Source organism: Dyella sp., assembly GCF_035503745.1.
GTDB lineage: Bacteria > Pseudomonadota > Gammaproteobacteria > Xanthomonadales > Rhodanobacteraceae > Dyella_B.
Genome location: NZ_DATJTC010000018.1, coordinates 1 through 115,343, shown reverse-complemented (window position 1 = coordinate 115,343; position 115,343 = coordinate 1). Strand labels below are relative to the sequence as shown.

Sequence of the window (115,343 nt, the reverse complement as noted above, 5' to 3'; positions counted from 1 at the left end):
GGAAAGCCCGAAGGGTGGTTGGCATGGATGCCAGCCAGTGTTTCGACAGGGCAGGACGCCCTGTCGAAAGCCACCGCAACCCGTTCGCGTACCCGAAGGGCATGCTCTCCGGGGTGCCCTTTCTTTGGGTTACCTTTTCATTGGGCAAGGCAAAGAAAGGTAACTCGGCCGCCGGCAGGCGGACGTAACGCCCGCCGCGCAGGCGAGCAATCTGGCGATAAAGCACAGAAAGAAAATGAAGATTCACCTCGCTGAGCCCTTCGGGGCCGGCCCACGCGCGAGATGACGGCAATAACGCGTGTCGCAAGCAACACCGCAGCAACCCGCCCAAAACCCACCCGCTAAAACAGCGCAATCACCAACGATCCGGCCACGATCAATACCCCGCCCACCAGCACCGCCCAACTCGGCCGCTCACCCAACACCAAGATGCCAAGCACGATCGCCATCGCCACGCTGAGCTTGTCGATCGGCGCCACCTTGCTCACCGGCCCCAACTGCAACGCGCGGTAATAACACAGCCAGGAAAGCCCGGTCGCGACACCGGACAGCACCAGAAACACCCAGCTACGCCATGGCAAGCCCGAAGGCTTCGCCCACTCCGCGCGCAAGCTCAGGATGCCTGCCGTCACCGCCAGGATCACCAGCGTGCGAATGAACGTGGCGAGATTGGAATTGATCCCCGCCACGCCCAGCTTGCCGAACAACGCCGTCAACGCGGCGAAGAACGCCGAACCCAGCGCAAACAGCAACCAGCTTTCGCGCGGATGCATGCGCGTCTCCAACGTGGTGCGGAAAGGAAACTCAGGAACCGTTGTCGCCGGACGATGAAGCCGATGCCGGCTTGCTATTGCCCCACTGCATGATCTTGTACATCACCGGCTTCACCGGCGGCTGGCCGTTCGGATCGAGCATATGGCCGTCCGGATCGACGTTGTAGATCTGGGTCGGGCCGACCTTGGGCGTTACCACCACCATGTAGACACGGCCGTTCTCCCGGTACACCTGAATCGTATTGTCGCCCTCCTGGTGCACCTGCACGTCCGGCGGCGGCTGCCCGTTGGCATCGCGGCCGGCCGGCGCGCCCGGCATCTTGGGCATCGGGATCGGCTTGCTTTCCATATGGCTGGGTTCAAGCTCCGCCGGCGAGGAAACCGGGGCGGAAGCGGCCGTGCTGGCGGGGGCCGGCTCCTTGGAAGGATTGACGCCCGGGTCGTTCATGCCCGGCGGCGGCGGCGCGGGGGCGAAATGCGGGGCCGACGAGGACGACGACGTCTGCGCGAACACGGGCGACAGCGCCAGGGCAGACAGGGCAAATAGGCAGACAGCGGGTTTCATGACGTTCACCTCGTTAGGGACGCCAAGCATAGCAGCGGCCCGTCGGCCACCCCGTGAACCGGAGCCTTCCATCGGCGTGCGAGAATGCCCGCATGCCAAACCTTACCCTGATCGACGGCTCCTCGTACCTCTACCGCGCCTTTCACGCACTGCCGCCGCTAAGCAACGCGCAAGGCGAACCCACCGGCGCGCTGTTCGGCGTGGTCAACATGCTGCGCTCCACGCTGAAGGCCAGGCCCGACTACGTGGCCTTCGTCAGCGACGCGTCCGGCCCCACCTTCCGCAACGTGCTGTACGACAAGTACAAGGCCAACCGCCCGCCGATGCCGGACGAGCTGCGCACGCAGATCGAGCCGATGCTGTCGATCGTGGGCGCGCTGGGCATTCCGATCCTGCGCGTCAGCGGCGTGGAAGCGGACGACGTGATCGGCACGCTCGCCACGCAGGCGCACCAGCACGGCATCGCGGTAACGATCTCCACCGGCGACAAGGATCTGGCGCAATTGGTGCGCCCGGGCATCACGCTGATCAACACCATGACCAACACCACCATGGACACGCAGGGCGTGGTGGAAAAATTCGGCGTGAGGCCCGAGCAGATCATCGACTTTCTCAGCCTCACCGGCGACACCGTGGACAACGTCCCCGGCGTCACCAAGTGCGGCCCCAAGACTGCCGCCAAATGGCTGGCCGAATACGGCTCGCTCGACGGCGTGATCGCGCACGCGGACAAGATCGGCGGCAAGATCGGCGAATACTTGCGCCAGGCGCTGCCCGCGCTGCCGCTGTCGCGCGAGCTGGTCACCATCAAGCTCGACGTGCCGCTGGACACCACCGTTACGCAACTCACCCCGCGCGAGCGCGACGTGGCGGCGTTGCGCGAATTGTTCACGCGCTACGAATTCAAGGCCGCCCTGAAAGATCTCGATAGCACGGCAGCGGCATCGCCAGCGGCGCAGGCAACGCCACCAGCGGCCGCTCCCGCGCAGACGCCGCACGCCGAGCCGATGCCCGCCGTGGATCTGGCCGGCGAAGGCCATTACGAACTGGTCACCACGTCCGAACAGCTGGCCCAATGGCTCGCGCGCCTGCACGATGCGCCGCTGGTCGCGTTCGACACCGAAACCACCAGCATCGATCCGATGCTTGCCGACATCGTCGGTATCAGCCTTGCCCTACAGCCGGGCCACGCCTGCTACATCCCGCTTGCGCACGATTACCCCGGCGCACCCGCGCAACTGCCGCGCGAGCACGTGCTCGATGCGCTCAAGCCGATCCTGGAAGATCCGCGCCGCCCCAAGGTCGGCCAGCACGCCAAGTACGACATGAACGTGCTTTCGCACTACGGCATCGTGGTGCAAGGGCTCAAGCACGACACCATGCTCGAATCGTATGTGTGGAACGCCACCGCCACGCGCCACGACATGGATTCGCTTGCGCGCAAATACCTGGGCTATGAAACCGTCAAGTACGAGGCGGTGACCGGCAAAGGCGCCAAGCAGATTTCCTTTTCGCAGGTGGACCTGGACACCGCCTGCCGCTACGCCGCCGAAGACGCCGACATTACGCTGCGCCTGCATCACGCGCTGTGGCCGCTGCTGCAAAGCGAGCCCACCTTGCTAAAAGTCTACGAACAGATCGAGATACCGCTGGTGCCCGTGCTCGCCGGCATGGAGCAGCGCGGGGTGCTGATCGACGTGAACGAATTGCGCAAGCAAAGCCAGCACCTGGGCAAGCGCATGCATGAGCTGCAGCAGGAGGCGTTCAAATCCGCCGGCCACGACTTCAATCTCGATTCGCCCAAGCAGCTGCAGGCGATCCTGTTCGACGAACTGGGCCTGCCCGCGAAACTGAAAACACCCACCGGGCAACCTTCCACCAACGAGGAAGCGCTGGAAGCCATCGCCGACGATCATCCGCTGCCGCGCCTCATTCTCGAATATCGCGGCCTGGCGAAACTGCGCTCCACCTACACCGAAAAGCTGGCCGAGATCGTCAACCCGCGCACCGGCCGGGTGCACACCAGCTATCACCAGGGCGCGGTGGCGACGGGGCGCATTTCCTCCAACGACCCCAACCTGCAGAACATCCCCGTGCGTACCGAAGAAGGCCGGCGCATCCGCCAGGCGTTTATCGCGCCGCAAGGCTGGAAAGTGATGGCGGCGGACTATTCGCAGATCGAGCTGCGCATCATGGCGCATCTTTCCGGCGATGAAGGCCTGGTGCGCGCGTTCAAGGAAGGCGGCGACATCCATCGCGCCACCGCCGCCGAAGTGTTCGCAATCGCGCCGGAGGACGTCACCAGCAACCAGCGCCGTGCGGCCAAGGCGATCAACTTCGGCCTGATGTACGGCATGAGCGCCTTCGGCCTGGCGCGCCAGCTTGGCGTCGATCGCGGCCAGGCCAGCGACTACATGGCACGCTACTTCGCGCGCTATCCGGGCGTGCACGCGTTCATGGAGGCCACGCGCGAACGCGCGCATCGCGATGGCTATGTGCAAACCCTGTTTGGCCGGCGCCTTTACCTGGACAACCTCACCGCGCGCAACCAGGCGCTGCGCGCGGGCGCCGAACGCGCGGCGGTCAATGCGCCGATGCAGGGCACCGCCGCCGACATCATCAAGCGCGCGATGATCTCCGTCGCCGATTGGCTGAAGGATCGCGACGACGCGCACATGCTGATGCAAGTGCACGACGAACTGGTGTTCGAAGTACGTGCCGATGCCGTCGATACCGTACGCGAGGAAGTGCGCGCACGCATGTCCGGCGCGGCCACGCTGAGCGTACCGCTGATCGTGGACGTCGGCGTGGGCAGCAACTGGGACGAAGCGCACTGAGGCATGGGGTGCCAATGGCCGCCTCCCGCCCATGTATGGGGCGTGCCTGGCCAGCGTGCCGCACCGGCTTGCGGACATGAATACCGGCTGACCGGTTTTGGGCTTTTTCGCACGATCCAAGCAACTTTTCGCCCGCCCGGCCGTTCTAAGTTATGGATGCACGCAACGGCATCCGCTGGCGCCCACCTCCCTGGGCCGCCGACCGGAATCGGACCTCTCCCCTGGGTCTCCGATTCCCCGGCCCCGAGAACTCCCCCTAAGTTCTCGGGGCTTTTTTTATGCCTCTCTTCCAGCCCACCGAATCTTTCAGCCAGCTGACGACATTCACCCGGCGGAACCGTTAGGATGCCGTTATGACGCGGGCTCAAAAGAGGAGCCCGGCCGCCCTGTCACGAGTCGCCACGCTGTGCAGATCAAAGGCAAAGCCACCTCCTTCGACATTGCCCACCTGACCGGGGTCTCGCAATCCACGGTGTCCCGCGCCTTGCGGGACAGCCCCCTGGTGAGCGAGGAGACGCGGCTGCGCATCAAGGCGGCGGCGGACCAGCTCAACTACAAGGTGGACAAAAACGCCTCGAACCTGCGCTCGCAACATTCGGGCACCCTGGCGCTGCTGCTGTTTGAGGACCCCACCGCGGACGACTCGCACATCAACCCATTTTTCCTGTCCATGCTGGGCTCGATCACCCGCGCCTGCGCACAGCGCGGCTACGACCTGCTGATTTCGTTCCAGCAGTTCTCCTACGACTGGCACGCGGACTACGCCGACACCAAGAAGGCCGACGGCATCATCCTGCTCGGCTACGGCGACTACCTGGCCTACCTGGACAAACTGCAGAAGCTGGCCGCCCAGGGCACGCGCACGGTGCGCTGGGGCGCGGTGCTGCCCGACCAGCCCGACGTCTCCATCGGCTGCGACAACTTTCAGGGCGGCCACGCGGTGGCCGCCCACCTGATCGAACAGGGCTGCCGGCGTATCGCCTTCCTGGGCGACGCCTCCAGCCACTATCCGGAATTCTTCGAACGTTACCGCGGCTACGCCGCGGCGCTCGCGGAAGCGGGCCTGGCGGCCGACCCGGTCTTGCAGGTGGATGCCGCCGAAAGCACCGAACAGGCCGGCCACGCGGCCATGCAGACCCTGCTGGAACGCCGGGCGCCGTTCGACGCGGTATTCGCCGCCAGCGATCTGCTTGCCATCGGCGCCATGGGTGCGCTCGCCGCGCGCGGCATCCAGGTGCCCGAGCAGGTAGCGGTGGCGGGCTTCGATGACATTCCCATGGCGCGCTTCCTCAATCCCCCGCTCACCACCGTGCTGCAGGACACCAAGCTGGCCGGCGAAACCCTGGTGGACAACCTGCTCCGGCTGATTCGCAACGAACCGGTGGAAACCCGACTGCTGCCGGTGAAGCTGGTGGCGCGCCGCTCCAGCCTGCGCTGACGCCGGCCTCGCAAAAAAACCGGCCCCTTGTCGATTCGGGGGTGGCCGGTTCGTCGCTCATGCAGATCCCCGGAAACGGCGACCGCAACCGGGATGCCAGGACCTGTCACGGAGCAGCCACGATGTACGTTCAGCCTTACCTGTTCTTCAATGGCCGTTGCGAAGAGGCCGTCACCTATTACCAGCAGCACCTGGGCGCCAGGCTCAACGCGCTGATGCGCTACAGGGAAGCGCCGCCCGGAGACGGCCCCGCCGCGAACGCCAACGGCGAACACATCATGTACTGCAACTTCACCGTCGGCGATTCGGTACTGATGGCTTCGGACGATTGCGTCAACCAGGACACCCGCTTCCAGGGCTTTTCGCTATCGCTCGCCGTCGCCAGCACGGCCGAGGCCGATCGCGTGTTCGCCGCGCTCGCCGATGGCGGCAGCGTGCACATGCCGCTGTCCAAGACCTTTTTCTCGCCCTATTTCGGCATGGTGGTCGATCGCTTCGGCCTGGGCTGGATGGTGATCATTGCGCAGCAATAACGAAGAGGACACCGCCATGCGTTTCATGATGCTTATGCTGCCGGCCGACTACAGCCACGCCGCGCCCGATATCAGGCCGAGCCTGGAATCGATCGAGCGGATGATGCAGTACAACTTCGCCCTGCAACGCGCAGGCGTGCTGCTGGCGCTGGATGGCCTTCATCCGCCCTCGTCCGGCGGCGCGCGCGTAAGTTCGGTCGATGGCAAGACCACCGTCACCGACGGGCCGTTCGCCGAAGCCAAGGAAGCGATCGGCGGCTACTGGGTACTGGACGTAGCCTCGCGCGAGGAGGCCCTGGCATGGGCTGCGCGCTGCCCGCTGACGCCCGGCGAGACCATCGAGCTGCGGCAAATGTTCGAGATGACCGATTTTTCGCCCGACGTGCAGCAGGCCGTGATGAAACTGCACGCGCAGCACGAATCGGCCACTTGATGCCACGCCCCGCGCTTGCATCGCATCGGCGCCAGTGCTCTGATCGGTGGCCATGACGGCCACCGACATCCATCGCACCATCGAAGCGGTATGGCGGATCGAAGCGGCGCGGCTCATCGCAGGCCTCGCCCGCATGCTGCGCGACGTGGGACAGGCCGAGGAACTGGCGCAGGATGCACTGGTGGCGGCGCTCGAACGCTGGCCGGAAAGCGGCGTCCCGGACAACCCGGGCGCCTGGCTGATGACCGCGGCCAAGCACCGCGCCATCGACCAGCTGCGGCGCAAGAAACTGATCGAGCGCAAGCACGAGTCGCTGCAGCACGAACCGGAGTTCGAACCGCCGGACGGTCGCGCGGAGCTGGAAGCCATGCTCGATGACGATATCGGCGACGACCTGCTGCGATTGATCTTCACCGCCTGCCATCCGGTGTTGCCGGCCCATGCGCGCGCGGCGCTCACGCTGCGCATGCTGGGCGGGCTTACCACCGACGAAATCGCGCGCGCCTTCCTGGTGCCCGAGCCGACCATCGCGCAGCGGATCGTGCGGGCCAAACGCACACTGGCCGACAAACAGATTCCCTTCGAAGTACCGCGCGGCGAGGAGCGCAACGAACGCCTCGCCTCGGTGCTGGAAGTGCTGTACCTGATCTTCAACGAAGGCTACGCCGCCACCTCGGGCGACAACTGGATCCGCCCGGAACTATGCAACGAAGCCATGCGCATGGGCCGCACCCTGGCCAGCCTCGCCCCGCGCGAACCGGAAGTGCTGGGATTGCTCGCCCTGATGGAAATCCAGGCCTCGCGCCTGCGCGCACGCACCACTGCCGAGGGTGAACCGATCCTGCTGGCGGACCAGGACCGCAGCCGTTGGGATCCGCTGCTGATACGGCGTGGCCTGAGTGCGCTGGAGCGCATCGATAAACTCGGCGGTGCGCTTGGCCCCTACGCACTGCAGGCCGCGATCGCCGCCTGCCATGCACGCGCGCGCAGCGCCGACGCCACCGACTGGCCCCGCATCGCAGCCCTGTATGCCCTGCTGGCTCGCGTGCGGCCATCGCCGGTGGTGGAACTCAATCGCGCCGTGGCCGTGGCGATGGCGTCCGGACCTGAAGCGGGGCTTGCACTGGTCGATGCCTTGGCCGACGAACCGCTATTGCGCCAGTACCACCTGCTTCCCAGCGTGCGCGGCGATCTGCTCAGCAAGCTGGCGCGGCATGCCGAGGCGCGCGATGAATTCGAGCGTGCGGCATCGCTGGCGCGCAATGGGCGAGAAAAGAGTTTGTTGCAGCAACGTGCGGCGGCCTGTGCCGTAGCGGCCCAAACGCGAAACTGAGGGTTGATACCCGTCGGTGCAGACACGCGACAAGGGAAGCCGCGCATCCTTACCCGAACTACGCGGCGCGCTCAGAACCCGCCGGCTCGCGTACCCGCAACACGCTCAACCCCGCCACCAGCAGACTCACCCCGCCCAACACCAGCGCGTAGATCGGCTGCCCGTGAAAAAACACCCGCAGCAACACGCCCAGCACACTGGCAGCCAGCAACTGCGGTATCACGATGAAGAAATTGAAGATGCCCATGTACACGCCCATCTTGTCCGCCGGCAGGTTGTCCGACAGCAACGCATAGGGCAAAGAAAGAATCGACGCCCACGCAAAGCCCACGCCCACCATCGGCAGCAGCAACCAGTGCGGATTGCCGATCAACAGGAACGACACCAGCCCCGCGCCGCCAAGCCACAGGTTGATCAGATGGCTCACGCGCAAGCCCCAACGGCGCACCATCAGCGGAATGACCAGCGCCGCCAGCGCCGCAAAGCCGTTATAGGCGGCAAACAACACACCCACCCAGTTTGCGCCGCGGTTGTACGCGGCCGAGTCGGGATCGACGCTGCCAAAGTGCACTTGCGCCACGCCCGCGGTGGTATAGATCCACATCGCGAACATGGCGAACCAGGAGAAAAACTGCACCCAGGCAAGACGCCGCATCGCATCGGGCATGCTGTGCAGGTCGGCCATCACCTGCGTAAACATGCCGCCCTGCTGCCGCACGCCGAGCCACAGCAGCGACAAACCGAATGCGGCACTGCCGGCGGCGAGCAGATACAGCTCGCGCTCCAGGCCATAGCCGTGCACCAGCCACGCTCCGGCGATGCCGGTCGCCAGCCACAGCAAACCAAAGCGCCACGCCCCGGCGCGATCGATATGCACCTCTTCGGCCGGCACCTCATCGGCGAACACGCGCAACTGCTCGGGCGGATATTCGCGCGTGGAAAACACCGTCCACAACACCGAGCCCAGCAACACCACCGCGCCGATGTAGAAGGCATCGCGCACGGTGGCGGGAACCCCGCCCGGCGCCGCCACGTTGCTGACGCCCAGCAAGGCCAGCAGATAGGGCAGCATCGAGGCGACCACGGCGCCCGCGCCGATGAAAAAGCTTTGCATGGCGTAGCCCAGTGGACGCTGCTGCGTCGGCAACTGGTCGCCGACGAACGCGCGGAACGGTTCCATCGAAACGTTGATCGATGCATCCATGATCCACAACAGCGTAGCGGCGATCCACAGCAGGCCCGAATTGGGCATCCACAACAGCGCCAAGGTAGTGAGCACCGCGCCCGCCAAAAAATAGGGACGCCGGCGCCCCAGCCGGCCCCAGGTGCGATCGGAGGCGTAGCCGATCAGCGGCTGCACGATCAAACCCGTCAGCGGCGCGGCAATCCATAGCACCGGAATATCCGCCACGCCCGCGCCCAGCGTCTGGAAAATCCGGCTGACGTTGGCATTCTGCAAGGCAAAGGCAAACTGGATCCCCAGGAAGCCGAAGCACATGTTCCAGATTTGCCAGAACGAAAGCGTGGGCTTGCGCGTCATGGCGTGTCCGCCGCCGGCGCAATCAGCAGATCGCCGATGCGCGCATCGTTCAGCGGCCCTTCGCTGCCGCCCTTGCCGCCGGTGTAATGCGCAAAGTGGCTAAGGTCGCTCATGTTGAAGCCTTGTTCCAGCGCAAAATGGCAGCTCGCGCCGGCCTTCACGGTGACGATGCCGTACGTCGAGCGCTGCTCGCCCACGCTATGCGGCATCACGATCGGGACACGCTGCGCGATGCCCTCGTTGCAATGCATGACCAGCATCCTCACCGCGGCGGTCACGCCGGTATTGATCGGGCCATGATTGTTTTCGTAAGCAAGCGCCACGCGGTAGCGACCCGCGGCGGGCGCGGTCCAGTCGCGCGGCCACGCGTCGGACAGATGCGTTACCTCGCCCGCGCAGACGGTCGGGCTGTGCAGCGATTCGATGCCCTGCCCGCCTTCGCGCGTGGCGCTGACGCACGGCGGCATGGCGCCCTGCGAAATGTAGGTGCCGCCGTCGATGCGTCCGACGCGCTGACCGTCCGCGTACAGCACCACCTTGCCATCCACCGTCACGCGCCAGCCGTTGCCGTCGGCCGTGATGACGGGCGCGGCCGGCGGTGCCGGCGCATAAAGCGGCGCGCCGGTGCGCAAGGGTGCCGAGACTGCATCGATCGCCTTGAGCGTGACGATGGTTTGGTTGCCTTGCTGGCGGGTTCCGGCGGCGACCAGCAGATTCCCGCGCAAGCTGCGCGGAAGTCGCAATACGATGCTGCGCCCGGGCATGCGCAGCGCGATGCTGTCGCGGTGACCGAACAGCATCGGCACCAGCGCGACCGGCAGCTTCGGTTCCACCTTGCCGCTTGGGGTCAGGCCGAACACACCTTCGCTGACTGCATCCAGATACGCCGCCACCGACCACAACTGGCGCGGCGAATCGACCACCGGGCCGCTGAGCTTGCCTTCATCCACGTGCGTGGCCTCGGTCGCCAGCTCGTAGTTCTCCATGTTCGAGCCGGACAACGCGGCGCCGCGCATGATCGAGCGAAGCTCGTGCGCGATGCGCGCCGGATCGTCCACCGCCCGCGCGGCGCGCAAGGCGTAGGCGCTGACGAAGGGCCAGATCGCGCGGTTGTGATAGATGGGCTGGTCCCTGCGCTCGGGCCAGATCACGGGGCTGCCCGCCGGCCAGGTCGGATAATGCGCCAGCGCCTGCCGCGCGCGATCGCCCTCGGCGACGCCGCTGGTGATCGCCAGCGCCGTGCCGAGCAGGTCGTAGGTGTCGTACGGCGTGCCATCGCCACCGATATAGCTCATGTACATGCCGCGGTCGGCGCGCCAGAAGCGCGCGTTGATGGCCGCTTTCAGCGCGGCGGCCTGCTCGGCGTAGCCCCTCGCGCCGGCGTCATCGCCATGCGCCTGCGCCAGCCTCGCCGCCAACTGCAGGGCCTGGTAGTGCAGCACGTTGGTCGACAGCGCGAACGACTGCGCGATAAACACCACGTTGTCCGCGGTCCAGGCCGGATAGGTCTGCTCGCGCCAGTCCAGAAACGAGGTCTCGCCGCGATAAAGGCCAAGATCCGGATCGAAAGTGTAGAGACGATCCTGCGCCAGCGTATCGACGATCGCCCGATACGTGTCCTGCGCGAACGCCGGGTCGTCGAGCAGATGCTGCGCGGCCAGGAACCACACCACGCGGTCGGTGCTGATCGGCCAGCTGCCGCCCGAACCGGTGTCCTGCATCACGTACAGGCCTTGCGGCCATGTCGGTTCGCGCACGTCGGAAAGCTTGAAGCGCAGGCTATTGCGCGCACGCAGCGGATCGATCCTCCACAGGCCCAAATCCACCGAATAGGAAAGATCGCGCGTCCACACGTACGGCCACTTCATGCCGGCCTCCAAACACGCGCATGGAATGGGCTGGCCGTGATCGAACGCGCCATCGCGGATTGCCGCGACCGAATCCTGCGCCAAATCGTCCTGCGCCATCGCGAACAAGCCATTGAACAGCGTGCTGGCCGTATCGACCCGCATCGCCTGCGTGCGGATATCGCGCTGACCAAACGGACCGGACAGCCGGTAACCATCCGCCGTCGCGCTCATGTGCGCCTGCTGGCCGCGCCACGATAGCTGGTCGTGCCAGCCCTCGCCCGCCGCGCCGGCGGCGAGAGCGGCCGCCATCATCAGGCTCAGCATAGGCGAGCCGCGCGCAAGGCCAACGACAAGGCATCGATCATCGGCATTATCCGTGTGCCGCCTGTGCTGCGCGCAGGCTTAGTTGGTGTGCCGTTCCAGCCGCGATCTTCAAGATCGTCACGTTGCCATAGCGATCGTGCGAAACCGTCCAGCCTTCGCCGCCGGACGCTTCCAATGCCTGCTCGCTTGCATACGGCTTCAGGGCGCCCCTGCCGTGCCCGACGGCTACCGCACTCACGCCATGCACGCTGACCAGGTAGTACTTCAGTGCCGGCCGGAAACTGCCCTTGGCCGCCTCGATGTCCAGCACCGCACCGCCGTCGACCGCTTGGGTGCTGATGCGCTGCGAGAAGTACGCGCCGTGTTCGTAGGCGTAGGTATCGCCGTCGTCGTCGTAATAGTCAAAATGCGAGGCCTTGGATGCGGGAAACACGTCCACGGTCAGTTCGGTCACCGGGTGTTCGCCGACGTAGTCCATCACCGGCTGGGTGGGAATGATCGCGCCTTCGCGGATGAACAGCGGAATGTCGCTCCAGCTCTTGCTGTCCACCGCGTAGTGGATGGTCTGACCGCCCTGGTGGACGGTGCCGCTGAAATAATCGATCCAGGTGCCCGCCGGCAAATAGATGTCTTTCTGCGTCTGTCCTTTGCCGACCACCGGCGACACCAGCAGGCTGTCGCCGAACATCCATGCATCGACGTCGTCGCGCACGTTCGGATCATGGGGGTAATCGAAGAAAAGCGGCCGCACGACGCCAACACCCGCGGTCGTGGCTTGCCGCTCGTAGCTGTAGATGTAGGGGATGAGCGCATAGCGCAGGCGGATCGCCTTGCTGGCCGCGGCCTCGGCTACCGGCCCGTAGACCCACGGCTGGCGCTTTTCGCCCAGCGTGCCGTGCACGCGGAAGATCGGCACGAAGGCGCCGAATTCGATCCAGCGGGCGTAGTTTTCGTCGTCCGGATGGCCCTTGAAGCCGCCCCCGTCCATGCCCCACTTCATTTCGCCCACGTCGATCGCGCTCAGCATGCGCTGGCGCTGCGCGGCCATGCTGTCAAAACCGGTGTCGATGTCGCCGGACCACAGGCCATAGGCGTAACGCTGCGCGCCCAGGTAGAAGTCGCGATTGATCGACCACACGCGGATGGGCGTGAACGCGCGCTGGCCGTCGTACAGTGCGCGCTGCATGTTGAGAAACTGGGTATTGCTGTTGGTATCGTCCGCCTCATCGTTCCACCAGCCGACGATGCCGGTGTCGAAGGAGTGCTTGAGCGTATCGTTGAAGAACCAGCGGCGCACCACGGCCTGGTCGAAATCCAGCTCGCGCACCGGCTTGAGCGAAAAATAGTCGGTGTTCTGCGGGCGGCCTTCGGCCCAGAAGCCATGCGCCTGCGCGTAGCGGCCTTCGACGGTGTCGACATGGATGCGCGGTTTCATGATGCCGGTCATGTGGATGCCCAGCTGATCCATTTCCGCCTTCAGCGCGCCGGTGGGGCCGCCCGGAAATTTTTGCGCGTTCCAGCGGAATTCGCCGTAGTTGTCCTCGCCCCAGGCTTTCCAGTCGAAGTCGAAGGTGAAGTTGTCGATCGGGATGTGCCGGCTGCGGTAGCCGTGCACGATGTTCTCAAACTCCGGCTGGTCGATGCCCCACTGGCTGTTTGTAAAGCCCATCGCCCATTTGGGAAACAGCGGCGGCGCACCACTGAGATCGGCCAGCGCGGCGAAAATGCGCGGCGGCGTACCGGCGATCACGTCATAGCTGACGTCAGGGCGGCTGGTACCGCTGACCTGGATGCTGCCCTCGCCGAGGTCGAACTTGGCGCCCACGGTATCCACCAGCACGCCGTAGCCGCTGGTGCTCCACACGAACGGGCCGCCGGGATAGCCCTGCTCGCCGGCCTTGGCGATCTGCACGCCGCTGCGCATCAACCCGCCCCTGGCGGGCTCGAACGCATCGTAGCCGCCGATGCCATACAGCACGTCGTCCTTGGCGTGCTGCAAATCGATTTGGCCGTCCATCAGCGCGGCGGGATCGGTTTGCAGCAGGGCATGTCCTTGCGCATCGGCGATGGCCAGGCGCGCGGTGTGCTTGTCCCAGGCGACGGTCAGCTCGTCCGTGCCCACGGTGACGTCGTCCGCGGTGGATTTGACGTGCAGGTTCGACAAGGTTTCGCGCGTCGCGGTCGGATTCATCACGATGCTCGGCGGCGTGTCCAACCCGTGCGGCATGGCGTGGATCTGCACCACGTTCGGCGCCACGAAGCGAAGCGCGATGCGGTCATTGCCACGCACCAGCAGCAGGCCGTGCGCGTCGGCGCGCTCGATCTGGAACCCTGCGTCGCCGGCTCCGGCCGGCGCGGCGTGAATGGCCAGTGCGGCCGTCGAAAGCAGGCCGCACATGGCCAGGTAGCGCAGTGTCGTCATCCACCATCCCTTATTCAGCGCAGGATTCGTTGCCGGCGCGGCCTGCCCGTGCGAGGCGGACACGGCGCGATATCGTCCGACTATAACCGCAGGGCTCGATTATGTGGGCAAATAACGCCATTTCGCATGAAATGGCGGCTCGCTCGGGCGTGCCGATCTGCCTTAGCGCAGGATCGCCGTTGCGTACGGGGGCAAGGTCACCTGCCCATGCGCCAGCACCACGCCGGGCACCGTCTGCTCGGCGACGGTGGAGACGTGGACGCCCTCGCCCCATGTCAGCGTGCGCGTATCGCGCGACAGGTTGTGCACCACCAGCACGCGCGACTGCGCGTCCTCAAGCGTGTAGGCGAGCAGATGCGGATCGGCGACCGCCACGTTGTGCAGCGTGCCGTCGCGCAACGCGCCGATCTGCTCGCGCCAACCGATCAGCTTGCGATAAAGGTTGAGCAAAGAATGGGGATCGCTCTGCTGCGCCTGGACGGAAATACCCGGGCCATCCTGCGTGCTCCAGCTTTTCCAGCTCGCCAGGCCCGGGCCTTTGCCGTTGCGATACCAGCGCATCGGCTCGCGAATGTCCTCGTCGGGCTTACTGCCTTGCATGCCCAGCTCTTCGCCGTAATAGATGAACGGATGGCCAGGTAGCGTAAGCAACAGCGCGGCGGCCATGCGCATGTGCGCGTCGCTGCCGTCGAGCTGGCTCATCACGCGGTCCTGATCGTGATTGGAGAGAAACGGTGCGTCGTCGAACTGGCCGTCGGCGTGCTTGCGATAAGCGGCATAGGTGTATTCCAGGCCGCGACCGATGCCCAGGTTGCGCTCCTGCTTCACGCTGGCGATCAGCTGTGTGGCGAGTGGAAAATTGAACACCGCGTTCAAGGGACCCATGTAGGGCGTGAGGTCGTCCGGATTCTGGCGCGCCACTTCGCCCACCAGCCATACGTTCGGATTCACCGCCTCCAGCGCGTGGCGATATTCGCTCCACCATTGCAGGTTTTTCTTCAGTGCGACGGGGCTGTCCATGTCCGTGCGCAAGTCGTCGTAGATGTGCTGCGCGGCATCGAGGCGGAAACCATCGACCCCTTCATGCAGCCAGAACGTGCCGACGTCGATCATCGCCTTGCGCACGGCCCGGTTGTCGTAATTGAGATCGGGCATGGCGCCGGTGAACACGCCCACGTAGTACTGCCCGTTGGGCGCCCGATGCCATGCCGGCCCACCTGTTGCGCTGATCGCTTTCAGATCGCTGCCGGGCGTGGCCCAAGTGTACCAGTCATGATGCGGGTCTTTCGGATTCTGCGCCGCCTTGAACCACGGATGCTGGTTGCTGGTGTGGTTGATCACCATATCCATCACCACCTTGATGCCGCGCTTGTGCGCTTCGTCCACCAGCGTCTTGAAATCCTGCAGCGTGCCGTACTGCGGATTGATGGCGTCGTAATCGGTGATGTCGTAACCGTGATAGGTGGGCGAAGGATTGATCGGCATCAGCCAGATGCCGCTGACGCCCAGCGACTTGATGTAATCGAGTTTCTGCGTAATGCCTTTGAGATCGCCGATACCGTCGCCGTTGCTGTCGTAGAACGCGCGCACGAAGATTTCGTAGTAGACGCCGGAAGGCTGCGTCGCCGGTTGCGGCTGTTGCGCGTAGAGGGGTGTAGCCAGCAACAACGCGGCCGCCATGGCGGCCGCTCGAAACACCGTGGGCAATCGGGGCATGACCATCTCCTGGGAGCCGGCTCAAAGATAAACCCAGGAACGGCTCGATCCATGCAGGGGAAAAGCTAAAGAAAAGAACCCGGCCCCACAATCGTCAAACAGAACCGGGCTGGGGGAGCCGGCCGGGCGTTGCCGCTACAACGCCCGGCACGGTTGGCTTAGAGCTTCAGGTTGAAGCCGGTGTAGAACGTGCGGCCGAAGTACTGGATCGTGCCGGTTTCAGATGGCAGACCGAAGTAGGTACGGGTCGGCTGGTTGGTGATGTTCAACACCTGGAACAGGATGCTGATGTTCTTGGTGATGTTGTACGCCGACTGGATGTCGTAGACCGTTTCCGGCGCGAAATACACGATCTGGTTGGTCACCGCGATCTGCGAGTCGGAGACGAACTTCGAGCGGTAATTGCCGGTGAGGTTGGCCGAGAACTTGCCGTCGTCATAGAAGATCGACGCGCTGGCCACGTTACGCGACAGACCCGGCAGCGCCTGCACCGTGGTCGGACCGCCCAGCGTAGAACTGGCACCGAACGGGCTCTGCGTCAGCGAGTAGTTCGCACCCACGCCCAGGTTCTTCCACACGCCGGGCAGGAAGTGCGTCTTCTGGAACGACAGCTCCAGGCCGCGCACCATGGTGCCTTGTGCGTTGTAGGCCGTGGCATAGGAGCCATTGAGGTAGGGCTGCCCGGTCGCCGGGTTGATCGGCACCGGAATACCGACCGAGGCGAAGTTGAAGTTGTTGTAGGTAACCAGCTGGACGAAGGTGTCCACATGCTTGACGAACACGCCGGCGGTGACCAGACCGGTGGAGTCGTCGAAGTAGTGTTCGTAATCCAGGTCATACTGCATGGCGGTCAACGGGCGCAGCAGCGGGCTGTAGCCGCCCCACACGTTGAAGTAACCGTCGCTTTCCCACGAACCGGCGCCCGCCAGCATGTAGTTGATCGGCGGACGCGACAGCACCTTGGACACCGAGAAGCGGGTCTGGTCGCTATCGGTCCAGTGATAGATCAGGTTGGTCGAGGGCAGCCACTTGGTGTAGCTCATGCCTTCGTTGAGCGGATCGTAGCTGGTCGATACATAGCCGAAACCGTCGGTGATCGGCACGCCGGTACCGGTGGGCACTTCCTCCAGGCCGCTGCTGGACTGGATCGTGTGCGTCACGCGCATGCCGATGTTGCCGGTCAGCTCATGTCCCCACAGCGTCGTGTCGATGTCGGCCATGAAGTACAGGTCGCGCACCTTCTCCGACACGGTACCGCTCTGCACGCCCGTCCAGGACTGGCCGTTGGGATTGAGGTCAAGCTCGGGATTGGGCTTGATGCCGTAAGAAGCCAGAATGGCCGGCGCGTTGAGCTTGAGGAAGCAGGGGAAGCCGCTGAACGAACCCTTCCAGCACACCACCGACGTGTCGCTGCTGCTGAGCGGCAGCGGCGGCTGGCCGGCCACGGGGTAGGAACCCCATTCGGAACCGTACACCCAGGCAGTGCGGTTGGCTTCATAGCCATGGTTGTTGACGTAGACGCCAGCCTGCACGTCCGAGATGATCGGGTTGTCTTCCAGGTCATACTGCACCGCCGCGCGGAAGGCCTTGTCGCGATCGTGATAGATGTACGGATACACGCCGTAACGCGACAGCGCCATGTCGTTGGGGTTGGTGTAGATACTGGGGTTGGCGAACGACACCTGGCCGATGTTCAGGCCGTTGAACTTGTAGGTGGTGGACTGGTTCGCCAGCGTGGGATTGGCCGTACCCAGGCCGTTGTACACGTCGGCGGTCGTATCGACGTTGATTTCGTTGCTTTCGGCATGCGAAAGCGAGGCATCCATCTCCACATGCCAGGGGCCGCTGTTCCACTTCGCGTTCAGGCCGCCGGAGAAAATACCGGTGTCGGTCGAGTAGTTGTCCGCCGTGGTTTCGTTGGAGAACTGCGCGTTCGCCAGGCCCGGAATGCTGGTCACCGTGCCGCCGATCAGCGTCTGGCCGGGCCCGTAGACCGGGTTGGTGATGGTGGCGTTGTTGCTGCTGAACAGCTGCGAGCGGAAGCCGTAGCCGTAGTAGTCGTCGTCGAACTTGGAATAGTAGGTATCGCCGGTAATCTGCCAGTGATCGTCCGGACGCCACACCACCGTGGCCAGATAGCCGGTACGACGCTCCGTGCCGCCGTCCTGCTGCAGCTGCAGGCCCTGCGGCACATACGCTTGCGGCCCGGTATTGGTGGGCGGATTGAGGTACTGGTAGTCGCCGTTCGCTTCACCCACGAACTGCTCGGAAATGTGCGGCTGATACAACTGCGCAAAGCCCAGGCCGACGCCCAGCGTGTTATCCAGGAACTTGCCCTGCCACGCCGCGCTGACGCGATAGCCCACCGGGTTGTCGCCCACGATGTCATGTGCCTGGCCGTCGTAGCTGCCGCGCGCGTCGACGTCGAGCGTCTGGTCTTTCTTGTTGTCGAGCGGGTTGGCCGTCTCCATGTCGATGGTGCAGCCCACGCCGCCTTCGATCAGCGATGCCTGCGAGGTTTTGTACACCGTCGCCATGTTGATCAGTTCGGAGGGATATTGATCGAACTGGGTGTAGTTGGTACCGCTGGTCGAGGGCTGCTCGCGGCCGTCCAGCGTGGTTTCGATGAAGTTGCCCGAAAGGCCGCGGCAGTTGATCTGCGAAGCCTGGCCCGCAATGCGCTCGGCGGAAACGCCCGGCAGGCGGGTCAGCGAATCGGCGATCGATTGATCGGGCAGACCGGTCAGGTCGGCGGCGGTCACTACGTTCTGGATGGTATCGGCATAGCGCTGGTAATCGATCGATTTCTCCACGCTGCTGCTGAAGCCGGTCACGGTCACCGCAGACAAGCTCTTGGCCAATTGTTGCTGGCTCTTGGGGTTGCTCGTGGTCTGGCTGGCGCCGCCGTTGCCGGTGGCGGTTGTTTGCGGGCTCGTGTCCTGGTTCGTCTGGCCCGTGTCGCCGGTGGCTGCCTGAGCGCCAAAGGTCATGCACAGTCCCGCAACCAGAGCCATCGCTAGCACATTGCGCTTAAGTATCACTTGGTTTCCCCTCCCCCAAAATTTTCTCGTAGTCACGTCGGTTCTTGACCGGTAGCCGTCCCCCTCGTCCCTCGCGTGCGGACAAAAGCAGCTAGCACGCACGCGGACGGAATCGGCGGCGTGAGCGGATGGTAGGGCGCACTTTTCCAAAGCGGGCGAACCTTGCATACGTATTCATAACGCCCCCCTTGGCGTATGCATCGCGCTGCAACATGACAGGCGCGCACGCCTTTCGCAAAGCTGAAAAGCCGGCCGAAAAACGCGTAATTCTCGCATTTGCGGGCATTCGCTGCCTGAATCGGCCGGGCGCTACGCGTTCGGCCGGCAAATCGTTATGCCGCACCCGCAGCACAAATGAATACGTATGCAAACCCCTGCGAGCGTGCGATGGCCTACGGCTAAGCTGCACACCGCTCGTCGTGCCGGCTTTGGAAGCCGCGCGCCTACAGTGGGGTTTTCAATGAGTGATGCAGCCTGGTGGCGGGGCGCCGTCATCTACCAGATCTATCCGCGCAGCTTCCTCGACACCGACGGTGACGGGGTGGGCGACCTGCCGGGCATCATCCAGAAGCTGGACTACGTGGCGAGCCTGGGTGTGGATGCGATCTGGATCGCGCCGTTCTTCCGCTCGCCGATGGCCGATTTCGGCTACGACATTGCCGACTACCGCGATGTCGATCCGCTGTTCGGCACACTGGACGATTTCGACCGCCTGCTGGCCAAGGCACACGGCCTGGGCCTGAAGGTGATGATCGACCAGGTGCTCAGCCATACCTCCGACCAGCACGCATGGTTCAAGCAAAGCCGCGCCAGCCGCGACAATGCCAAGGCCGACTGGTACGTGTGGGCCGACGCCAAGCCCGACGGCAGCGCGCCGAACAATTGGCTTTCGCTGTTCGGCGGCTCGGCCTGGCAATGGGAGCCGCGCCGCGGACAGTACTACCTGCACAACTTCCTGGCCGCGCAGCCGGATTTGAATTTCCATCACCCGGACGTGCGCGCGGCGGTGCTCGATGAAGTGCGCTTCTGGCTGGACAAGGGCGTGGACGGCCTGCGCCTGGATGCGATCAATTTCTGCTTCCACGACCGCCAGCTGCGCGACAACCCGCCCAAGCCGAAGGAAAAACGCGTCGGACGCGGCTTCAGCCCCGACAATCCGTATGCGTTCCAGTATCACTGGTACAACAACACGCAGCCGGAAAACCTGGATTTTCTCGCCTCGTTGCGCACGTTGCTCGACCGCTATCCCCAGGCGGTGTCGCTAGGCGAAATTTCCTCGGAAGATTCGCTCGCCACGATGGCCCAATACACCAGCGGCCATCGCCTGCACATGGGCTATAGCTTCGAATTGCTGAGCAGCGATTTCAGCGCCGCGTACATCCGCGACACGGTGGCGCAACTGGAAGCGCAGATGCACGACGGCTGGCCGTGCTGGGCCATTTCCAACCACGACGTGGAGCGCGTGCTCACCCGCTGGGGCAATGGCAACGCATCGCCTCGCCTGGCCAACGTGTTGACCGCGATGCTGTGCTCGCTGCGCGGCTCGGTGTGCGTGTACCAGGGCGAGGAACTGGGCTTGACCGAAGCGGAAGTGCCGTTCGAGGCCCTGCGCGATCCGTACGGCATCGCGTTCTGGCCGAACTTCAAAGGCCGCGACGGATGCCGCACGCCGATGCCCTGGGACGACAGCGCGTTCGCCGGTTTCAGCCGCCATACGCCGTGGCTGCCGCTGGACGAAGCACACAAGACACTGGCGGTGTCGCGGCAGGAAGCCGACCCCGCATCGGTCTTGCACGGTTTCCGCCGCTTCATGCAGTGGCGCGCCGGGCAGCCCGCCTTGCGCTGGGGCGACATCCGCTTCCTGGACGCACCCGAACCCGTGCTGGCCTTCGTGCGCACGCACGGCCGCGAACGGGTGCTGGCCGCGTTCAACCTGGGCAAGCACGCCACCGAACTGGAACTGGACCTGCCCGGCCTCGCCAACGCGCGCCCGCTGGACCGCCATGGCCTGCCGCAGGGCTCGCTCGATGGCCTGCGGCTGCAACTGCCCGGCCACGGCGTACTTTTCGCCCAGCTTTCAGATTAACTCGAGCATGCGGTGAGCCGCGCCCCCGGCGCGGCGCGGTGCCATGCCGTGACCGAAGTCATGCGCCCCGCACGGGACCGACGCCGCAATCTGCGCGATAATGGCGAGTCCGCCCCGTTTTATGTACTGTGCACCCCCACCGTACGTGCCACGCCCCGTCGCGACGCAGGCGGCAGTCCAGCGCTTAGGAACGAATCGAATAAAGCGCCGGCATGACCCGAATTGATCGAGGAATACTGGTTTTGAATACAGCGAACGATACGGCAGCACAGCAGCGTAACCCCGGCGTGAGCGGCATGAGCCTGTATGTCCCGCAGCCGCGCGTCCCCCTCAAGGATTGGTGCGAATGGACCGGCAACTCCTGGGACAAGGTACAGGCCGTGGTGGGTCGCAGTTTCCGCCGGCCGGCGCCGTATGAAGACGCCTACACCATGGCTGCCACGGCCGTGCTGCGGCTGATCCGCCAGTACAACCTCGACCCGCGCAACATCGGCCAGCTCGCGCTCGGCACCGAAAGCAGCAAGGACAACTCCGCCGGCGCGGTGATCGTGCGCGGCATGGTCGATCGCGAACTGGAGCGACTGGGACTGCCGCGCCTTTCCCGCCAGCTGGAAGTACCGGAGTTCAAGCATGCGTGCCTGGGCGGCGTGTACGCGCTCAAGAGCGCGCTGCGCTACGTGGCCTTCGATGCGCACGGCAAGCAGGCCATCGTGGTATGCAGCGACATCGCCGAATACGAACGCGGTTCCAGCGGCGAACAGACCCAGGGCGCGGGCGCCGTCGCCATGCTGGTGGAAGCGGATCCCAAACTGTTCGAAGTGGACCTGGCCCGCGCCGGCAGCGCCTCCGATTATCGCGGCCCGGATTTCCGCAAGCCGTTCGCCCGCCATTTCGACCAGGACTACGGCCAGCGCAGCAAGCGCGCGCACGATTTCCCGGTGTTCAGCGGCAAGTACTCCACCTTCGCCTACCTGGACGAAACCGGCCAGGCGGTGGATGCGATGCTGCAGCGCCTGGGCGTGTCGGACCTGGATTTCATCAACGGCGCCGACGGCCTGTTTTTCCACCGCCCGTACCACATGATGCCGTTGCAGGCGCTGGCGTTCATCTACGCGCGTGCACTGGCGCGCGCGCCGCAGCCCAACGAAGCCTTCCAGGCGCTGTGCGCGCAGGCCGGCGTGGCGCCGGAAGCGGTGATCGCCGAGTGCCGCAACACGCCGGACCTGTTCGGCGAATTCGTCCGTCTGGGCAGTCATGCCGACGCCGCGCAGGAACCGCATCCGCTTACCACCAAGCTGTCCGGCGTGGTGCGCAAGAGCGCCGCGTTCCAGGAGTTGCTGGCCACGCGCGTGAAGTACGGTACCGACTGGGCGATGGAATTGGGCAACCTCTACACCGCCGCGCTGCCGGCCTGGATCGCCGCCGGTTTCGAGCAGGCGCTGGAGCAAGGCGCGGAGCTGGCCGGTGCCCGCTTCTACGCGATCGGCTACGGCAGCGGCGACGCCTCCGAAGCGATTCCGCTGAAGGTGGTGCCGCAGTGGCGCGCGGCGGCCGGCAAGATCGGCTTCCGCCAGGCACTGGCCACAGCGACCGACTTGTCCCAGCACCAGTACGAAGCGCTGCACGATGGCAAGCATCCGGAGTTCAACTGCCCGCCGCGCGACCAGTTCATCATCGCGCGCACCGGCAGCACCTACGAAGCAGCGTTCCAGGACCTGGGCGTGGACTACTACGAGTTCGTCAACTGATGCACGCGCCGGAGGCGGCGCCATGCCGCCTCCGCGCCTCGTTCGCCCCCCTCTCTCGCATTCGCCCACGATGTGCACCCGGCCTTCATGAAGGTGCGCTGAGAACGGGCAGCGCGGAGCAGCCATGGCGTCTTCCTTCCCGCGCGGACGCCACCTATGATCGAACCATCTTTTCGCGGGAACCCATCATGCGCGCCATCCTGGTCATTGTCGGCATCGTGTTGCTCGTGGGCGGCCTGTGGGTGATCTTCGGCCATGCCAGCTACTCGCAGACCGACACCCTGGTGCAGCTGGGCTCGGCCAAGCTCACCGCCACGCATGACAAAGCCATCCCGCCGTGGATCGGCATCAGCGGCATCGTGGTCGGTGCGCTGTTGACGCTGGGCGGATTGATGTCCAAGCGCTGAGCCGGTTCGCCGCGCGCCTGCCGGTGATTCCGGCGCATGTGGAGCCATACGCCCCAGGCGCAACCACAAGCCCGGCGCGAGACGAACCTTCGATCCACATCCACCCGCTACAATGATGCGGATGGACGTTTCGCATCTGATCGACTCGCTTAACGACGCGCAGCGCGAAGCCGTCTGCGCCCCGCCCGGCCACTACCTGGTGCTTGCCGGCGCCGGTTCCGGCAAGACGCGCGTACTCACCCACCGCATCGGCTGGCTCAACCAGGTCGAACGGGTGCCGCCGTGGGCGATCCTGGCCGTTACCTTCACCAACAAGGCCGCGGGCGAGATGCGTGCGCGCCTGGATCAGCTGATTCCCGGCGGCACGCAAGGTCTTACCGTCGGCACTTTCCACGGCATCGCGCACCGCCTGCTGCGCCGGCACTGGCGCGAAGCGGGCCTGCCGGAAAGCTTTCAGATTCTCGATGCCGACGACCAGCAACGCCTGGTCAAGCGCGTGGTCGCGGGCCTGGGCCTGGACGAAGCGCGCTTTCCGCCGCGCCAGGCCGCCTGGCAGATCAACAGTTGGAAAGACGAAGGCAAGCGCGCGGAAAACATCGAACATGGCCATCACCCGGTCACGCGCACCCTGGTGCAGATCTACCAGGCCTACGAAGACGCCTGCCGCCGCGCCGGCCTGGTCGATTTCGCCGAGCTGCTGCTGCGCGCGCACGAACTGTGGCTCAAGCAGCCGGCGATCCTGGAGCACTACCAGCAGCGCTGGCGTTATCTGCTGATCGACGAATTCCAGGATACCAACGCGCTGCAATACGCCTGGATCCGCGTGCTCGCCGGCTCCACCGGCCAGGTGTTCGTGGTCGGCGACGACGACCAGGCGATCTACGGCTGGCGCGGCGCCAAGGTCGAAAACGTGCAGCAATTCCTGCGCGATTTCCCCGGCGCGCGCACCATCAAGCTGGAGCAGAACTACCGCTCCACCTCCAACATTCTCAAGGCCGCCAACAGCGTGATCGAACGCAACGGCGGCCGTCTTGGCAAACAGCTGTGGACGGCCGGCGAAGAAGGCGAGCGCATCGCCGTCTACGCCGCCTATAACGAACAGGACGAAGCGCGCTTCGTGATCGAGCGCATCCGCGAATACATCGCCGAGCACGGCGATGCGAAAGATTGCGCCATCCTGTACCGTTCCAACGCGCAATCGCGCAACTTCGAAGAGCAACTGATCCAGCACGACGTACCCTATCGGGTCTACGGCGGCCAGCGCTTCTTCGAGCGCGCCGAAATCAAGGACGCCCTCTCCTACCTGCGCCTGACCGCCAATCGCCACGACGACGCCGCGTTCGAGCGCGCGGTGAACACACCGCCGCGCGGCATCGGCGATCGCACGCTCGATGCGCTGCGCCGGCGCGCGCGCGCCGAGGCTACGTCGATGTGGGAAGCGGCGCTGAACGAATTGAGCGGCGCCAGCGAGCTGGCCGGACGCGCGAAGAATGCGGTGAAGGGCTTCCTCGTCATGATCGACGAGATGGGCCGCGCCTTTGCCCCCTCGGCGGAAAGCGGCGAAGCGGGCCTATCCCTGGCCGAGCAGATCGACCACGCCATCACCCAGTCTGGCTTGCGCGAGTTCTACGAAAAGGACAGCCGCGGCAACGCCGAATCGCGCGTGGAAAACCTGGACGAACTGGTCAACGTCGCCAGCCGCTTCCAATTGACGCCCGACGACATCGAAGCGGGCCTGGGCGAGCTGCCTGCGTTCCTTTCGCACGCCGCGCTGGAAGCCGGCGAGGGCCAGGGCGAATCCTGGGACGACTGCGTGCAACTGATGACGCTGCACTCGGCCAAAGGGCTGGAGTTTCCGCTGGTGTTTCTGGTCGGATTGGAAGAAGGCCTGTTCCCCAGCCAGCGCTCCGTCGAAGATGAAGGACGCCTGGAAGAAGAACGCCGCCTCGCTTACGTGGGCATCACGCGCGCACGCCAGCGCCTGATCATCACCCACGCCGAGTCGCGGCGCATGCACGGCACCGAAATGCTTGCGCGCCCGTCGCGTTTCTTAAGCGAAATACCGCCGTCGCTGATCGACGAAATACGCCCACGCGTGCAAGTCAGTCGCCCGCTTTACGCCGGACGCTTCGCCGAACCGCCGCCATCGCTGAAGGAAGACCAACCGGTGAAACTGGGGCAGCGCGTGCGCCACCCGAGCTTCGGCGACGGCGTGGTGGTCAGCGCCGAAGGCAGCGGCCACCATACGCGCCTGCAGGTGAATTTCGAAAACGCCGGCAGCAAGTGGCTGGTTGCCGCCTACGCCAACCTCACGCCGCTGTGAGAAGCATGCACCGATGAGCAACGAACGCATTCGCGAGAACCGGCGTGAGCTCGGCTACTTCCAGCAGCAGATGGAACAGTTGTACGAGCGCCTGCCATGGAGCCATCGACTGATCGTGGGCCTGTCGATGGCCTCGCAGGCGCTGGTGGCCGGCGGCATGGGCTATGGCCTTGGCTTGCTGTTGCATACGCAACAGGCGTTCTGGGGCGCACTGACCGCGATCTCGGTAACGCAGCAGACGTACATGGACACGCGCAAATTGTCGCGCGACCAAGTTATCGGCGCCGCCATCGGCGCGACCGTGGCGCTGATCGGCGCATCGCTAGCGCAGGACAGCTATCCGGTCTACGCCATCACCATGGCGGTGGCGATCGTGCTGTGCTGGTGCTTCAACATCGGCAATGCCGGCAAGCTCAGCGCCACCACCGTCACCATCGTAATGCTGGTGCCTCATCAGGGCGCCTATTGGACCGTCGCGCTGACCCGGCTTGGCGAAGTGACCATCGGCATCGCCAGCGCGCTGGTAGTGACGCGCATCGCCCATTGGCTGGAAGCGCACCTGATCGGCGATCCGCACGCAAATACGTAGAACCCGTCTGCCCCTTAAACGCAGGGTCTTGCCGTGAAACCCCTTGCGCGGGGGCATGTCCAAATTGAACGATGCCATTCGCCTCGAATGCCTATGGATGAGGACGACACCGCGCAAACCCGCCAATCACTGCTTGATAACGATATCTGCGTGCACATCTTTACTGCATCGGCGGCGATGGTGGGTGTCTGCCTGACGGTCATCGGCATCATCCGCGTGGTGATTTCCCTGCGCCGGCCCGACATATTCGGCGACGACCTGTTGGCCGTCAACGCCATGCTTTATCTGGCCGCCTGCCTGGTGTCGTATTGGGCGCTGCGCACGCGCAATGTGCGGCGCAATCATCGGTTGGAACGCTGCGCGGATGCCTTGTTCCTGATCGCACTGACGCTGACGGCGGTGAACGCGGCGTTCATCGCCTGGGCAGTTTCCGTGCATTGAGGCTGCGAAAACCCCATACCCACACGACATCCAGCACATAGATAAGCATCAGCCAGATGGGTGCCAACCTCAAAAATACGCATGACCGCAAGAGTGTCACCATGGCGCGATCCATCACGTCTAACGTCGGCGTAACGCCATTTATTCAGCCCGAAGATGACTTTATTTGTCCACCATAGCCTGTGCCCTTGCGACTCCGACACTCAGCACCGCCTCAATACTTTTCCTCGACCCTCGACAGGCTCTAATATCATCAATGGGGAAGGCTTTAATTGGCGTGAGCAATCAACAGCACTTCGTCTTGGCACGAGGTTACTATGGGTTATTCGATGAATCTGTCCAAGTTTTTAAAGCGTGTTAAAGCCGTACTACCCAGATTGGCAGCGAAAACCACCGAGCAGCAAATGCTCGCGCTCGGTAAATTGTTGGCTGATATGGTCAGGGCAAAAGCAGAGATCAAGAGCTTCGAAGAGGTGGAATTCAAGGTTTTTTCCCAGTGGGGAGATGACGGCATTATTCAGTGGCTAATCAACCATCTACACTTTCCATCCAAGACATTCATTGAATTTGGCGTATCCAACTATCGTGAGTCAAACACCCGATTTCTCATGATGAACAACAACTGGTCGGGTTTTGTCATGGATGGCTCCCGCTCCAATATCGATCAAATCATAAATTCCGAATATTTCTGGCGATACGAGTTAACTGCCAAGGCGGCCTTTATAGATCGTGAAAATATCAATGAATTGCTCAGGTCCTCTGAATTGCCCGAAGCCATAGGCATTTTGCATATTGATCTTGACGGAAACGATTATTGGATTTGGAAGGAAATAACCGCCGTAAAACCTCTCCTGGTGATACTTGAATACAATAGTATCTTTGGAGCCGAAATGGCCATTACCATCCCCTACGACAGGCACTTTCAACGCACCAAAGCACACAGCAGTAACCTCTATTTTGGAGCCTCTCTAAAAGCCCTGTGCGATCTGTCCAACGAGAAAGGGTACGCGTTCATCGGCTGCAACACCGCAGGAAACAACGCGTATTTCGTAAAAAGAGACGCCCTGAACTCAACTGTTCGCGAAATGGCATTGCCTGATGGTTACGTACTTTCAAAATTCAGAGAAAGCCGCGACAACGAGGGCAATCTGAACTACATCAATGGCAACGATCGCCTCAAAGCCATTGCAGGCATGCCAATTTATGACACCATCGCCGAAAAGATCGAATATCTTTGATTAAGCATTTGCCGCTAATGTCTGGCAACGGAAGAGCAGCGGCCGAAGCTCGGCAGCAAATTACGTTACCAGAAACGCATTGAAGATTGCCGAGGGAGCGCTGAGGCTTGCTAGGGATCGAATTGGTGCATACAAGAGAGCTTTACCCTTTCGAAACCCGGAACACCGCACGACATTCACCGATAAGCTCCAGAGCCTGCCCCGGAGCCACCCCTAGCTTGGCAGGGGGAGCTGGCGTGCCCCGAAAAAAAAATCGGCACTAACCGGGCCAAGTTCCCGCGTTCCGAAAAATTTTACGCGTTCTATACGCAGCGGCCCGATTTCGCTACCCGCTTCTTATGCCCGGCTGCCCACAATGCGCAGCTGTAAGGCATCGGGTATACCCATGGACGTTATCTATCTGCTTTTCGGTTTCGTGCTGGCTGCGGCCACACTGGGCTTCCTGCTGCTCTGCGACCGCCTGGGGCCGCGCGGCTGACCGCCGCGGCCGCGACTATCTGACGGATTCAATCCCATGAACTTCTTCTACGGACTGGCCGCCGTGCTCGCGGTGGCCTTGACGATCTATTTGTGCGTGGCGCTGCTCAAGCCGGAGTGGTTCGAATGACCGCCAACGATTTCCTCCAGATCGGCATCTACTTGGTCGTGCTGCTGTTGCTGATCAAGCCGGTCGGCAGCTACATGGCGCGCGTATATGCCGACCAGCCCAATCGCGTCCAGCGCATCGGGGCCGGCGTGGAACGGATCATTTACCGTCTCTGCGGCATCCGCGCCGACGAGGACATGAGCTGGAAGCGCTATGGCATCGCCATGCTGGTGTTCAACGTCGGCGGCATGCTCGCGGTCTATGCGTTCGAGCGCACCCAGCAATGGCTCCCGCTCAACCCCCAGCACTTTCCCGCGCTGAGCCCGGACCTTTCGATCAACACGGCGATCAGTTTCATCACCAACACCAACTGGCAAGCCTATTCGGGCGAATCGGCGATGAGCTATCTCACGCAGATGGCCGCGCTGGCGGTGCAGAACTTCATGTCGGCGGCGACCGGCATCGCGGTGGCGATCGCCGTGGTGCGCGGCTTTGCGCGCAAGAGTGCCAAGGGCATCGGCAATTTCTGGGTCGATCTGACGCGCACGACGCTGTACGTGCTGATGCCGATCTCCTTTCTGCTGGCGATGCTGCTGGTGTCGCAGGGCGTGATCCAGAATGTCAAGCCGTACGTGGACGTGCCGGTGCTGCAAGCCAGCACATATGCCAATCCGGTGACCGACGCCGCCGGCAATCCGCTCAAGGATGCGCAGGGCAACGCGGTCACCAAGCCGGCGCCGCTCACCACGCAGACGCTACCGATGGGCCCGGCCGCCTCGCAGATCGCGATCAAGATGCTGGGCACCAATGGCGGTGGCTTTTTCGGCGCCAACTCAGCGCATCCGTACGAAGACCCGACGCCGTTCGCCAACCTCCTGGAGATGCTGGCGATCTTCCTGATCCCGGGCGGCCTGTGCATCACCTTCGGCGAGATGGTGAGCGACCGCCGGCAAGGATGGGCGCTTCTGGCCACGATGCTGGTGATCTTCATCCCACTGGCGATCGGCGTGACGGCAGCCGAGCAGGCCGGCAACCCGATCCTGCACAGCTTGGCCATCGACCAGCACGCTTCGGCGCTGCAGCCGGGCGGCAACATGGAGGGCAAGGAAACGCGCTTCGGCATTGCCGCCAGCAGCCTGTTCACCGCGATCACCACGGCCGCGTCGTGCGGCGCGGTGAACAACATGCACGACTCGCTCACCCCACTCGGCGGACTGGTGCCGATGTGGTTGATCCAGCTGGGCGAAGTGGTGTTCGGCGGCGTGGGCTCGGGCCTCTACGGCATGCTCGCCTTCGCGGTGGTGGCGGTATTCATCGCCGGCCTGATGGTGGGTCGCACGCCGGAATACATCGGCAAGAAAGTCGAAGCGTACGAGATGAAGATGGCTAGCCTGGCCGTGCTGATTCCCTGCGCGCTGGTGGTGATCTGCACCGCGATCGCGGTGATGACGCCGGCCGCGACCGCCACCGTCGGCAATCCCGGCGCGCACGGCTTCAGCGAGATGCTCTACGCGGTCAGCTCCGCGTCCAACAACAACGGCAGCGCCTTCGGCGGCCTTTCCGCCAACATCCCGTTCTGGAACGTGATGCTGAGCGTGTGCATGTTTCTCTCGCGCTACACGCTGGCCATCGCCATGCTCGCGCTGGCCGGCTCGCTGGCGGCCAAGAAGCACGTCCCCGAATCGGCCGGCACGCTGCCCACGCACACGCCGCTGTTCGTCACGCTGCTGGCCTGCGTGGTGATCATCGTCGGCGCACTCACCTTCTTGCCGGCGCTGGCGCTTGGCCCGATCGCCGAATACCTGATGTCGGCGCACTGACCGCACCGGCTGCCTGAATAGGAATGCTGATTCCATGACTTCGCATACACACGCCGTTCGCAGCTTCGACCGCGAGCTGATCTGGAAGGCCATCGCCGATGCATTCGGCAAGCTATCGCCGCGCTTGCAGTTTCGCAATCCGGTGATGTTTGTGGTGTTTGTCTGCAGTGTGCTTACCACCCTGCTATGGGTGCAGGCGCTCGCCGGCCACGGCGAAGCGCCGACCGGCTTTATTTTCTGGGTGTCCATCTGGTTGTGGTTCACGCTGCTGTTTGCCAACTTCGCCGAAGCCCTGGCCGAAGGCCGCGGCAAGGCGCAGGCTGCCGCGTTGCGCAGTTCGCGCAAGGACGTCATCGCCAAGAAGCTGGCCGAGCCCAGGCGCGAGGCCGACATCGTGTTCACGCCATCGAGCGAACTGCGCACCGGCCACTACGTGCTGGTGGAAGCGAACGAGCAGATTCCCGGCGACGGTGAGGTGCTGCTTGGCGCGGCCAGCGTCGATGAAAGCGCAATCACCGGCGAATCGGCGCCGGTGATCCGTGAGGGCGGTGGCGATCGCAGTGCGGTGACCGGCGGCACGCGTGTGCTGTCGGACTGGCTGGTGGTGCGCATCACCAAGAACCCAGGCGAAAGCTTCCTGGACCGCATGATCGCGATGGTGGAAGGCGCCGCGCGCCGCAAGACCCCAAACGAAATCGCGCTGACCATTCTGCTGGCGAAGTTCACGCTGATCTTTCTGCTCGCCTGCGCCACGCTGCTGCCGTATTCCATCTACAGCGCGAGGGTCGCCGGTACCGGCCATCCGATTACGCTGACCGTGCTGATCGCATTGCTGGTGTGCCTCATTCCCACCACGATCGGTGCGCTGCTGTCGGCGATCGGCATCGCCGGCATGGATCGCATGATCCGCGCCAACGTCATCGCCACCTCCGGCCGCGCGGTGGAAGCGGCCGGCGACGTGGACGTGCTGCTGCTGGACAAGACCGGCACCATCACGCTCGGCAACCGCCAGGCCGTGGCGTTTCATCCGGCACCGGGCATCGAGGAACGCACGCTGGCCGACACCGCGCAGCTCGCCTCGCTGGCCGACGAAACACCCGAAGGCCGCAGCGTGGTCGTGCTGGCCAAGGAGAAGTTCGGCCTGCGCGAACGCGAACTGGAATCGCTGCACGCCGAGTTTGTACCGTTCACCGCGCAGACGCGCATGAGCGGCGTCAACATGGGCGAGCGCCACATCCGCAAAGGCGCGCTGGATGCGGTGGAACGCTATCTCGACGGTATCGGCAGCCACCTGCCGCCGGCGGTCAAACGCATGGCCCAGGACATCGCGCGCCGCGGCGCCACGCCGCTGATCGTCACCGAAGGCGATCGCGCGCTGGGCGTGATCGAACTGAAGGACATCGTCAAGGGCGGCATCAAGGAGCGTTTCGCGGAGCTGCGCCGCATGGGCATCAAGACGGTCATGGTGACCGGCGACAACCCGCTCACGGCCGCGGCCATCGCCGCCGAGGCGGGCGTGGACGATTTCCTCGCCGAAGCCACGCCCGAAGCCAAGCTCAAGCTGATCCGCAGCATGCAGTCGCAAAGCCGCCTGGTGGCGATGTGCGGCGATGGCACCAACGATGCGCCGGCACTCGCGCAGGCCGACGTGGCGGTGGCGATGAACACCGGCACGCAGGCGGCGAAGGAAGCGGGCAACATGGTGGATCTGGATTCCAACCCCACCAAGTTGATCGAAGTGGTGGAGATCGGCAAGCAGATGCTGATCACGCGCGGCTCGCTCACCACCTTCTCGATCGCCAACGACGTGGCCAAGTACTTCGCGATCATTCCGGCCGCGTTCGCCACCACCTATCCGGCGCTCAATGCGCTGAACGTGATGAAGCTGGCCACGCCGCAAAGCGCGATCCTGTCGGCGGTGATCTTCAATGCGTTGATCATCATCTTCCTGATTCCGCTGGCGCTCAAGGGCGTGAAATACCGTGCGCTCGGCGCCGGCGCGCTGCTGCGGCGCAATCTGCTGGTGTACGGCCTGGGCGGCATCGTCGTGCCGTTCGTGGGCATCAAGTTGATCGACATGCTGCTTGTGCTGTTTGGTCTCGCCTGAGGAGGCGTTGTCATGCAAACCCTGATGTTATCCGTGTCGCTGCCCGATGCAGACCATTCGCAAATGCCATTGCGTGTCTCGTCGAATGATCCGGACTGCGATGTAGTGATTGAGCTGCCAGTGCGCCGCCAACCCAAGTTAAATGCGGCGCCCGAAGCGCCAATGACAACAGAAGACGAATACGCCCTTGGCGGTTACGCCGGTATCTGATAGCCGCTTCAGGCCATCTCCATTAACCATCTCAATTGAAGAAAATCCGGTAAAAGCCGGAGTGCAAGGACAACTCATGCAGTACAAGAAAACACTGGCCTGTGCTGTTTTACTGGCAATGATTCCCACCGGGCATGCGGTGGCGGCGACCGCTGCCGCGGGCGGCACGGATATAGCGGCTGCGCCGCCATTGGCGCCTCCCCCGTCAGCGGTATCTTCGGCACCTGCTCGCGATAACCGCGGCGATTGCGACCCCTACAAGAACTTCGATTGCCTTAATGACTACCTGGGAACTGGCTTCTGGGAACGCATAGCAAACTACTACAAACTCGAGTGGCACCAGCCAGCGCCTCCCACAGACCCCAAAGCACCTGCCGCGAGGCGGGCGGATTGGCCGGCAGCCGCGCAGACAACCCCGCCGATGCCGTTTACCGAGTGGCCCTATGGCGGGACCACGCCGCTGGGCGTAACGCGCCCCAATTCAGTCGACAGTCCGTTGATGACGGCACTGGCAAACACTTCATTCGGCCAATGGCTCACTGGGAACAACTTGCAGCTCTATGGCTGGGTCAATGGTGGCGGCAACCTGAGCACGAGTACGACCAAGCCCGGTGGCAACGCGCCGGCGGCGTATGCGTATACGCCCAATACGTTGGAATTTGACCAATTTGTGCTGTATCTGGATCGTTTCCCGGACACGGTTCAGACCGATCACATCGATTGGGGCTTGCGCATTTCAGTGTTGTATGGCGAAAACTATCGCTACACCACGTCCTATGGTTTGGCCAGCTACCAATTGCTGGACGAAAACAAGGTCAATGGCTACGACTTCCCGATGGTGTATGGCGAAATCTACATTCCCTGGGTCGCCGACGGTCTGATGCTGCGTTTCGGGCGCTTTATTTCCATACCGGATATCGAGGCGCAGCTCGCACCAAACAACTACATGTACACGCATTCGATGGCTTATTCGTTCGATAACTACACCAACACGGGCCTGGAAGGTACCGTAGCCGTCAACAAGAACTGGACCGTGCTACTGGGCGTAACGGACGGTACCGAGGCGTTTCCAACGCACTTGAATGAGACGTGGGACAACCCCTACCCGAACGTCCCGGGCACCGGTCCTGGCCAGATTGGATACAACCCGCTCTATCCGAACGCGACCTTCAAGAAGGATCCCGGCGCCATGCCGTCGGTGTCGGCATGCGTTCGCTATCTCACCGATGATGGCAGGAGCGCCATCATGCCATGCGCCGATGCCATCAACTCGGGAAGATACGGTTACAATAATCTGCAGTGGTATGGCTTTACGTTCTACCATACGTTCGATCCGCATTGGCATGTTTCTTATGAGGCCTATGACCTCTATGAGAACCGCGTTCCCAACGCGCTCAATAGCGACGTGCAAACCATCTATGCCAACGGGGGAGCACCGTTCTCGCCACGATTCATCCCCTACAACGCCCCCGACCTGGCCATCTGCCGCAGCGCCGCGGAGTTGACGTGCAGGGCCAGCACGCTGGCTACCGTGGCCTATTTCAACTACAGCCCCGATCCGTTGAACAACTTTTCGTTCCGTCCCGAGTACTACTGGGACAAGAATGGCCAACGCACCGGCGTGGCAACGCGTTATGTGAACTTCGCGATTGGTTGGCAACACTGGTTCTCGCCGCAACTCGAAGTACGGCCGGAAATCGCTACGTACCATTCTTTGGACGGCAAGGCATTCAACGGAAACTCAAATGCCGGCATTCCTCCGAACAAGTCACACGAGACAATTCTGTCTGGCGACGTCATCTTTCATTTTTGAGCAGCGCGCTATTGGCCAGACGGTGCTGATGGTCCGTTAGTTTCTTTGATTTCCCAACTGGTACTGATGCCATGAGCAGGTTAATTCGCAATGCCGTATCGATGTTGCTGGTGATGACCTTCATCGCCGGCATCGCCTACCCGCTGGTCGCCACGGGCGTGGCGCAGATACTGTTTCCGCATCAGGCCAATGGCAGCCTGATCGAGAGAAACGGCAAGCCGATCGGTTCGCAGCTGATCGGCCAGTGGTTCGACGACCCCCGCTATTTCTGGGGCCGCCCGTCCGCCACGACGCCGCAGCCGGATAACGGCACGGCGTCCAACGGTTCCAATCTGGGCCCGACCAACCCCGCGTTGCGCGATGCGGTGCAGCAGCGCATCGATGCGTTGCGCAAGGCCGACCCGGGCAATACCGCGCCGGTGCCGGTGGATCTGGTGACGGCCTCGGGCAGCGGTCTGGACCCGCAGATCAGCCCCGCCGCCGCGCAGTATCAGATCGCACGCGTAGCGCGCGTGCGCCGGCTGGACGTTGCGCAGGTGCGGGCGCTGGTGGCGCAATTTACGCAGGGGCGGCAATGGGGCTTGCTTGGAGAGCCACGCGTGAATGTGCTGCAGTTGAATCTGGCGTTGGATGGGTTGCAGGGCAAGTAATGCTTCTGCCCTGCCCCTTGCGTGCAGGCGAGAATAGGGGTGGGGTAGCGCGCGCTTGCGCAACGCTCGAAAGCTTCACCCATCACCCATCCGCCCCTATTGCGCGCAGTGGATGGAGTGCTACGGCAAGGGAGTAAACATACGCCTTATGATGCCCACATGACCGACACCTCCCGCGACGCACGCGCCGATGCCCTGCTCGACGTGGTGCAGGAAGAAAGCCACCGGCGCCTGAAGGTTTTCCTCGGCGCCGCGCCTGGCGTGGGCAAGACCTACGCCATGCTGTCGGCCGCGCGCGAGCTTAAGCGCCAGGGCGTGGACGTCGTGGTCGGCCTGGTGGAAACCCACGGCCGCGCCGAGACCGCCGCGTTGCTGGAAGGCCTCGAAGTGCTGCCGCGCCGCACGCTGACCTATCAAGGCCGCCCATTCACCGAATTCGACGTCGATGCCGCGCTGGCGCGACACCCGGACATTCTGCTGGTCGACGAACTGGCGCATCGCAACGTGCCCGGCAGCCGCCATGAGCGGCGCTGGCAGGACATCACCGAAGTGCTCGACGCGGGCATCGAAGTTTACAGCGCGCTCAACGTGCAGCATCTGGAAAGCCTCAACGACCAGGTGCGGCGCATCACCGGCGTGACGGTGCGCGAGACGGTGCCCGATGCGTTCCTCGACCGCGCGCGCGATATCGTGCTGGTGGATTTACCGCCGCGCGAGCTGATCGAGCGCCTGCGGCAAGGCAAGGTCTACGTGCCGGAAACCGCTGCCGCCGCCTTGGAAGCGTTCTTCTCGCCCACCAACCTGGCCGCGCTACGCGAGCTGGCGGTGGACACCGTCGCCAGCCACGTCGACAGCGACCTGCGCGAACACATGCTGGCGCGCGGCGGCAAGATGCCGGTGCGCCGGCGCGTGCTGGCCGCCATCGACGGCCATGCGCAAAGCGAGTACCTGGTGCGCATTGCGCGCCGCATCGCCGAACGCCGCAGCGCGCCGTGGAGCGTGGTGTTCGTCGATACCGGTGCCCAGCTGGACAACGCGCGGCGCGAACGCATCGACGCGGCCATGCGCCTGGCGCGCCGCCTCGGCGGCGAGGCCACGGTGCTGCGCGGCCACGCCATCGCCGATGAATTGCTGGTACATGCCGATCGCGAAGGCGTCGGCCAGATCATCCTGGGGCGCACGCGCGAACGTTTGTTTGCGCGCATGCTCGGCCGTTCGCTGACACAGCAACTGCTGCGGCGCGGCGCGCATCTGGAACTGACCATCATCGCCACGCCCACCGAACGCGTGCGCGCGCGCCGGCGGCTGCGCCTGATGCCGATCTACGGACGGCGCGACGAATATATCTTCGCCAGCGTCGTCACCATCCTCGCCTTGGCGCTGGCGTTCGTCGCCGACCGCTATCTGTCGGTGGCCAATCTCGGGCTGATTTTCCTGACCGCCGTGATGACCGTGGCGGTGCGCACGCGCATGGCGGTATCGGTGTATACGGCCGTGCTGTGCTTTCTTGGCTACAACTTCTTCTTCACGCCGCCGCGTTACACGCTGGCCATCGCCAGTTCCGACGACGTGCTGGCGGTGACGCTGTTCCTGCTGGTCGCGCTGATCTGCAGCCGCCTGGCCACGCGGCTTGCCAGCCAGGTGGAATCGCTGCGCGCCGCGCATGAATATTCGCATGCGCTGTTGACGCTGGGACAGCGCCTTTCGGCCAGCGCGGATGCCGATGGCATCAACCAAGTGGGGGCCTCGGCGCTGTCGCACGTGCTGCGGTGCGAAGTGGCCATACTGGCGCGCGATGTCGAACATCGCCTGCAGATCGCCGCGAACAGCTCGCGCACGCTGAGCTTGACCACGCAGGATTTCGCCGCCGCCGAATGGTGCGAACAGCACGCCGAGCCCGCCGGCCGCTACACCGACACCCTCAACGCCGCGCGCTGCTGGATGCTGCCGCTGGGCACCGAGGAACATCGCCTTGGCGTGGCGGCGCTGCGTTTCGACAACAACGTCTCGCCGGACATCGATCAGCGCAGCCTCGCCCTGGCGATGGTGCAGGACATCGGCCAGGCACTGGAGCGCGCGCGGCTCGCGTCGGAACTGGAGGGCGCGCGCGTCCAAGGCGAAACCGAGCGCCTGCGCAATGCGCTGCTATCCTCGGTGTCGCACGACCTGCGCTCGCCGCTGGCGTCGATGATCGGCTCGGCCGGCACGCTTTCCGATTACTGGGAACAGCTGCCGGCGGATGAACGCAAAGAACTGCTCGGCGCGATCCTCGGCGAAGGTCAGCGCCTGGATCGCTACATCCAGAACCTGCTGGACATGACGCGCCTGGGCCATGGCACGCTCAAGCTCAACCGCGACTGGACCGACGCGGCCGAGATCGTGGCCTCGGCCGTCACGCGCCTGCGCAAGCTGTTTCCCGAACTGCGCGTGGACACGATCCTGCCGCAGGAAACGGTGCTGCTATTCGTGCATCCGGCATTGATCGAGCAGGCGCTGTTCAACATCCTGGAAAACGCCGCGCGCTTCTCGCCACCGGGCGACGCCGTGCGCGTGCTGGTGCGCGTGGCCGGCGACCGCCTGTTCCTGGACGTGACCGACCGCGGCCCCGGCATTCCCGAAGAGGAACGCGCACGCATCTTCGACATGTTCTATTCAGTGGCCCGCGGCGACCGCGCGCCGCAGGGCACGGGCCTGGGGCTGGCGATCTGCCGCGGCATGATCGGCGCCCACGGCGGCAGCGTGGAAGCCTTGCCCGGCGAAGGCGTTGGCACCACCATTCGCATCAGCCTTCCGCTGCCCAACCCGCCTGCCCCATGAGCGCCGCCACTCCCTGCGTACTGGTCGTCGATGACGAGGCGCAGATCCGCAAGTTCCTCGACATCGGCCTGCGCGCCGAAGGCTACGAGGTACTGCTCGCCGCCAACGCCGCGGAAGGTTTGGCGCTGGCGGCCACGCGCAATCCCGACCTGGTGATCCTGGACATCGGCCTACCCGACCGCGAAGGCCACGAAGTGCTGACCGAACTTCGCCAGTGGACCCAGGTGCCGGTGCTGATGCTATCCGTGCGCGACACCGAAAATGAAAAAGTCAAAGCCCTGGACGCGGGCGCCAACGACTACATGACCAAGCCCTTCGGTATCCAGGAGCTGATGGCGCGCCTGCGCGCACTGCTGCGCAATCGCATAGGCAGCGGCGATGCGCCGCCGCGCTACGACGATGGCCACCTGCAGATCGACCTGGGCCGGCGCGAAGTGTTTCTCGATGGCGTGCAGCTCTCGCTCACGCGAAAGGAATACGCCGTGCTGGCCATGCTGGTGCGCCACGCCGGACGCGTGGTCAGCCAGCAACAGCTGCTGCGCGACATCTGGGGCGGCACGCACGTGCAGGACACGCATTACCTGCGTATCGTGCTGGGCAAGCTGCGCCAGAAACTCGGCGACGACCCGGCCACGCCCCGCTGGCTGAAAACCGAGCCGGGCGTGGGTTATCGGTTTTTACCGAACGGGTCCTGAACCTGCACGGCTCCCTGCCGCGCAAGGGCTGCTTCGATCCAGCGGCAACTATTCGCGCAAACGTGGCACGCCGTGCGAATCGCGCTCTTCGATCGCGACCGGCCGGGTATCCACGCGGCCGCCGACGATGGGCGCGGCTGGCAGCGGCTCGGTGGCATCGCCACGCGCCAGTGCGATGGCGTTGCGATAGCAGCGCTGCGCCAGCGCGGCATCGCTCTGGTTGGTATACAGGTCGCCGAGGGCTTCCCACGCATTCGCGCTGGGTACCAGCGCCAGCGAGCGCTCCAGGTATTGGCGTGCCTTGCCGGCCAGGTTCATGCGCACGCACATGCGGCCCAGCGCCAGTAGCAGGCTGGCATCGTTGGGGTGGCCATCCAGCCAGCCTTCGGCCCGGCGCAGGCGGGCGTCGAGATCGTCGCCCGCGAGCACGCTGTAGGTTTCCACCAGTTGCGGCGACCATTCGCGCCGCAACGCGGATTCCACTTCGTCCATCGCCGGCAGCAGCAAACCGTAGCCGGCAGCCTTGCGCGCATAGACGTCGATCACCGCCGGTGCGCGGCGTTGTGCCTTGGGTAGCTGGGACCACAGCGTGTTGAGCACGGCGCCGTCGGTAGACGCGTTGAGGCTGGCCACCAGCACCTGCGTTTCCAGCGCGGCGTAGCCGCGACTGCCCAGCACGCCGCTTTTCTGCAACGGTTCGAGTGCGGCGCGCGCGCGGCGCACGTCGCCGCTGGCCAGTGCCGCCAGCGCGTATTCGCGCCAGCCGCCAGGGCTGAGGCTGCCGTTGTCGGCTTCGGGAATCAGCAACGACAGTGCTTCGGCGGGCTTGCCGTCGCGGCGCAGTACGCGTGCGCGCAACACGCGCGCCGCGCGCGGCGCCACCTGCGCGGCTTCATCCAGCGATTCCAGCGCACGCGCGTGTTCGCCGCGGCGCGAAGAGGCCTCCGCCGCCGCCAGCAAGGCGGGCCCGCGCAACGTACCCAGGCGCGAGGCGCGATTGAGATCGCGCTCGGCATCGCCGTGGCGGCCTTCCATCAAAGCGACCAGGCCTTCGGCCAGACGCTGCTGGCTGACCTTGCGATGGCGCCGCGAAAACGCACCGAACGGCCAGCGCGCCAGACGCCATAGCGTGACCGCCGCTACCCACGCGGCCAACAGCAGCACCACCGCGGCCAGCAAGCTGGTCTGCACGGTCACGCCGCGCAAGCGCACCAGCACATAGCCCGGATCCTCGGCCACCCAATGCCAGCAGAACGCCGCGAGCGCGGCGATGACTACCAGCAACAGTATCCATCGCCACAGCTTCATGGTTTCTTCTCGCCGGGTGCCGCTGTGTCATCCGGTTCGGACTTCAGCGCATGCACCGCGCGCAGGTTGCGCAGTTCGCTCAATGCGCCGCCCAACTGCACGGGAATGGCCGGCTTGAGCTGGTTGCCGATCAGCGCGAGCTGGTCGCGCGCCTGCCGCACCGCCGGCGCCTGCGCGTCGAACTGCCCGGCGAGGCCGGCGTCGGCGCGTTTGAGCGCGGCCAGGCAGGCATCGTTATCCCAGGCAATCAGCGCGGTCTGCGCCTGCGCCAGATCCAGCGCGACCAGCTCGCGCGCGATGCGCGCATCGGCGATGTCGATCGGCGCGCCGTTGTCGCGGCTGATCTTGACCACGCCGCTGAACGCACGAACGATGCGCGCCCACACGCCGTTGTTGGTGCTCGGGGCCGGTTCGTCGAGCGGTTTCAGCGGCAGCGCCGCCAGGCCGTCGCGCAATTGCACGATGCTGTCGAGCAATTGTTCGCGATTGCCGGACTGGCTTTTCAGCAGCGCTTCGTGTTCGGCTTCGATGCTCTGGCGCACGCCGTCGAAAGCGTTGTCGTTCACCGCCGCCAGCGACTGGCCGGCCAGTGCATAGGCTTGCGCGGCGGACTGCGCGTCGTGGAACAGCATGTAGCGCTCGCTGCCCATGCGCAGCAGGGATTCGGTTTCGTCCAGGCGCATCGCATCCTGGCCGGAGAGCGTTTTCTCCGATAGCCGGCCAACCGCTTCTTCGAGATCGCGCATGCGCTGGTCTTGCGAAAGCAGCTCTTCGCGCAGCGAACGGTTGATCTGGTCGGCGTCGTTCAAGCGCTGCAGCAGCGTCGCGCTCTGGCTGGCGGTGCCGGTGAGCGCATGGTCCATGTTGTTGACGCGCTGTTCCAGGCCGGTCGTGGTATGCAGGGCCACTGTGCTGACACGCACAAGCTTGACCTGCCGCCAGGCCACGTAGCCCACCCCGACGATGGCGATCAGCGCCAGCAGCAAGGCCAGCGCCAGCGTGCCGCCGCTCGAACGCGGCGGCGCCTGCGGCCGGCTGGGGCGCGCGGTGTCGGAGGGAGCGCCGGTCGGCGCGGCGGTGCGATCGGGGGTGAGGTCGTCCTGGCTCATTCACGCATGCTAGCAGCCTGAGCGGTCCGCTTCGTGCTACAGGCGTGAATGGACCTCGGCGGCGCAGGCCAGCAGATCGTCCGCGGTGGCCGAACGGGCCACGTGGATGCGCGCAAAGCCGGCGCCGCGGGCTTGTTCGGCGATCCGCTCGCTGCTGGCGATGGCTTGGGCCGCGCACAGCCGCCGCCACGCTTCGGGCAGCAGCCGAGTCTTCAGATGCTGCAGTGCTTGGGCGCTGGAAAGCAGCACGCACGCCGTCGCGGGCAGATCCTGCACCGCCTGCAAGTGGCGCCGCCCCAGGCGTGGCGCCGTCCGTCGATAGACGAGCACCTCGCGCACGCTGGCGCCGCGCGCGGCCAGTTGCTGCTGCAGCAGGCCGCGCCCATCCGGTGCGGTAATCAAGGCGACATGAAGGCCGCGCGCGCGCTGCAGCAACGGCAGCTCAAGCACGCCTTCGCTGTCCTGCCGCACGGCCGGCACCTGAGCCTGAATGCCATGGCGATGCAACGCCCGCGCGGTGCCATGACCCACCGCGACGATGCCCGCCCGCGTCGCCACGGGCGCCAGCGCCAGGGCATAGCGAACCGCGGCGGGGCTGCTGAAAATCATCACCTCGTCGCGCTGCGCCTGTTGCCACTGCGCCCGCGCGGCATCGCGGTCGGCCGCTGCGCGCAGGGACATTCCCGGCAGCAGCACGGGCAACCCGCCCAACGCGCGCACGCGCCACGCCAGCGTCGAACCGGTCCCGGCGGGACGCGTGATCACCACGGTGCAACCGGCCAGCGCGCCATCGCGTTGTAGGGTTTGCGCTCTCACGCCAGATTCCGTCGGCAAGGGCTCAAGCGCGCAGTGTAGCCTCTACACTTGCCGCTCCCCTCATCCCCCGACGGCGCTCGATGAACAAGTCCGATCTCACGGCTGCGGCCCAGGCCCTGGTGGCCTTTATCCACAAAGGTATCCCGCTGGCCCGGGCGATGGCGCTGACACTGGGCGACTACGACGGCGAACGGCTGTGCCTGGCCACGCCGCTGGCACCCAATGTGAACGACAAGGGCTGCGCTTTCGGCGGCAGCCTCGTCAGCCTGATGACCCTGACCGGCTGGGGCCTGGTGGAGCTGGCGCTGCGCCAGCGCGGCGAGGATTGCGATGTGTACGTCGGCGAATCGACCGTGCGCTACTTGAGCCCGGTGTGGAGCGATTTCACGGCCCAGGCCCAGCGCGCCCAGGAGGCGGACTGGGACACCTTCTTCGCCACCCTGGCCGCGCGCGGTCGCGCACGCATTGCGGTGGATTGTCACGTGCCGGGCGAGCCGGGCCGGCCGGCCGCCACACTTGCGGCGCAGTTCGTGGCAAAGCGTCGCGCGGCTACGGCACAATAGGACAAGACTCAGAGGGGTTCGCCGTATGCGTCGTATCGTAGGTCCCGTCCTGTTGTCGATCGCGCTGTCGCTGTCCGGTTGCGCCACCGACAAACGCGCCGATGCGCTCACCCTGACCATGATCCAGTACAACAACGCCGTGCGCTTCGATGGCTTTGAAGCGGCCGAGCAGTTCGTCGATCCCAAGGTGCGCCAGGCGCATCCGCCGACCGACCTTGACCGCGAGCGATGGAAGCAGGTGCAGGTCAACGACTACGACGACGGCAACGGCCCCGTGCCGGCCGGCGAGAACCAGGTGCGCCAGACCGTGCAGATCGGTCTGACCAACGTGCATACGCAGGCGGTGCGGACCATCACCGTGCACCAGTTGTGGCGCTACGACCCCCAGCAGAACCGCTGGTGGCTTGAAAGCGGCATGCCGGACCTCTCCCAACAGAATTAAGGATGCCCTGGTGAATGCTTCGCAGGCGGCATGATGTCCAGCAAGCCCGCCGTCTGCACAGCCTGCCTGCCTTTGCCGACAGTCCCGTGGCCTGGCAACGGACAGGACGGGTGAGGCCCGCGAAGCATTCATCGGGGCAATCCTTAAAGCCTGTTGCGGCTATAATCGCGCGTTTACCCATAACCGCGCGGCCCTCCGCGCCCGTGGATAGTCCATGAACGATTTCCTGCAAAAGCTGCCCCAGTTTCTGGGCCATCATCTGGAGCTGTCGCTGCCGTTCGCCGGCCTGATCATTGCGCTGATCGTGGTGCAGATCATGCTGATGATGCGCAAGTTCACCGAGTTGACCCCGGCCGGGCTGACCCAGCTGATCAACCGCGACACACCGCTGCTGATCGACCTTTCCGCCAGCGCCGACTTCGAGAAGATGCACGTGCCGGGCGCCAAGCACGTGGCGATGAGCCAGTTCGATCCGGAAAACAAGGATCTCGCCAAGGCGCGCGAACTGCCGGTGGTGGTGATGGACAAGGACGGGCGCAGTTCCGACGGCGCCGCGCAGCGGCTGGTCAAGGCCGGCTTCACCCGCGTCTATACGCTGGGCGGCGGCGTGCTGGCGTGGCAGCAGGCGCAATTGCCCATCGCGAAAGGCCGCAACTGATCAGGCTTCGCTGATGCCCGCCCGACCGGCAAGGATCTGCGCCAGCACGTCCGGCGCATAATCGAACGAGTCGTAATACAGCCGGTCTTCCGGCAGGCCGGCATCGAGAAACAGCTTGTGCCCCGCGTCGATCATCGCGGGCGGCCCGCTCATGTAGACGTCGAAGCCGGCGAGGTCCGGGTGGTCTTCGAGCACCGCCTCGTGCACCAGGCCGGCGCGCATGCCGGCCAGGGCCGCCTGCTCCGGATCCGATACCACCGCGTGAAAACGCAAGCCGGGCGTGCACGCCGCCCATTGCTCGCCCAGCGCGCGCTGGTACAGATCCGCAGCGCTGCGCGCACCCCAATACACATCGATCGAACGGCGCGTGCCCAGCGCCAGGAAATGTTCCAGGATCGCCTTCACCGGCGCGAAACCGGTGCCGCCGGCCATGAACACAATGGGACGTTCCGAATCCTCGCGCGGCACGAAGGTGCCTAGCGGCGCTTCGATGCGCAGCGTGTCGCCTTCCTGCAGCACCTCACTGACCCACGAGGTGAAACCGCCGCCCGCGACGTGGCGTACGTGCAATTCGATCGTGCCTTCCGGCTGCGGCCCGTTGGCGATCGAAAACGGACGGCGCCGGCCTTCGTCGAGCAGCACATCCAGGTACTGGCCCGGCAGCCAGTTCAAGCGCGGTTCGCCCGGCACCGGTTGCAGATGAAGGCCAATGACGTCGGGCGCGAGCTGCCACTTGCGGCTGACCCGCACATCCAGCCGGCGACGCGCGATGTCCTCCACCGAGGTGACCTCGCGTACCGCCACCCGCAGGTCGCTGGCGGGCACGGCCTGGCACAGCAGCACGGCGCGGCACGCGCGGTCGTGCACGTTCAGCGCCGTCGGCGGATTGCGCGGATACTCGCAGTGCCCTTCCAGCAGCGATGCCTTGCAACTGCCGCACACGCCCGCGCGGCACGAATACGGCAACGCGATACCGGCGCGCTGCGCGGCTTCCAGCACGGTCTGGCCAGGCTCTACGTCGAAACGACGCCCGGAACTATGGAGGGTTACGGTAAACACGGGCTCATTGTCGCCGCTGGGGTGGTCAGCGGACAATGCGGGCCTCCCTTACGAGTATCAAGCGAGTATTCGCCTATGCGCATCTGGAAACAGGACGTCGACCTCACGCAGATCAACAGCTGGAGTACCAACACCCTGCTGGAAGCGATCGGCATCCGCATCACGGCGATCGGCGATGACTGGTTGCAGGGCACGATGCCGGTGGACCACCGCACGCACCAGCCCTACGGCCTGCTGCACGGCGGCGCCTCGGTGGCGCTGGCCGAGACGCTGGGCAGCATGGCTGCGATGCTCACCCTCGATCCGGCCAAGGAGCGCGCGGTAGGGCTGGACATCAACGCCAACCATGTGCGCGGCGTGCACAGCGGCACGGTCACCGGTACGGCGCGCGCATTGCATACCGGCCGTTCCACGCAAGTGTGGGAAATCCGCATCGAAGACGAAGCGGGCAAACTGGTATGCATCTCGCGCCTGACCATGGCCGTGGTGCCGGCCGGCGCGGTCGGCGCGCGCTGATCCGTGCGGCGCGCCGATCCATGTCGCACGAAACACCCTATGCACGGCTGACGCCCGACCTGGTCCTGGACGCGGTGACCACCTGCGGCCTGTGGCCCGACGGCCGTCTGCTTGCACTCAACAGTTACGAAAACCGCGTCTGGCAGGTGGGCCTGGAAGACGATGCGCCCGTCGTGGCGAAATTCTATCGTCCGCACCGCTGGAGCGATGCGGCGATCCTGGAAGAACATGCTTTCGCGCAGGAACTGGCCGATGCCGAGCTGCCCGTGGTCGCGCCGCGTGCCTTCGCCGGACGCACGCTGCGCCATCACGAGGGCTTCCGTTATGCCTTGACGCCACGGCACGGCGGGCGCGCGCCGTCGCTCGAATCGGCCGATCAACTGGAGTGGCTGGGGCGCCTGATCGCGCGCATCCACGGCGTCGGTGCGCGCTCGGCATTCGCACACCGCGGCCAGCTCGACCGCGATACCTTGATCGCGCAGCCGATGCGCGCAGTGCTCGCTTCCACGCTGCTGCCGGCCGCCCTGGCCGATCGCTACCGCAGCGCGATCGAATGCGTGGACCGCGCCGTCGCCGCACGCCTTCAAGCGGTCGGTCCCGTGCGCCAGCTGCGCCTGCACGGCGACTGCCACCCGGGCAACGTACTGTGGACCGATACGGGCCCGCACTTCGTCGATCTGGACGACGCGCGCATGGGACCGGCCGTGCAGGATCTGTGGATGCTCGCCCATGACGAGCGCGCGATGGACGCCCTGCTGGAAGGCTATGCTTCGATGCGTGACTTCGATCACGCGGAACTGGGCCTGGTACCCGCGCTGCGCGCCATGCGGCAAGTGCATTATGCCGGCTGGATCGCCGCGCGCTGGCTAGACCCGGCGTTTCCCGCCGCGTTCCCCTTCGCCGCCGAACCGCGTTGGTGGGAACAGCACATCACCGACCTGTACGAGCAGGCCGACAAACTTGAATAATGTTTTTTTGATGGGGTGTTGAATGCGTCAAGTCCTGTTTCGACTGATCGGTATCCTGGAAATCGCCGGCGGCTTCTTCGGCATGGCCACGATCCTGCCACGCCTGCTCGAACTTGGGCCGTTGCGCACGGCGGCGATCGGCCTGATCGCCTTCGCGCTCTACGCCTTCGTACTGGTCGCGGGCGTGCTGCTGCTGGAAAACAGCGAGCGCGGCATTCACTTCTCCAGCATCGCCCAACTGCTGCAACTGCCGCTGATCGCCACGCCGATCTTCAGCTACGCGCTGCATTGTGGGGCGTTCGTCAATTTATCGGTGGTCTTTCATACACCCGTACACCCGGACCTCGCCTGGCGCCTGGGCAGCTACGGCTTTGCCCTGGCCTTCGGCGGCCCCTCGGCCTCGCGCCTGGGCGTCAACCTGCTGGCGCTGCTGTCCTGGCTGATACTCAAACTGCGCTGACCCGCGCTGCGCCCTCTCCCCCGGGAGAGGGTTGGGAACAGGGGCCATCCCGGCTCGGCACGTCGCGGTCAATATCCAGCTGAAAATACAGGTTTTCGCGCGGACGGCCCCATCCGAACCGTCTTCTCGCGCCTCAAAGCCCGGCACATTCCTGTGCCGTCCCTACGTGCCTCGGCGGTGACAGCAAGCCAAAGCGCGAGGCTTTGCCACACGCCGGTTATCATTGGCCGATGACCACACTCACCGAACTGCCCGTCATCCGCCTCAAATCCGACCGCCCGCCGGGGCACCCCTGGGTGTGGTCGGCGCAGGTGCACAAGCCCCCTTCGCGCCTGCCGCCCGGCACGGTGGTGGACGTGATGGATGCCAAATACCGCTTTGCGGGGCGCGGTTTCTGGAACGGCCACGCGCGCATCGCGCTACGCCTGCTGACGGACGATGCCGGCGAGGCCATCGATGCCGGCTGGATCGCCGCGCGCATCGACCGCGCCGTGGCCTTGCGCCGCCAGGTGCTGAAACTGGACGACACCACCGACGCCTGGCGCGTGGTGCACAGCGAGGGCGACGGTCTCTCCGGCCTCATCGTGGACCGCTACGCCGACATCCTGGTGATCGAATACTTCGCCGCCGGCATGTGGAAATTCCGCGATGCGATCCATGCCGCGCTGCTGCGCCATTTCCCCGGCGCGCGCCTGTATTGGTTCGCCGAGAGCCACGTGCAAAAGCAGGAATCGTTCGATTGCCGCGAGATGGAAGCCCCCGCTCCCGTCGAAGTGCACGAGCATGGCCTGCGTTTCCATGCCGCGCCCGGCTACGGCCACAAGACCGGCTTCTTCGCCGACCAGCGCGAAAACCGCCGCCGCTTCGCCGAACTCGCGCGCGACCGCCGCGTGCTGGACCTGTGCTGCAACGCCGGCGGTTTTGCCGTGCATGCCATGGCCGGGGGCGCCACGGAAGTCACCGGCGTGGACATGGACGGCGGCATTCTTGAGATCGCCCGCGCCAACGCCGCAGCCAACAACCTGCCCGCACGCTTCGAGCAAGCGGACATTTTCGACTGGCTGCGCCAGGCCGCCGCGGACGGCGAACGCTACGACGCGGTGATCCTGGACCCGGCCAAGCTCACCCGCGACCGCAGCAAGGTGATCGATGCGCTGAAGAAATACTTCGCCATGAACCGCCTTGCGCTGGACGTCATCGCGCCCGGCGGCCTGCTGTTGACCTGCTCGTGCACGGGGCTGGTCAGCGAAGCGGATTTCCTGGAAATGCTGCGCCGCGTGGCGCTCAATGCCGAGCGCGAAATCCAGATCCTGGAAGTGCGCGGCGCGGGCGCCGATCATCCGGTGCGTACCGACGTGCCCGAAAGCCGCTACCTCAAGGCGGTGTTCTGCCGGGTCGACTGACGCGCCCCGGCGAACCGCCACCCCAACAGCAGCGCATAGGCCAGCACCACAAACGCCACCCACAGCAGGCACGCGTTGCGCAGCGTCACCGCATAGCCCAGCGTCGCCGCGTCGATGAAGGCATACGGATAACTGCCCACCACCGCACCGCGCACCAGCGCGTAAGCAAAATACGCCACCGGATAAAGACTCCACCGCAACGGCACCCACCAGCGCAACGCCGCGCCGCGCAGCACAGTCAGGCTATACAACAGAAACAGCAGCGGCACCGCGTAGTGCATCGACACATCCGCCAGCCATTGCAAACCTTGCGGCGACCACAGCTTGCGCAGCAGCACGTAATACGCCACGCCAACAAACACGATGCTGGCCGTCACCCAGCCGATCGCCTCCTGCCGCGAGAACAAGCGTCCCGCCGCCGAACGCGGCGCCAGCAACGGCAAAGTCACCGCCAAAGCCGCAAGGATATTGGTCAACACGGTGAAGAAACCCAGATACAGCATCAGGCCGTACATCACCGTGCGGCCATGGGCCTGCACCATCCGGATCGACAGATAAAGCTGCAATAAAAGGCCAGGCCAGCCGACCAGCGCGATCAACGCGGCCAACAACCGTCCCCGGGCGTACGGCTTGTGCATAAGCGCACCTGCGCAAGCGTTGCGGTGGGCCGATACTACCCCGATCTCAGGCAGTGATACGACAACGCGTACACTGTGCAGCGCCACCACCGGAACCACCCATGCCCCTGCTCGATATCCTGCTGATCCTGCTAGTCGCCGTGCTCATCATGCAGGTGTTCGCATTGCTGCGCGGCCACCACGACGCCGGCCTGAACGCGCGCCTGGACGCCCTCAAAGACGACAACCGCCACCTGCGCGAAGCCATGGCACAAGAACAGCGCGCCGGCCGCGGCGAACTCAGCCAGGCCTTGCAGCAATTCGGCCAGCGCCTGGACGCACTCACCGAGCGCACCGACACCAGCATGCAGGCGCTCAGCCAACGCCTGACCGAAGACGCCCGCCGCGGCCGCGAGGAACTCGCCGCCCAGCTCGCCCAGCTCGGCGAGCAACAACGGCAGCGCCTGACCGCGATCGCCGCCGACAACGAAAAGCGCCTCGCCGAAGTGCGCGCCACGCTCGAAACCAAGCTCGGCGCGATCCAGCAGGACAACGCCACCAAGCTGGAACAAATGCGCGCCACGGTCGAGGAAAAACTCCAGTCCACGCTGGAGGCACGGCTAGGCCAATCGTTCCAGCTCGTCTCCGAACGCCTCGAAGCGGTGCAGCGTGGCCTGGGCGAAATGCAATCGCTGGCCAGCGGCGTGGGCGACCTCAAGCGCGTGCTCAACAACGTGAAGACGCGCGGCATCCTGGGCGAAATGCAACTGGCCGCCCTGCTCGAACAAATGCTCACGCCCGAGCAATACGCCGCCAACATCGCCACCGTGCCCGGCTCGGACGAACGTGTGGAATTTGCCATCCGCCTGCCCGGCAGCGACCGCGACAGCCAGGTCTGGCTGCCGATCGACGCCAAATTCCCACGCGAAGACTACGAGCGCCTGCTCGACGCCCAGCAGCAGGCCGACGCCGACGCCGTCGAACGCGCCGCCTCCGCGCTGGAGCGGCGCGTGCGCGAGGAAGCCAAAACCATCCGCGCCAAATACATCGCGCCTCCCGCCACCACCGACTTTGCCATCCTGTTCCTGCCCACCGAAGGCCTTTACGCCGAAATCATCCGTCGTCCCGGTCTGTTCGAAAGCCTGCAACGCGAACAACGCATCACCATCGCCGGCCCCACTACCCTCGCCGCCCTGCTCAACAGCCTGCAGATGGGCTTCCGCACGCTGGCGATCCAGCAGCGCAGCAGCGAAGTGTGGCAATTGCTCGGGGCGGTGAAAAACGAATTCGGCAAATTCGGCGGCGTGCTCGACACCGTGCGCAAGAAACTGGAAGAAGCCGGCAAGCACCTGGACAGCACGTCGGTACGCACGCGCGCGATCGAACGCAAGCTGCGCAACGTCGAAACCATGCCTGGCGAGCAGACCCAGCAACTGCTGGGCGATTCGACGGCAAACGAGGAAGCCGCGGACGAATAAGCTTGCCCCGCAACGATGGCTTTGGCCGCCCGCGCGAATAGGGCTTATGTTGCCTTGATCCGTGCCGCCTTCGGACGTGTGCCATGCGCCTGGACGAGCGATCGCGTACTAGGGCCTGTTCACACGATGGATGTAGCCCACGCCAACAGTCTGAGCAGGCCCTGGCCAAATTCCGACAAGGTGTAGGCCTTCGCCAGCGCCACGAACCGCCCGAATCCGACATACGCCCTGATCCAACTGTGCAACGCTACGTCTGTCGGGCGTGCCCATCCTCCCTGGGATGTTGTTGTTTTCGGCACGCCCGACTCGACATGAATGAGGCACGCTTCACCACGCCGGCATGACAGTGCGGGCGCAGTCCATGGCCTGGCTTATTTCGACGCAAGACGCCTGACCAAGCGCACATCAACGCAATGCATGCTCGGCCGCTTGCGCAATCAAATCGTCGTCCGGCCGCACGCCGGTATAAAGCACGAACTGCTCCACCGCCTGCAACACGATCACTTCCGCGCCGGTCACAACCTGTTTGCCCAGCGAACGCGCCAGCCCGATCACCGGCGTCTCCGGCGGCGATGCCACGACATCGAACACCACCTGCGCACGCGCCACGTCGCTCGCATCGAATGCCAGCTCGCTGGCTTCAACGCCGCCTTCCATGCCGATCGGCGTCACGTTGATCAACACCTGCGCCGACAACCCCGCCATGTCGGGTGCCCACGCAAAACCGCTGGCCTGGGCAAGCTTGCGCCCGGTGGCTTCGTTGCGCGCCACGATATGCCCATGCCGGAAACCCGCGTCGCGAAATGCGCAGGCCACCGCCTTGGCCATGCCCCCGCTGCCGCGCAAAGCAAGATGCATGTGGCGGGCAATGCCATGCTGCTCAATCAACTTGCGCACGGCGATGTAGTCGGTGTTGTAGGAACGCAGGTAGCCGTCGTCGTTGACGATGGTGTTGATGGAACCGATCGCCGCGGCCGATGCATCGATGTGATCCACCATCGGCATCACCGCCTCCTTGAAGGGCATCGAGATCGCACAGCCGCGAATGCCCAGGGCGCGGATGCCGCCGATCGCCGCGGCAAGATCGCGCGTGGTGAACGACTTGTACACGTAGTTGAGGCCAAGCGCCTGGTACAGGAAGTTCTGGAAGCGCGTGCCGAAGTTGCCCGGCCGGGCGGACAGGGACATGCAAAGCTGGGTGTCGCGGTTGATGGAAAGGGACATATCGATGCGTCTGCGTGGGCTGTCGAACGGTATCGTCGGGGGGGCGCCGGGGCGCCGGCCGGCAGGGTGCTTGCCGGGGGACCTTATTAGGGCGCGCCGGCCAGATCAATAAAAGGCTTGACGTGGGCGCTACAATGGCCGGCCTGAGCATCACCAAGGAAGCCGCATGAGCGAGCACGAGCCCCACGACGTCACCCCCGAACAGGCCGAGGAGGCCGTGCGCATTTTGCTGCGCTGGGCCGGCGAGGATCCGACGCGCGAGGGCTTGCTCGATACGCCGCGCCGCGTGGCGAAGGCCTATCGCGACTGGTTCAGCGGCTACCGGACCGATCCGGGCGAATACCTGCGCCGCACCTTCGAGGAAGTGGCGGGCTACGACGAGATGGTGGTGTTGCGCGATATCGAATTCGAAAGTCATTGCGAACACCACATGGCCCCGATCATCGGCCGTGCCCACGTGGGTTACCTGCCGACCAACCGTGTGGTGGGCATCAGCAAGCTCGCCCGCGTGGTGGACGCCTACGCGCGCCGCTTCCAGGTGCAGGAAAAGCTCACTGCCCAGATCGCGCGCTGCATCCAGGACAACCTGCACCCGGCGGGCGTGGCCGTGGTGATCGACGCCAGCCACGAGTGCATGACCACCCGCGGCGTGCACAAGCGCGGCGTATCGATGATCACCAGCCAGATGCTGGGCAGCTTCCGCGACGACGCGCGCACGCGCGCGGAGTTTCTCGATTTCATCGGCATCAAGCGCGACCGCTGATGCGCGCATCGCTGGCCGCGCTGCTGCTGTGGCTTCCCATCGCCGTGCTGGCGCAGGGCACGGCGTCGGCGCTGTTCCAGGCGATGGACAGCAATGGCGACGGCCGGATCGACGAGGCCGAATACGTGGCCTACATGAGCCAGAGGTTCTACCTCATGGACCGCAATCATGACGGCGTGCTGGAGCAGGACGAACTGCCCGGCGGGCGCGGCAGGCCGATCACCCTCAAGGAATGGCAGGACAACCTGCGCCGCGAATTTCACAAGCTGGACCGGCACCATCGCGGGTATCTGGACGAACGGGAATTGATGCAGCCGCCGCAGTAATGGGCATTCTCGCCGTTCCCGGCCAGCCTCCCCGGCTTTCCGTGGCCGCCGGCCTGCGACCTTTCAGTCACTTTCTACCCATGCCAAGCCACCCCGCCATCGGCTATCGTTGCACCTTTGGCACTGTCCGCCGCCCTTTCGCGCCCCCGCATGGACTCCGCACCGAACACCGTGTCGCGCACTAAAGCCGCCTTCGCCTTCATCTTCGTCACGGTGATGCTGGACATGCTGGCGTTCGGCATCATCATTCCGGTGCTGCCGCACCTGATCGTGCAACTGATCGGCGGCAGCATAGCGCGCGCGGCGGTGTGGACCAGCGCGTTCGGCACGCTCTACATGCTGATGCAGTTCGTGTTTTCGCCGATGCAGGGCACCTTGTCCGACCGCTACGGGCGCCGCACGGTGATCCTTATTTCCAGCTTCGGGCTGGGCGTGGATTTCATCGTGATGGCACTGACGCCGGTGCTGTGGCTGCTGTTTCTGGGCCGTGGCGTGTCGGGCATCTGCGCGGCGAGCTTCTCCACCGCCAATGCCTACATCGCCGACATCGTGCCGAAGGAAAAGCGCGCGGCCGCGTTCGGCGCGCTGGGCGCGGCGTTCGGCATCGGCTTCATCGTGGGGCCGGCGCTGGGCGGTTTCCTTGGCCACTACAGCATCCGCCTGCCGTTCTGGGTGGCGGCGGGACTGTCGCTGATCAATTTCTGCTACGGCTTCTTCGTGCTGCCCGAATCGCTGCCGCCAGAACGCCGCAGCAAACGTTTCAACTGGAGCCATGCCAATCCGTTCGGCGCGCTGGTGCTGCTGCGCCGCTATCCGCAGGTGTTCGCGTTCGCGACGGTGTTCTTCCTGATCAACTTCGCGCAGTTTTCGCTTAACTCCACCTATGTGCTGTACACCGATTACCGCTACGGCTGGGGCCCGCAGGCGGTGGGCTATACGCTGGCGCTGGTTGGTCTGTGCAGCGGCCTGGTGCAGGCGGTGCTGGTGCGCCGGCTGATGCCAAGGCTGGGCGAAAGCAGGCTGATCATGATCGGCCTGCCGCTGTGCGTGGCCGGCTATCTGTTGTTTGGGCTGGCCTCGACGGGCTGGCTGTTCCTGCTGGGCATTCCGTTCCTGTGCCTGGGCGGGCTGGCCGGTCCGCCCTCGCAAGCGCTGATGACGCAACAGGTCGATCCGCACGAACAAGGCCGCCTGCAAGGCGCGCTCACCAGCCTGGCGAGCCTGGCCGGCATCTTCGGACCGGCGCTGTTCGCCAATCTGTTTGCGCTATTCATCAGCCACAATGCGCCGATGCACCTGCCGGGCATTTCCTTCGTGCTCGCTGCCGCGCTGCTGGTGGTCGGTGCCTTCATCGCGCGCTACGCGATCCATCACATGCAACCGCACCAGGCGGCGGCTCACGGCGAGGCAGGCGCGGCGGCATTGGCCGGCGAACTGTCTCCACTGGCCGGCACCGTCGCCCACGAACCTCTCCCAACCGATCAACCGGAGTCGTCCCCATGAGTATTTCGATGTACCAAGCCGCCGTTCCCGTGTTTCTACGCGCGCTCGGCAACCTCAGGCACGTCCTGGAATTGGGCCAGGCCCACGCCAAGGAAAAGAGCGTGGAAGATTCGGTGATGCTGCAGACCCGCCTCATCCCCGACATGCTGCCGCTGGTCAAGCAGGTGCAGATCGCCACCGACATGGCCAAGAACGGCGCCGCACGCCTGGCGGGCGTGGATCCGCTGAAATTCGACGACAACGAAACCACGTTTGCCGAACTGCAAGATCGCATCGAACGCGCCATCGACTACATCAAAAGCTTCAAGCCCGAGCAGATCGACGGCAGCGAAACGCGCGCCGTCAGCCTCAAGACACGCAACGGCGAGCTTAACTTCGAAGACCAGGCCTACTTGCTGCACTTCGTGATTCCGAACATGTTCTTCCACTGCACCACCGCGTACGACATCCTGCGCACATCCGGCGCGAACCTGGGCAAGAGCGATTTCATCGGCAAGCCGTAACGCCTTTGTTCCTAATGCAGGGCGGCATCTCCGCCCTGCATCGCCGCTCTGGAGCCAGCGCTTTTCGCGCGCAATGACAGGCTCGCCTTGACGCCCAAGCGCGCTCGTACTCGCCCCAATTGAATCGAATCATTACGGACGTTTTTACGTCTTTAACGTTCCCACGCACTCTCCCCACATCAAATTGAGCCCTGTCCGATTGTTGCAAAAACCTCGGCCGCTAATTTGATCGATACGGTTCGCAACACGTTTCCCCACAGGTCGAACCGTTAATCCGCGATGGTCACTGCATGAGCCGTGTGTCCTGGCTCAGGAGCAGCTTTCGCTTTTGTCATCCGCCATCGGTCGCATCCCCTGCGGCGACCTGGCGAATCCAGGGAGAGTTCCTGTTGAAAACAAAAAATACGTTCCATTATTCGTTACTGGCGCTGGCGTGTGCGGCTGCGCTGGCAAGTACCGGCGCCCTCGCGCAATCCACCACCGGCAGCATAGGCGGCCAGGCCGAGCCCGGCGCGACCATCGTCGCTACCGGCTCCACCGGCCTTGCGCGCAAAACCACCGTGGACAACGCCGGACGCTACAGCCTCACCCATTTGCCGCTCGGCGACTACAGTGTCTCGTTGCAGCGCGATGGCCTCGTCGTGGATAAACGCGACCACGTCAATGTCGTCGTGAATGCGAACATGGACGTATCTTTCGCCTCGGCCGCGCGCGCCAAGTCGCTCGATGCGGTCACCGTTTCCGGCCACGCGCTGCCACCCATCGATGTGACCGCCGTGGACTCGCGCACCGTCTTGACGTCCAAGGAATTGGCGCAACTCCCCATTGCGCACACCGCCGAGTCGATCGCCCTGCTGGCGCCGGGCGTCGTCGCCGGCAGCAACTACTTCAACGGCCCCACCGGCAATGCGCTGGTCTCCTTTGGCGGCGCATCGGTGACCGAGAACGCGTATTACATCAATGGCTTCAACACCACCGATCCGCTTTCCGGACTTGGCGGCATCAGCCTGCCTTACGGCTCGATCGATCAGCAGGAAGTTTTCACCGGCGGCTATAGCGCGAAATACGGTCGCTCGGATGGCGGCGTGATCAACCAGGTAGGCAAGCGCGGCACCAACCAGTGGCATGCCGGCGCACAGGTTTTGTGGGAGCCGGGCTTTCTTGCGTCCAGCCCCAGGAGCGTCTACTTCCCCAACACCGCCCTGCCCGCCGGCTACGGTTACCAGAATCCGGCGCTTGCCGGCACCTTGTATCACTCCTACAAGGACGACAAGGCCACGCATACGGTCTACAGCTTTTATCTTGGCGGGCCGCTGATCAAGGACAAGCTGTTCCTGTTCGCTTCGGCAGAAGCCGAGAAGAGCGACGGCATGCTGACGTCTTCGGCGGAAGCTTCGCAACCCAACAACACTCGCTACCGCTACAGCCTCCCCAAGCATTACGTGAAGCTGGACTGGAACATCAACGACAACAACATTGTCGAATTCACCAACATCTCCAGCAAGCAGTCTTACAGCGGCAGCCTGTACGCCTACGACTACGACACGCACGCACAGGGTCCGCTGTTCGGCTACGACACCTCGACCAAAACCGGCTCGGATATCTACATCGGCAAATACACCGGCTACATCACCGACGACCTGACCGTCTCGGCCACCTACGGCAAAACCAAGGTGATGGATTACAGCGATATTCCCGGCGTCGATCCCACCTTGCCCTATCTCGGTGGCGTGGTGAACCAGGATCCGCGCATGACCGGCGGCACCCCCATCACCAACGGCATCACCTCGCTTTACGTCAAATCGCCCAACCCCGGAAGCAGCAGCCACGGACTGCGGCTGGATCTGGAATACAAGCTCGGCGATCACACGATCGCCGCGGGTATCGACAACATCACCACTTCTTCCACCGATGAAGGACAGCAGGTATCCGGACCCGGTTATGCGTGGATCTACAGCAAGTCCAGCAAGCCCGACGTAGCATTGAATCCCGACTTCGGCGTGGGCGCGCCCGGCGGCGACGGCTATTACGCGCGCCGGTATGTGTTGAGCACGACGACCAACATGTCCGTCGACCAGAAAGCCCAATACGTGGAGGATCGCTGGCAGGTGAACGACCGCTGGCTGCTCACTATCGGTTTGCGCAACGACCAGTTCACCAACTACAACAACCTCGGCCAGCCCTTCGTGCACAACACCAACCAGTGGGCGCCGCGCCTTGGTTTCAGCTGGGACGTGCTGGGCGATTCGACCTTCAAGGTATTTGGCAACCTTGGGCGCTACTACCTGGCGCTGCCCAATAGCGTGGCCGAACGCGCGGCGGGGCCGTCCACGTTTACCTATGAGTATTTCACCTACGCCGGCATCGATCCGGCCACGGGCGCACCGACCGGCCTGAAACCGATCGGACCTGGCCCCATCTCTTCCAACGGCGAATATGGCGCGACCCCGGACCCCAAGACGGTTACCGCCACCGATTTACGCTCGCAATACCAGGACGAAGCCATCCTCGGTTTCAGCAAGATGCTGGGCAGCGATTGGATGTATGGCGCCAAGGTCACGGTGCGCCGGCTGGAAACGGCCATTGACGATGTGTGCGATTACAACGCCCTCGCCGCCAAGGCGGCCGCATCCGGCATCGATCCGGACCGCGTGATATTTCCCAACAGCTGCCTGATCTTCAACCCCGGCAAGACCAACACCTTCCTGCTGGCCAATGCCGACGGCGACGGCTACTCGAAAGTCACCATGAACAACCGGGACTGGGGTTTCAGCGATGGAGCAAAGCGCAAGTACTACGCGCTCGACCTGTTCCTGGAGCACCCGTTCGATGGCAAGTGGCAAGGCCGCATCGACTACACATTCTCGCGCAGCTACGGCAATACCGAAGGGCAAGTGCTCTCGACCATCGGCCAGAACGACGTCTCCAAGACGCAGGACTGGGATTTCTGGCAGCTCATGCAATACAGCAATGGCGTGCTGTCGAACGATCGCACGCATGTGCTCAAGGCCCGAGGTGCGTATCAGATCACGCCGGAATGGATGGTGTCCGGCTCGCTGCAGATCGCGTCGGGCGCACCGAAGGCATGCCTGGGTTATTACGGCAGCGATGAATCCGATCCGGTGCTGTACGGTTCGGCTTACCACTATTGCGCGGGCAGCCCCACGCCCATCGGCAGCCTGGGGCGGTTGCCCTGGACCAAGCAGCTCAACCTCGGCGTGACCTACAGGCCGTCGCTGGCGGACAAGAAGCTTGCATTCAGCCTGGACGTCTTCAACGTGCTGAACGAACGCAAGCCCACGGTGCTGGACGCCACCTACGAAACCGCTCCCTACACGGTTTCCAACACCTACGGCGCGGCGCTGTATGAGGAAACCCCGCGCTACGTGCGTCTGTCGGCCAGCTACGACTTCTGATCCGCGCCAACCCAAAGCCATCGACTTAGCGCCCACTGACGCTACGGATGGTGGCCTGACCCAACCCCGGGGCCGGCATCGCCGGCCCTTTTTTTCCGGGTGGCTTGCGTTCCGGCGCAAAGGGGGTTGCCATATGCGGTACCGGACCGCATATCCGGCCCGCCCTCACGGTGGATCCATCATGGCTGACATCAAACACCTCAACATCGACTTCGTCTCCGACGTCGTCTGCCCCTGGTGCGCCATCGGGCTGAAATCGCTGGAGCAGGCGCTGCAGCGGCTGGATGGGCAGGTCACTGCCGAGCTGCATTTCCAGCCCTTCGAGCTCAATCCGGACATGGTGCCGGGCGGCGAGGACGTGATCGAGCACATCAGCCACAAGTACGGCAGCACGCCCGAGCAGATCGTGAAGAACCAGGAAGGCATCCGCCGGCGCGGCGCCTCGGTGGGGTTCACCTTCGACATGGACAGGCGCCAGCGCATCTACAACACCTTCGACGCCCATCGCCTGCTGCACTGGGCGCAAGGGGAAGGCCGCCAGGCCGCGCTGAAACTGGCGCTGATGGAGGCGTATTTCAGCAAGGGCGAGGATGTGGGCTCGCACGAGGTGCTGGCGCGGGTCGCCGGCGAGGTGGGCCTGGACGTGGACCAGGCGCGCGAGCTGCTGGAGAGCGGGCGTTATGCACAGGAAGTCCGCGCGCAGGAACGCTTTTTCCAGGAACAAGGCATTCGCGCGGTGCCCTCGGTGATCGTCAACGGGCGCTACCTGATCCAGGGCGGCCAGCCGCCGGAAGTGTTCGAGCAAACCCTGCGGCAGATCGCTTCGGAAGTATAAGCGGGCATCGCCGGGCCCACCCGGCCCGGCTCCGCTGCGACGGCGGGCGACGTGAGACAATGGCGCGTCCCGTTCCGCCCCGCCCCGCATGCTTCGACTGACCGACATCACCCTTCCGCTGGATCACCCCGACGAGGCGCTGGCGGCAGCCATCCGTCATCGGCTGCACGTGGACGCGCAGGCGGTTCGCGGCTACACGGTGTTTCGCCGCGGCTACGATGCGCGCCGGCGCGGCGCGATCCAGCTGATCTACACGCTGGACGTGGATGTCGCCGACGAAGCCAGGCTGCTGCAGCGCCTGGCCGACGATCCGCATGTGCGCCCCACGCCCGACACCCGCTACCGCTTCGTGACGCAGGCACCCGCACGGCTGGCGCATCGTCCGGTGGTGGTCGGCCTGGGGCCTTGCGGGCTGTTTGCCGCATTGGTGCTGGCGCAGATGGGCTTTCGCCCGATCGTGCTCGAACGCGGCAAGGCCGTGCGCGAGCGCACCAGGGACACCTGGGACTTGTGGCGCAAGCGCAACCTGCATCCGGAATCGAACGTGCAATTCGGCGAAGGCGGCGCGGGCACGTTTTCCGACGGCAAGCTGTATAGCCAGATTTCCGATCCCAAGCACTACGGCCGCAAGGTGCTGACCGAGTTCGTGCAGGCCGGCGCACCGGAAGAAATCATTTACGTCAGCAAGCCGCACATCGGCACCTTCCGCCTGGTGACGATGGTGGAGAACATGCGCGCCACGATCGAGGCGCTGGGCGGCGAGATCCGCTTCCAGCAGCGCGTGGACGATCTGGACATCCATACCGGCGCGGACGGCGTACGCCATGTGCGCGGCGTCGTGCTGGCCGGCGGCGAGCGTATCCGCACCGATCATGTCGTGCTCGCGCTGGGCCACAGCGCACGCGATACTTTCCAGATGCTGCACGAGCGCGGTGTGTATCTGGAAGCCAAGCCGTTCTCGATCGGCTTTCGCGTCGAGCATCCGCAGTCGATCGTCGACCGCGCGCGCTTCGGTCCGCAGGCGGGGCATCCTCTGCTCGGCGCGGCCGATTACAAGCTGGTGCATCACTGCCGCAACGGACGTTCGGTGTACAGTTTCTGCATGTGCCCGGGCGGCACGGTGGTGGCGGCCACCAGCGAGCCGGGGCGCGTGGTCACCAACGGCATGAGCCAGTATTCGCGCAACGAGCGCAACGCGAACGCCGCGATCGTGGTGGGCATCGAGCCTTCCGATTTCCTGCCTTACGACAGCAGCGGCAGCCCGCTTGCCGGCATCGCACTGCAACGGCACTGGGAAAGCCGCGCGTTCGAACTGGGCGGGGGCACCTATGAAGCCCCGGCACAACTGGTGGGCGATTTCATCGCGGCACGTCCCTCGCGGGCACTGGGCGACATCGTTCCTTCCTACAAGCCGGGCGTGCACCTGACCGATCTGGCGCACGCGCTGCCCGACTACGCGGTCCACGCCATTGGCGAAGCGATGCCGGCGTTCGATCGCAAGCTCAAGGGCTTCGCGCGCCACGATGCGATCTTCACCGGCGTGGAAACGCGCACCTCCTCGCCCGTGCGCGTGCGCCGCAACGATGACGACCTGCAAAGCCGCAACACGCGCGGGCTTTTCCCGGCCGGCGAAGGTGCCGGTTACGCGGGCGGCATTCTTTCGGCAGGCGTGGATGGCATCCGCGTGGCCGAAGCGGTGGCGTTGAGCATCGCGGCGATGCAGCCGGTCTCGCATGCTCACTGACGACCTCAAAGGCGACATCCGCAACGCTTACGCGCGCATCAAGGACGGCCTGCCTGGCTTCCGCGCGCGGCCGGCGCAAACGCGCATGATCGCCGAAGTCGCGCGAGCGCTAGCGCAGGCGGGCGGCGCGGCGGCGATCGAAGCGCCCACCGGCACCGGCAAATCCATGGCCTATCTGATCGCCGGCATGGAAGTGGCGCGCGCGCAGAAGAAGAAACTGCTGATCGCCACCGCCACCATCGCGCTGCAGGAGCAGCTGGTGGAGCGCGACATTCCGCTTTACCTCAAACTCAACGGCAGCCACGCGAAAGTGGCGCTGGCGAAGGGGCGCGGGCGTTACCTGTGTCCGCGCAACCTGCGCATGGCCAGCGGCAGCCTTGGCGAAAGCAGCCAGATGGGCCTGGGATTGGATGCCGATCTGGCACTGTGGAGCAAACCGCCGGCCGAGCGCGACAAACAGGTGCTGCGCAAACTCACCGATAGCTTCGACCACAACGAATGGAACGGCGACATGGACGCCGCGCCCGAAACGCCCGGCGACATGTTGCGTGGCATGATTACCACCAGCGCCGGCGGTTGCACCGGGCGGCGCTGCGCGCAGTTCATGGCCTGTCCGTTTTTCGCCGCGCGGCGTGCGGTGGCGGACGCGGACATCATCGTCGCCAACCAGGATCTGGTGCTGTCGGACCTCACCATGCCAGGCGGTGAGGACAACTGGGGCGGCGTGATCCTGCCCAAGCCCGACGACACGTTGTACGTGTTCGACGAGGCGCACCACATGCCGGGCAAAACCATCGACCGCGGCGCCTCCGATGTGGCCCTGGGCACCGCCACGCGCCAGATCAGCCGCCTCGCGCGCCAGGTGCATGCGGCGTATTCGCTCACCGACAAGGAAGTGATCGGCAAGCTCACGCTCGATGCGGGCGACGAAAAGCTGCAGGGGCTCAGCGACGCGCTGGAAGAACTCGAACGCGACATCCGCCAGTCCTGGCTGCCCGATCCCGCCCAAACCGAACCGATGTACCGCGGCTCGCTGGGGCAACTGCCGGACAGCTGGATGCAACACGCCTCCATGCTATACATCGCCACCGCCGACGTGCAGCGCTGGCTCACCGCCGTGCGCCGCACCGTCACCGAAATGAGCGAAGGCGGCCCCACGCAAGAGGCCTTGTCGCGCGAACTGGGCATGGCGCTGGAACGCATCGACCGGCAGGTACGCACCTGGCATGCATGGTCCAGCGACGATCCCGAACACGCACCGCCGCTCGCGCGCTGGGTCACGCTTGCGCACGACCAGCAACTCGTCTGTCACGCTTCTGCCGTGTCCGCGGGTGCATTGTTACGCACGATCCTTTGGGACAACGCCAGCGCAGCGATCATGACGTCCGCCACCTTGAGCGCCGGCGGCAACTTCCGCGGCTTCGCCGATGCGGTGGGCCTGCCGGACGACGCCGTCACCATCAGCCTGCCCTCGCCGTTCGACCTGGGCGCACAGGCGCGGCTGGAAGTGCCCGCGATCGACGTCATGCCCGATGCGCGCGAACAGCACGCGCAGGCGATTACCGACTGGCTCGCCGAGCACCTGGATTGGGACGCGGGCAACCTGGTGTTGTTCACCTCGCGCGCCAAGCTCGAACGCGTCCTGCAACGCCTGCCGATCGACAAGGTACGCAAAGTACGCGCGCAAGGCTCGCTGGCGAAAACGCAATTGATTGCCGAACACATCGCTGCGATCGAAGCCGGCAAGGGCAGTACGCTGTTCGGGCTCGCTTCGTTCGGCGAGGGCCTGGATCTGCCGGGCAAGCTCTGCGAAACCGTGGTCATCACCCAGCTGCCCTTTGCCGTGCCCACCGATCCGGTCGGCGCCACCTATGCCGAGTGGCTGGAATCGCGCGGGCGCAACCCCTTCCTGGAAGTGGCCGTGCCGGAGGCCACAAGGCTGCTTACGCAGTACTGCGGCCGATTGATCCGCAGCGAAACCGACCATGGCCGCATCGTGCTGCTGGATCGCCGCGTGGTGACGCGTCACTACGGCACGCAGATGCTGAAGGCGCTGCCGCCGTTCCAGCGCGTGATCGAGCGTACCGCGTGAGCATCATCCGCCTGCGTGATTGCCGCGCCATGCCGTGGAAGAACGGCATGGGCCGCACGCGCGAGCTTGCGGTGTATCCGGACGGCGCCGGCATGGACGATTTCAGCTGGCGCGTGAGCGTTGCGGAAGTGGACAGCGCGGCGCCGTTTTCCGCTTTCCCCGGCATCGACCGCCATATCGCGCTGCTGGACGGCGCGGGCTTCACGATGACGCTGGACGATGGACAGGTGCACGCACTCCACACGCCGTTCACGCCCTTCGCCTTTCGCGGCGAAGCCCAGGTGACGGTGGAACTGCTCGACGGCCCCACGCGCGACTTCAACCTCATGCTGCGCCGCGAACGCGTTCACGGCGAACTGGTGCTCTGGGACGTGCCCGGCCGCCAGGTGGTGGACGATGCGGTGGCGCTGATCTATTGCGCGCAAGGGCACGTGGATACGGCCGAAGGAAGGCTGCTGCCGGGCGATGCGTGGCTGCCGGTACGGTCGGCGGGGCGCGTTACGCTCGGCGCGGGCGCGCTGGCACTTGTGGCACGGGTGCAGGCGCGCGGACACTGAGGCAACTGGCAAGGGCACCATGGTGGGTGCCACGCTTTCTTGCCCGTCATGCCCGTGCACGCCGGCATGACCGGCAAAATGCACAGCCTGCAGGTGCAACCGACAGACACCGTCGCCGTGAGGTTACCGTCATGCTGGTATTAGTCCTGGGCTTGATCCTTTTCCTCGGCATCCACTCCCTGCGCATCGTCGCCGACGGTTGGCGCACACGCCAGATCGAACGGATCGGCATGAACCGCTGGAAAGGCATTTACTCCATCTTCGCCATCGTCGGCCTGGTGTTGATCATCTGGGGTTTCGGCATGGCGCGGCAGCACCCCGTACTGCTCTATGTCCCGCCGTTGTGGCTGCGCCATCTCAACGCGCTGCTGGTGCTGATCGCCTTTTTCTTTCTGGCCGCCGCACGCGTGCCCAACAATCATCTGAAAGCAACGTTCGGCCATCCGCAAACGCTGGCGGTGAAAATCTGGTCCTTCGGCCATCTGCTGGCAACGGGCATGCTGCATGACGTGGTGCTGTTTCTGCCCTTCCTGATCTGGTCGATCGCGCTTTACGCGGTCTCGCGCGCCCGCGACCAGCGTGCCGGCACGGTTTATCCGCCCGGCACCATCAAGGGCGACATGCTGATCGCGGTGATTGGCCTGGTGCTCTGGGCGCTGTTCGCGTTCTGGCTGCATACCTGGCTGATCGGCGTCAATCCGATGAGCTAGGCCCTGTTTATCCTTTTGGCAGACGGCCGCATGTGGCAAAGGCCAGGGTGCCGGCAGTCATCTTCGCCTGGGCTGCGTCCTGCGCTACAGTTTGCACGATTCCATTGCCCGGGTGATCGCCATGGTCGGTTTTCTGCTCTGGTTGCTGCTGCTGGTGTTCTGCTGGCCGCTCGCGCTGCTGGCGCTGGTGCTGTATCCCATCGTGTGGCTGCTGTTGCTGCCCTTGCGCCTGGTCGGCATTACGGTGAGCGCCGTGTTTTCCTTCCTCACCGCGTTGCTGATGCTGCCGGCACGGGTGTTGCGCGGACGGCCGGTTTGATGTCAACGGCGCCGGACACCACCGCCCGGCGCCGTTTTCCGCTTATTTTCCTGACACCACCGGGAAACTGATAAAGCTCGCCTGCTGCGGTGTATGCCAGATGCGCTGGGTGGCCTTGACGTAATCGGCGGGCTTGGCATCGAAGATGTTCGGCACGAACGTCTGCGGGTTGCGGTCGTACAGCGGGAACAGGCTCGACTGCACCTGCACCATGATGCGATGCCCCGGCAGAAATACATGGTTCACCGTCGGCAGGCCGAAACGGTACAACAGCGGCGCGTTCGCCTCGATCGCCTGCGGATGCTCGAAGCTGGTGCGATAGCGGCCGCGGAAGATATCCAGCGAAATCGGCAGTTCATAACCGCCCATGCCGGGGTTGGACGGCACCGAATCGGGATACACGTCGATGATCTTCACCACCCAGTCGCTATCGGTGCCGCTGGTGGAAGCGATCAGGTTCACCTGCGGTGCGCCGCCCACGTGCAAGGGCTCGGTCAGCGGCTCGCTGACATAGGTAACCACGTCCGGGCGGCCGTCCACGAAACGCTGATCGTTCAGCAGCCAGTGCGTCCAGGCGTCGTGATCGGAGCCGATCACCGGGCGCGGCTGGTAAGGCACGGGCTTGGCCGGGTCGGAGACGTATTCGTCGTACTTGGCGTCGTTCGCGCCGGGCGCCTGGAAGGATAGACGTCCATCCGCTTCCAGATACAGCGGCCTTGGCCTGGACGCACACCCCTTGTCGCACGACAGCGGCCAGTGCGTGTAGCGGTCCCAATGGTTTTCGCCGGTGTTGTAGATCAGCACCGGCGGCGTGTTCGCCTTGGGCGCGCCGTCCTTCAGATATTGATTGAAGAACGGCAGCAGCACGTCGCGGCGAAACTGCAATGCGGTGTCGCCATCCCACTTCATCGGGCCGAGCGTGCTGCCGTCATAATTGACCTGGCTGTGGCGCCAGGGGCCCATCACCAGGTAGTTCATGGTGTTGCTCTTGTCCTTGGGCTCCATCGCTTCGTAGCTGTGGATGGCGCCCCACATGTCTTCCTGGTCCCACATGCCCTGCTCCCACATGGTGGGCACTTTCAGCGGCTGGTCGGCGAGGATTTTGTCCAGCGCCTGCGCCGACCAGAACAGCGTGTAGGCGGGGTTCTCGTGGATCTTGCGCCAGAACGGCAGCGCATCGAGCCCGTTGGCGCGCGCGTAGTCGCCGGCGGAACCGGCGCGCAGAAAGTTGCTGTAGTCGTCCAGTCCTTCGCGCGGGATCGCGTAGCCCGTGCCCTTCTGCGTGGTCTGGAAGGTGATGTAGTCGAAATTGGTCTGGCGCCAGGCGCCGTAATGGAACCAGTCGTCGCCCATCCAGCCGTCCACCATCGGGCTTTCCGGCGCCGCCACCTTCAAGGCGGGGTTGGGGTTGATCAGCGCCATCACTACGGTGAAGCCTTCGTAGGAGGAGCCGAGCATGCCGACCTTGCCGTTCGATTCGGGAATGTTCTTGGACAGCCACTCGATGGTGTCGTAAGCGTCGGTCGATTCGTCCACCTTGCCGCTATTGAGCGGACCGCGCAGCGGAAGCGTCATCACGTAGTCGCCTTCGGAGCCGTACTTGCCGCGAATGTCCTGGAAGACGCGGATGTAGCCGGCTTTCACGAACACCTCGTCGCCCTGCGGCAGGATGTCGAGCATGTGCGGCGACTGCGTGCGCTGGGCCCGCATGTCGGCATGGTAGGGCGTGCGCGTGAGCAGGATCGGCGCGTGCGTGGCACCCTTGGGAATCACGATCACGGTATGCAGCTTCACGCCGTCGCGCATCGGAATCATCACCACGCGCTTGATGTAGTCGTTGGCGGTGGTCGGCGCGGTAAAACCTGACGCCGGAATGTCGGGCGTGAGCGGCGCGGTCTGCGCCTGGACGCCGGCCACGGACATCGCCGCCGCGAGTGCGGTGAGGCTGAGCAGGGAACGAATCGGGTGCATGGCAATCTCCGCATCGGTCGCCCCTAACCAGAGTGGCCGATGCATGCGATGTAGGTGGGTGCTGCTCTCCCGGCAGCCTGATGACTTTAAGCGATCGCCAGCCAAAGCCGTGCATGACTTTTTGCACGGTACCTCTTTGCATTTGGCGCGGACTGGCGGAGGATGGGCGGCGATACACTGTGGAACCTCAGTCTTTTGCAAGCCATCGATACCCTCACCCCCTGCCCCTGCGGCAACAACGCCGGCTACGCGCACTGCTGCGGACCGCTGCACGGGGGCGCCATCGCACACACGGCCGAGGTGCTGATGCGCTCGCGCTACAGCGCGTATGTCATGAAGCGCGAGGACTACCTGCTTGCCACCTGGCACCCCAGCACGCGGCCGGCCAGCCTGAAACTGGCCGCGCAGCAGCCCGCGCCCACCTGGCTGGGCCTGGACGTGAAGCGGCATGAAGTACACGGCGAGCGCGCGGTGGTCGAATTCGTCGCGCGCCTGCGCTACGGCGGCGGCAAGGCACAGCGCATGCACGAAATCAGCAGCTTCGTGCGCGAGCAGGACCGCTGGTATTACCTGGACGGACGCTTTCCCGAAGACTGAGCCGCGCCGTCAGGCCGGCTGGATCATCAGCTCGCTCTGGCCGTCGAAGCGCCCTTGCGGCCCGAAGCGGCGTTCGAGCACGCGACCCTTGCCCTGGTAATCGATCGCCACGATGGTGCTGGCACGCGTGCCGTACTGTTCGCCACGAATAAACGCCGAGGACAACCAGCGCTCACGCTCCAGGCCCACGCCGGTGTCAGGCAGGGCTTCATCGGGCGCCTGCTGTTCGTCGGCCAGGGCGCGGAACAGGGGTGCGAAATCGTCTTCGTGGCCGGCATCCAGCCATGCCTGCAAGCGATCGATAAGCACGCGCGTCTTGGGCCAGGGCGTATTGAAATCGGCGTTGGACAGACCGTGCACGCCCGGCTCGATCAGCTGCGCACGCGGTTGTGGACGGTTGCCGATGTAAAAGCCGTGCATGGCATCGAAGGTGAGCAGGTTGAACGGCCGATAATCCGCGGCCGCATCGAGCAGCGTGGCCGCGTGCGCGGTGGCGTCGTCGGCGCCCTTGAGGTAATCGGTGGCCAGCAGGCCGCGCGATACGCCGTGTTGCGAATCGCGCGGATCGCGCACGTTGGTGACGACGCAGCAGCGCCCCGCCGCCGATACGCCCAGCCACGTGCCGCCCGCCTCCAGGTCGCGCCCGGCCAGTATCGGCGGATCCTGCCAATGCGCCAGCGGCGCGCTGGGGCGCGCGTGGAACTCGTCGCGATTGCCGGCCAGCAGCAGGCGCCAGCGTGGATGGGTTTGCCAGGCAAACGCGATCAGGCACATGTCTAGCTCCTAGGCCCGGTAATGGGCGCGCTGCTTGGCGGCATGCGCCCAGCGCGCGGCGACCCGCGGCGAGGTCATGCATACCACCCCGTCGGTGACGGTGGTGACGGCGCGCTCCAGCAACTGGATGTCGGCCTCGTGCTGGCGCGCGACGTGCGGGTCTTCGAAAAAGACCGCGCGACGGCAGCGGCGTTCCAGCACCAGATCGGCAATTTGCGCATCGCCGCCCATCGGGCCGCTCTGGAAACGCTCCACCCAATTTTTGTCCTGCGGCCAGCCGCGGCCCCAGGCCAGCTCGTTCAGCTGCTGCCCGGTGGTGCCGGTCGCCACGCGCCGCGCGAAGCGCGACAGCACGTCGAAGTGATCGGAGGCGTAGGCCATCATCTGCGGCTTCATGGCATCGTGCGCGATCATGGCAACGGTTTGCGATTCCAGCGCGAACAGGTCGTCCGCACCCGGATCGGGGGCGAATCCGGCATGGATGCGTTCCACCTCGATCCAGTCGCGGGCCGACGCCACGGTGGAGATAAACGGCTTCTGGTGAATGACACACTGACGCTTGAGCGCCACCGCCTCGGGAAAGGTCGAGGATGGATCGACCGGGTTGATCAAATAGATGGCGCCGTCCAGCGTGCGCCCAGTCTCGGGCATGCCCACCACCTCGGCCACCAGTTTCATCAGGCCGCCCTCGTGCCCGTAGGGATAGCGCACCAGGCCCGGATAGTCGGCCAACAAGCCCACGCGGGCGATGGCGGCATAGGTTCGCCCCACCGCGTGCAGGCCGATGTTGAGTTCGCGAATGCCACGCCCGGATGCGCGCAGCCAGCGAAACAGCGCCGCGTCGTCCTGGTCGTGATGAAGGGCGTTGGCCGCCAAACCCATACGCATGCAAAGCTCTCCTGTCAGGTGATGTTGCCAAAGAACCAATAACACACCGCGATCGAGGCCACGACGCCGGCCAGATCCGCCAGCAAGGCGCAGCCCACCGTGTGACGCACGCGCCGGATGCCGACCGCCCCGAAATAGACGGCCACCACGTAGAAGGTGGTTTCGGTGCTGCCCTGTACCGTGGCGGCCACCAGCGCGGGAAAGCTGTCCACACCCGAATGATGCATGGTCTCGATCAGCATCGCGCGCGAGGCGCTGCCCGAAAACGGCTTGACCAGCGCCGTGGGCAGCGCATCGACAAAGCGCGTATCGAGCCCTGCGTGCTGCGCCAGCCAGCGTACGCCGTCCAGCGCGAAATCCAGCGCGCCCGATGCGCGCAGCACGCCCACCATGGCGAGCATGGCGACCAAGTAGGGCAGGATCTCCTTGGAAACGTCGAAGCCCTGCCTGGCACCGTCGATGAAACTTTCAAACAGCGGCACCCGCTTGTACGCCCCCGCGCACAAGAACACGACGATAACGCCGAACAAGGCCAGGTTGCCCAGCAGCGACGACAGCGAGGCCAGCGTGGCCGCCGCCAGCGATGCGAGCAAAGCCAGGAATCCGGCCAGCAACAGTCCACCGCCACCCAGCCACGCCAGCACCACCGGATCCCACAGGCGCAGGCGCTGCATGTAGGCCACCGACAACAACCCCGTGAGATTGGCCGCAAAGTGCGCCAACAGGATCGGCAGGAACACCAGCGTGGGATCGTGCGCGCCGGCCTGCGCCCGATAGACGAATACCGTCACCGGGAGCAGCGTCAGCGACGATGCATTGAGTACCAGGAACAGAATCTGCGCGTTGCTCGCCGTACTGTCGGAGGGATTGAGCGTCTGCAGCGCGCGCATGGCCCGCAAGCCGATCGGCGTGGCCGCGTTGTCCAGCCCCAGCGCATTGGCGGTGAAATTGAGCGTGATCAAGCCAATCGCCGGATGCCCGCGCGGCACGTCCGGCATCAGGCGCGCGAACAGCGGCCCCAGCAAGCGGGCCAGCCCATCGACCAGCCCCGCGCGCTCGGCAATGGCGAGAAATCCCAGCCACAGGGTCAGCGTGCCGAACAGCAGCAGCATGACCTTCACGGAAAGATCGGCCATGTCGAACAATGCGCCGACGATGGCCGCGAATACCGTCGCATCGCCCCCTATCAGCCAGCGCGCCAATGCCGCCAGCGCGGCCGCGAGAAACAAGCCGAACCACAGGCGGCTTAGCATGCGCGGCTAACGGATACGGATCGGATGGGCATGGCCGCATTGTCATCGACACGGCCCCGCTCCGCCAGCGCCCGCGCCGGCACATCGATGGAAAGGCGGCGCGCCGGCGCAGCGGCGCGCCGCCTTTGCCGGCCCTAGGGATGCTCTGATCCATGCTTCGCAGGTGTCACCCGCGCTGTCTGTTCGCAGGTCACAGGGCCATCGGCGCCGGTAGACGGGCTGTCTGTCAAGACGATGGACCTGTGGCATGCGGACAGACAGCGCGAGCCCCACCACTTTGAATTTGACTTGATGGGGTGATGTCCAGAAGGCCACCTGCGAAGCATTAATCAAAGCATCCCTAGAACTTCACCTTGACGCCGACGTTCCAGAACCGCCCGACGATACCGGCAAAGTCGAAGGTCGGGTTGTACAAGTTGGCCGCATAGTTCAGCGGATCGATCGGCGGCGTGCGATCGGTGAGGTTGTCCACCGACGCCGTCAACGTGATGTGGTTGTTCAATGCGTAACTGCCCACGAGATTGAAGTAGGTGAACGAGGCCATCGTGCAGTTGGGCGCCAGCGGGCCGCCATCGGGCCCCAGCGTGTCGAAGCAGTCGGTGGTACCGGTGACGTCCTGCGCCGACTCATATTCGTGGCTGGTGAAATACGCGGTGAGCGTAACGCTCAACGGACCATACTCGACCGTGTTCGCCCAATTGCCTTTCGTGCGCGGCGTACCGGCACCGGATGACAGGTTGTACGGACCTTGCGTGCCGACATAGCTTTGCACTTGGCCGGCGACGTCCTCCTTCCACTGGAAGATCTGCGTGCCCGATACCTCGCTGATAAACGTCACGCCATTGCTGAAATGGAAGTGTGCCTGGACATCCACATCGACGCCGGTGGTCTTGAGCCAGTTGCCGTTGATGTAGTCGGCACCCACGAAGATCGGACGCGGCGGCGCCGTGGGATGCTGCGGATCGGGCGTATCGAACAAGATGGTGTAGCCCGGCAGGATCGTGCCGGTCTGGTAATAGTTCAGCAGCGCGACACCCGGATCGGCCGGCACGATCACGTTGCTCTTGCGAATGTTGTAGTAGTCGATCGACGCGCTCAGCCAACTGGCAGGCTGCACCACGATACCGGCGGTAAAGCTCTGCGATTTCTCCGGCTTCAGGTTGGGATTGCCGGAACTGCCTTCTTCGAGCGCATAAGGGATGGTGACATAGTTGGAGTAGCCATGTTCTGCCAGATACGATGCCGGCGCACCCTGCGCCTCGACCGAGCTGCTGACAAAGCCGGCGCTGTAGCTGCCGGCGCTTTCGCCAAATTGCGGCGCGCGAAAACCCTTCGAATAGGTTGCACGTATGGCCAGCCAATCGGTGGGCTTCCATTTGAAGCCGGCCTTGGGCGAATAGTCATTGCCCACGCGCGGGTAATGGTCGAAGCGGCCCGAAGCATCCAGCTCCAGCGAATCCAATAGCGGCATGTCGAACTCGGTGTAGATGCCGCTGACGTTGCGGCTGCCGACGATGAAGGTATCGCCCAGGCCCTGGTAGATGCCGCCTGGATTGAGCTGGTTTTCAAGCTGCGATTCATGCCGGAACTGCACACCGCTGGCGAAGCCCAGCGGACCGCCGGGCAGGTCGAACAATTCGCGATTCACGTTGAAGTCGAACACATCCATGTTCGCGTTATTGGTTACCGAATACGGGGGCGCCACCGCGTTGCGCACGGCCGCCGTGTTGGCCGAGGGGTTGGCGAAGTTGTAGCTGCCGTCGGCCACTGCATTGAGCAACCCCTGGTAGCTGATGAAGCCCAGGTTCTCATATTGCATCCACGCGCTGTTGCCCACCAACGACGCTTCATAATTCCAATCGCCCCAGACTCCTTGCAGATCGAGTACGCCGCGCAGGTTGTGGGTATCGGTGCTGGTCTGGTTCGGGATATCGCCGAACTGGTAGTTGATCAAGGCGTATTGCCCCGGGAACGGGTTGGACGGGTTGCCCGGCGGCAGCTCGATGTTGTCGGTGTTGTTGGGTACGGAGCTTTGAATCTGCGCCGGGAACCCGTTGGAGTGAAGCTGCGACTCGTAGTAGCTCAACGATGCATACGCCTTGGTGTTATCGCTGAACTTGAAGGTGAAGCGACCGTACAGGCCGCCCCGATTGGTGAACTGCTGCGCATAGCCGTACTGATTTTGCTGATCCAGTGCGCAATAGCTGCCGGTGTTCGGGCCCGTGCCGGGAACCGTCTCCAACTGGGTGCCATCGACGCACGGGCCAAGCGGCTGGAAGGGGCCGGTAGCCGCGCCGCCCGCCGTCGTGCCGGCGGGGGCTACGGTGCCGACGGTCGAACCATTGGTGTTGAGCGGATTGCCGTTACGAAGATCCGGACCACCGATCCCCGTAAGGTTGGCGCTGTTGAACGGATAGCTGCGACTGCGCAGGGGAATGGCCTGATCCTGCTCCCACTCCGCGCTCAAGTAGGCGTTGTAGTGATCGGTGTCGATATCGCCAATGCCACCCAGCAACGTGGCATTTTTATGGAACCCGCCGCCATGCTGCGAATTGCCGATTTCGGCGCTGCCCTGCACGCCCTGGAACCCGGGCTTGAGAATGATGTTGACCACGCCGGCGATGGCATCGGAGCCATAGATCGACGATGCGCCGTCCTTTAAGACTTCGATGCGCTCGACCGCGGCCAGCGGAATGGTCTGCAAGTCGACGAACGAGCGAATGCCATCGTCCACCAAGGGGTAGCTCGCCGCGCGCTTGCCGTCGATCAATACCAGCGTGGAATTGACCGTGAGGCCGCGCAGCGCAATGCCTGCCGAACCGACCGCAAAACCGGCGTAAAACGCGGGTGGAATGCTGCCGCTGTTATCGGCGGAGATCGAGCGCACCACGTCGGAGATGGTGGTGAAGCCAGAACGGGCGATGTCCTGGGAGGTAATCACCGTCACCGGCGACGGCGTTTCGGTATCGATGCGCGGTAGCGCAGAACCGGTAACCGTGATGGTTTGCAGTTGCTTGGCGCTGGAAGGCGGCGGCGGCGCGGGTTGCTGCTGGGCCGCGTTTTGCGGATTCTGCGGGGAAGCAGCAGGCGTGTCCTGCGCAAAAACGACCCCGGCGGCAGGTGTCAGCAACAGACCTGCCAGCGAAAGTGCAAGCGTCTTACGTTTCATCAGGTGCCCCTCCAAACATGGCCTCGCGAAAGGTTTCGCCGCACGTGCGTCGCCTTTCGATCGGCCGGTGGAAGTTTTCCTGGATCCCTCCAATTCGAGTTCGGTCTAACACATAGAGATCACGTAGACAAGGCTTTAACATTGCGCAAAATATTGCGCGCCGGCAAAACGACAGCTTCCCGCGCCGCACGCCAATGAAACTGGCGTTGTAAACGTTTTTACGGCCAAACGTGTTTCGTCTGCATTCATGCTTCGCAACATATTGCATGACGGCCGGCACGCATTTTTAGCGCGAAGCGCATGCGAGGCATGGGACCGGCGGTGCCGCGCGACGCCGGAAAACAAACGGCGCGCCGGTTGCCCGGCGCGCCGTTCTTCGTGCAGATACGTACAGCTCGTGCTTCGTACCGCCGCCTGCCGCGCAACGCGCGACAGGCGGCGCTGGAAGACGATTAGAACTTCACCTTCACGCCCAGGTTCCACACGCGGCCGAGGATGCCGGCGTAGTCGAACGTCGGGTTGTAGCCGTTGCCCGCGTAGTTGATCGGGTCCAGCGGCGCCTTGCGGTCGGTGACGTTGTCGATCGAGCCGGTCAGCGTGATGTGGTCGTTCAGCTGGTAGCTGCCCACCAGGTTGCCGTAGGTGAACGAGGCCATCGTGCAGTCGGGGATCAGCGGACCGCCATTGGCACCCAGCGCGTCGTAGCACGCGGTGGTACCGGTGATGTCCTGGGCCGACTCGTACTCGTGGCTGGTGAAGTACACCGTGGCGGTCAGGCTGAGCGGACCGTACTCGACGGTGTTGGCCCAGTTGCTGCGCGTACGGGGCGTACCGGCGCCCGAGGACAAGCCGTAGGGACCCTGCGTACCCACGTAGCTCTGGATCTGGCCGCCGATGTCTTCCTTCCATTCGAAGATCTGCGTGGCCTGCACTTCGCTGATGTACTTGATGCCGTTGCTGAACTCGAAATGCGCCTGCATGTCCAAGTCAAGACCGGTGGTCTTCAGCCACTGGCCGTTGATGTAGTCCGCACCCACGAACACCGGACGCAGGGGCGCGTTCGGATGCAGCGGATCGGGCGCATCGAAGGTCATCGTGTAGCCGGCGGGGATCGTGCCGGTGTTCAGGTACTGCGACAGCGCCGTGCCCGGATCGGCCGGGAGGATCACGTTGCTCTTCTTGATGCTGTAGTAGTCCAGCGAGGCATTCAGCCAGCTGAGCGGCTGCACCACCACGCCGAAGGTGAAGCTCTGCGACTTCTCCGGCTTGAGGTTGGGATTACCCGAGCTGCCCTCTTCGATCGAGTAGGGGTTGGTCACATATGCATCGTTGCCGTGCGCGGCAAGGAACGCCGGGGAAGCGCCCAGGCCCTGCACCGAGGTGGTCGTGAAGCCCGCGCTGTAGCTGCCGGCGCTTTCGCCGAAGGCCGGGGCGCGGAAGCCCTTGGAGTAGGTGCCGCGCACCGCCAGCCAGTCGGTCGGCTTCCACTTCATGCCGACCTTCGGCGAGAAGTTGTTGGCCACGCCCGGGTAATGGTCGAAGCGGCCGGAGGCATCCAGCTCCAGGGTATCGAGCAGCGGCGCGTCGAATTCGGAGTAGATACCGCTGACGTTGCGGTTGCCGATGATGCGCGTGGCGCCCAGGCCCTGGTAGATGCCGCCCGGGTTGAGCGGCAGTTCGTCCTGCGCCTCATGACGGAACTGCACGCCGCCGGCGAAGCCCGCCGCGCCGCCCGGGAGATCGAACAGTTCGCGGTTGACGTTGAAGTCGAACACGTCCATGTCCGACGTGTCGGTGGTCGCGTAGGGCGGTGCGATCGAGTTGAGCACGGCCGCGCTGTTGGCCGACGGATTGACGAAGTTGTAGGTGCCGTTATTGATCGCGTTGATCAGGCCGTTGTAGCTGAGGAAGCCGGTCTGGCGGTAGTCGAGCGACTCATGGTTGCCCACCAGCGAGGCTTCGTAGTTCCAGTCGCCCCACTCGCCCTGCAGGTCGAGCACGGCGCGCAGGTTGTGATCGTCGGTGATCGTCTGCTGCGGGATGTCGCCGAACGCGTAGTTGATCAGCGCGTACTCGCCTTGGGACGCGAACGGATTGTTCGGGTTGAGCTGGCCATTGGCCAGGGTCGGCGGCAGTTCGATGGTGTTGGTGTTGACCGGCACCGAGTTCTGGATCTGCGGCGGCATGCCCAGGATGGTGGTCTTGTTCTCGTCGTAGCTCAGCGAGGCGTAAGCCTTGGTGGTGTCGTTGAACTTGTAGGTGTAGCGGCCGTAGATGCCGCCCTTGTTCTGCTTCTGCTGAATGTAGGTGTAGTCAGCCACCTGGTTCTGCTCGCAGTACGTACCCGTGCCCGGACCGGTACCCGGCACCGTGACCTTGGTGCTGCCGGTGCCGCAGGGACGCAGCGGCTGGAAGGGACCGGTGGCCGTGCCGCCGGCGGTGGTGCCGGCCGGAGCGACGGTGCCCCAGATCGAGCCCACGCCCGTGCCGTTGAGGTTGGGGTTGCCCCAGCTGGTGTTCTGGCCGCCGATACCGGTCCAGTTGGCCGAGTTGAACGGATAGTTGCGATCGCTGGCGCGAATCGGCTGGTCCTGTTCCCACTCGACGCTGAAGTAGGTGTTGTAGTGATCGGTTTCCAGGTCACCGGTACCGGCCACCAGCGAGGCTTTCTTGGTGAAGCCGCCGCCATGCTGCGTGTTGCCGACGTCGGCACTGCCTTCCACGCCCTGGTAGCTGGGCTTGAGGATGATGTTGACCACGCCCGCGATCGCGTCCGAACCGTAGATCGAGGAGGCGCCGTCTTTCAGCACTTCGATGCGCTCGACGGCGGCCAGCGGAATGGTGTTGAGGTCGACGAACGAACGGATGCCGTCATCCACCAGCGGGTAGCTGGCCGAGCGCTTGCCGTCGATCAGCACCAGCGTGGAGTTGACCGTCAGGCCGCGCAGCGCGACGCCCGAAGAGCCGGCGGCAAAGCCGCTGTAGAACGAATTGGGGATGGAGCCGCTGTTGTCGGCGGAGAGCGAACGCACCACGTCCGAGACGGTGGTGAAGCCCGTGCGCGCGATGTCCTGGGCGGTGATCACGGTCACCGGCGAGGGGGTTTCCGTGTCCACGCGCGGCAGGGCCGAACCGGTCACGGTGATCGTCTGCAGCTGCTTGGTGTTCTGGGAATTGGCCGATTGGCTCTGCGACTGGTCCTGCGTGGCTGCAGGGGCGGTCTGGGCGAAGGCGGTGCCGGCAATAGGGGCCAGCAATAAACCCGCCAACGAAAGCGCAAGCTTATTCCGAGTCATTTTTCATACCCTCCAAAGGTACAACTGATTGTGATGAGCCCAACTAGCTGTGGGTCAGCAATGGGGGAAGTTGGGCGTGTGGGGACACTTCCCGAGTGTTCCATACCCGCAACGCGTCATACAAGTCCTTAACAACACGTAATTTCTTGCGTGAAGAAATTATGAGACGCCGCCTAAATTTTACGTCTTTAATCGATTGAATTGACTGCATTAAAAAAATTTGCGCCGGCAACCCCAGGTTACCGGCGCATGACAATTCGTAATATATTGCGTAGTTGATAAAGCCTGGTTAACGCGCCAGTACGGCCTCTTTGTGCGCTTTGCGGGCCAGCTCGGCCACGATCCCGACGGCCGCTTCGCGCCCGTCGTACACCGCCCGCACCACCAGGTCCGCCCCCCGCACATTGTCGCCGCCGGCGAAAATCCGGGGGTGGCTGGTCTGCTGCGGCAACCGGCCGGGGCCGCCGGTGAGCACCTTGCCGGAGGGGGACAGCTCGACCCCGTGCGCGGCCAGCCAGGCCGGGGGGCTGGGCAGGAAGCCGAAGGACTGGATGACCACGTCCGCCACGATCTCCGATTCCGTGCCCGGCACGTTTTGCGGTTTCGCGCGTCCGTCGCCCCCGTCCACCAGCTGCGTTTGGATCACGCGCACGCCGCGCACCTGTCCGTGCCCGTTGTCCAGGATGGCCAGCGGCTGGCGATGGAACAGGAAGCTCACGCCTTCTTCGCGGCTGTAGGCCACTTCGCGCGCCGAGCCGGGCATGCTCGCTTCATCGCGGCGATAGACACAGGTCACCGAGGCGGCGCCCAGGCGGATGGCGGTGCGGTTGCAATCCATGCCGGTGTCGCCGCCGCCAAGCACTACGACGTGCTTGTCGCGAAAGTCGAACAGGGAAGCCGGCTCGCCGCGCAGCAGTCGCTCGGTGTTGGCGATCAGGAACGGCAGCGCATCGTGCACACCCTGCAGTTCGCGGCCGGGCAGCTGCGCATCCACAAACGTGTAGGCGCCGGTGCCGATGAAGATCGCATCGTAGTCGTCCAGCAGCGTGGCAAAGGCCACGTCGCGCCCTACTTCGGTACCCAGCCGGAAACGCACGCCCATGCCTTCGAGCACGTCGCGCCGCGTGCGCACCACCGACTTGTCGAGCTTGAAGGGCGGAATGCCGAACGTGAGCAGGCCGCCGATCTCGCGCTGGCGATCGTAGACATCGACCGCGACGCCCGCGCGGCGCAGGCGATCGGCACAGGCAAGCCCGGCCGGCCCCGCGCCGATCACCGCCACGCGGTGGCCGGTTTCGCGCACGCTGGAAAGATCCGGACGCCAGCCTTGCCGCAACGCTTCGTCCGTCACCCAGCGCTCGATGCTGCCGATGGTCACCGAGCCGAAGTCGGTCTGCTCGAGCGTGCATGCGCCTTCGCACAGGCGATCCTGCGGACATACGCGACCGCAGATTTCCGGCAACGGATTGGTTTCGTGCATCAGTGTGGCCGCTTCCAGAATGCGACCTTGTTGCACCAGTTTGAGCCAGTTGGGAATGTAGTTGTGAACTGGGCAGGCATGTTCGCAATAGGGATTGCCGCAGTCGATGCAACGTTCCGCCTGTGTGCCCGCCTGCGGTGCGGCAAAGTCGCCGCCGATTTCGCCATAGCCGAGCACGCGCACCGCCACCGGGACGGTGCGCGGCGGCTGTCGGGGCACGTCGAGAAATTGGAAAAGCTTTGCGCTCATGCCGCCCTCCGCAGCTCTTCGGCCAGTACGGCAAGGCTCGCGGCCTTAGGCTTGACCAGCCAGAATTTGTATTGCAGTCCGCGGAAATCGCGCAGGATCTGCCGACCCCATTCGCTGCCGGTCAATTCGACATGACGGGTCACCAGTTTGCGCAGGTGTTGCATGTAGTTTTCCATCCCCTCGGGCGAAATACGCAAGATATCGACCAGCTCGTGGTTGTAGCAGTCGACGAAATCGCGCTCCAGGTCGAGCACGTAGGCAAAGCCGCCGGTCATGCCGGCACCGAAGTTCAGGCCGACCTTGCCGAGCACCGCAACCACGCCGCCGGTCATGTATTCGCAGCAGTGATCGCCCGCGCCTTCCACCACTGCCAGCGCGCCGGAATTGCGCACGGCAAAACGCTCGCCCGCGCGGCCGGCGGCATACAGCTCGCCGTCGGTCGCGCCGTACAGGCAGGTGTTGCCGATGATCGCCGCGTCCTGGCTCGCATAGGGCGCATCGGCAGGTGGACGCACCACGATGCGTCCGCCCGCCATGCCCTTGCCGACGCCGTCGTTGGCCTCGCCGGTCAGTTCAATATGCACGCCGCCGGCATTCCACGCGCCCAGGCTCTGGCCGGCCGCGCCGACCAGCTTCAATTCGATCGGGTGCGCATCCATGCCGTGGTCGCCGTGCCGGCGCGCGACATCGCCGGACAGGCGCGCACCGATCGCGCGGTCGGTGTTGGCGATGGGGTAGGCGAAACTGCCGCCGCCGGCATTCAATACCGCTTGCGCCGTATCGCGCGCGATGCGCGAGGCAAGCTCGGCGTCGTCGCGCATCGGATTGCGTGCCAGCGCGCACGCGAAGTCGCTGCTTTCGCTAAGGCCCGCGCCGTCGATCAGCGGCGTGAGATCGAGCTTGTGCTGCACGGGCGTGGAGCCGTCCAGCTGTTGGAGCAGATCGGTGCGGCCAACGATCTCGCCCAGCGTACGCGCGCCCAGTTGCGCCAGATGCGCGCGCACGTCTTCGGCGACGAAGGTGAAATAGTTCATCACCATCTCGGGCAGGCCGACGAAGTGGTCCTTGCGCAACACCGGATGCTGCGTGGCCACGCCGGTGGCGCAGTTATTCAAATGGCAAATGCGCAGGTACTTGCAACCCAGCGCCACCATCGGCCCGGTGCCGAAGCCGAAGCTTTCGGCGCCAAGCAACGCGGCCTTGATCACGTCCAGGCCGGTTTTCAGGCCGCCGTCGGTCTGCAGGCGCACGCGCCCGCGCAGGTCGTTGCGGCGTAGCGTCTGCTGCGTTTCGGCCAGGCCCAGTTCCCATGGTGTGCCGGCGTATTTGATCGACGTCAACGGACTGGCGCCGGTACCGCCGTCGTGGCCGCTGACGGTAATCAGGTCGGCGCCGGCCTTGACCACGCCGGCCGCCACCGTGCCCACGCCCGCGTGCGAAACCAGTTTCACCGACACCAGTGCGTCGGGATTCACTTCCTTCAGGTCGTGGATCAGCTCGGCCAGGTCTTCGATCGAATAGATGTCGTGATGCGGCGGCGGCGAGATCAGGCCGATGCCGGGCTTGGCGTAGCGCAGGCGCGCGATGGTGGCATCCACCTTGTGGCCGGGGAGCTGGCCGCCCTCGCCGGGCTTGGCGCCCTGGGCGATCTTGATCTGCAGCACTTCGGCGTTGACCAGGTAGGCGGGCGTAACGCCGAAACGCCCCGACGCCACCTGCTTGATTTTCGACGCGCGCTCGGTGCCGTAGCGCGCGGGATCTTCGCCGCCTTCGCCGGAATTGCTGCGCGCGCCCAGGCGATTCATCGCAATCGCCAGCGCCTCGTGCGCTTCGGGCGACAGCGCACCCAGCGACATGCCGGCCGAATCGAAACGCTTGAGGATGGATTGGACCGATTCGACCTGATCGATCGGCACCGGCATCGCGCTGTGCTTGAGCCCCAGCAAGTCGCGCAAGGCCGATGGCGGGCGATGGTCGACGAAATCGGCGTAGACGCGATAGTCGGCGGGACGGCCCGTGCGCACCGCCTTTTGCAGGCTGGCGATCACGTCGGGGTTGTACATGTGGTACTCGCCGCCGTGCACGTACTTGTACAAGCCGCCCGCGCGCAGCTGCAGCGCTTCGTTCCATGCTTCGGCGGCAAGCAGGCGCTGTTCATGCTCAAGCTCGGCGAAACCCGCTCCGCCGATGCGCGAGGGCGTGCCGGGGAAACACAGCTCCACCACCTCCGGTGCCAGGCCCACGATCTCGAACAACTGCGCGCCGCGGTAGCCGGCGATGGTGGAGATGCCCATCTTGGACAGGATCTTCAACAATCCCTTGCGGATACCGCGCCGATAGCTGCGTCCGATTTCCTGGCGGTCGCCTTCGATGTGCCCTTCACGGCCCAGCTCGAACAGGCTCTGGTAGGCAAGCCACGGATAGATCGCGGTGGCGCCGAAGCCGATCAGGCACGCGAACTGATGCGGATCGCGCGGCGTGGCCGTCTCCACCAGGATGTTGCACTGGCAGCGCAGGCCTTCCTCGATCAGGTGCGCATGCACCGCGCCGGTGGCCAGCAGCGAGTGGATCGGCAATTGTTCGCGCTGCGGATAACGGTCGCTCAAGAACACCAGTGCGCAGCCTTCGCGCACCGTTTTGGCGACCTGCCGGCACAGGCGCCGCAGCGCGGCTTCCAGTCCTTCGTCGGGCGCGTACATCAGGTCGAAACGCGGCGCCGAAGCGTACTGCGGCATCGCCAGCAACTGGCGCAGCTTGCGCTGCGAGAGCATCGGGGAGTTGATCAGGATCTGGCTGGCGTTCTCAGGCTTAAGCTCGAACACATTGCCCTCGGGCCCGATCTGCGTCACCAGCGACATCACCAGTTTTTCGCGCAGGGGATCGATCGGCGGGTTGGTGACCTGCGCGAACGCCTGGCGGAACCGGTCGAACAGCGGCCGCACCTGCCGCGACATGGCGGCGATCGGCGTATCGTCGCCCATCGAGCCGGTGGCTTCGGCTTCCAATTCGGCGATAACCTTAAGCACGGTTTCGCGCTCTTCGCGCGAGAGACCGTACAGCTTCTGGTAGCAGCGCAGCTGTTCGGCCGGCAGCGGTTCGGCGGCGAGCGAGGGATCGATCAGGTCCGATTCCAGATAGCTCACGCCCGCGCGCAGCCAGTCGCGATACGGCGCGCGCTTGCGGTTGATGTCGTCGATGTCGGCATCGCGCAGCAGGCGATGGGTGGCAAAATCCACCGCGATCATTTCGCCGGGCGCCAGGCGTCCCTTGGCGATGACGCGCGCGCTCGGCACGTCCCACAGGCCCGCTTCGGAGGCCACGATCAGATGGTTGTCGTCCGATAGCGCCCAGCGCGCCGGGCGCAGGCCGTTGCGGTCGAGCGTGCACGCCGCGTAGCGGCCATCGCACATCACCAGGCCGGCCGGACCGTCCCACGGCTCGCTATGCAAGGCATAGTATTCGTAGAAGGCCGCAAGGTCTTCGTCGATGCCTTCGCGCGCGGCGAATGCCGGCGGCACCAGCACGCGCATGCTGGCAAGCAGATCCAGCCCGCCGGCGAGCAGCAGTTCCAGCGCGTTGTCGAGGCTTTCCGAATCCGAACCGGTCTGGCGCACGAACGGACCGATGTCGCCCAGCTCCACCAGCGGCGAGCGCCAGATCTGGGCGCGTGTCTGCATCCAGCGGCGATTGGCGCGGATGGTGTTGATCTCGCCGTTGTGCGCCAGCAGCCGGAACGGCTGCGCCAGCCGCCACTGCGGCGTGGTGTTGGTGGAAAAGCGCTGGTGGAACACCACCGCGTCCGCCGCCAGGGCCGGGTGGCGCAGATCGTCGAACACCTCGCGCAGACGTCCCGGTGCCGCCATCGCCTTGTAGCCGATGACCTGTGCCGAGAGCGACACCACATAAAAATGCGGATCCTCGTGCAGCGCGTGCTCGGCGCGGCGGCGCGCGCGGAACAGCGCGCGTTCGAACGTAGCATCGTCCATGTCCGGACCGGCATCGACGAACACCTGCCGCACGTGCGGACGCGCCGCGGCGGCCAGCGGCCCGCAGGCCTGCGCGTTGACGCCCACCTCGCGCCAGCCGGCTACGCGCATGCCTTCTTGGGCGATATGGCGTTCCAGCACCTGGACCGATTCGTGCTCGGCACCTTCCAGGAATACCAGGCCGGCCGCGAAGCGTCCGCCCGGGGCGATGCCCGCATCCGCCGCCAGCGCGCGCAGCCACGACTGCGGGTGATGGATCAGCACGCCGCAGCCGTCGCCGCTGATGCCGTCGGCGTTGACGCCGCCGCGATGGGAAAGTTTGGCCAGTGCCTCGAACGCCGTGTCGACCACCCATGTGCTGGCGCGGCCGTCGATCTGGGCAACCAGACCGAAACCGCAGCTATCGTGTTCAAAACTGGCGTCGTACAAACGCGGCACTACCGGCATGATCAAAATCCTCTGGGCTTTCTCCGGTTCGCGGGGGCGCAAAAGACCTGCCGGTGCGAGGCGGCAGGCGGATGCGAACGAGGCTTGCACCCCGACTTTACGCACAACTTGTGCGTCGCGTCAAAGCCTTCTAGACGTCCAAATGAAAAATCGGCGCCGGTCGTGAGCGTGCGCGCTAACAGACCAGTTGCCCCGCGCAGGCCCGCCAGGCGCGTTATGGCGCCGTTGGAGCCGTCTCGCCGGAACAGTCCAGCTCGGACATAATCGGCACATGCCGATACTTTCCAGCGCCTTTCGCCCACTCCCGTCCGCCTTGATCGCCTGCGCGATCGCCCTTTCCGCTCTTCCATACTGCTCCGTCCGGGCAGCGCAGGACGCCAAGACCCAGGCCGAGCAGGCCCAGACCCGGCAGCAGCTGAGCGACCTGCGCAGCAAGATGCAGGCGCTGGCCAAGGAGCAGGCCGACACCGCCGCCCGTCGCGACAGCGCCAATGCCGTGCTGGCCAGGCAGTCCGACGCCGTCGCCAGCGCTGCCAAGTCGGTGCGCGACACCGACGCCCAGATCGCCGCCAAGCAACAACAGCTCGATCAGTTGCAAACGCAACGAACGGCGCTCAACCAGAAACTGGACAGCCAGCGCGCGGCCATCGCCGACCTGCTGCGCGCCACCTACCAGATCGGCCAGGGCTCGGACCTGCGCCTGCTGCTGGGCGACGAAGACATCGCGCGCATCGCCCGCTCGCTCGCCTACTCCAAATACTTTCAGCAAGACCGTATGCAGAAAGTGCAGGCACTGATGTCACAGCTGAGCACGCTGCAGGATCTGGAAACGCAGATCACCACCGAACAGCAGGCACTGCAGGCCACCCGCGCCCAGCGCGCACAGCAGGCCAGCGCGCTGGAGCAGCAGCGCCAGGCCCAGCAGAAGCTGGCCAGCCAGATTGACGCCCAATACAAGAACCAGGCGCAACGGCTGGCCGCGTTGAAGCAAAACGAGCAGTCGCTCAACGAGCTGATGGCCAAGCTGCAAAAGGCGATGGACGAGGCCGCCCGCGAAGCGGCGCGCCGCTCGCGTCCCAATCCGGCGCTGCCCGGCGGCGAACCGGGCAAGGCGCTGGCCAACATCCGCGGCAACCTGCCCTGGCCGGCCGCCGGCTCGGTGCACAGCTTCGGCAACGGCGTGCTGATCGCCGCACCGCGCGGCAGCGAGGTGCATGCGGTGGCGCGCGGCCGGGTGGTGTATGCGCACTTTTTGCGCGGCTACGGGCAGCTGATCATCCTCAACCACGGCAACGGCTGGCTGAGCATGTACGGCAACAACGAAACCCTGCTGCACGGCGTGGGCGAGGACGTGGCGGCCGGCGAGGCGCTGGGTACCGCCTCGCTCACCACCAGCGACAGTACCGGGGTCTATTTCGAACTGCGCCACGACGGCAAGCCGGTCGATCCGCGCGGCTGGCTGAGCCAGCGGCGCTGATGCCCACGCCCAGTCAACGGCGATCGGCGTATTCTTTAGGACTGAATTCTGGCGGTGTGCAGCGGTCCTACGCACGTCGCCGCGTGATTTTTCTGTGGAGCTGCCCCATGCGTCTTCCCCGCTACTGCCTGCTCGCCCTGATCCTTGCGGCACCCCTGCTGCACGCGCAGGCTGCCCCGCAAACCTCGCCCAAGGCTCCCGCGGAAACGCCGGCGCAGGCCGCCCCGCAGGAGAGCGCAAGCCCGGCCAAGGCATCGAGCAGCGCGGCCGCCGACCAGGTCGATATGGAGGACGTGCGCAACTTCGCCCACGTCTATCAGATCATCCGCCAGGCCTACGTCGAGAAGGTGGACAACAAGACCCTGATGACCGACGCGATCAAGGGCATGCTCGCCGGCCTGGACCCGCATAGCGCCTACCTCGACAAGGAGGGCCTGCAGGAGCTGGACGAAGACACCACCGGCCAATACGGCGGCCTGGGCATCGAGGTAATGGAAGACAACGGCATGCTGCGCATCGTCTCGCCGATCGACGACACGCCGGCCTCGCGCGCCGGCATCAAGCCGGGCGACGTGATCACCTCGATCAACGGCAAGACCATCACGCCCGACAACATCGACGACATGTTCGACGCGCTGCGCGGCGACCCCGGCACCAAGATCACGCTTGGCATCCTGCACGAGAAGGCGCAGCAGCCGGTCAGCATGACGCTGACGCGCGAGCGCATCTCGATGACCAGCGTGAAGGTGCGCGAGCTTGAGCCCGGCTATGTCTACATCCGCATCAGCCAGTTCCAGGACGACACCGCCAGCGACCTGGAAAAAAAGCTGGGCGAGCTGTTGCAGAAAAAGGGGCCGCAGAAGGGCGCCATCCTGGACCTGCGCTCCAATCCAGGCGGCCTGCTGACTGCCGCGGTGAGCGTTAGCGACGACTTCCTCGATTCGGGCACCATTGTCACCACGCGCGGGCGCCTGCCCGATTCCAACCTCACCTTCAGCGCGCACCCGGGCGACCTGCTCAACGGCGCGCCGATGGTGGTATTGACCGACAACGGCACCGCCTCGGCGGCGGAAATCGTCTCCGGCGCACTGAAGGACAACCATCGCGCCCTGATCGTGGGCCGGCGCACCTTCGGCAAGGGCGTGGTGCAGACCGTGCTGCCGCTGGATGCCGACCACGCGGTCAAGCTGACCACGGCGCGCTATTACACGCCCAACGGCACCTCGATCCAGGCCGAGGGGATCAAGCCCGACATTGCGCTGGGCGACCTGACCGTGGCCAAGGTGGACGATTCGAACGACGCCATCAGTTCCGAAGCGGACCTGCCGCACCACCTGGCCAATGAAACGGTGGCCAAGGGTTCGGACATCAACAACGACGGCAGCGCCGAGAACGAAAAACTCGCCACGACCGACTACGCGCTGTCGCAAGCGCTGAACATCCTCAAGGGCCTTGCTTTGCGCCGCGACGCGGGCGTGCCCGTGCCCGCCGCGCATTGAGCAGGCAGGCCCGATAGCCGCCTTCGCATCATCGTCATGGCGGCCGCGGCCGCCATGACCCCATCGCGATCGATACACGCGCCCCTTCGACGAAGCGGGCGCGGTATCTCCATGCGCAGGGGCTTTAGAAATCCTTCGACAGCGTCAGGTACAGGCCGCGGCGCGGCCCGTACTGCGGCGCGCCCACACCCACGCCGGTACCGCTGCGCAGGATGAAACTGCGGTCCAGTGCATTGATCAGCGCCAGCGAGGTGTGCAGCTTGCCGAAGCTGTCCAAGTTGAAGTCGTGCGACACGTCCAGGTTGAGCTGGAAGTACGAGGGCACCGACAGGCCGTTGGGTACCAGGCCGTCTTCACGCAGGCCCGTGCCGAACAGGAAGTCGGTGCCCACCTTGGTACTGTCGTCGATCGCGTAGTTGATGCCGCCCGAGGAGGTGTACTTCTGGTCGTGGTCCAGATGGATATAGTTGTTGGCAATGTAGGCCAGCTCGTCGGGCGCGAAGTTGTACTGGCTGGTGATGACATCCTTGCCCATGGCGCGGCTGAAGGAGAAGTTGAAGTAGGCGGTGACGGGGCCGTTGTCGTAGTTGACGCTGAACTCGTTGCCGCGCACCTTGCCGTACTTGTAGTTGAAGGTAGAATAGATCAGCGCCGTGCCGAACTGGCCTTCGTCCTGCAGGCGGTCGACCTGGCGGTAGTAGTTGTCCAGGCCCACGGTCCAATGCGGACCGATGTTCTGCTGCACGCCCAGGTCGTAGTAGTTGGAACGCTCGGTCAGCGGCGTGTTGTTGCCGTAGTCCTTCACCGCATTGGTGGTGTTGGCAAACTGGGCGATGTTCTCGGTAGAAATAAGCTCGGTCTGCGGCGGCGTGAAGTAGCGCGAATAACCGGCGTGCACGGTGGTGCTGTCGGTGGCCTGCCAGACCACGCCCACGCGCGGGCTCAGCTGGCTCTCTTCGCGGAAGGCCTCGTAGCGATCGCCGCGCAGGCCGTAGTTCAGCGTCCAATTGTCGCTGATGTCCCATTCGTCCTGGATGTAGGCCGCATCGGTCTTGGCCAGGATGCGATCGCTGGTGAAGACGCCAAACGGTACCGTGCTGGCCTGGTTGCCCTCGGCGTCGGTGGGAAATACCAGCGAGGAGGTGTTGGTGTAGGCACGGTCCAGCTCGCTGTACAAACCGTAGCGAAGCGTGTGGTCGCTCGCCCACGGCATCGAGAAATCGGCCTGCAGCGTGGTGGCGCGATCGCCCTGGTTGATCTGTGCTGCGACGCCGTTGAACATCAGGTCGCCGATGTCGTCGGGGTAATACTGCAGGCTGCTGTAGCGCTCGCCCACCGATACCTGGTAGTTGGTGTCGCCGAACTTGCCCTGCAGCGCGACGTTGCCGAAGCGTGTCTGTTCGTCCTGGCGCTCGTCCAGGTCGGCGGAGTTGAAGTTGGTAACGTCCAGGTAGCCGAACTGCGGTGTCTGGTTCGGATTGTTGGGAATCTGGAAGCGGTTGTCGGTGACGCCGAACATCACGCTAAGGCGCGTGTCGTTGTCGATCAGATACGACACGTCGCCGAACGCCTTCACCTGGTTGGTGCGGTCGTGGATCGGATCCTTGCTCGCCGTGGGGTTCTCGATGCCGACGTTGTTTTCCAGGTAGTTGGCGGTAAGGAAATAGTTCCATTTGCCGCTGCCGCCCCAGATCGAGGCAAACGGATTGACCGTACCGTAGGAGCCGCCGGTGATGCCTACCGTGCCGCCATTACCCAGGTCCGCGCCGGTCTTGGTGGTGATATCCACCACCGCCGCAGTGCGTTCGCCGTATTGCGCCGGTAGCGCGCCGTCCAGCAGCGTGACGCTCTGGATCGTGCGTGGATCCAGCGTCTGGCCGAAGCCGGAAATCGACTCGGGAATCATGATGCCGTTGATGCGGTATTGCAGATTGGCGTGGTCGCCGCGCACGTGCAGCTGGCCAAAGGAGTCCTGCACCACGCCCGGCGCCTGCAGCAGCACCTGGTTCATCGGCGTGGAATCGCCTAGCGGCAGCGCCTGGATGTCCTTGGCGGAAATCACGTACTGGCTGCTGCCGGTACCGGGCGACAGTGAATTGCGCGCTATGTCCAGCGCCGCATTCACGTTCACCGCGCTCAGCTGCTTGGCCTTGGCGCGGCGATTGCGGTTGCCGCTGCTGTCGTTGTCGTCCGCCGCGGCGTCATCACCCCCCACCGTGCCGGCCGGTTGCGTGGCGGGCGCCGTGGCCGGCGACGCGGCGGGAGCCGTGGTGGTGGCGGTACTGGCATAGCTGGCCGCGGTGTACAGCGCGAGGCTCAGGCCAAGGGCAAGCGGAGACAATTTCATGCAAAAGGGTTCCGGGGCGGCATGGTCGGGGAATCAAGCTCGATATGTTATAACATTTCCGTCACGAGCCTGCGCCCGTCCCAGAAGTCATGCCCGCCTTGTTCTCCCGGCCCCGGCCGCCGGATGTGCGCGGTTCACCCGGCTCTCATCGGAAAGTCGCGCGCGCGGACTATGATCCGGGGCATCCCGACCAGGAGCACGGCATGACCGAGCCCACCGCCTCCCCCGCCCATCTCCCGGCTGTCATCCAGCAGGACGAAGCCAGCAACCGGGTCACGCGGGCGATTATCGATTTCGTCAGCCAGATCCCCGACAGCAAGGTGCACGGCGCCGCCGATCCGGACGCCCAGGCGCGCCGCCTCACCGGCCGCGCCGCGCAGCGTGCCGCGCTCACTGCCGGCACGCTGGCGCTACCGCCGGGGCCGCTGGGCTGGCTCACCATCCTGCCCGAACTGATCTCGATCTGGAAAATCCAGGCACAGCTGGTCAGCGACATCGCCGCCGCCTACGGCAAGCACGCGGAGCTGGGCCGCGAGCAGATGCTGTGGTGCCTGTTTCGGCACACCTCCGCGCAGGCGTTTCGCGACCTGGTGGTGCGGCTGGGCGATCGGTTGATCTTCCGGCGGCTCTCCTACGGCGTGATCGAACGGGTGGCCAAGCAGATCGGCGTGAAGGTCACCCAGCGCGCGCTGGGCGAAGGTCTGTCGCGCTGGATGCCGGTGATCGGCGCGATCGGCGTGGGCGGCTATGCGTATTACGACACGCGCCAGGTGGCAGCCACCGCGATCGCGATGCTCAAGAACGAGATCGGCGTCGCCGACGATACGACACCGGTGCATGCGGTGGTGGTATCGCAAGAAGTCCCGGCTACGCGCGAACACCGCGCGCAGGGATGACGCCGCGCACCGTTTGCGTCAAGCTGCGCGCCGACGCCGTTAGTGGAGCCCCGGCATGAGTACGTTGCATGCGCGACCGGTCGCGCTGATCACCGGCGGCGCCAAACGCGTGGGCGCGGTGCTCGCGCGCAGCCTGCATGCCGCCGGCTACGACCTGGCGCTGCATTGCCGCCATTCGATCGCCCAGGCCCAGGCGCTGGCCGCCGAACTGCACGCGCAACGCGCCGACAGCGTACTGATATTGCAAGCGGAGCTGGCCGACATCCCGGCCCTGTCCAAACTGGTCGACGACACGCTGTCACGCTACGGACGCCTGGACGCGCTGGTCAACAACGCCTCGGCGTTCTATCCCACGCCGATCGGCCACGCGGACGCCGCGCAATGGCACGAGCTGTTCGCCTCCAATGCGCAGGCGCCGTTCTTTCTTGCGCAGGCCGCATTGCCGGCCCTACGCAGCGCGCACGGCGCGATCGTGAACCTGGTGGACATCTACGCCGAACGCGCGATCGCCGACCACCCGATCTACGTAATGGCCAAAGGCGCGCTGGCCGCGATGACGCGCACGCTGGCGCTGGATCTGGCGCCGGAGGTCCGCGTCAACGGCGTCGCGCCCGGCGCGGTGCTGTGGCCCAGCGACGGTAAGTCCTACGACGACCAGGCGGCGATGATGGCGCGCACGCCGCTGGGCCGCGCCGGCACGCCCGAAGACGTCGCCAGCGCGGTGCTATGGCTGCTGCGCGACGCGCCCTTCGTCACCGGACAGATCATCCGCGTGGACGGCGGGCGCAGCGTGTCGATCTGATCAGTAGCGCGAACGGAACGCGCTTTCCAGCATGGCCTGATCGAAGCCGCCGCCGGTTTCCCCTTCGTCCACGAAGCGATACAGGGCGACGGCGTAGATCACCTGCAGCGACGACTGCACCATGCCCAGCAGCGCCAGACCGATAAGCGCCAGCGCGAACACCAGCACCATCAGCGCGATCGAATGCGCACTGGCCGCGGCCATCACCAGCAGCACCACCACAAGCACGGCCGCCATCGTGATGAAACCGAAGGCAAAGCCAATGCCGGCGTTGCCGATCAGGTTTTCGCCCCAGCTTCGCTTGAGCAGTTCCACGCTGCGCTGCACGGCTTGCAGCGGTCCCACGTCTTCGTTCGCCAGCACCGGCACGACCAGAAACGTGGCCACCGTCCAGGCCAGGCCGAGCATGCCCACCACGAGGCGCCCAAGCCAACCGGCGCGCTGCTGCAGGCTGCGCAGCAGTGCGCCCACGGTGGCGGCAATCACCGCATAGCCAAGAATGGAGCCCAGGCGCGAACGCGCCGCCGCCAGGCCGTCGGAGACGCTCGCCTCATCGCCGCGCAAACGCGCCGTCGCAACGCTGGCCAGGGCCGTATTGAAGAAGATGATGACCGTGTACTGCGCCAGATAAAACAGGAACAGAAATACATAGTGCGACGGCGCGACATGATGCGCCATGCCGTAGGAACGGATGCGCTCGTCGTTGAGATACTCGATGCCCACCGGCGTAAGAAACGTCGCCGCCACGATCAACGTGCAGATGCCCGACAACAACGGAAACACGAGCAGCGATTTGTCCGAGCGCAACACCTGCGCGCTCGCTTTCAGCAATGCCCAACTGCGTGCGAACTTGCCCGCCATGATCATCCCCCTGTGATGTCCCCGCGTACCAGCATAGCGCCTATCGCGCCGATGCGCCGGGCACCTTGCGCAAGTCTTACGCCTGCAGGGGTTCGATGACCAGCGGCTCGCGTTCGGCGGGAAACTCCGCCCATAACTGCGCCATCGTGCGTCCGCTCACCGGGTGATGCAGCGTGGGCGCGATGTCGGCGATCGGCTTGAGCACGAACGCATGCTTGAGCTCCTTGCGCGGAATATCCAGATGCCCCGCGCCCTGCGTCACCAGATCGTCGTAAAGCACGATGTCCAGGTCGAGCGTGCGGTCGGCGTAGCGCGGCACGTCGCGGCGGCGGCCATGGCGGTCTTCCAGCGCGTGCAGCCAGTCGTTCAGCGCGGCGGGCGAGAGATCGGTGTCCAGGCCCACGGCGAGGTTGATGAAGTCGGGCCCGTCGAATCCGACCGCGGCGCTGCGATAGGCCGGCGACACGTCCAGCGCGCCGAAACGCGCACGCAATGCGTCCAGCGCCGCCGGCAGATAACGGTGCGGGTCCTGGTTGGAACCCAGGCTCAGATAAACCCGAGGCATCAGTCGGGCCGCTTGCCGCGTTCGATACACACGCCCACCGCCTTCGCACCGCGCACGGCACCGGGCTTGGAGAGTTTGAGCCGCACCCACGCCACGCCGAATTCGTCGCGGATGATGCCGGCGCAGCGCTCGGCCAGCGTTTCCACCAGGCCGAAGCTGGATTGGCCCACATAGGTGATCAGCCGCTTGGACACGTCCTTGTAATTGAGCGTGTGCGCGATGTCGTCGCTGGCGGCGGGCACGGTGTTGTCGAACGCCATCTCGATGTCCAACGACAATGTCTGGCGCACGCGCCGTTCCCAGTCGTAGATGCCGATGACGGCGTCGATGCGCAGGTCTTCGATGAAAACAATATCCATGCGTGCTCGCAAATGCGGCGCGGTCAGGCCGCGGGTGGCAGGGTTTGCAGGTCCCAGCGTGGAAACACCTGCACCGATGCGTCCTGATGCTGGCCGTGCGCAAGACGGATCGCGCCGGCCAGCGCGATCATCGCGCCGTTGTCGGTGCAAAACTGCAGGCGCGGAAAATAGGTCTTGAAGCCGTCCTTCGTCCCTGCCGCGGCCAGTTCTTCGCGCAGGCGGCGGTTGGCGCCAACGCCACCGGCGATCACCAGCCGCCGGCTGCCGGTTTCGGCAAGCGCGCGGCGGCATTTGATCAACAGCGTGTCGACAATGGCTTCCTCGAAAGCCCGCGCGATGTCGGCGCGGGTCTGTTCGCCCTGGTCGGACTGCTGCCAGGCCAGCAGTACCTGGGTCTTGAGGCCCGAGAAGCTGAAATCCAGGCCGGGGCGATCGGTCATCGGGCGCGAGAAGCGGAACACGCCAGGACGGCCGCTGCCCGCCAGCGCCGCCAGCGCGGGGCCGCCGGGGTATGGCAGGCCCATCAGCTTGGCGGTCTTGTCGAACGCCTCGCCCGCCGCGTCGTCAAGGGTATCGCCCAGAATCCGGTAGTGACCGACCGCCTGCACGTGCACCAGCATCGAATGGCCGCCGGAGACCAGCAGCGCCACAAACGGCGGCTGCGGCGGATCATCCTCCAGCAGCGGCGCCAGCAGGTGGCCTTCCATATGATGGACGCCGATCGCCGGCACGCCGAGTGCCCACGCCATCGCGCGGCCGGTGGCGGCGCCCACCAGCAGCGCCCCGACCAGACCGGGGCCGGCGGTATAGGCCACGCCGCCAAGCTCGGCGGGGGTCAGCCCCGCCTGCGCCAGCGCCTCGCGCACCAGCGGCAGCAGCTTGCGCACGTGGTCGCGGCTGGCCAGTTCCGGCACCACGCCGCCGTAATCGGCGTGCAGCTTGATCTGGGTGTACAGCGCATGCGCCAGCAGGCCATGCCCGGGCGCACGCGGCTCCCAGCGCAGCAGCGCGACGCCCGTTTCGTCACAGGACGTTTCGATACCCAGGATGGGACGAGGTGCGGCGGCAGGGGTCATGAGTTGCCAAGTGGGGCGATGGGCGGCCGGGCCAAGGCACGTGCGGGCCGGGCACCAGCTCGATTCAGCTTCAAATGGTATCGGCAAACGCGGCAACCCGCATGCGCACGCCGCGAAGCGGGGGTGAGCGCGGGTTCTTTGCGCCCGGCACTTTGAAATCTTTACGCCTCTGAGGGTATACTTCGCGGCTCGCCCGCTTCATGCGGGCCTGTTTATCATCCGGAGTTTCCATGCCCAGCGTAAAAGTCCGCGAGAACGAACCGTTCGAACTCGCCCTGCGCCGCTTCAAGCGCACCTGCGAAAAGGCCGGCGTCCTGGCCGAGACCCGCAAGCGCGAGTTCTACGAGAAGCCGACCCAGGAACGCAAGCGCAAGCGCGCCGCCGCCGTGAAGCGTCACCTGCGCCGCCTGTCGCGCGACGTTTCGCGCAAGACGCGCCTGTACTGAGCGCCGTCCGCCCCGGCGGACCCGCTGTTCAGCCGCGTTTTGTTCAGCCGCGTTCCGCGCTGAACCATCAAACCGCTCGCAGCCGGCGCGTCCATTCGCAGCCGCTGCCAGCCAGGCACTTGCACTGGCCGACGTTGCTCCGCAGCGTCGGCTTTGTGCTTTGCGCGTTCCGAAGAGGAATCTTCCCATGAGCCTGAAACAGCAACTCACCGAAGACATGAAGACCGCCATGCGCGGCGGCGACAAGCACCGCCTGGGCGTGATCCGCCTGGTGCTGGCGGCCATCAAACAGCGCGAAGTGGACGAGCGGATCGAGCTGGACGACACCCAGACCCTGGCCGTGCTGGAAAAAATGCTCAAGCAGCGCAAGGACTCGGTCACCCAGTTCGTGGCCGCCGGCCGCGAAGACCTGGCCGAAGTCGAACGCGCGGAAATGGTCGTGATCGACCAGTACCTGCCCGCCAAGCTCAGCGACGAGGAGATCGACGCCATCATCGCCGCCGCGATCGCCGAAACCGGCGCCAACAGCGCGCGCGACATGGGCAAGGTGGTCGGCGTGGTGAAAGCCAAGGCCGCCGGCCGTGCCGACATGGGCCAGGTGTCCGCGCGCATCAAGGCGCGCCTGGGCGGCTGAACCGCACGGCGGCGCCTCGCCGTCGGCGGCACACCTTCACATCGGGCCCGGCTCGGTTAGGCTACGGTCTGGCCAAGGACATCGCGGACAGGAGCACCCATGCATCTGATCAAATGGGCCATCATTTTCGGCCTGGTGTCGCTGGTATCGGGCTGGCTGGGCTTTGGCACCTTGTCCGGCGTGACGGGTACGATCGCCAAGGTACTGTTCGCGATCTTCCTGGTGATCTTCCTGATCGTGATCCTGGCGGTGATCGGCCTGATCCACCTGCTGTAACCCGTGCCAGACCATGCGGGCACCCTCCGCGGCCGTCCGCATCATTGGCGTGGCCACGCCCGATGCTTCCACCCAAGCGCATTTGCGTACGCGACCGAGCCATGATGCCCATGGCAGGTTGCGTTGGCGTGGCCGCCATGCGGCAGCGCGCGGCCTGGCTTGGCAGCCGGCCAAGCCGGCGCCACGCACGACCACCTGACAGCCACGCCAACGCAACGCGGACTACGCCAATAGTGTGAACAGGCCCTAGACTAAACCGATCATGCGCGGCCGCATCCCCGACAGCTTCATTGACGAACTGCTAGCCCGCGTCGACATCGTCGACGTGATCGAGCGGCGCGTGCCCATGAAAAAAGCCGGCCGCGAATGGACCGCCTGCTGCCCGTTCCATAACGAGCGCACGCCTTCGTTCTACGTCAGCCCCGCCAAGCAGTTCTTCCACTGCTTTGGCTGCGGCGCGCACGGCAGCGCGATCAAGTTCCTGATGGATTACGAGCGGCTGGAATTTCCGGACGCGGTGGAAGAACTGGCCCAATCCGTCGGCTTGAAGGTTCCTTACGAAGGGGCGCGCGACAACGCGCCGCGCGAGGACAAAACCGACCTGTATGCCGTGCTCGATGCCGCCGCCCGCTGGTACGAGGGCGAGCTGCCCAAAAGCGCCGATGCCAAGGCATATTGCGCCAAGCGCGGCCTGGATGCCGAAACGATGGCGCGCTTTCGCATCGGCTGGGCGCCGGCCGGCTACGACGGCGTGATCCGCGCGTTGGGCAACAGCGACAAGCGCATGCAACTGCTGACCGAAGCGGGCATGGTCGCCAGCAGCGAGCGCGGCAGCAAGTACGACCGCTTCCGCGAACGGTTGATGTTTCCGATCCTCGACCGGCGCGGCCGCGTGATTGCCTTCGGTGGCCGCATTATTTCCAGCGCGCCGCCTGCGGGCGAAGATCAAGAACCTGCCCGCACTTCTCAACAAGGTACAGGCCCCAAATACCTCAACTCGCCCGAAACCCCGCTGTTCCACAAAGGCCGCGAGCTGTTCGCGCTGTGGCAGGTCAAGCAAGCCAACAGCCATCTGGCGCGCATCGTGGTGGTGGAAGGCTACATGGACGTCATCGCACTGCACCAGGCAGGCCTGCCGATCGCGGTAGCCACGCTCGGTACCGCGACCACGCCCGAGCACACCGAAGTATTGTTCCGCGCCGCGCCCGATGTGGTGTTCTGCTTCGATGGCGATCGCGCCGGCCGCTCCGCCGCCTGGAAGGCGCTGGAATCGGCCCTGCCCCGCCTGCGCGACGGCCGGCAGGCCTATTTCCTGTTTCTGCCCGATGGCGAGGATCCGGACACGCTGGTACGCAAGGAAGGCAAGGAAGGCTTCGAAAAGCGCCTGCGCGAAGCCACGCCGCTGTCGGAATATTTCTTCGGCGAACTTGCGCACGACGTCGACATGGCCAGCCTCGATGGCCGCGCGCGGCTGGCCGAGCGCGCGCGGCCGCTGATCGCGCGCCTGCCCGACGGCGCCTTCCGCGACCTGATGGCGCAGGAACTGGAAAAGCGCAGCGGTGCGCGCGCCGTGCTCGAACCCGATGCCGGCATGCGCCGCGCAGTGCAGCGTCCGGTCGCCGTGCAGCGCTCCCTGGTGCGCAGCGCCATCGCGCTGCTGCTGGCACAGCCCGGGGTCGCCGACCAGGTCGAAAAGCCCTACGGTTTCCTGCGCCTGGACAAACCCGGGGTAGAACTGCTGGCCGAACTGCTGGACACCGCACGCGCGCGTCCGGGCATCAATCCGGCGATGCTGGTGGAACATTTCAGCGAGCGGCCCGAATACGCGTCACTGCAGAAGCTGATGGCCGCGACCGTGGTCGGCGAGCCCGAGGCGCAGCGCATCGAATTCCTCGACGCGCTGCTCAAGATGCAGCAGCAGGCCATCACGCAGCGACGCGACGCGCTGGTCAGCAAGAACCGCGAGGGCGCGCTCAGCGATGCCGAAAAAGCGGAATTGCGCGAACTGCTGGCCGCACGCGTACCTGCACCCGCGGCGTCTTCATGAGTAAGATCCCCGTTTCGCCGGACGCGCATGCCCGCGCCGGCTTCACTACCAAGGGCCGCGGATGGATCTGCTTGAACGCCTGATCACGATTTTCGCCGAGAACGGCTACGTTGCAGTGTTTCTGGCGCTGCTGCTGTGCGGCGCGGGCATTCCGATTCCCGAGGACATCACCCTGGTTGCCGGCGGCGTGATCGCGGGCCTCGGCTACGCCAACGTGCACATCATGGCCGGCGTAACGATGGCTGGCGTGATGATCGGCGATGCGGGCATGTTTCTGCTCGGCCATCACTTTGGCGTGCACATGTTGCAGTGGCGCCCGATCGCCCTGCTGATGCCGCCGCGACGCTACGCGAAGATGCAGCAAAAGTTCGAACGCTTCGGCAATCGGCTGCTGTTTTTCGCGCGCTTCCTGCCGGGCATGCGCACGGCGGTCTACATCACCGCCGGCGCCACGCATCGCGTGACGTTCGCGCGGTTCCTGCTGATCGATGGCCTGGCCTCGCTGATCAGCGTGCCGCTCTGGGTGTACTTGGGCTATTTCGGCGCGAACCGCCGCGAATGGCTCAGCATGTGGATTCGCCGCGGACAGGGGAGCCTGTGGGTAGTGGGCGCGGTGATCGTGCTGGGCACGCTGGCGCTGTGGTGGTACCGGCGCACGCGCAAGGCCCGCCCGCAGGTTTCCACAACCGCAGGGCCGTCCAGACGTCTGGATGGCCTTTGACGGTTACTTCGAGGATACGGCAATGTCCTGCCGGTGCCACCAGCCGCCGCCCAGTGCCTGGAACAGGGCCACCGAATCGGCATAGCGGTTGGCGCGCGCCTGGATCAATGCAAGCTGGGCCTGGCTGTAGGTCACCTGCGCGTTGAGCAGGGCGACCATGCTGATGTCGCCCAGCGCGTACTGCCGTTGCGCGATGTCGAGGCTGTGCGCAGCGGCGCGTTCGGCGCGTGCAGTGGCGGCCATGGCGTCGGCATCGGACTGGATCGCGTGCAGCGTATCGGCGACGTTTTGCAGCGCCGACAGCACCGTGCTGCGGTACTGCTCCGCGGCCTGCCGGTAAGCCGCTTGCGCCGCGCGCTGGCGATGCAGCAAGGTACCGCCGGTGAAGATCGGCGCGGTGATGCCGGCACCGATGTTCCAGAAGCCGGTGCCCGAGCCGAACAAGTTATGCAGCTGATCGGCCGCGCTGCCCCAGTTGGCGGTGACGTCGATGTTCGGCAGGCGCGCGGCGAACGCCACGCCCACCTGCGCGCAAGCAGCATGCAGGTTCGCGTCGGCCATGCGCACATCCGGACGCTGCTCCACCAGCCTGGCCGGCAGGGTCAGCGGCAGATCCTGCGGCAACTGCAATCTATCGAAATTGAACTGCGCCGGTACGTCCTGATCCGGCGATCGACCCGTCAGCACGGCGAGCAGATCGCGTTGTTGCGCCAATTGCTTCTGCAGCGGCGGCAGTGTTGCGCGCGTCTGTTCCAGGGTTGCCACCTGCGCGGCGATATCGGCATCGGCCATGTCGCCAAGCGCGAGTTGCGTGCGGTTGGTTTTAAGGATCCTGGACTGGCTGTCGACCATGTCCTGCGTGGCGGCGATCTGCGCGCGCAGCGACGCTTCGTTGATGGCGGCGTTGACCACGTTCGAGGTCAATGTGAGATACGTCGCCTCGATCTGAAACCGCTGCGCATCGGCCTGCGCCGCCAGCGATTCCACCTGGCGCCGGTTGGCGCCCCACAGATCCGGCGCGTAGGAAATGCTCAACTGCGCGGTGGTAAGGTTGTAGAGCGTGCTGTTGGAAGCCACGTTGCTTGAGAGCACCTGGCCGGTCTTTTGCCGCGTCGGGTCCACACCCGCACTGACCTGCGGGTAATACGCACCGCGCTGCGCCTTCACATTCTCGATCGCCGACACCAGCGCCTGCTGCGCGGCCGCCAGGTCAGCATTGTGCTTGATCGCATCGTCGATCAGGCCATTCAGCGGTTCGGAGTGAAACACTGTCCACCATTGGCCGGGAATGTCCATGCCCTGCACCAGTTGCTGGGCCGTGCCGCCGGGCGCCTGCGTCGATGCGGTGACCTTGGGCAGCGGCGTGGACGTGTAGCCCTGCGCCGTCGGCGCCGCGGGACGATGGTAGTTTGGCCCCACCGCACAGGCGCCAAGCATCAGGGCGATGCCCAAGGTAAGCGCGCCGTGCCCGGCCCGCCACGATGCCATGTTCTTGATGGCGTGCATGATCAGATCTCCGCCGCCGACGGTGGGTGGCCGAAGCGATTGTTGATGAAATTCTCCAGGCCGAAATACAGGCTGGGCAGGATGAACAGCGTCAACATCGTGGCGATGGGCAAGCCGCCCACCACCACCGTCGCCAAGCCGCGCTGCACGTCGGTACCGATACCGGTGGCCAACGCCGCGGGCAGCATGCCGATACTCGCCACCGTGGCGGTCATCAGTACCGGACGGAAGCGTTCGGTAGCGCCCACCAGCACCGCCTCGAACAGCGACAGTCCTTCTCGTCGCACCCGATTGATGTTGGATACCATGATGATGCCGTTCTGCACCGCCACGCCGAACAAGGCGATAAAGCCCACGGCGGTGGCGATGTTCAGCGTTTCGCCGCGCAAATGCAGCGCGATCAGGCCACCGACCGTGGCCAGCGGCACGACCCCGAGCACGAGCACCGCCTGATGGAACTTGCCGAATTCGGCAAACAGCAACACCGCCATGATCGCCATCACCATGCCCATCACCACGATCAGGCGCGCTTGTGCACGCTCCTCGTTCTCGAAATTGCCAGCCCACTCCAACCGGTACGCGTTCGGGTCGAAATGCACTTTTTCGGCGATCTGCTTCTGCGCGTCGGCCAGGTAGTCGGACAGTGCGCGGTCGCGGTTGTCGATGCGAATGGTCAGCTCGCGATGGCCCATCTCATGCGCAATGGTGCTTTCGCCCATGGCCAGCCGGATGTGCGCCACCTGCTTGAGCGGCACCTGCGCACCGCTGGCCGATGTAAGCGGCAACTCGCCCAACGCCTGGAGATTGTTGGCCACGTCGTTGGATACGCGCGCGGTAACGTTGTAGATGCGATCGCCCACGTAGACCTGCGTGATCGGCGCGCCACCGATGGCCGTCTGAATCAGATGCGTGATGTCGTCCACGTTGATGCCATAGCGCGCCGCCGCTTCGCGGTCGGCGGTGATGGTGAGCTGCGGAATCGGCGGCTCCTGGAAGATGGAGGCTTCGGCGGTGCCGCGCACGCCCTGCAGCACGTCCACGATCTGGTCGCCGATGCGACGTAGTTCCTTGAAGTCGTCGCCGTAGATGCGCAGCACCAGCGGGCTGTGCGCACCGCCGATCATATCGTTTTCGCCATCGACGATCGGCTGGCTGATGCCCACGCTGATACCGGGAATCTGATCCAGGCGCGCGCGGAACTTGCGCAGGAATTGCGCCTTGTTCTCGCCGTGCCAGGTGCTATACGGCGTCAATCCCACGGCCGCTTCCACGTGCGAGGGCGTCCACGGATCGGTACCGGAGTCATTGCGCCCCAACTGCGTGACGACGTAGGACACTTCGGGGAATTCACGCACCGCCTTGCGCAACTGGGCCGTCATCGCACTGGCCTTGTCCAGCGACAAACCGGTCGGCATCTGCACCTGCAGCCACAAGGACCCTTCATCGAGGTCGGGAAGAAATTCGCGGCCGATCGTCGCACCAAGAATCAGCACGCCGCAGAACGCCACGATGGCGACCGCATAGGCGATCGGCAAGCGGTGCAACAATTTGCCCAGCGTATGGGTAAAGGCGTTCTGCAACCGCTCCAGCGGCTTGTTGTGGAACAGCTTGCGCGGCTTGCGCAATGCCAGGTACGCCAGCGCCGGCGTCAACGTCACCGTGCACAGCAAGGCCGCCAGCAACGCGTAGCCCACCGTGAAGGCCATCGGCCGGAACAGTTTCCCTTCGGCGTGCTCGAACGCAAACAGCGGCAGGTAAGCGGTGACGATGATCAAGGTGGCAAAGAAAATCGAGCGGCCCACATGGCCGGTGACCAGCATCACGTCGTCTTCGGTAAGTACTTCGGCAGGTTTCATCTCGCGCTGGCGCAGGATGGCCTCAGTTACCACGATCGCTCCGTCAACGATCACGCCGAAGTCGATCGCGCCAAGCGAAAAAAGGTTCGCCGACATGTGCGTAAACTGCATCAGGATGAACACCGTCACCAGCGACATCGGAATCGCCACCGCCGCCACCAGCGCCGAACGCGGGCTGCCCAGGAACAGGATCAGCACGATGCAGACCAGGCCGATGCCTTCCATGACGGTGTGAAAGACTTTTTCCTTGGTCGCGTTGACCAGGTTGTCGCGATCGATGTACGGAACGATTTTCACGTCCTGCGCCGTGAGCTGCTTGTTCAGTTCATCCACCTTTGCGTGGATGCCTTCGAGTACGCGCGAGGGGTTGTCGTACTTCAACAGATCGCAGATGCCCTCGATCGTATCCGGATTATTGTCCTTGCCCAGGATGCCCTCGCGCACCTGATGCCCGTAGCGCAGTTTGCCCAGGTCGCGCACCAGCACGGGCACGCCGTTGTTCTGGGTCACCACCACCTCGCCCAGATCCTTGAGCGAATGCACCATGCCGATGCCGCGCACGATGTAGGACTGCTCGCCGCGCGTGATGCGCCCGCCGCCCGCGTTGGACGTGTTGGCGGCGATCGCGGCCGTCACCTGGTTGACGCTCACCCCGTAGTGCAGCAATTGCCTGGGATCGAGCTCAAGCTGGAATTCCTTGGTGAAGCCGCCGAAATTGTCGACGTTGATCACGCCCTGCACTTGCTCCAGCGCCGGGATCACCACCCAGTTCTGGATCTCCGACAGCTGCATGAGATTCTTGCTGTTCGATTCCAGCGTGTAACGATAGATCTCGCCGGCCGGGCCGCTGACCGGATCCAGCCCCGGCGTGATGCCCGGCGGCAGGGTCGCCTGGCTGATGTGTTCCATCACGCGCTGGCGTTCCCAGTAATCGTCGGCGCCGTCCTTGAATACCAGCGTGATCAGCGACAGGCCGAAAGTGCTGCTCGAACGCATCGCCACCAGGCCCTGGGTATTGGCCAGGCTGCGCTCCAGCGGTGTGGTGATCTGCTGTTCGATTTCTTCGGCGGCCAGCCCCGGCACCTGCGTGGTGACCTGCGCGGTGACGTCGCTCAGTTCCGGATACGCCTCGATCGCCAACTGCGTCCAGGAGTAATAGCCAAAGCAGATGACCAGCGCCGTCACCACGATGAACAGCGTGCGCTTCTCGAAGCAGAAGCGGAAGAGCCGATTAATCATTGAGCAGCACTCCGCCCCTGACGACCACGCGATCGCCAGCCTTCAAGCCCTTCAGCACCCGCGTGCCATCGCTCTCGTCGTAGCTCAGATCGACGGCGCGGCGCTCGAACGTCCACGGCGACACTTCCACGAACACGGTGGTGCTGTCGTTGTTCATCACCAGCGCCGATTCAGGCACGAACACCTGCGCCGGTTGGGGAATGTCGATGCTCGCCGTGGCGAACATGTTGGGCTTGAGCCGGCCATCGGGGTTGGCGAAAGCCACGCGCACCAGGTCGCGCCGCGTGTCCGGCTGCAGCACGGGGCTGACGAAGCTGACGCTGCCGTGGAATACCTGGCCCGGATAGGCCCAGAGCGTGGCATCCACCGCCTGGCCCTTGGCGATCAATCCCGAATCGATTTCCGGCACGTTGGCGGTGATCCACACCATGTCCAGGTTCGAGATGGTCATCATCGCGGTGGTGGGATCGTTGACATAGGTTCCCGGTGCCACCGAAAGCGCCGTGACGTAACCGCTGATGGGCGCCGTCACCTGCATGGGACGCGCGGTGCTGGCGTCGGGCGAACCGCTCAATGACACAAGGCGCGTGCGTGCGCGGTCGTATTCGGCCTGCGCCTGGTTGAAGCCGCTCTGCGCTGCCTCCAGGTCTTTGGCCGCACTGCCGCCGGCAGCTTTTACCCCGCGCGCGCGATCCAGCGCTTTCCTGGCCAGATCCAGCGCATCGCGCGCCTTCACTACGTCGGCGTTGGCTTGGGCCATGTCGCCCGAATCGACCACCGCCAGCAACTGGCCGCGGTTGACCCGATCGCCCAGGCCCACCTTCAGCTCGACCACCTTGCCGGTCAGCGCGGGCAGCACGTTGGCGGTGCGTGCCGGGTCCGCTTCCACATTGGCGGGAAACGCCATGGCGTGCGGCGCGGCCCGCACCTGCACCGGCTGCACCACCAGCTCCTTGCGCAGCGGGGAATCGGCGGGCACCTTCAACAAACCGTGATCCACGGTGAAGGACGGCGGGGCTTGGACATCGTCGCTGGAGCCGCGCGAGCAGGCGGCCACGCCCAGTGCCACGGCAATGGCTACGGATACTCGCAGTCCATGGGTCGTCAGATGAAACATAGGGATTTCCCTTCGGCTTGACGCTCGAATGCGTTTTCTGCAACCACAAGGCCACAGAGCTGTTGCAAAACGGTGAAGGGCAGGCAGGTCGCTGCGTTTGAACGACCTGGCGTATCCCGGAACCGCGGGTTTTGGCCGCCTATATGACCTCCGCTGCCGGGTGACGCTCCTGCTGGAGCGCACGCGCAGACAGGCTCTAAGGCGGGTAAATTGTCGTTGGTTCTGCTTGCGCGTGACTGTCCAAGTTCAAGCTTTTCCTTGTGCGGCAGCGTTGGAAAGGGCGCCGCGAACCAGCCGGTCCTGCAACAGGCCGGCCCGCTCCAGCGGCAGATAGGCGATCGCCGCCAGATGCGAATGGATGCGCCGCAAGTCGCGCAGGATGCGCAGGTACACATCGCCGCCGCCGCCATCGCGATGTTCGCGCAAGGCGCGAATATGCCGGTCCGACGATTCGTTTTCCAACCGCCATAACAGTTCTTTACGCTCGACCAGCTGCTGGGCCGCGCGCAGGTCGCCGCGCATGAACACCGTGATCGCCAGGCGCAGGCTTTCCATCACCTGCGCATGCATGATCGCAAGATCCTGGATGTCCTCGGCTGAAAAATCCTGTCCGCTTTGCGCTTTCTTGGCGGCAAATTCCATCAGATTGTTGGCGGTGATGTCGCCGATGTGCTCGATGTTCATCACGAACGCGTGGATCTCCTGGCTGCGCGCGCCGTCCTCTTCGTTCAAGGCTTCGCTGCCAAGATCCGTGAGGTATTGGCGGATCGCGATGCCCAGGCGATCGAGCCATGGATCCATGCGGCTGATGGTGGTGGCACGCGCGGCGTCGTCCTTGCCGAACACCTCCACCAGACTGGTCAGCATGCCTTCGACGGTATCGGCCATGCGCATGGATTCGCGCGTGGCGTTGACCAGCGCCACGTTGGCGCTTTCGAGCGCGGCCTCGTCCAGGTACAGCGGCATGCCCGGATCGGCCGGACGCGGCGGTTCGGGCAACAGGCGCACCAGCAGCTGCGCAAAACGTTCGATCGGCAGGATGAAGATCACCGCCAGGGCAAGGTTGAACGCGGTATGGAAGTTCACCGCGATACGCGCGGGCGACGCGCCCAGCGGCGCCAGCCATTGCGTAAGCGGATGCAGCAACGGCAGGCAGACCAGGCAGCCGGTCGCGCGCACCAGCACATTGCCCAGCGGCAGCCGGCGCGCCACCGGCGTGTGGGCTTCCAGCAAGGCCGGCAAGGTGCCGCCGAGATTGGCGCCGAGCACCATCGCCAACGCTTCCTGCGTATCGACGACACCGGCGGTGGCGAAGGACACGATCAACAGCACCACCGCCACGCTGGAATGGCACAGCCAGGTAAGGAGCGCCGTTGCCAGCAGCACCAGCACGGGTTCGCCGGCAAGGCTCTCCATCACCGCGCGCACGGCTTGTGCGTTCTGGATCGGCGCCATGGTCAGCACCAGCAGATGCAAGGCGAGCAGCATCAGCCCCAGCCCGATGCCCACGCGGCCAAGGTTCTGATGGCGTGCGTCGTCGGAGCGGCGATGCATGGCGGTGCCCAGCAAAATGAGGATCGGCGCGACCAGCGCGATGTCGAACGACATCACCTGCACGATCAGCGTAGTGCCGACGTTGGCACCAAGCATGACCACCAATCCGGGCGTGAGACCCAGAAAACCGCCCGCCGCGAACGACGTCGCCATCATGCCGGCGGCGGTACTGCTCTGCAGCAGCGCGGTAATGCACACGCCGAACGTGAACGCCGTGGGGCGCCGCTCCAGGTAGCGGCCAAGGCCGCGACGCAACGCGCTGCCGTAGCCGCGCAGAACGCCGCTGGTGACCATGTGCGTGCCCCACAGCAGCAGCGCAACGTAGCCGAAGATATCGAAGAAAGCGAACGTGCCTTTCATCCGGGCAACTCCTTGAATCGAACGTTCCCGCCGTGTCCTTTCCACGATGGACGGGAACCGCATGTGCGGCAAGGCCCAAGCCCGCCAGGCAAGGCATGGCGGCCAGTTGGGATTTGCCTTCATCGCCCTTCCTCCATCAGGGAGAAAGGGCCGCTTTACTGGATCAGAGCCAGCGTCCGTAACGGCGGATGTAGAGCAGCTTCATCACCTGCGTCAGCGCGCAGTAGGCCGCCACCGTCGCCGCCAGCCAGCCGAAATACACGCCGGGCAGTTCCACCATGCCGATCTTCGGGCCCACGCCGGTGAACGGAATGAGCATGCCGATGACGATGATCGCGGTGGTCAGGCCCAGTACCGGCGCCGCCGCCACGCTCTGCACGAACGGTATCCTGCGCGTGCGAATCATGTGCACCACCAGCGTCTGCGTCAGCAGGCTCTCGATGAACCAGCCGGACTGGAAGAACGCCTGGTGAGCCTGATTGTTTGCGCCGAACAGATACCACAACAGCGCGAAGGTGGTGATGTCGAAGATCGAACTGGTCGGGCCGATCCAGACCATGAAGCGGCCGATGTCGCTGGCATCCCACTTGCGCGGCTTGCGCAGGTATTGGTCGTCCATGCGGTCGAACGGAATGGACAGCTGCGAGATGTCGTACAGCAGGTTCAACACCAGGATCTGCAGCGGCAACATCGGCAGGAACGGCAGGAAGAACGCCGCCGCCACCATGCTGAGCACGTTGCCGAAGTTGGAGCTGGCCGTCATCTTGATGTACTTGATGATGTTGCCGAAAGTGATGCGGCCTTCGATCACGCCTTCTTCGAGCACCATCAGGTTCTTTTCGAGCAGGATGATGTCCGCCGACTCCTTGGCGATATCGGTGGCGGTATCGACCGAAATGCCCACATCCGCTTCGCGCAGCGCGGGCGCGTCGTTGATGCCGTCGCCGAGGAAGCCCACCGTATGGCCCTGGCGCTGCAGCGACTTGACCACGCGCGCCTTTTGCAGCGGCGACATCTTGGCAAATACGGTGGTGCGCTTGACCAGGTCGTCCAGCTCGGCGTCTTCCAGCGGTTCGATGTCGCGGCCCTGCGCGGAGTTCTCCACGTCCAGGCCCACTTCGCGGCAGATCTTGCGCGTCACCGCCTCGTTGTCGCCGGTGATCACTTTCACCGTGACGCCGTGATGGTGAAGCGCGGCGATCGCCGTGGCCGCCGTATCCTTGGGCGGATCGAGGAAGGCCAGGCAACCCACCGCCGTCAACTCCGCTTCATCGGCCACGCCATAGGCGCCGCTGCGCGGTGCGTCTTCCTTGATCGCCACCACCAGCACGCGCAGGCCGTCTTCGTTGAGGCGACGGGTCATCGCCTTGATCTCGCGGCGGCGCTCGTCGGTCATCGGCACGGTTTCATCGCCGCGACGTTCCCGGGTGGCGATGGCAAGCATCTCCTCCACCGCGCCCTTGCATACCAGCAGATGATGGCCGTGCCCGTTGGCCAGCACCACCGACATGCGGCGGCGCTGGAAGTCGAACGGAATTTCGTCCACCACGCGATAGCGCGCCACGATCGGCTCCAGATCGCGATGCGCCAGCACGGCCTTGTCCATCAGGTTTTTCAAGCCGGTCTGGAAGTGGCTGTTGAGGTAGCCGTATTCGAGCGCGTCTTCCGAATCCTCGCCGTCGAGGTCAAGGTGGCGTTCCAGCACGATCTTGTCCAGCGTGAGGGTGCCGGTCTTGTCCGTACACAGCACGTCCATCGCGCCGAAGTTCTGGATGGCATTCAAGCGCTTGACCACCACCTTGCGCCGCGACATCGCCATCGCGCCCTTGGCGAGGTTGGCGGTGACGATCAGCGGCAGCATTTCCGGCGTCAGGCCCACCGCCACCGACAGCGCGAACAGCAGCGCCTCCAGGAAGCCGTGCTTGTACCACTGGATGCCCAGCACCACCGGCACCATCACCAGCATGAAGCGGATCAGCAGCCAGCTCACGCTGCTCACGCCGCGGTCGAAGCTGGTCTGCACGCGCTCGCCCACGATGGTGCGCGCCAGCGACCCCAGGTAGGTGCGCGAGCCGGTTGCCGCGGCTACGGCCGTGGCCGTGCCGCTCACCACGTTGGTGCCCATGTAGCAGATGGTGGGCAGATCCAGCGGATTGCCCTGTTGCGCACCGTGCTCGCCGCCTTCGACCAGATGCGCCTGGCCCGGCGCGGCCTTCTCCACCGGTAGCGATTCGCCGGTAAGGATCGCCTGGCTGATGAACAGGTCCTTCGCGGAGAGCAGGCGCAGGTCGGCGGGCACCATGTCGCCCGCCCCCAGGTGCACGATGTCGCCCACCACCAGCTCGCCCACCGGCACTTCGATGCGTTCGCTATGTCCATCCGACGCGCGGCGGGTGACAGTGGCGGTGTTGCGCACCATCGCCTTGAGTTTTTCCGCCGCCTGCGAGGAACGGTATTCCTGCGTGAAGCTCAACAGCACGCTGATGCCCACCATCACCGCGATGATGACCGGGCCGGACAGATCGTCCGGCGTCAGCACCACCTGCACCACCGCCAGAATCAGCAGCACGATGATGAAGGGGTTCTTGAACGCGCGCAGCAGCTGCACCGTCCAATGCGGCGGCTTTTCGTGCGAGACCTCGTTCACGCCATCGCGATCCAGGCGCTCGGTGATCTGCTCTTCGTTAAGGCCCGCCGTGGTGGCGTCCAGGCTGGCAAGCAGCGCCTCGTTCTCTTTGAACGCTTCCTGGGCGGCGGCCACGCGCGTGGACGCGGCTGCCGTCACTTTGGCGACAGCCTTGGCCATAACAGCCTGGGTGGAGTGCTTCATCATGTCTCGCTTCCGTGGATGTCCTATGCATGCGGCAGGGAAGCGAGCGTCGGGAACGACTTACTTCCGCTACGGCAATCCGCGGCCGAGGGGCAACCACCCCGGCCGGCAAAGCGACCTTGGTGGTGGAGGCCAGCCCTTGCGCAGATTGCTACGGCGCATCAGAGGCTAGATACCAGATGAAGATGACGGGACGTACGCGACGTGCCGGCCGGCGGCTGTTCGTGCCAAGGGGCCGCGGGGCGCGCCTGGGCGGCCGGCTGGTTCAGCGGCTGCGGCACGGTTACTGAAATGGAAACGCGCACCGGCTCGCGGCGGCCGGACAGGGAAAACCGACCCGCGGTGCGCAGACGAAAGAAATCGCGAAGGAGCTTCATTGGCCCATCTCCTCTAAAACGGTGCTCACGGCACCGTTAGGAGCGGGCCGGACTTCCCTAGTGGAGGAAAGCGCCGGCCAACCGCTGGCGGTTGCCGCGAACGATCAGCTTGTTATGCAATGCCGGCACCCGATGCTCGCGGATGTCGACGTTGCGACTAGGGTAAACGTCCATATGCCTTGGTTAAGTTCGGACAGAGGCCCTGCCGGTGATACCGCGCCGGTGGGCGCGTGCATTGTCATGCTGCGGTGCGAGAGTGTCAACCCTCGGACATAAATCTTTGTCGGTCAGGGGCATTTTTTTCCCAGCCAGACAGATCGGCCAAATGGCTAAGGGCGCCTTCGCCCACTACAGCGGTACCGCCGACCCGGCTCCCTCCCGGCTACCTTCCGGGGTAGTTGCCGGAAACAGAACTTCGGCCCAGGCCAGGAAGCTCAGGCCCGCCTCGCGTCCGATGCCGGCAGATTGCACATGCAGAGGCCTGCCCATTGGCATGCCAGCACCCGCGTGACGCCGGGCGCCGAATCCGATAAGGGAAAAAGCGCCGTTGAAGATCAGCGGCCTGTCGATGCAATGCGAACGCCGACCTCAAGCCGGCAGGTACCATAACCCGTGATCGTAAAAGAGAAGAATGACCTTGTGCCCGTCCGGCAAGCGCTTTGCGAGCTGCATCGCCACGGTTAAACAGGCCGCAGTGGTGTTGCCAACGAAATAGCCGGTGCGCTGGCAAAACCGCCTTCTCGTCTCCATTGCGGCATCGAACGTTACCGTGCGGTGATCTTGCACCTGCTGCCAGTCAAGGAAGGGCGGCGCAACGCCAACAGACATTCCCTCAAATGCATGCTCGGCGAAAGCGCCCGTCGAGGCGTTGCACCCCTCCGGCTCCACCAGAACACAGTTCACCTCGTCATGGGCGGCCCTGAGAGCCCGCGCCACGCCTGTGAGGCTCGCCCCGGTACCGGCACACGCTACGAATGTCAGCGCTTGCACCTGCGGCCATTGGCGCAGCTGTTCAACCATTTCACGCCCCGTCTCGAACTCGTGCGCCTTCACGCTCGCCGCATTGGAGAACTGATCGGTGTAGAAGCAACTTACCCCGTCCCTTGATGCTTCGCTCAGTCGCCATTCGACAACCTCCTTTGGCGTTGCACCTTGCTCCAGCATGTCCACGCCGATCAGCCGAGCGCCAAACACTTCAAGGCAACGGCGCTTGACCGCGCTGAACCCAAGTCCGACCGCAAGCTCCACCTCCGTACCTAATGCATGACAAGCAACCGCCAGACCAAATCCGAAGTTGCCCCCGGTCTTTTCCACGACGATCGTTTTGCCGGGCACGACTTGTCCGGATTGGACGGCCTCTTCGATGACACGCCGCGCGGCCCGTGCCTTGTGGCTTCCGCCAGGGTTATCGCATTCAAATTTCATCAGCACCCCCGGGACGACTTCGCGCAACGGGGTGTCAAAAGCGGCTCTTTCGGCATTCACGCAAGCAGCTCCCTACGACTAGTCCAACGACGCCTTCCCGGTTGCATGCCAAGCAAGAACGAAACCGAAGATGCATATCAACAGGCATAAAAGGTTGGTGTTTCTCCACCCGACCAAAGCCTGCAGCAAGGCGGGAACGAACGCCCCAACCGTGGCGGATATAGCGATGATCGAGTCATTGATTCCTTGCATCCGATGCCTGTTCTCATCCGTAAGATATTTGGCAAGCAGGGCACCGCCACCGATGTAACTGAAATTCCAACCCACACCAAGCAGGATGAGCCCCGCCAGCATGGCGGAAAACCCGCCCAAGCCAACGAACGCAAGCAACGTAGCCGCTATCAACAGAAGAAAACCACCGCATAGCGTCGCGCGATAACCAAGCCGGTTGATAACCAGTCCGGTGGCAAAGGAAGGCACGAACATGGCGAGCACATGCCCCTGTATCGCCCAGGTACCTGCGTGAAAACCGACCCCCATCGAGTTCATGACCAGCGAAGCCTGCACCATCAACAGGTTCATGATCAGGTAGGCGCTGGCCGAGGAGAAGACGGCTGCCGCGATGGGAGCGATGACGTGCTGCTCGATTTCTTTAGTGGATGCCGCGTTTGTCGTTGGCATGGCAGGAGCCCGCTTCCATAGCCCCAACAAGATCATGGTGCAGAACCCGATGGCGCAAAAACTCGCATAGCAAAGCGCGAATGGTGCATAGCCTTCCACGCTCCCAAGCCCCATGGAAAGCCACGGCCCAATAAATGCGGCCAGCACCCCACCAGCCACGACGAGCGAGAGGCCACGCGGCCGCAACGCAGCGGACAGGCGATCGACCGCTGCGAACCGGTAAAAATTCGCGAATGCCACGTATGCGCCGAGCAATCCGTGAGCAAGAACAAGCCCCGCGAAGCGGGACCTTTCAATCGCAGCGAAGCCCACGCATCCCGCCGCGATCAACATCGTCGCCCCGAGCATGAACCCTGCTCTTCGACCAAAGCGGCGCATGAACACCGAGGCGGGATAGGTAAGCAATGCGACGACCGCAAATTGCACGCCATAAGGAAGCGTAGACCATACCGGATGAGGTGCCAATTGCTCGCCGACGAGCGCGGCCACTGTCACCGATACGATCGCCGCGGTGAGATTGAGCGCCTGGCACAAGCACAATACGCAGGTTGACGAGGGCAGCCGCAGCTCGCCCGAGTCCATCAAACCCACTTCCGTATGCTTAAGATTCATTCCTGATCAGTTCCAGTATTGGCATTCCAAGCATGAAAGGCTTCTGTTTTGAGTACCGCCTGGCCAAACTCGCAGGCAACGCGCTCTTTGCCTTTCCCCAAACTCTTCCGTTGAAGAACGAGAGAGCCAATCGCACCGGTTGAACCGATGTGCGTTCCTCCGCAAGGTATGACCTCGCCCTCGCACTCCCAATAGCGCGCATCGGGGTATTCCGGGTGGGCGTATAGGTTCACCGAGCCATTTCTTGCAACAAAGCCGTTGGCTATGTTTTGAATTTCCGCCAATTCCTCAAGCGTGAACCGATTGTCGACGGCAAAATCAAATCGCGCGGCCGTGGTTCGGATATGACAGCCTAATGTCCGCGCCATAGCGTCCGGCCTAACTTTCGACACGCCCAAATAAACCAAATGCGATGCCGTGTGGCTAAGCGATAGCCGGGAGCGCCTGACCACGTCGATTCGCAGCATGACCGGCATGCCCGGACGAAGCTTTTCGATGAGCGCCCGGTCTTGGTCATGAACCACATGTTCGACCACGCCATCCACACCGACCTCGGGCATGTCGGGAATGTGGACTTTCGTCACGTACATTTTCCGCGCATGCACGAAGCGGATCTGGAGGCCATCGGGTGCGATGATCACGCCATGATCAGATTCCTGACCTCCGCCTTCAGGATACGCAACCGTTCTGTCGAGTTCGACGTAATCGGGCCCAACCTTGATGACGCAGGCCATGCAGTCGTACAAACAAGGGTCTTCGTAATAGCACTTCCGTGTGGCTCGATGGAATTTATTCATGGGACAACCGCCCTTCGCAACGCGGTTCGATGATGCGCGCGCCAACACGCTCTTTGATTATCTGCAACGTGCTTTTCAGCAATACGCGCGAATGCGCCTTTACATCGTGCCGAACAACGCAATGCGCCCCTATGAAAGCATCGTCCCCTATGCTCACTGGACCAAACACTCTGGCATACGCGCCAATCTGGACACGATGACCTATCGTTGGGTGGCGTTTTGCACGCGGGTTGTCGGCAATACCGATGGCCCCGAGCACCACGCCGCCCAACACGTAGCAATCGTCGCCGAGAAAAGCGGTCTCACCGATGACCGTCCCCCAGCCGTGATCGAGAACAAATCTTCTGCCGATCGTGCATCGCGGATGTATTTCAGCGCCAGAAAGCATTTTTCCTCGACACGAAAGAAAGTCGATGCTTGCGCAGATGGAATCATCATCCGGCCTGATCAGGGCGCCCTCCCTGTGTAACGCGTTCGCCAATCGATAGTGGGCAACGGCCTTGAACGATGAGTAACCTTGCGCAATGGCACGCAGGGACCCGCCCGCGGCGGGATCCTTTCTGGCGAAAGCCAATAGATCGTCCGCGCAATCGTCTACGGCGGCGTCAAATGACGCGTGGGACTTTATAGCTTTCACGAGACCCGGCTCACAGCACTCCATCAAGGCGGCGGCCAGCAAGTTGTGCACGATGGGCAGGGCTTCGTCCCGTGAGGCGCCGGTTTCAGTGAGGCGCATGGACATTTGCGAATTGGCGCCTGGCTTTTTGCACTGCATCGAACGCGGCCCATCCATACACGTGAGATGCGCTACCCGCGTTGCCATATTCCTTGCTGAGATCATGCCGCACCACCTCGGCGACTTCCGGCTCGATGGGCGTCGTTGCGTTGCAGTCGAAGTAAGCGACCATGGTCCACTATCCTGTGTTGGTCATGTCGATCCACGCGGTACGGCATGCCGGCGGCCTTCCAGCTGAATCGGAAAAGTAGCTGAAGGCGATCGCGTTGCGTGTAGGAAAATGCCGAAAAACGTGAAGTTTGCGTCCGCTCCGATTGACTTCACGCAAACGCAGCCAACCCTGCCCGCGCCTGGATCACCGCATGATTGGTCAAACCGCGTCTGGCTTCGCTCAAAACGAAGGGCTGGCGGGAACCGGGATCGAAGCCCGACGGCAGGCTGCAAGGCACTTGCGTGCCGCATCATGCGGCTTCGCGCCGTCCTGGCACCGCACCGCCAGGTGGAATAATTCAGAACGCCGCCGGGCCCTTGCTTAGCCAGTGGTCGGCCAACAGGAAGGCGAACAGCGCCATCAGATAGATGATCGAATACTTGAACGTGCGCATGGCGAAGTATTCGTCCGGCGGATTCATCAGGCGGATGGCGTAATAGAGAAATCCGCCGCCCAGCACCAGCGCGCCACCGAAATAGATCAGGCCGGTATAGCCGGTGATCGCGGGCAGCAGGCTCACCAGTACCAGCAGGATCGTATACAGCAGGATCTGCCATTGTGTGTAGCGCACCCCGTGCGTCACCGGCAGCATCGGGATCTCGGCGCGGGCGTAGTCCTCGCGGCGGAAGATCGCCAGCGCCCAGAAGTGCGGCGGCGTCCATACGAAGATGATCATGCACAGCTGCAGCGCGAACGGATGCAGCGCGCCGGTCACCGCCGTCCAGCCAAGCACGGGCGGAATCGCGCCGGCCAGGCCGCCGATGACGATGTTTTGGGGCGTGGCGCGCTTCAAGTAGGCGGTGTACACCAGGGCATAACCGATCAATCCGCCGAACGTCAGCCATGCGGTAAGCCCGTTGACCAGCAGCGCCAGCACCAGCATTGATGCGATGCCCAGCACGATCGCAAACACCAGCACCTGGCGCGGCTTGAGCGTACCCGTGGCCAGCGGACGACGCGCGGTGCGCGCCATCAGCTTGTCGATGCGCTCGTCGATCAGGTGATTGAAGGCGGCGGCGGAACCCGACGCCATCCAGATGCCAAGCGTGCCCCACACCAGCGCGTGCCACGGCGGAATGCCGGGTACCGCCAGGAACATGCCGATGACCGCGCAGAACACCAGCAGCGCCACCACGCGCGGCTTGGTCAGTTGCAGATACTCACGCGCCAGGCTCATGCGCTGGCGTCCGGCAGCTCACGCCACGGCTGCAGGCGCACGAAATTGGCCAGCAGGGTAAACAATAACAACGCCGCTCCACCGTTATGCAGCGTCGCCACCGGCAGCGGCAGGCCAAAGCGCACGTTGCTGATGCCCAGTCCAATCTGCAGCAGCAGCACTACCAGAACAGCAAGACCGCCGAAACGGAAGCCCGCGCGCACCAGCCGGTACGAAAGCCACGTCAGATAGCAAAACACCACCAGCGCGCCGATGCGGTGCGTGATCTGGATCGCGCTGCGCGCGGCCATGTCCAGCACACCACCCTCGTAGTTCACGCCGATCTCGCGCCACAGCACAAAACCCTGGTGGAAATCGGTGGGCGGCGCCCACTGCCCCAGGCAGGTGGGGAAGTCGGTGCCGCAGGCGAGCGCGGCATAGTTGGCGGACGTCCATCCGCCCAAGGCGATCTGCAGCGCCAGCAGCACGATGCCCAGCACGACCGCGCGACGCAGCCGGGCATGACGGTTATCGGCCGCCCCGACACCGTTCAAACGCAATGCGACGTAAGCGAGCAGACCAAAGGTGGTCATGCCGCCGAGCAAATGCCCCATCACCACGATCGGCTTCAGCAGCAGCGTCACCGTCCACATGCCCAGCATCGCCTGGAACACGATGACCGCCAGCGCCAGCACGCTCACCTTGAAGGCGGCGTGCTCGCGCAACCACGACGCCCCCATCATCGGCAGCAGGATCGCAAGCAAGCCCAGCCCCGAGGACCAATTGCGCTCGCCGTGCAAATATAAGGTCACGCCCACGGTGGCGAAGATCGCGCTCAGCACGATCGCGCCGACCGTCAGGCGATCGCGGCGCGCTGCCAACAATGCCAGCACCAGCACCAGCAGGCCGAGCGTGCCGGCGAGCATGCGATGCACTTGTTCGCGCCACGCCTTGTCCGCTTCGTACGGCCGATCGGGAAATGCCGCGTCGGCGCGCGCCACCGCCTGCGCGTGCCGCGGCCAGGTTGCCTGGCCGTAGCAGGTGGGCCAGTCCGGGCAGGACAGGCCCGCATTGGAAAGACGCACGAACGCGCCGAACATCACCAGACCGAAGGCGAACGCCGCCGCCAGCAACGCGATATAAGGCACCCATTTGCGGGCATGCAGCGACATCAGCGGATCACCTTCTGCAGATCCTTGCGCAGGCCGCTCGGATCGAAGCCGGCAGGATACAGCGTCAGCGCGGTGCCGTCGGATTCCACCAGCAATGCGGTGACGCTGTCTGGGACGCTCGGCACGTATTGGGCCAGGCGGCCCTGCACGTCCGAGCCGAGCCGCCAGTAGTTGCGCATGCCATCGGTGGCGGCATCGGCGGGCGGCTGGCCGATGTAGAGCAGGCGCAGGCGATCGATGTTGTTGTTGAGCGTGATGCGTGCGGCGGCCATCTTGGTCAGCGTATCCAGGCAATGCGCCGCGCAGCCGGGACCGGCCAGCGCGATCAGCGTGAGCCGCGGGGACTTGTCGCGCCAGGGCCACCATTGGCCATCGTCCAGCCGTACCTGCAGGCGCTCCTGCTCGAAATTGCGTTGCGGGGCGATCGGTTGGCCGTAGCCCTTGCCGGTGGGTTGCCAGCCTGCAAGGTTGAGCAGGCCCGCCGCGATGATCGGCGCGGCGAACACAAGCACCACCAGCAGGAATTTCAGGCGGCTGGCGCGTACGGCGCGGTCGGTCGGTTCAGTCATGATGCGTTCTTGTGCTTGTGTGGACGACGCTTCGCCCGATGCAGGACCAGGAAGATCACCACCGCCGCAAAGGCGAAGGTGAACCATTGAAAAGCGTAGGCACGATGCCGCGCCGGCGGCATCGAGGAAAGATCCAGCGCGTGCACGCGCACGTAGATCGACGCGGGATCGGCATCCAGCGCCAGCACGCGCGGATACAGCGTGGCGTGCAGGTCCGCGGCGACCTGCTGCATATCCAGGTAGATCGAGGCCTTGGGCCATTGTGTCTGCCGCGCCAGCGCATCGCCGCCCATTTCCAGGCCCGTGCCCGGCGGCGGTTGATAAAGACCGTGCAGTACCTGGGGGCCCTCCGGCAGCGGCGGCAACTGCGGCCTCGCGCCGGTGCCATTGCCCGGAAGAAAGCCCAGGTCCACCAGCAGCAACCGGCTCTGCCCATCCGGCTGGAACGGTACGTAGGCTTCCACCCCACCCATGCCGTCGTGCTTGGGGTTATCCAGCAGATACATGCGGTCGGCAAGGTAGCGGCCTGCCACGCGCACGCGCGGATAAGCATCCTGAGGGGGGTGCGCGGCCACCGCGTCGAAGGCCTGCACCGGCGCGCTGGCCGCTGCGGCATACCGTCGCAGAAGTTCGTCCTTGTAGTCGGCGCGATGCAACTGCCAGATGCCAAGACGCACGAAAACAAGGGCGCCCACGATGGTTATCGCCACCGACCACCACGAGGGCTTGCGCAGCCAGCTCACGCGGTGGCTCCGTGCCGGATGGCTATACTGCTTGCGTCGCTACGGATCGGATCTGTCACGTGGAAACCGCCTACAAAGTCGCGCTGGTGATCATGTTCCTGGTGGTGGTGTTCAATCTCGGCCAGGCGCTGTACTTCATGATGACCGACAAGGGCGGCAGCAAGCGCACCGCATGGGCGCTGACACGGCGCATCAGCTTTTCGCTGCTGTTGATCGCCATGGTGATCGTCGGCATCAAGATGGGCTGGATTCACCCGCATGGCGTGGGTCAATGAGCCGCCCGGCCGGTAGCGCGAACACGCCGCGGCAACCGGCCAGAGCACACCATTGTAGCCAGCCCCCTGCCCCGGTGCCCAACCCGCGACATTTTTAGCGCCTGCCCCTGCCCCGGCGCGCACGAAAGACAAAAAGCCCGCCATCTGGCGGGCTCAGACTGCTGACAAACCCCAACCATCGCGTTGGGGTTTGTCGTTTAATGGGCCATGCTGAAGATACCGACGCCGGCCCAACAGCATCTGGAGATGGTGACACTCGAGATGCTGGTTCCCCAGGACCACCTGTT

General features: G+C 64.6%; 91 protein-coding genes. 50 read left to right on the top strand and 41 right to left on the bottom strand.

The annotated features are described in order from the left end of the window. Positions 1-341 precede the first annotated feature (341 nt). Together VME63_RS07200 and VME63_RS07195 are read right to left on the bottom strand one after the other, a co-directional pair. Positions 342-773 (bottom strand): EamA family transporter, encoded by a 432-nt coding sequence (locus VME63_RS07200; protein WP_325431740.1) that lies wholly within the window; start codon positions 771-773, stop codon positions 342-344. 31 nt (positions 774-804) lie between these two features. Next, positions 805-1,338, bottom strand: coding sequence for a DUF2782 domain-containing protein (locus VME63_RS07195; protein ID WP_325431738.1), 534 nt, complete (start codon positions 1,336-1,338; stop codon positions 805-807). A gap of 92 nt (positions 1,339-1,430) precedes the next feature. Here VME63_RS07195 and polA point away from each other — a divergent pair, with 92 nt between their 5' ends. The 5 genes from polA to VME63_RS07170 all read left to right on the top strand — a co-directional run bounded on the left by polA (position 1,431) and on the right by VME63_RS07170 (position 7,912). Further along, positions 1,431-4,175: a DNA polymerase I gene (gene polA / locus VME63_RS07190; protein ID WP_325431736.1), complete on the top strand. Its 2,745-nt coding sequence runs from the start codon at positions 1,431-1,433 to the stop codon at positions 4,173-4,175. A 406-nt stretch (positions 4,176-4,581) separates the two neighbouring features. Further along, positions 4,582-5,613: a LacI family DNA-binding transcriptional regulator gene (locus VME63_RS07185; RefSeq protein WP_325431734.1), complete on the top strand. Its 1,032-nt coding sequence runs from the start codon at positions 4,582-4,584 to the stop codon at positions 5,611-5,613. Between the two features lie 122 nt (positions 5,614-5,735). Next, a complete protein-coding gene (locus tag VME63_RS07180; protein ID WP_325431732.1) occupies positions 5,736-6,146 on the top strand; it encodes a VOC family protein in 411 nt (136 codons plus the stop codon). A gap of 16 nt (positions 6,147-6,162) precedes the next feature. Next, positions 6,163-6,579, top strand: a complete 417-nt coding sequence (locus VME63_RS07175; protein ID WP_325431730.1) for a YciI family protein — start codon at positions 6,163-6,165, stop codon at positions 6,577-6,579. Between the two features lie 52 nt (positions 6,580-6,631). Beyond that, positions 6,632-7,912 carry an RNA polymerase sigma factor gene (locus VME63_RS07170; protein ID WP_325431728.1) on the top strand — a complete coding sequence of 427 codons (1,281 nt, stop codon included), beginning with the start codon at positions 6,632-6,634 and terminating at the stop codon, positions 7,910-7,912. Between the two features lie 58 nt (positions 7,913-7,970). Here VME63_RS07170 and VME63_RS07165 read toward each other — a convergent pair whose 3' ends face one another. The 5 genes from VME63_RS07165 to VME63_RS07145 all read right to left on the bottom strand — a co-directional run bounded on the left by VME63_RS07165 (position 7,971) and on the right by VME63_RS07145 (position 18,754). Beyond that, positions 7,971-9,452, bottom strand: coding sequence for an MFS transporter (locus VME63_RS07165; RefSeq protein WP_325431725.1), 1,482 nt, complete (start codon positions 9,450-9,452; stop codon positions 7,971-7,973). Further along, entirely contained in the window at positions 9,449-11,626 is a 2,178-nt protein-coding gene (locus VME63_RS07160; protein WP_325431724.1) for an MGH1-like glycoside hydrolase domain-containing protein, read from the bottom strand. Before VME63_RS07160 ends, VME63_RS07165 begins: the two co-directional genes overlap by 4 nt. A 46-nt stretch (positions 11,627-11,672) precedes the next feature. Further along, entirely contained in the window at positions 11,673-14,048 is a 2,376-nt protein-coding gene (locus VME63_RS07155; protein WP_325431722.1) for a TIM-barrel domain-containing protein, read from the bottom strand. Positions 14,049-14,210: 162 nt separating this feature from the next. Continuing rightward, entirely contained in the window at positions 14,211-15,764 is a 1,554-nt protein-coding gene (locus VME63_RS07150) for an alpha-amylase family glycosyl hydrolase (RefSeq protein WP_325431720.1), read from the bottom strand. Positions 15,765-15,922: 158 nt separating this feature from the next. Further along, entirely contained in the window at positions 15,923-18,754 is a 2,832-nt protein-coding gene (locus tag VME63_RS07145; protein ID WP_325431718.1) for a TonB-dependent receptor, read from the bottom strand. A gap of 511 nt (positions 18,755-19,265) precedes the next feature. On the opposite strand from VME63_RS07145, the gene VME63_RS07140 reads away from it, so the two are divergent. The 15 genes from VME63_RS07140 to VME63_RS07070 all read left to right on the top strand — a co-directional run bounded on the left by VME63_RS07140 (position 19,266) and on the right by VME63_RS07070 (position 38,335). Beyond that, positions 19,266-20,891 carry an alpha-glucosidase family protein gene (locus tag VME63_RS07140; RefSeq protein WP_325431716.1) on the top strand — a complete coding sequence of 542 codons (1,626 nt, stop codon included), beginning with the start codon at positions 19,266-19,268 and terminating at the stop codon, positions 20,889-20,891. 242 nt (positions 20,892-21,133) lie between these two features. Next, the gene (locus tag VME63_RS07135) at positions 21,134-22,639 is read left to right on the top strand and encodes a hypothetical protein (RefSeq protein WP_325431714.1); all 1,506 of its coding nucleotides are present in this window, start codon (positions 21,134-21,136) and stop codon (positions 22,637-22,639) included. A gap of 188 nt (positions 22,640-22,827) precedes the next feature. Then, positions 22,828-23,046 carry a hypothetical protein gene (locus tag VME63_RS07130; protein WP_325431712.1) on the top strand — a complete coding sequence of 73 codons (219 nt, stop codon included), beginning with the start codon at positions 22,828-22,830 and terminating at the stop codon, positions 23,044-23,046. Positions 23,047-23,167: 121 nt separating this feature from the next. Further along, positions 23,168-25,369 carry a DNA helicase II gene (gene uvrD / locus VME63_RS07125; protein WP_325431710.1) on the top strand — a complete coding sequence of 734 codons (2,202 nt, stop codon included), beginning with the start codon at positions 23,168-23,170 and terminating at the stop codon, positions 25,367-25,369. Positions 25,370-25,382: 13 nt separating this feature from the next. After that, a complete protein-coding gene (locus VME63_RS07120) occupies positions 25,383-25,958 on the top strand; it encodes an FUSC family protein (protein WP_325431708.1) in 576 nt (191 codons plus the stop codon). 33 nt (positions 25,959-25,991) lie between these two features. Then, complete coding sequence (locus VME63_RS07115; protein WP_325431706.1) at positions 25,992-26,399, top strand: hypothetical protein; 408 nt, start codon at positions 25,992-25,994, stop codon at positions 26,397-26,399. Positions 26,400-26,728: 329 nt separating this feature from the next. After that, positions 26,729-27,637 (top strand): hypothetical protein, encoded by a 909-nt coding sequence (locus tag VME63_RS07110; protein ID WP_325431704.1) that lies wholly within the window; start codon positions 26,729-26,731, stop codon positions 27,635-27,637. Between the two features lie 514 nt (positions 27,638-28,151). After that, positions 28,152-28,244, top strand: coding sequence for a K(+)-transporting ATPase subunit F (gene kdpF / locus VME63_RS07105; RefSeq protein ID WP_325431702.1), 93 nt, complete (start codon positions 28,152-28,154; stop codon positions 28,242-28,244). Beyond that, on the top strand, positions 28,241-30,043 hold the full coding sequence (gene kdpA / locus VME63_RS07100) for a potassium-transporting ATPase subunit KdpA (RefSeq protein ID WP_325431700.1): 1,803 nt from the start codon (positions 28,241-28,243) through the stop codon (positions 30,041-30,043). The genes kdpF and kdpA overlap by 4 nt, the downstream gene beginning before the upstream one ends. 34 nt (positions 30,044-30,077) lie before the next feature. Beyond that, a complete protein-coding gene (gene kdpB / locus VME63_RS07095; RefSeq protein ID WP_325431698.1) occupies positions 30,078-32,150 on the top strand; it encodes a potassium-transporting ATPase subunit KdpB in 2,073 nt (690 codons plus the stop codon). A 12-nt stretch (positions 32,151-32,162) separates the two neighbouring features. Continuing rightward, positions 32,163-32,360, top strand: coding sequence for a hypothetical protein (locus VME63_RS07090; protein ID WP_325431696.1), 198 nt, complete (start codon positions 32,163-32,165; stop codon positions 32,358-32,360). A 76-nt stretch (positions 32,361-32,436) separates the two neighbouring features. After that, on the top strand, positions 32,437-34,173 hold the full coding sequence (locus tag VME63_RS07085) for an outer membrane beta-barrel protein (RefSeq protein ID WP_325431694.1): 1,737 nt from the start codon (positions 32,437-32,439) through the stop codon (positions 34,171-34,173). 71 nt (positions 34,174-34,244) lie between these two features. Further along, complete coding sequence (gene kdpC / locus VME63_RS07080; protein WP_325431692.1) at positions 34,245-34,823, top strand: potassium-transporting ATPase subunit KdpC; 579 nt, start codon at positions 34,245-34,247, stop codon at positions 34,821-34,823. 159 nt (positions 34,824-34,982) lie between these two features. Continuing rightward, positions 34,983-37,640, top strand: a complete 2,658-nt coding sequence (locus VME63_RS07075) for a sensor histidine kinase KdpD (RefSeq protein WP_325431690.1) — start codon at positions 34,983-34,985, stop codon at positions 37,638-37,640. Continuing rightward, positions 37,637-38,335: a response regulator transcription factor gene (locus VME63_RS07070; RefSeq protein ID WP_325431688.1), complete on the top strand. Its 699-nt coding sequence runs from the start codon at positions 37,637-37,639 to the stop codon at positions 38,333-38,335. The genes VME63_RS07075 and VME63_RS07070 overlap by 4 nt, the downstream gene beginning before the upstream one ends. Positions 38,336-38,383: 48 nt before the next feature. Here VME63_RS07070 and VME63_RS07065 read toward each other — a convergent pair whose 3' ends face one another. Genes VME63_RS07065 through VME63_RS07055 form a run of 3 tightly spaced genes read right to left on the bottom strand, consistent with a single transcriptional unit; the run spans position 38,384 to position 41,568 of the window. Next, entirely contained in the window at positions 38,384-39,643 is a 1,260-nt protein-coding gene (locus VME63_RS07065) for a heme biosynthesis protein HemY (protein ID WP_325431686.1), read from the bottom strand. Next, entirely contained in the window at positions 39,640-40,752 is a 1,113-nt protein-coding gene (locus VME63_RS07060) for a uroporphyrinogen-III C-methyltransferase (RefSeq protein ID WP_325431684.1), read from the bottom strand. Before VME63_RS07060 ends, VME63_RS07065 begins: the two co-directional genes overlap by 4 nt. Before the next feature lie 36 nt (positions 40,753-40,788). Further along, positions 40,789-41,568 (bottom strand): uroporphyrinogen-III synthase, encoded by a 780-nt coding sequence (locus VME63_RS07055; protein WP_325431682.1) that lies wholly within the window; start codon positions 41,566-41,568, stop codon positions 40,789-40,791. A gap of 80 nt (positions 41,569-41,648) precedes the next feature. Here VME63_RS07055 and VME63_RS07050 point away from each other — a divergent pair, with 80 nt between their 5' ends. The 3 genes from VME63_RS07050 to VME63_RS07040 all read left to right on the top strand — a co-directional run bounded on the left by VME63_RS07050 (position 41,649) and on the right by VME63_RS07040 (position 43,231). Continuing rightward, the gene (locus tag VME63_RS07050) at positions 41,649-42,131 is read left to right on the top strand and encodes a YiiD C-terminal domain-containing protein (RefSeq protein WP_325431680.1); all 483 of its coding nucleotides are present in this window, start codon (positions 41,649-41,651) and stop codon (positions 42,129-42,131) included. A gap of 25 nt (positions 42,132-42,156) precedes the next feature. Continuing rightward, on the top strand, positions 42,157-42,573 hold the full coding sequence (locus tag VME63_RS07045) for a hypothetical protein (protein WP_325431679.1): 417 nt from the start codon (positions 42,157-42,159) through the stop codon (positions 42,571-42,573). Between the two features lie 214 nt (positions 42,574-42,787). Further along, positions 42,788-43,231, top strand: a complete 444-nt coding sequence (locus tag VME63_RS07040) for a rhodanese-like domain-containing protein (RefSeq protein WP_325431677.1) — start codon at positions 42,788-42,790, stop codon at positions 43,229-43,231. On the opposite strand, the gene VME63_RS07035 is transcribed toward VME63_RS07040, so the two are convergent. After that, complete coding sequence (locus VME63_RS07035; protein ID WP_414648217.1) at positions 43,232-44,326, bottom strand: 2Fe-2S iron-sulfur cluster-binding protein; 1,095 nt, start codon at positions 44,324-44,326, stop codon at positions 43,232-43,234. Positions 44,327-44,365: 39 nt separating this feature from the next. Here VME63_RS07035 and VME63_RS07030 point away from each other — a divergent pair, with 39 nt between their 5' ends. From VME63_RS07030 to VME63_RS07015, 4 genes are all read left to right on the top strand, one after another. Beyond that, positions 44,366-44,806, top strand: coding sequence for a hotdog fold thioesterase (locus VME63_RS07030; protein WP_325431675.1), 441 nt, complete (start codon positions 44,366-44,368; stop codon positions 44,804-44,806). Positions 44,807-44,826: 20 nt separating this feature from the next. Beyond that, positions 44,827-45,774 (top strand): serine/threonine protein kinase, encoded by a 948-nt coding sequence (locus VME63_RS07025; RefSeq protein WP_325431673.1) that lies wholly within the window; start codon positions 44,827-44,829, stop codon positions 45,772-45,774. A gap of 22 nt (positions 45,775-45,796) precedes the next feature. Beyond that, positions 45,797-46,234: a hypothetical protein gene (locus tag VME63_RS07020; RefSeq protein WP_325431671.1), complete on the top strand. Its 438-nt coding sequence runs from the start codon at positions 45,797-45,799 to the stop codon at positions 46,232-46,234. A gap of 230 nt (positions 46,235-46,464) precedes the next feature. Beyond that, entirely contained in the window at positions 46,465-47,637 is a 1,173-nt protein-coding gene (locus VME63_RS07015; RefSeq protein ID WP_325431669.1) for a class I SAM-dependent rRNA methyltransferase, read from the top strand. Here the strand turns inward: VME63_RS07015 and VME63_RS07010 are convergent. Then, positions 47,604-48,275: a Pr6Pr family membrane protein gene (locus tag VME63_RS07010; RefSeq protein WP_325431667.1), complete on the bottom strand. Its 672-nt coding sequence runs from the start codon at positions 48,273-48,275 to the stop codon at positions 47,604-47,606. The genes VME63_RS07015 and VME63_RS07010 overlap by 34 nt on opposite strands. Positions 48,276-48,376: 101 nt before the next feature. Between VME63_RS07010 and rmuC the strand changes: the two genes are divergently transcribed. Continuing rightward, positions 48,377-49,732, top strand: a complete 1,356-nt coding sequence (gene rmuC / locus VME63_RS07005) for a DNA recombination protein RmuC (protein ID WP_325431665.1) — start codon at positions 48,377-48,379, stop codon at positions 49,730-49,732. A 405-nt stretch (positions 49,733-50,137) separates the two neighbouring features. On the opposite strand, the gene VME63_RS07000 is transcribed toward rmuC, so the two are convergent. Further along, positions 50,138-50,956 (bottom strand): shikimate 5-dehydrogenase, encoded by an 819-nt coding sequence (locus VME63_RS07000; protein ID WP_325431663.1) that lies wholly within the window; start codon positions 50,954-50,956, stop codon positions 50,138-50,140. Between the two features lie 166 nt (positions 50,957-51,122). On the opposite strand from VME63_RS07000, the gene folE reads away from it, so the two are divergent. From folE to VME63_RS06945, 11 genes are all read left to right on the top strand, one after another. Beyond that, complete coding sequence (folE, locus tag VME63_RS06995) at positions 51,123-51,719, top strand: GTP cyclohydrolase I FolE (RefSeq protein WP_325431661.1); 597 nt, start codon at positions 51,123-51,125, stop codon at positions 51,717-51,719. Next, positions 51,719-52,045 (top strand): EF-hand domain-containing protein, encoded by a 327-nt coding sequence (locus VME63_RS06990; protein ID WP_325431659.1) that lies wholly within the window; start codon positions 51,719-51,721, stop codon positions 52,043-52,045. The genes folE and VME63_RS06990 overlap by 1 nt, the downstream gene beginning before the upstream one ends. Before the next feature lie 150 nt (positions 52,046-52,195). Further along, positions 52,196-53,548, top strand: a complete 1,353-nt coding sequence (locus VME63_RS06985; protein WP_325431657.1) for a TCR/Tet family MFS transporter — start codon at positions 52,196-52,198, stop codon at positions 53,546-53,548. Then, positions 53,545-54,051 (top strand): DUF1993 domain-containing protein, encoded by a 507-nt coding sequence (locus VME63_RS06980; RefSeq protein ID WP_325431655.1) that lies wholly within the window; start codon positions 53,545-53,547, stop codon positions 54,049-54,051. Before VME63_RS06985 ends, VME63_RS06980 begins: the two co-directional genes overlap by 4 nt. Positions 54,052-54,437: 386 nt before the next feature. Beyond that, positions 54,438-57,467: a TonB-dependent receptor gene (locus VME63_RS06975; RefSeq protein WP_414648220.1), complete on the top strand. Its 3,030-nt coding sequence runs from the start codon at positions 54,438-54,440 to the stop codon at positions 57,465-57,467. A 181-nt stretch (positions 57,468-57,648) separates the two neighbouring features. Beyond that, a complete protein-coding gene (locus VME63_RS06970; protein ID WP_325431651.1) occupies positions 57,649-58,302 on the top strand; it encodes a DsbA family oxidoreductase in 654 nt (217 codons plus the stop codon). 88 nt (positions 58,303-58,390) lie between these two features. Continuing rightward, positions 58,391-60,046 (top strand): NAD(P)/FAD-dependent oxidoreductase, encoded by a 1,656-nt coding sequence (locus tag VME63_RS06965; protein WP_325431649.1) that lies wholly within the window; start codon positions 58,391-58,393, stop codon positions 60,044-60,046. Beyond that, positions 60,036-62,138: an ATP-dependent DNA helicase DinG gene (gene dinG / locus VME63_RS06960; RefSeq protein ID WP_325431647.1), complete on the top strand. Its 2,103-nt coding sequence runs from the start codon at positions 60,036-60,038 to the stop codon at positions 62,136-62,138. The genes VME63_RS06965 and dinG overlap by 11 nt, the downstream gene beginning before the upstream one ends. Next, positions 62,135-62,695, top strand: coding sequence for a HutD family protein (locus tag VME63_RS06955; RefSeq protein ID WP_325431645.1), 561 nt, complete (start codon positions 62,135-62,137; stop codon positions 62,693-62,695). Before dinG ends, VME63_RS06955 begins: the two co-directional genes overlap by 4 nt. Positions 62,696-62,826: 131 nt before the next feature. Continuing rightward, positions 62,827-63,405: an NnrU family protein gene (locus VME63_RS06950; protein WP_325431643.1), complete on the top strand. Its 579-nt coding sequence runs from the start codon at positions 62,827-62,829 to the stop codon at positions 63,403-63,405. 121 nt (positions 63,406-63,526) lie between these two features. Then, the gene (locus tag VME63_RS06945) at positions 63,527-63,724 is read left to right on the top strand and encodes a hypothetical protein (protein ID WP_325431641.1); all 198 of its coding nucleotides are present in this window, start codon (positions 63,527-63,529) and stop codon (positions 63,722-63,724) included. A 42-nt stretch (positions 63,725-63,766) separates the two neighbouring features. On the opposite strand, the gene VME63_RS06940 is transcribed toward VME63_RS06945, so the two are convergent. After that, the gene (locus tag VME63_RS06940) at positions 63,767-65,695 is read right to left on the bottom strand and encodes a CocE/NonD family hydrolase (RefSeq protein ID WP_325431638.1); all 1,929 of its coding nucleotides are present in this window, start codon (positions 65,693-65,695) and stop codon (positions 63,767-63,769) included. A 162-nt stretch (positions 65,696-65,857) separates the two neighbouring features. Between VME63_RS06940 and VME63_RS06935 the strand changes: the two genes are divergently transcribed. After that, positions 65,858-66,292: a YchJ family protein gene (locus VME63_RS06935; protein WP_325431636.1), complete on the top strand. Its 435-nt coding sequence runs from the start codon at positions 65,858-65,860 to the stop codon at positions 66,290-66,292. Between the two features lie 9 nt (positions 66,293-66,301). Here VME63_RS06935 and VME63_RS06930 read toward each other — a convergent pair whose 3' ends face one another. The 7 genes from VME63_RS06930 to gltB form a co-directional block, all read right to left on the bottom strand. Then, positions 66,302-67,066, bottom strand: coding sequence for an NRDE family protein (locus tag VME63_RS06930; RefSeq protein WP_325431634.1), 765 nt, complete (start codon positions 67,064-67,066; stop codon positions 66,302-66,304). 9 nt (positions 67,067-67,075) lie between these two features. Next, a complete protein-coding gene (locus VME63_RS06925; RefSeq protein WP_325431632.1) occupies positions 67,076-67,954 on the bottom strand; it encodes a methylglyoxal synthase in 879 nt (292 codons plus the stop codon). 14 nt (positions 67,955-67,968) lie between these two features. After that, positions 67,969-69,207 (bottom strand): nucleoside recognition domain-containing protein, encoded by a 1,239-nt coding sequence (locus tag VME63_RS06920; protein WP_325431630.1) that lies wholly within the window; start codon positions 69,205-69,207, stop codon positions 67,969-67,971. A gap of 340 nt (positions 69,208-69,547) precedes the next feature. Continuing rightward, a complete protein-coding gene (locus VME63_RS06915; protein WP_325431628.1) occupies positions 69,548-72,376 on the bottom strand; it encodes a TonB-dependent receptor in 2,829 nt (942 codons plus the stop codon). 452 nt (positions 72,377-72,828) lie between these two features. Next, positions 72,829-75,672, bottom strand: coding sequence for a TonB-dependent receptor (locus VME63_RS06910; RefSeq protein WP_325431626.1), 2,844 nt, complete (start codon positions 75,670-75,672; stop codon positions 72,829-72,831). Between the two features lie 289 nt (positions 75,673-75,961). Continuing rightward, on the bottom strand, positions 75,962-77,401 hold the full coding sequence (locus tag VME63_RS06905; RefSeq protein ID WP_325431624.1) for an FAD-dependent oxidoreductase: 1,440 nt from the start codon (positions 77,399-77,401) through the stop codon (positions 75,962-75,964). Further along, positions 77,398-81,834, bottom strand: coding sequence for a glutamate synthase large subunit (gene gltB, locus VME63_RS06900; protein WP_325431622.1), 4,437 nt, complete (start codon positions 81,832-81,834; stop codon positions 77,398-77,400). The genes VME63_RS06905 and gltB overlap by 4 nt, the downstream gene beginning before the upstream one ends. Positions 81,835-82,105: 271 nt before the next feature. On the opposite strand from gltB, the gene VME63_RS06895 reads away from it, so the two are divergent. After that, the gene (locus VME63_RS06895) at positions 82,106-83,311 is read left to right on the top strand and encodes a murein hydrolase activator EnvC family protein (RefSeq protein WP_325431619.1); all 1,206 of its coding nucleotides are present in this window, start codon (positions 82,106-82,108) and stop codon (positions 83,309-83,311) included. Positions 83,312-83,418: 107 nt separating this feature from the next. Further along, complete coding sequence (locus VME63_RS06890; protein WP_325431617.1) at positions 83,419-84,810, top strand: S41 family peptidase; 1,392 nt, start codon at positions 83,419-83,421, stop codon at positions 84,808-84,810. Positions 84,811-84,934: 124 nt separating this feature from the next. Here the strand turns inward: VME63_RS06890 and VME63_RS06885 are convergent, their stop codons facing one another. After that, positions 84,935-87,157, bottom strand: a complete 2,223-nt coding sequence (locus tag VME63_RS06885; RefSeq protein ID WP_325431615.1) for a TonB-dependent receptor — start codon at positions 87,155-87,157, stop codon at positions 84,935-84,937. A gap of 203 nt (positions 87,158-87,360) precedes the next feature. On the opposite strand from VME63_RS06885, the gene VME63_RS06880 reads away from it, so the two are divergent. Then, positions 87,361-88,053 carry a hypothetical protein gene (locus VME63_RS06880; protein WP_325431613.1) on the top strand — a complete coding sequence of 231 codons (693 nt, stop codon included), beginning with the start codon at positions 87,361-87,363 and terminating at the stop codon, positions 88,051-88,053. A gap of 55 nt (positions 88,054-88,108) precedes the next feature. Next, positions 88,109-88,855 (top strand): pteridine reductase, encoded by a 747-nt coding sequence (locus VME63_RS06875; RefSeq protein ID WP_325431611.1) that lies wholly within the window; start codon positions 88,109-88,111, stop codon positions 88,853-88,855. On the opposite strand, the gene VME63_RS06870 is transcribed toward VME63_RS06875, so the two are convergent. The 4 genes from VME63_RS06870 to tsaD all read right to left on the bottom strand — a co-directional run bounded on the left by VME63_RS06870 (position 88,856) and on the right by tsaD (position 91,716). Continuing rightward, complete coding sequence (locus VME63_RS06870; RefSeq protein ID WP_325431609.1) at positions 88,856-89,716, bottom strand: DUF6159 family protein; 861 nt, start codon at positions 89,714-89,716, stop codon at positions 88,856-88,858. Between the two features lie 76 nt (positions 89,717-89,792). Next, on the bottom strand, positions 89,793-90,281 hold the full coding sequence (gene folK, locus VME63_RS06865; RefSeq protein WP_325431607.1) for a 2-amino-4-hydroxy-6-hydroxymethyldihydropteridine diphosphokinase: 489 nt from the start codon (positions 90,279-90,281) through the stop codon (positions 89,793-89,795). Beyond that, positions 90,281-90,640, bottom strand: a complete 360-nt coding sequence (gene folB / locus VME63_RS06860) for a dihydroneopterin aldolase (RefSeq protein WP_325431605.1) — start codon at positions 90,638-90,640, stop codon at positions 90,281-90,283. Before folB ends, folK begins: the two co-directional genes overlap by 1 nt. Positions 90,641-90,663: 23 nt before the next feature. Beyond that, on the bottom strand, positions 90,664-91,716 hold the full coding sequence (gene tsaD, locus VME63_RS06855) for a tRNA (adenosine(37)-N6)-threonylcarbamoyltransferase complex transferase subunit TsaD (RefSeq protein WP_325431604.1): 1,053 nt from the start codon (positions 91,714-91,716) through the stop codon (positions 90,664-90,666). 230 nt (positions 91,717-91,946) lie between these two features. Here tsaD and rpsU point away from each other — a divergent pair, with 230 nt between their 5' ends. From rpsU to VME63_RS06830, 5 genes are all read left to right on the top strand, one after another. Continuing rightward, positions 91,947-92,162, top strand: coding sequence for a 30S ribosomal protein S21 (rpsU, locus tag VME63_RS06850; RefSeq protein WP_115477777.1), 216 nt, complete (start codon positions 91,947-91,949; stop codon positions 92,160-92,162). 187 nt (positions 92,163-92,349) lie between these two features. Then, on the top strand, positions 92,350-92,796 hold the full coding sequence (locus tag VME63_RS06845) for a GatB/YqeY domain-containing protein (protein ID WP_325431600.1): 447 nt from the start codon (positions 92,350-92,352) through the stop codon (positions 92,794-92,796). Positions 92,797-92,901: 105 nt separating this feature from the next. Continuing rightward, on the top strand, positions 92,902-93,072 hold the full coding sequence (locus VME63_RS06840; protein WP_325431899.1) for a DUF1328 domain-containing protein: 171 nt from the start codon (positions 92,902-92,904) through the stop codon (positions 93,070-93,072). Positions 93,073-93,334: 262 nt separating this feature from the next. Further along, the gene (gene dnaG, locus VME63_RS06835; protein WP_325431598.1) at positions 93,335-95,119 is read left to right on the top strand and encodes a DNA primase; all 1,785 of its coding nucleotides are present in this window, start codon (positions 93,335-93,337) and stop codon (positions 95,117-95,119) included. Positions 95,120-95,180: 61 nt separating this feature from the next. Further along, positions 95,181-95,840, top strand: coding sequence for a DedA family protein (locus VME63_RS06830; RefSeq protein ID WP_325431596.1), 660 nt, complete (start codon positions 95,181-95,183; stop codon positions 95,838-95,840). A 3-nt stretch (positions 95,841-95,843) separates the two neighbouring features. Here the strand turns inward: VME63_RS06830 and VME63_RS06825 are convergent, their stop codons facing one another. The 15 genes from VME63_RS06825 to VME63_RS06755 form a co-directional block, all read right to left on the bottom strand. Further along, complete coding sequence (locus tag VME63_RS06825) at positions 95,844-97,346, bottom strand: efflux transporter outer membrane subunit (RefSeq protein WP_325431594.1); 1,503 nt, start codon at positions 97,344-97,346, stop codon at positions 95,844-95,846. Between the two features lie 2 nt (positions 97,347-97,348). Further along, complete coding sequence (locus VME63_RS06820) at positions 97,349-100,441, bottom strand: CusA/CzcA family heavy metal efflux RND transporter (protein WP_325431592.1); 3,093 nt, start codon at positions 100,439-100,441, stop codon at positions 97,349-97,351. Next, a complete protein-coding gene (locus tag VME63_RS06815) occupies positions 100,434-101,558 on the bottom strand; it encodes an efflux RND transporter periplasmic adaptor subunit (RefSeq protein WP_325431590.1) in 1,125 nt (374 codons plus the stop codon). Before VME63_RS06815 ends, VME63_RS06820 begins: the two co-directional genes overlap by 8 nt. A gap of 246 nt (positions 101,559-101,804) precedes the next feature. Next, on the bottom strand, positions 101,805-103,472 hold the full coding sequence (locus VME63_RS06810) for a Na/Pi cotransporter family protein (RefSeq protein WP_325431588.1): 1,668 nt from the start codon (positions 103,470-103,472) through the stop codon (positions 101,805-101,807). Positions 103,473-103,635: 163 nt separating this feature from the next. Continuing rightward, entirely contained in the window at positions 103,636-106,305 is a 2,670-nt protein-coding gene (gene mgtA, locus VME63_RS06805) for a magnesium-translocating P-type ATPase (protein ID WP_414648214.1), read from the bottom strand. A gap of 158 nt (positions 106,306-106,463) precedes the next feature. Beyond that, positions 106,464-106,679, bottom strand: coding sequence for a hypothetical protein (locus VME63_RS06800; protein WP_325431586.1), 216 nt, complete (start codon positions 106,677-106,679; stop codon positions 106,464-106,466). A 588-nt stretch (positions 106,680-107,267) separates the two neighbouring features. Beyond that, positions 107,268-108,164, bottom strand: a complete 897-nt coding sequence (locus VME63_RS06795) for a PLP-dependent cysteine synthase family protein (protein ID WP_325431584.1) — start codon at positions 108,162-108,164, stop codon at positions 107,268-107,270. Between the two features lie 18 nt (positions 108,165-108,182). Continuing rightward, positions 108,183-109,397 carry an MFS transporter gene (locus tag VME63_RS06790; protein ID WP_325431582.1) on the bottom strand — a complete coding sequence of 405 codons (1,215 nt, stop codon included), beginning with the start codon at positions 109,395-109,397 and terminating at the stop codon, positions 108,183-108,185. Further along, the gene (locus VME63_RS06785) at positions 109,394-110,194 is read right to left on the bottom strand and encodes an alanyl-tRNA editing protein (protein WP_325431580.1); all 801 of its coding nucleotides are present in this window, start codon (positions 110,192-110,194) and stop codon (positions 109,394-109,396) included. The genes VME63_RS06790 and VME63_RS06785 overlap by 4 nt, the downstream gene beginning before the upstream one ends. Next, positions 110,187-110,582: a serine O-acetyltransferase gene (locus VME63_RS18455; protein ID WP_414648219.1), complete on the bottom strand. Its 396-nt coding sequence runs from the start codon at positions 110,580-110,582 to the stop codon at positions 110,187-110,189. Before VME63_RS18455 ends, VME63_RS06785 begins: the two co-directional genes overlap by 8 nt. Before the next feature lie 334 nt (positions 110,583-110,916). Next, a complete protein-coding gene (locus VME63_RS06775; protein ID WP_325431576.1) occupies positions 110,917-111,102 on the bottom strand; it encodes an aminotransferase class V-fold PLP-dependent enzyme in 186 nt (61 codons plus the stop codon). 337 nt (positions 111,103-111,439) lie between these two features. Beyond that, on the bottom strand, positions 111,440-112,318 hold the full coding sequence (gene cyoE / locus VME63_RS06770; protein WP_325431574.1) for a heme o synthase: 879 nt from the start codon (positions 112,316-112,318) through the stop codon (positions 111,440-111,442). Beyond that, on the bottom strand, positions 112,315-113,469 hold the full coding sequence (locus VME63_RS06765) for a COX15/CtaA family protein (RefSeq protein WP_325431572.1): 1,155 nt from the start codon (positions 113,467-113,469) through the stop codon (positions 112,315-112,317). The genes cyoE and VME63_RS06765 overlap by 4 nt, the downstream gene beginning before the upstream one ends. Further along, positions 113,469-114,038 carry a hypothetical protein gene (locus VME63_RS06760; RefSeq protein ID WP_325431570.1) on the bottom strand — a complete coding sequence of 190 codons (570 nt, stop codon included), beginning with the start codon at positions 114,036-114,038 and terminating at the stop codon, positions 113,469-113,471. The genes VME63_RS06765 and VME63_RS06760 overlap by 1 nt, the downstream gene beginning before the upstream one ends. After that, the gene (locus VME63_RS06755) at positions 114,035-114,781 is read right to left on the bottom strand and encodes an SURF1 family protein (RefSeq protein WP_325431568.1); all 747 of its coding nucleotides are present in this window, start codon (positions 114,779-114,781) and stop codon (positions 114,035-114,037) included. The genes VME63_RS06760 and VME63_RS06755 overlap by 4 nt, the downstream gene beginning before the upstream one ends. 59 nt (positions 114,782-114,840) lie before the next feature. Here VME63_RS06755 and VME63_RS06750 point away from each other — a divergent pair, with 59 nt between their 5' ends. Continuing rightward, on the top strand, positions 114,841-115,056 hold the full coding sequence (locus VME63_RS06750; RefSeq protein ID WP_325431566.1) for a twin transmembrane helix small protein: 216 nt from the start codon (positions 114,841-114,843) through the stop codon (positions 115,054-115,056). Positions 115,057-115,343 lie beyond the last annotated feature (287 nt).

Bases quoted from the DNA above. Each gene is read 5' to 3' on its own strand.
- VME63_RS07200 (WP_325431740.1), bottom strand. From the start codon at position 773: ATGCATCCGCGCGAAAGCTGGTTGCTGTTTGCGCTGGGTTCGGCGTTC.
- VME63_RS07195 (WP_325431738.1), bottom strand. From the start codon at position 1,338: ATGAAACCCGCTGTCTGCCTATTTGCCCTGTCTGCCCTGGCGCTGTCG.
- polA (WP_325431736.1), top strand. From the start codon at position 1,431: ATGCCAAACCTTACCCTGATCGACGGCTCCTCGTACCTCTACCGCGCC.
- VME63_RS07180 (WP_325431732.1), top strand. From the start codon at position 5,736: ATGTACGTTCAGCCTTACCTGTTCTTCAATGGCCGTTGCGAAGAGGCC.
- VME63_RS07175 (WP_325431730.1), top strand. From the start codon at position 6,163: ATGCGTTTCATGATGCTTATGCTGCCGGCCGACTACAGCCACGCCGCG.
- VME63_RS07170 (WP_325431728.1), top strand. From the start codon at position 6,632: ATGACGGCCACCGACATCCATCGCACCATCGAAGCGGTATGGCGGATC.
- VME63_RS07165 (WP_325431725.1), bottom strand. From the start codon at position 9,452: ATGACGCGCAAGCCCACGCTTTCGTTCTGGCAAATCTGGAACATGTGC.
- VME63_RS07160 (WP_325431724.1), bottom strand. From the start codon at position 11,626: ATGCTGAGCCTGATGATGGCGGCCGCTCTCGCCGCCGGCGCGGCGGGC.
- VME63_RS07155 (WP_325431722.1), bottom strand. From the start codon at position 14,048: ATGACGACACTGCGCTACCTGGCCATGTGCGGCCTGCTTTCGACGGCC.
- VME63_RS07150 (WP_325431720.1), bottom strand. From the start codon at position 15,764: ATGCCCCGATTGCCCACGGTGTTTCGAGCGGCCGCCATGGCGGCCGCG.
- VME63_RS07145 (WP_325431718.1), bottom strand. From the start codon at position 18,754: ATGACCTTTGGCGCTCAGGCAGCCACCGGCGACACGGGCCAGACGAAC.
- VME63_RS07140 (WP_325431716.1), top strand. From the start codon at position 19,266: ATGAGTGATGCAGCCTGGTGGCGGGGCGCCGTCATCTACCAGATCTAT.
- VME63_RS07130 (WP_325431712.1), top strand. From the start codon at position 22,828: ATGCGCGCCATCCTGGTCATTGTCGGCATCGTGTTGCTCGTGGGCGGC.
- uvrD (WP_325431710.1), top strand. From the start codon at position 23,168: ATGGACGTTTCGCATCTGATCGACTCGCTTAACGACGCGCAGCGCGAA.
- VME63_RS07120 (WP_325431708.1), top strand. From the start codon at position 25,383: ATGAGCAACGAACGCATTCGCGAGAACCGGCGTGAGCTCGGCTACTTC.
- VME63_RS07110 (WP_325431704.1), top strand. From the start codon at position 26,729: ATGAATCTGTCCAAGTTTTTAAAGCGTGTTAAAGCCGTACTACCCAGA.
- kdpF (WP_325431702.1), top strand. From the start codon at position 28,152: ATGAACTTCTTCTACGGACTGGCCGCCGTGCTCGCGGTGGCCTTGACG.
- kdpA (WP_325431700.1), top strand. From the start codon at position 28,241: ATGACCGCCAACGATTTCCTCCAGATCGGCATCTACTTGGTCGTGCTG.
- kdpB (WP_325431698.1), top strand. From the start codon at position 30,078: ATGACTTCGCATACACACGCCGTTCGCAGCTTCGACCGCGAGCTGATC.
- VME63_RS07090 (WP_325431696.1), top strand. From the start codon at position 32,163: ATGCAAACCCTGATGTTATCCGTGTCGCTGCCCGATGCAGACCATTCG.
- VME63_RS07085 (WP_325431694.1), top strand. From the start codon at position 32,437: ATGCAGTACAAGAAAACACTGGCCTGTGCTGTTTTACTGGCAATGATT.
- kdpC (WP_325431692.1), top strand. From the start codon at position 34,245: ATGAGCAGGTTAATTCGCAATGCCGTATCGATGTTGCTGGTGATGACC.
- VME63_RS07075 (WP_325431690.1), top strand. From the start codon at position 34,983: ATGACCGACACCTCCCGCGACGCACGCGCCGATGCCCTGCTCGACGTG.
- VME63_RS07070 (WP_325431688.1), top strand. From the start codon at position 37,637: ATGAGCGCCGCCACTCCCTGCGTACTGGTCGTCGATGACGAGGCGCAG.
- VME63_RS07065 (WP_325431686.1), bottom strand. From the start codon at position 39,643: ATGAAGCTGTGGCGATGGATACTGTTGCTGGTAGTCATCGCCGCGCTC.
- VME63_RS07060 (WP_325431684.1), bottom strand. From the start codon at position 40,752: ATGAGCCAGGACGACCTCACCCCCGATCGCACCGCCGCGCCGACCGGC.
- VME63_RS07050 (WP_325431680.1), top strand. From the start codon at position 41,649: ATGAACAAGTCCGATCTCACGGCTGCGGCCCAGGCCCTGGTGGCCTTT.
- VME63_RS07045 (WP_325431679.1), top strand. From the start codon at position 42,157: ATGCGTCGTATCGTAGGTCCCGTCCTGTTGTCGATCGCGCTGTCGCTG.
- VME63_RS07040 (WP_325431677.1), top strand. From the start codon at position 42,788: ATGAACGATTTCCTGCAAAAGCTGCCCCAGTTTCTGGGCCATCATCTG.
- VME63_RS07030 (WP_325431675.1), top strand. From the start codon at position 44,366: ATGCGCATCTGGAAACAGGACGTCGACCTCACGCAGATCAACAGCTGG.
- VME63_RS07025 (WP_325431673.1), top strand. From the start codon at position 44,827: ATGTCGCACGAAACACCCTATGCACGGCTGACGCCCGACCTGGTCCTG.
- VME63_RS07020 (WP_325431671.1), top strand. From the start codon at position 45,797: ATGCGTCAAGTCCTGTTTCGACTGATCGGTATCCTGGAAATCGCCGGC.
- VME63_RS07015 (WP_325431669.1), top strand. From the start codon at position 46,465: ATGACCACACTCACCGAACTGCCCGTCATCCGCCTCAAATCCGACCGC.
- VME63_RS07010 (WP_325431667.1), bottom strand. From the start codon at position 48,275: ATGCACAAGCCGTACGCCCGGGGACGGTTGTTGGCCGCGTTGATCGCG.
- rmuC (WP_325431665.1), top strand. From the start codon at position 48,377: ATGCCCCTGCTCGATATCCTGCTGATCCTGCTAGTCGCCGTGCTCATC.
- VME63_RS07000 (WP_325431663.1), bottom strand. From the start codon at position 50,956: ATGTCCCTTTCCATCAACCGCGACACCCAGCTTTGCATGTCCCTGTCC.
- folE (WP_325431661.1), top strand. From the start codon at position 51,123: ATGAGCGAGCACGAGCCCCACGACGTCACCCCCGAACAGGCCGAGGAG.
- VME63_RS06990 (WP_325431659.1), top strand. From the start codon at position 51,719: ATGCGCGCATCGCTGGCCGCGCTGCTGCTGTGGCTTCCCATCGCCGTG.
- VME63_RS06985 (WP_325431657.1), top strand. From the start codon at position 52,196: ATGGACTCCGCACCGAACACCGTGTCGCGCACTAAAGCCGCCTTCGCC.
- VME63_RS06980 (WP_325431655.1), top strand. From the start codon at position 53,545: ATGAGTATTTCGATGTACCAAGCCGCCGTTCCCGTGTTTCTACGCGCG.
- VME63_RS06970 (WP_325431651.1), top strand. From the start codon at position 57,649: ATGGCTGACATCAAACACCTCAACATCGACTTCGTCTCCGACGTCGTC.
- VME63_RS06965 (WP_325431649.1), top strand. From the start codon at position 58,391: ATGCTTCGACTGACCGACATCACCCTTCCGCTGGATCACCCCGACGAG.
- dinG (WP_325431647.1), top strand. From the start codon at position 60,036: ATGCTCACTGACGACCTCAAAGGCGACATCCGCAACGCTTACGCGCGC.
- VME63_RS06950 (WP_325431643.1), top strand. From the start codon at position 62,827: ATGCTGGTATTAGTCCTGGGCTTGATCCTTTTCCTCGGCATCCACTCC.
- VME63_RS06945 (WP_325431641.1), top strand. From the start codon at position 63,527: ATGGTCGGTTTTCTGCTCTGGTTGCTGCTGCTGGTGTTCTGCTGGCCG.
- VME63_RS06940 (WP_325431638.1), bottom strand. From the start codon at position 65,695: ATGCACCCGATTCGTTCCCTGCTCAGCCTCACCGCACTCGCGGCGGCG.
- VME63_RS06935 (WP_325431636.1), top strand. From the start codon at position 65,858: ATGGGCGGCGATACACTGTGGAACCTCAGTCTTTTGCAAGCCATCGAT.
- VME63_RS06930 (WP_325431634.1), bottom strand. From the start codon at position 67,066: ATGTGCCTGATCGCGTTTGCCTGGCAAACCCATCCACGCTGGCGCCTG.
- VME63_RS06925 (WP_325431632.1), bottom strand. From the start codon at position 67,954: ATGCGTATGGGTTTGGCGGCCAACGCCCTTCATCACGACCAGGACGAC.
- VME63_RS06920 (WP_325431630.1), bottom strand. From the start codon at position 69,207: ATGCTAAGCCGCCTGTGGTTCGGCTTGTTTCTCGCGGCCGCGCTGGCG.
- VME63_RS06915 (WP_325431628.1), bottom strand. From the start codon at position 72,376: ATGAAACGTAAGACGCTTGCACTTTCGCTGGCAGGTCTGTTGCTGACA.
- VME63_RS06910 (WP_325431626.1), bottom strand. From the start codon at position 75,672: ATGACTCGGAATAAGCTTGCGCTTTCGTTGGCGGGTTTATTGCTGGCC.
- VME63_RS06905 (WP_325431624.1), bottom strand. From the start codon at position 77,401: ATGAGCGCAAAGCTTTTCCAATTTCTCGACGTGCCCCGACAGCCGCCG.
- gltB (WP_325431622.1), bottom strand. From the start codon at position 81,834: ATGCCGGTAGTGCCGCGTTTGTACGACGCCAGTTTTGAACACGATAGC.
- VME63_RS06895 (WP_325431619.1), top strand. From the start codon at position 82,106: ATGCCGATACTTTCCAGCGCCTTTCGCCCACTCCCGTCCGCCTTGATC.
- VME63_RS06890 (WP_325431617.1), top strand. From the start codon at position 83,419: ATGCGTCTTCCCCGCTACTGCCTGCTCGCCCTGATCCTTGCGGCACCC.
- VME63_RS06885 (WP_325431615.1), bottom strand. From the start codon at position 87,157: ATGAAATTGTCTCCGCTTGCCCTTGGCCTGAGCCTCGCGCTGTACACC.
- VME63_RS06880 (WP_325431613.1), top strand. From the start codon at position 87,361: ATGACCGAGCCCACCGCCTCCCCCGCCCATCTCCCGGCTGTCATCCAG.
- VME63_RS06875 (WP_325431611.1), top strand. From the start codon at position 88,109: ATGAGTACGTTGCATGCGCGACCGGTCGCGCTGATCACCGGCGGCGCC.
- VME63_RS06870 (WP_325431609.1), bottom strand. From the start codon at position 89,716: ATGGCGGGCAAGTTCGCACGCAGTTGGGCATTGCTGAAAGCGAGCGCG.
- folK (WP_325431607.1), bottom strand. From the start codon at position 90,281: ATGCCTCGGGTTTATCTGAGCCTGGGTTCCAACCAGGACCCGCACCGT.
- folB (WP_325431605.1), bottom strand. From the start codon at position 90,640: ATGGATATTGTTTTCATCGAAGACCTGCGCATCGACGCCGTCATCGGC.
- tsaD (WP_325431604.1), bottom strand. From the start codon at position 91,716: ATGACCCCTGCCGCCGCACCTCGTCCCATCCTGGGTATCGAAACGTCC.
- rpsU (WP_115477777.1), top strand. From the start codon at position 91,947: ATGCCCAGCGTAAAAGTCCGCGAGAACGAACCGTTCGAACTCGCCCTG.
- VME63_RS06845 (WP_325431600.1), top strand. From the start codon at position 92,350: ATGAGCCTGAAACAGCAACTCACCGAAGACATGAAGACCGCCATGCGC.
- dnaG (WP_325431598.1), top strand. From the start codon at position 93,335: ATGCGCGGCCGCATCCCCGACAGCTTCATTGACGAACTGCTAGCCCGC.
- VME63_RS06830 (WP_325431596.1), top strand. From the start codon at position 95,181: ATGGATCTGCTTGAACGCCTGATCACGATTTTCGCCGAGAACGGCTAC.
- VME63_RS06825 (WP_325431594.1), bottom strand. From the start codon at position 97,346: ATGCACGCCATCAAGAACATGGCATCGTGGCGGGCCGGGCACGGCGCG.
- VME63_RS06820 (WP_325431592.1), bottom strand. From the start codon at position 100,441: ATGATTAATCGGCTCTTCCGCTTCTGCTTCGAGAAGCGCACGCTGTTC.
- VME63_RS06815 (WP_325431590.1), bottom strand. From the start codon at position 101,558: ATGTTTCATCTGACGACCCATGGACTGCGAGTATCCGTAGCCATTGCC.
- VME63_RS06810 (WP_325431588.1), bottom strand. From the start codon at position 103,472: ATGAAAGGCACGTTCGCTTTCTTCGATATCTTCGGCTACGTTGCGCTG.
- mgtA (WP_414648214.1), bottom strand. From the start codon at position 106,305: ATGATGAAGCACTCCACCCAGGCTGTTATGGCCAAGGCTGTCGCCAAA.
- VME63_RS06800 (WP_325431586.1), bottom strand. From the start codon at position 106,679: ATGAAGCTCCTTCGCGATTTCTTTCGTCTGCGCACCGCGGGTCGGTTT.
- VME63_RS06790 (WP_325431582.1), bottom strand. From the start codon at position 109,397: ATGAATCTTAAGCATACGGAAGTGGGTTTGATGGACTCGGGCGAGCTG.
- VME63_RS06785 (WP_325431580.1), bottom strand. From the start codon at position 110,194: ATGAATAAATTCCATCGAGCCACACGGAAGTGCTATTACGAAGACCCT.
- VME63_RS18455 (WP_414648219.1), bottom strand. From the start codon at position 110,582: ATGCTTTCTGGCGCTGAAATACATCCGCGATGCACGATCGGCAGAAGA.
- VME63_RS06775 (WP_325431576.1), bottom strand. From the start codon at position 111,102: ATGGTCGCTTACTTCGACTGCAACGCAACGACGCCCATCGAGCCGGAA.
- cyoE (WP_325431574.1), bottom strand. From the start codon at position 112,318: ATGAGCCTGGCGCGTGAGTATCTGCAACTGACCAAGCCGCGCGTGGTG.
- VME63_RS06765 (WP_325431572.1), bottom strand. From the start codon at position 113,469: ATGTCGCTGCATGCCCGCAAATGGGTGCCTTATATCGCGTTGCTGGCG.
- VME63_RS06760 (WP_325431570.1), bottom strand. From the start codon at position 114,038: ATGACTGAACCGACCGACCGCGCCGTACGCGCCAGCCGCCTGAAATTC.